General features: G+C 72.4%; 107 protein-coding genes, 1 tRNA gene and 1 pseudogene (2 of these 109 cut by a window edge). 63 read left to right on the forward strand and 46 right to left on the reverse strand.

Going from position 1 to position 114,434, the window contains the following annotated elements; all coding sequences use genetic code 11:
- From V1633_RS15440 to V1633_RS15450, 3 genes are all read left to right on the forward strand, one after another.
- Positions 1–785: the 3' portion of a LacI family DNA-binding transcriptional regulator gene (locus V1633_RS15440; protein WP_331214998.1), read on the forward strand. Its footprint begins 238 nt before the window's first position; the window shows 785 of its 1,023 coding nt (coding positions 239–1,023); its start codon lies off the left edge, out of view; the stop codon is at positions 783–785.
- Between the two features lie 440 nt (positions 786–1,225).
- Positions 1,226–1,531 carry a hypothetical protein gene (locus V1633_RS15445; protein WP_331214999.1) on the forward strand — a complete coding sequence of 102 codons (306 nt, stop codon included), beginning with the start codon at positions 1,226–1,228 and terminating at the stop codon, positions 1,529–1,531.
- 54 nt (positions 1,532–1,585) lie between these two features.
- Positions 1,586–2,896 (forward strand): cupin domain-containing protein, encoded by a 1,311-nt coding sequence (locus V1633_RS15450; RefSeq protein ID WP_407952028.1) that lies wholly within the window; start codon positions 1,586–1,588, stop codon positions 2,894–2,896.
- Between the two features lie 64 nt (positions 2,897–2,960).
- On the opposite strand, the gene V1633_RS15455 is transcribed toward V1633_RS15450, so the two are convergent.
- The 5 genes from V1633_RS15455 to V1633_RS15475 all read right to left on the reverse strand — a co-directional run bounded on the left by V1633_RS15455 (position 2,961) and on the right by V1633_RS15475 (position 8,079).
- The gene (locus tag V1633_RS15455) at positions 2,961–3,629 is read right to left on the reverse strand and encodes a hypothetical protein (protein WP_331215001.1); all 669 of its coding nucleotides are present in this window, start codon (positions 3,627–3,629) and stop codon (positions 2,961–2,963) included.
- Positions 3,626–6,370, reverse strand: coding sequence for an FtsK/SpoIIIE domain-containing protein (locus tag V1633_RS15460; protein WP_331215002.1), 2,745 nt, complete (start codon positions 6,368–6,370; stop codon positions 3,626–3,628). The genes V1633_RS15455 and V1633_RS15460 overlap by 4 nt, the downstream gene beginning before the upstream one ends.
- On the reverse strand, positions 6,363–7,229 hold the full coding sequence (locus V1633_RS15465) for a hypothetical protein (protein WP_331215003.1): 867 nt from the start codon (positions 7,227–7,229) through the stop codon (positions 6,363–6,365). The genes V1633_RS15460 and V1633_RS15465 overlap by 8 nt, the downstream gene beginning before the upstream one ends.
- A 5-nt stretch (positions 7,230–7,234) precedes the next feature.
- On the reverse strand, positions 7,235–7,495 hold the full coding sequence (locus V1633_RS15470) for a hypothetical protein (protein ID WP_331215004.1): 261 nt from the start codon (positions 7,493–7,495) through the stop codon (positions 7,235–7,237).
- A 197-nt stretch (positions 7,496–7,692) separates the two neighbouring features.
- Positions 7,693–8,079: a PIN domain-containing protein gene (locus tag V1633_RS15475; RefSeq protein WP_331215005.1), complete on the reverse strand. Its 387-nt coding sequence runs from the start codon at positions 8,077–8,079 to the stop codon at positions 7,693–7,695.
- 146 nt (positions 8,080–8,225) lie between these two features.
- Between V1633_RS15475 and V1633_RS15480 the strand changes: the two genes are divergently transcribed.
- The 3 genes from V1633_RS15480 (at position 8,226) to V1633_RS15490 (ending at position 11,438) form a co-directional block, all read left to right on the forward strand.
- Complete coding sequence (locus V1633_RS15480; protein WP_331215006.1) at positions 8,226–10,793, forward strand: ATP-dependent Clp protease ATP-binding subunit; 2,568 nt, start codon at positions 8,226–8,228, stop codon at positions 10,791–10,793.
- Positions 10,794–10,918: 125 nt separating this feature from the next.
- Entirely contained in the window at positions 10,919–11,086 is a 168-nt protein-coding gene (locus V1633_RS15485; protein WP_331215007.1) for a hypothetical protein, read from the forward strand.
- A 1-nt stretch (position 11,087) separates the two neighbouring features.
- Complete coding sequence (locus V1633_RS15490) at positions 11,088–11,438, forward strand: DUF3140 domain-containing protein (protein WP_331215008.1); 351 nt, start codon at positions 11,088–11,090, stop codon at positions 11,436–11,438.
- Positions 11,439–11,634: 196 nt separating this feature from the next.
- On the opposite strand, the gene V1633_RS15495 is transcribed toward V1633_RS15490, so the two are convergent.
- Positions 11,635–11,871, reverse strand: coding sequence for a hypothetical protein (locus tag V1633_RS15495; protein WP_331215009.1), 237 nt, complete (start codon positions 11,869–11,871; stop codon positions 11,635–11,637).
- A 472-nt stretch (positions 11,872–12,343) separates the two neighbouring features.
- Here V1633_RS15495 and V1633_RS15500 point away from each other — a divergent pair, with 472 nt between their 5' ends.
- Positions 12,344–13,558: an MFS transporter gene (locus V1633_RS15500; RefSeq protein ID WP_331215010.1), complete on the forward strand. Its 1,215-nt coding sequence runs from the start codon at positions 12,344–12,346 to the stop codon at positions 13,556–13,558.
- 68 nt (positions 13,559–13,626) lie between these two features.
- Here the strand turns inward: V1633_RS15500 and V1633_RS15505 are convergent, their stop codons facing one another.
- The 3 genes from V1633_RS15505 to V1633_RS15515 form a co-directional block, all read right to left on the reverse strand.
- Positions 13,627–14,598: a LysR family transcriptional regulator gene (locus tag V1633_RS15505; RefSeq protein ID WP_331215011.1), complete on the reverse strand. Its 972-nt coding sequence runs from the start codon at positions 14,596–14,598 to the stop codon at positions 13,627–13,629.
- Between the two features lie 94 nt (positions 14,599–14,692).
- Positions 14,693–15,388: a ThuA domain-containing protein gene (locus V1633_RS15510; protein WP_331215012.1), complete on the reverse strand. Its 696-nt coding sequence runs from the start codon at positions 15,386–15,388 to the stop codon at positions 14,693–14,695.
- 114 nt (positions 15,389–15,502) lie between these two features.
- The gene (locus V1633_RS15515) at positions 15,503–16,144 is read right to left on the reverse strand and encodes a hemerythrin domain-containing protein (protein WP_331215013.1); all 642 of its coding nucleotides are present in this window, start codon (positions 16,142–16,144) and stop codon (positions 15,503–15,505) included.
- Positions 16,145–16,302: 158 nt separating this feature from the next.
- Between V1633_RS15515 and V1633_RS15520 the strand changes: the two genes are divergently transcribed.
- Positions 16,303–17,631, forward strand: coding sequence for a M20/M25/M40 family metallo-hydrolase (locus tag V1633_RS15520; protein ID WP_331215014.1), 1,329 nt, complete (start codon positions 16,303–16,305; stop codon positions 17,629–17,631).
- A 175-nt stretch (positions 17,632–17,806) separates the two neighbouring features.
- A complete protein-coding gene (locus tag V1633_RS15525) occupies positions 17,807–18,475 on the forward strand; it encodes a hypothetical protein (protein ID WP_331215015.1) in 669 nt (222 codons plus the stop codon).
- Positions 18,476–18,643: 168 nt separating this feature from the next.
- Here the strand turns inward: V1633_RS15525 and V1633_RS15530 are convergent, their stop codons facing one another.
- Together V1633_RS15530 and V1633_RS15535 are read right to left on the reverse strand one after the other, a co-directional pair.
- Complete coding sequence (locus V1633_RS15530; protein ID WP_331215016.1) at positions 18,644–18,835, reverse strand: DUF5703 family protein; 192 nt, start codon at positions 18,833–18,835, stop codon at positions 18,644–18,646.
- Positions 18,836–18,947: 112 nt separating this feature from the next.
- Positions 18,948–19,919, reverse strand: a complete 972-nt coding sequence (locus tag V1633_RS15535; protein WP_331215017.1) for an aldo/keto reductase — start codon at positions 19,917–19,919, stop codon at positions 18,948–18,950.
- A gap of 214 nt (positions 19,920–20,133) precedes the next feature.
- Between V1633_RS15535 and V1633_RS15540 the strand changes: the two genes are divergently transcribed.
- From V1633_RS15540 to mshC, 6 genes and pseudogenes are all read left to right on the forward strand, one after another.
- Positions 20,134–21,186 (forward strand): LLM class F420-dependent oxidoreductase, encoded by a 1,053-nt coding sequence (locus tag V1633_RS15540; RefSeq protein WP_331215018.1) that lies wholly within the window; start codon positions 20,134–20,136, stop codon positions 21,184–21,186.
- Positions 21,187–21,337: 151 nt separating this feature from the next.
- Complete coding sequence (locus V1633_RS15545) at positions 21,338–22,171, forward strand: undecaprenyl-diphosphate phosphatase (RefSeq protein ID WP_331215019.1); 834 nt, start codon at positions 21,338–21,340, stop codon at positions 22,169–22,171.
- 126 nt (positions 22,172–22,297) lie between these two features.
- Positions 22,298–23,002 (forward strand): annotated as a pseudogene (locus V1633_RS15550) (histidine phosphatase family protein); the annotation flags it as partial.
- A gap of 235 nt (positions 23,003–23,237) precedes the next feature.
- Positions 23,238–23,816, forward strand: coding sequence for a DUF3090 domain-containing protein (locus tag V1633_RS15555; RefSeq protein ID WP_331215021.1), 579 nt, complete (start codon positions 23,238–23,240; stop codon positions 23,814–23,816).
- Between the two features lie 31 nt (positions 23,817–23,847).
- Positions 23,848–24,666, forward strand: a complete 819-nt coding sequence (locus tag V1633_RS15560) for an SCO1664 family protein (protein ID WP_331215022.1) — start codon at positions 23,848–23,850, stop codon at positions 24,664–24,666.
- Positions 24,667–24,943: 277 nt separating this feature from the next.
- Entirely contained in the window at positions 24,944–26,182 is a 1,239-nt protein-coding gene (mshC, locus tag V1633_RS15565; protein WP_331215023.1) for a cysteine--1-D-myo-inosityl 2-amino-2-deoxy-alpha-D-glucopyranoside ligase, read from the forward strand.
- Positions 26,183–26,349: 167 nt separating this feature from the next.
- On the opposite strand, the gene V1633_RS15570 is transcribed toward mshC, so the two are convergent.
- Entirely contained in the window at positions 26,350–27,141 is a 792-nt protein-coding gene (locus V1633_RS15570) for a GntR family transcriptional regulator (RefSeq protein ID WP_331215024.1), read from the reverse strand.
- A gap of 195 nt (positions 27,142–27,336) precedes the next feature.
- Positions 27,337–28,638, reverse strand: coding sequence for an MFS transporter (locus tag V1633_RS15575; RefSeq protein WP_331215025.1), 1,302 nt, complete (start codon positions 28,636–28,638; stop codon positions 27,337–27,339).
- A 58-nt stretch (positions 28,639–28,696) separates the two neighbouring features.
- Between V1633_RS15575 and V1633_RS15580 the strand changes: the two genes are divergently transcribed.
- Positions 28,697–29,656 carry an ArsR/SmtB family transcription factor gene (locus V1633_RS15580; RefSeq protein WP_331215026.1) on the forward strand — a complete coding sequence of 320 codons (960 nt, stop codon included), beginning with the start codon at positions 28,697–28,699 and terminating at the stop codon, positions 29,654–29,656.
- Positions 29,657–29,840: 184 nt separating this feature from the next.
- On the opposite strand, the gene V1633_RS15585 is transcribed toward V1633_RS15580, so the two are convergent.
- Positions 29,841–30,710, reverse strand: coding sequence for a PAC2 family protein (locus V1633_RS15585; RefSeq protein ID WP_331215027.1), 870 nt, complete (start codon positions 30,708–30,710; stop codon positions 29,841–29,843).
- Between the two features lie 306 nt (positions 30,711–31,016).
- Here V1633_RS15585 and metH point away from each other — a divergent pair, with 306 nt between their 5' ends.
- From metH to V1633_RS15600, 3 genes are all read left to right on the forward strand, one after another.
- On the forward strand, positions 31,017–34,529 hold the full coding sequence (gene metH / locus V1633_RS15590) for a methionine synthase (RefSeq protein WP_331215028.1): 3,513 nt from the start codon (positions 31,017–31,019) through the stop codon (positions 34,527–34,529).
- Positions 34,530–34,685: 156 nt separating this feature from the next.
- A complete protein-coding gene (locus V1633_RS15595; RefSeq protein ID WP_331215029.1) occupies positions 34,686–35,432 on the forward strand; it encodes a neutral zinc metallopeptidase in 747 nt (248 codons plus the stop codon).
- A gap of 146 nt (positions 35,433–35,578) precedes the next feature.
- Positions 35,579–36,232 carry an HAD family hydrolase gene (locus tag V1633_RS15600; RefSeq protein WP_331215030.1) on the forward strand — a complete coding sequence of 218 codons (654 nt, stop codon included), beginning with the start codon at positions 35,579–35,581 and terminating at the stop codon, positions 36,230–36,232.
- A 93-nt stretch (positions 36,233–36,325) separates the two neighbouring features.
- On the opposite strand, the gene V1633_RS15605 is transcribed toward V1633_RS15600, so the two are convergent.
- From V1633_RS15605 to V1633_RS15625, 5 genes are all read right to left on the reverse strand, one after another.
- Positions 36,326–38,878, reverse strand: a complete 2,553-nt coding sequence (locus tag V1633_RS15605; RefSeq protein WP_331215205.1) for an ABC transporter permease — start codon at positions 38,876–38,878, stop codon at positions 36,326–36,328.
- Positions 38,878–39,645 carry an ABC transporter ATP-binding protein gene (locus tag V1633_RS15610; RefSeq protein WP_331215031.1) on the reverse strand — a complete coding sequence of 256 codons (768 nt, stop codon included), beginning with the start codon at positions 39,643–39,645 and terminating at the stop codon, positions 38,878–38,880. Before V1633_RS15610 ends, V1633_RS15605 begins: the two co-directional genes overlap by 1 nt.
- Before the next feature lie 578 nt (positions 39,646–40,223).
- Positions 40,224–40,910, reverse strand: a complete 687-nt coding sequence (locus tag V1633_RS15615) for a response regulator transcription factor (RefSeq protein ID WP_331215032.1) — start codon at positions 40,908–40,910, stop codon at positions 40,224–40,226.
- Positions 40,911–40,916: 6 nt separating this feature from the next.
- Positions 40,917–42,215: a sensor histidine kinase gene (locus V1633_RS15620; protein WP_331215033.1), complete on the reverse strand. Its 1,299-nt coding sequence runs from the start codon at positions 42,213–42,215 to the stop codon at positions 40,917–40,919.
- Between the two features lie 65 nt (positions 42,216–42,280).
- Positions 42,281–43,288, reverse strand: coding sequence for a RecB family exonuclease (locus V1633_RS15625; RefSeq protein WP_331215034.1), 1,008 nt, complete (start codon positions 43,286–43,288; stop codon positions 42,281–42,283).
- Between the two features lie 216 nt (positions 43,289–43,504).
- Here V1633_RS15625 and V1633_RS15630 point away from each other — a divergent pair, with 216 nt between their 5' ends.
- The 10 genes from V1633_RS15630 (at position 43,505) to V1633_RS15675 (ending at position 53,335) form a co-directional block, all read left to right on the forward strand.
- Positions 43,505–44,614, forward strand: a complete 1,110-nt coding sequence (locus V1633_RS15630; RefSeq protein ID WP_407952029.1) for a site-2 protease family protein — start codon at positions 43,505–43,507, stop codon at positions 44,612–44,614.
- Positions 44,611–45,558, forward strand: a complete 948-nt coding sequence (locus V1633_RS15635) for a tRNA (adenine-N1)-methyltransferase (protein WP_331215035.1) — start codon at positions 44,611–44,613, stop codon at positions 45,556–45,558. Before V1633_RS15630 ends, V1633_RS15635 begins: the two co-directional genes overlap by 4 nt.
- A gap of 90 nt (positions 45,559–45,648) precedes the next feature.
- A complete protein-coding gene (locus V1633_RS15640) occupies positions 45,649–46,224 on the forward strand; it encodes a hypothetical protein (protein ID WP_331215036.1) in 576 nt (191 codons plus the stop codon).
- A gap of 430 nt (positions 46,225–46,654) precedes the next feature.
- Positions 46,655–48,436, forward strand: coding sequence for a proteasome ATPase (gene arc / locus V1633_RS15645; protein ID WP_331215037.1), 1,782 nt, complete (start codon positions 46,655–46,657; stop codon positions 48,434–48,436).
- A gap of 256 nt (positions 48,437–48,692) precedes the next feature.
- Positions 48,693–50,210 carry a depupylase/deamidase Dop gene (gene dop, locus V1633_RS15650; protein WP_407952020.1) on the forward strand — a complete coding sequence of 506 codons (1,518 nt, stop codon included), beginning with the start codon at positions 48,693–48,695 and terminating at the stop codon, positions 50,208–50,210.
- A gap of 116 nt (positions 50,211–50,326) precedes the next feature.
- Positions 50,327–50,542: a ubiquitin-like protein Pup gene (locus V1633_RS15655; protein ID WP_331215038.1), complete on the forward strand. Its 216-nt coding sequence runs from the start codon at positions 50,327–50,329 to the stop codon at positions 50,540–50,542.
- 363 nt (positions 50,543–50,905) lie between these two features.
- On the forward strand, positions 50,906–51,706 hold the full coding sequence (prcB, locus tag V1633_RS15660) for a proteasome subunit beta (RefSeq protein WP_331215208.1): 801 nt from the start codon (positions 50,906–50,908) through the stop codon (positions 51,704–51,706).
- Between the two features lie 58 nt (positions 51,707–51,764).
- Complete coding sequence (gene prcA, locus V1633_RS15665) at positions 51,765–52,598, forward strand: proteasome subunit alpha (protein ID WP_331215039.1); 834 nt, start codon at positions 51,765–51,767, stop codon at positions 52,596–52,598.
- 84 nt (positions 52,599–52,682) lie between these two features.
- Positions 52,683–52,946, forward strand: coding sequence for a hypothetical protein (locus V1633_RS15670; protein WP_331215040.1), 264 nt, complete (start codon positions 52,683–52,685; stop codon positions 52,944–52,946).
- Positions 52,943–53,335 (forward strand): hypothetical protein, encoded by a 393-nt coding sequence (locus tag V1633_RS15675; protein WP_331215041.1) that lies wholly within the window; start codon positions 52,943–52,945, stop codon positions 53,333–53,335. The genes V1633_RS15670 and V1633_RS15675 overlap by 4 nt, the downstream gene beginning before the upstream one ends.
- Before the next feature lie 68 nt (positions 53,336–53,403).
- On the opposite strand, the gene rfbD is transcribed toward V1633_RS15675, so the two are convergent.
- On the reverse strand, positions 53,404–54,360 hold the full coding sequence (gene rfbD, locus V1633_RS15680) for a dTDP-4-dehydrorhamnose reductase (protein WP_331215042.1): 957 nt from the start codon (positions 54,358–54,360) through the stop codon (positions 53,404–53,406).
- Positions 54,357–55,370, reverse strand: coding sequence for a dTDP-glucose 4,6-dehydratase (gene rfbB / locus V1633_RS15685; RefSeq protein ID WP_331215043.1), 1,014 nt, complete (start codon positions 55,368–55,370; stop codon positions 54,357–54,359). The genes rfbD and rfbB overlap by 4 nt, the downstream gene beginning before the upstream one ends.
- 117 nt (positions 55,371–55,487) lie before the next feature.
- On the opposite strand from rfbB, the gene rfbA reads away from it, so the two are divergent.
- The 3 genes from rfbA (at position 55,488) to V1633_RS15700 (ending at position 58,082) form a co-directional block, all read left to right on the forward strand.
- Positions 55,488–56,360: a glucose-1-phosphate thymidylyltransferase RfbA gene (rfbA, locus tag V1633_RS15690; RefSeq protein ID WP_331215045.1), complete on the forward strand. Its 873-nt coding sequence runs from the start codon at positions 55,488–55,490 to the stop codon at positions 56,358–56,360.
- A 77-nt stretch (positions 56,361–56,437) separates the two neighbouring features.
- Entirely contained in the window at positions 56,438–57,796 is a 1,359-nt protein-coding gene (gene pafA, locus V1633_RS15695; protein ID WP_331215046.1) for a Pup--protein ligase, read from the forward strand.
- Positions 57,797–57,878: 82 nt separating this feature from the next.
- Positions 57,879–58,082: a hypothetical protein gene (locus V1633_RS15700; RefSeq protein ID WP_331215047.1), complete on the forward strand. Its 204-nt coding sequence runs from the start codon at positions 57,879–57,881 to the stop codon at positions 58,080–58,082.
- Between the two features lie 34 nt (positions 58,083–58,116).
- Here V1633_RS15700 and V1633_RS15705 read toward each other — a convergent pair whose 3' ends face one another.
- Positions 58,117–59,232 (reverse strand): DUF3866 family protein, encoded by a 1,116-nt coding sequence (locus V1633_RS15705; protein WP_331215048.1) that lies wholly within the window; start codon positions 59,230–59,232, stop codon positions 58,117–58,119.
- Between the two features lie 35 nt (positions 59,233–59,267).
- On the reverse strand, positions 59,268–60,200 hold the full coding sequence (locus V1633_RS15710; protein WP_331215049.1) for a cation diffusion facilitator family transporter: 933 nt from the start codon (positions 60,198–60,200) through the stop codon (positions 59,268–59,270).
- Positions 60,201–60,305: 105 nt separating this feature from the next.
- Between V1633_RS15710 and V1633_RS15715 the strand changes: the two genes are divergently transcribed.
- The 6 genes from V1633_RS15715 to V1633_RS15740 all read left to right on the forward strand — a co-directional run bounded on the left by V1633_RS15715 (position 60,306) and on the right by V1633_RS15740 (position 65,097).
- Positions 60,306–61,307 carry a helix-turn-helix transcriptional regulator gene (locus tag V1633_RS15715; RefSeq protein ID WP_331215050.1) on the forward strand — a complete coding sequence of 334 codons (1,002 nt, stop codon included), beginning with the start codon at positions 60,306–60,308 and terminating at the stop codon, positions 61,305–61,307.
- 52 nt (positions 61,308–61,359) lie between these two features.
- Positions 61,360–62,376, forward strand: coding sequence for a helix-turn-helix transcriptional regulator (locus V1633_RS15720; protein WP_331215051.1), 1,017 nt, complete (start codon positions 61,360–61,362; stop codon positions 62,374–62,376).
- Positions 62,377–62,385: 9 nt separating this feature from the next.
- A complete protein-coding gene (locus V1633_RS15725; RefSeq protein WP_331215052.1) occupies positions 62,386–62,640 on the forward strand; it encodes a hypothetical protein in 255 nt (84 codons plus the stop codon).
- Between the two features lie 160 nt (positions 62,641–62,800).
- A complete protein-coding gene (gene tatA, locus V1633_RS15730) occupies positions 62,801–63,091 on the forward strand; it encodes a Sec-independent protein translocase subunit TatA (RefSeq protein WP_331215053.1) in 291 nt (96 codons plus the stop codon).
- A gap of 15 nt (positions 63,092–63,106) precedes the next feature.
- Complete coding sequence (gene tatC, locus V1633_RS15735) at positions 63,107–64,063, forward strand: twin-arginine translocase subunit TatC (protein ID WP_331215054.1); 957 nt, start codon at positions 63,107–63,109, stop codon at positions 64,061–64,063.
- Between the two features lie 89 nt (positions 64,064–64,152).
- Positions 64,153–65,097, forward strand: coding sequence for a diacylglycerol kinase family protein (locus V1633_RS15740; protein WP_331215055.1), 945 nt, complete (start codon positions 64,153–64,155; stop codon positions 65,095–65,097).
- A gap of 105 nt (positions 65,098–65,202) precedes the next feature.
- Here V1633_RS15740 and V1633_RS15745 read toward each other — a convergent pair whose 3' ends face one another.
- Positions 65,203–65,976, reverse strand: coding sequence for an HAD family hydrolase (locus tag V1633_RS15745; RefSeq protein ID WP_407952021.1), 774 nt, complete (start codon positions 65,974–65,976; stop codon positions 65,203–65,205).
- An 86-nt stretch (positions 65,977–66,062) separates the two neighbouring features.
- Between V1633_RS15745 and V1633_RS15750 the strand changes: the two genes are divergently transcribed.
- The gene (locus V1633_RS15750) at positions 66,063–68,966 is read left to right on the forward strand and encodes a DEAD/DEAH box helicase (protein WP_331215056.1); all 2,904 of its coding nucleotides are present in this window, start codon (positions 66,063–66,065) and stop codon (positions 68,964–68,966) included.
- Between the two features lie 72 nt (positions 68,967–69,038).
- On the opposite strand, the gene V1633_RS15755 is transcribed toward V1633_RS15750, so the two are convergent.
- Together V1633_RS15755 and V1633_RS15760 are read right to left on the reverse strand one after the other, a co-directional pair.
- Positions 69,039–69,983 carry an alpha/beta hydrolase gene (locus V1633_RS15755; RefSeq protein ID WP_331215057.1) on the reverse strand — a complete coding sequence of 315 codons (945 nt, stop codon included), beginning with the start codon at positions 69,981–69,983 and terminating at the stop codon, positions 69,039–69,041.
- A 114-nt stretch (positions 69,984–70,097) separates the two neighbouring features.
- Positions 70,098–71,018: a 5'-3' exonuclease gene (locus tag V1633_RS15760; RefSeq protein ID WP_331215058.1), complete on the reverse strand. Its 921-nt coding sequence runs from the start codon at positions 71,016–71,018 to the stop codon at positions 70,098–70,100.
- A 215-nt stretch (positions 71,019–71,233) separates the two neighbouring features.
- On the opposite strand from V1633_RS15760, the gene V1633_RS15765 reads away from it, so the two are divergent.
- The 3 genes from V1633_RS15765 (at position 71,234) to V1633_RS15775 (ending at position 74,157) form a co-directional block, all read left to right on the forward strand.
- Positions 71,234–72,346 carry a M24 family metallopeptidase gene (locus tag V1633_RS15765; RefSeq protein ID WP_331215059.1) on the forward strand — a complete coding sequence of 371 codons (1,113 nt, stop codon included), beginning with the start codon at positions 71,234–71,236 and terminating at the stop codon, positions 72,344–72,346.
- Positions 72,343–73,506: an acyl-CoA dehydrogenase family protein gene (locus V1633_RS15770; RefSeq protein ID WP_331215060.1), complete on the forward strand. Its 1,164-nt coding sequence runs from the start codon at positions 72,343–72,345 to the stop codon at positions 73,504–73,506. Before V1633_RS15765 ends, V1633_RS15770 begins: the two co-directional genes overlap by 4 nt.
- A 144-nt stretch (positions 73,507–73,650) precedes the next feature.
- Positions 73,651–74,157 (forward strand): Lrp/AsnC family transcriptional regulator, encoded by a 507-nt coding sequence (locus V1633_RS15775; RefSeq protein ID WP_331215061.1) that lies wholly within the window; start codon positions 73,651–73,653, stop codon positions 74,155–74,157.
- Here the strand turns inward: V1633_RS15775 and V1633_RS15780 are convergent.
- Positions 74,087–74,698 carry a histidine phosphatase family protein gene (locus V1633_RS15780; protein WP_331215062.1) on the reverse strand — a complete coding sequence of 204 codons (612 nt, stop codon included), beginning with the start codon at positions 74,696–74,698 and terminating at the stop codon, positions 74,087–74,089. The genes V1633_RS15775 and V1633_RS15780 overlap by 71 nt on opposite strands.
- Positions 74,699–74,998: 300 nt before the next feature.
- On the opposite strand from V1633_RS15780, the gene V1633_RS15785 reads away from it, so the two are divergent.
- On the forward strand, positions 74,999–75,193 hold the full coding sequence (locus V1633_RS15785; protein WP_331215063.1) for a CsbD family protein: 195 nt from the start codon (positions 74,999–75,001) through the stop codon (positions 75,191–75,193).
- 9 nt (positions 75,194–75,202) lie between these two features.
- Here the strand turns inward: V1633_RS15785 and V1633_RS15790 are convergent, their stop codons facing one another.
- On the reverse strand, positions 75,203–76,639 hold the full coding sequence (locus V1633_RS15790; protein WP_331215064.1) for a KamA family radical SAM protein: 1,437 nt from the start codon (positions 76,637–76,639) through the stop codon (positions 75,203–75,205).
- Positions 76,640–76,817: 178 nt separating this feature from the next.
- On the opposite strand from V1633_RS15790, the gene kdd reads away from it, so the two are divergent.
- The 9 genes from kdd (at position 76,818) to V1633_RS15835 (ending at position 87,442) form a co-directional block, all read left to right on the forward strand.
- A complete protein-coding gene (gene kdd, locus V1633_RS15795; protein ID WP_407952031.1) occupies positions 76,818–77,858 on the forward strand; it encodes an L-erythro-3,5-diaminohexanoate dehydrogenase in 1,041 nt (346 codons plus the stop codon).
- A gap of 43 nt (positions 77,859–77,901) precedes the next feature.
- Positions 77,902–79,503 carry an amidohydrolase gene (locus V1633_RS15800; RefSeq protein ID WP_407952032.1) on the forward strand — a complete coding sequence of 534 codons (1,602 nt, stop codon included), beginning with the start codon at positions 77,902–77,904 and terminating at the stop codon, positions 79,501–79,503.
- Between the two features lie 18 nt (positions 79,504–79,521).
- A complete protein-coding gene (gene kamD / locus V1633_RS15805; RefSeq protein WP_331215066.1) occupies positions 79,522–81,171 on the forward strand; it encodes a lysine 5,6-aminomutase subunit alpha in 1,650 nt (549 codons plus the stop codon).
- A complete protein-coding gene (kamE, locus tag V1633_RS15810) occupies positions 81,168–81,971 on the forward strand; it encodes a lysine 5,6-aminomutase subunit beta (RefSeq protein WP_331215067.1) in 804 nt (267 codons plus the stop codon). The genes kamD and kamE overlap by 4 nt, the downstream gene beginning before the upstream one ends.
- Entirely contained in the window at positions 81,968–82,441 is a 474-nt protein-coding gene (gene kal, locus V1633_RS15815; protein WP_331215068.1) for a 3-aminobutyryl-CoA ammonia lyase, read from the forward strand. Before kamE ends, kal begins: the two co-directional genes overlap by 4 nt.
- 14 nt (positions 82,442–82,455) lie before the next feature.
- Entirely contained in the window at positions 82,456–83,796 is a 1,341-nt protein-coding gene (locus V1633_RS15820) for a glutamate mutase L (RefSeq protein WP_331215069.1), read from the forward strand.
- A gap of 584 nt (positions 83,797–84,380) precedes the next feature.
- The gene (gene lnt / locus V1633_RS15825) at positions 84,381–86,063 is read left to right on the forward strand and encodes an apolipoprotein N-acyltransferase (RefSeq protein ID WP_407952033.1); all 1,683 of its coding nucleotides are present in this window, start codon (positions 84,381–84,383) and stop codon (positions 86,061–86,063) included.
- On the forward strand, positions 86,060–86,848 hold the full coding sequence (locus V1633_RS15830) for a polyprenol monophosphomannose synthase (RefSeq protein WP_331215070.1): 789 nt from the start codon (positions 86,060–86,062) through the stop codon (positions 86,846–86,848). Before lnt ends, V1633_RS15830 begins: the two co-directional genes overlap by 4 nt.
- A 63-nt stretch (positions 86,849–86,911) precedes the next feature.
- Positions 86,912–87,442, forward strand: a complete 531-nt coding sequence (locus V1633_RS15835) for an FxsA family protein (protein ID WP_331215071.1) — start codon at positions 86,912–86,914, stop codon at positions 87,440–87,442.
- 97 nt (positions 87,443–87,539) lie between these two features.
- Here V1633_RS15835 and V1633_RS15840 read toward each other — a convergent pair whose 3' ends face one another.
- From V1633_RS15840 to V1633_RS15850, 3 genes are all read right to left on the reverse strand, one after another.
- Positions 87,540–87,881, reverse strand: a complete 342-nt coding sequence (locus V1633_RS15840) for an RNA polymerase-binding protein RbpA (protein WP_331215072.1) — start codon at positions 87,879–87,881, stop codon at positions 87,540–87,542.
- Between the two features lie 212 nt (positions 87,882–88,093).
- Positions 88,094–89,248, reverse strand: coding sequence for a hypothetical protein (locus V1633_RS15845; protein WP_331215073.1), 1,155 nt, complete (start codon positions 89,246–89,248; stop codon positions 88,094–88,096).
- 92 nt (positions 89,249–89,340) lie between these two features.
- On the reverse strand, positions 89,341–90,195 hold the full coding sequence (locus tag V1633_RS15850; RefSeq protein WP_331215074.1) for a helix-turn-helix transcriptional regulator: 855 nt from the start codon (positions 90,193–90,195) through the stop codon (positions 89,341–89,343).
- A 95-nt stretch (positions 90,196–90,290) separates the two neighbouring features.
- Between V1633_RS15850 and V1633_RS15855 the strand changes: the two genes are divergently transcribed.
- Positions 90,291–91,148, forward strand: coding sequence for an SDR family oxidoreductase (locus tag V1633_RS15855; protein ID WP_331215075.1), 858 nt, complete (start codon positions 90,291–90,293; stop codon positions 91,146–91,148).
- Between the two features lie 147 nt (positions 91,149–91,295).
- Here the strand turns inward: V1633_RS15855 and V1633_RS15860 are convergent, their stop codons facing one another.
- The 3 genes from V1633_RS15860 to V1633_RS15870 form a co-directional block, all read right to left on the reverse strand.
- Positions 91,296–92,441 (reverse strand): RNA polymerase sigma factor, encoded by a 1,146-nt coding sequence (locus tag V1633_RS15860; protein ID WP_331215076.1) that lies wholly within the window; start codon positions 92,439–92,441, stop codon positions 91,296–91,298.
- The gene (locus V1633_RS15865) at positions 92,438–92,842 is read right to left on the reverse strand and encodes a YciI family protein (protein ID WP_331215077.1); all 405 of its coding nucleotides are present in this window, start codon (positions 92,840–92,842) and stop codon (positions 92,438–92,440) included. Before V1633_RS15865 ends, V1633_RS15860 begins: the two co-directional genes overlap by 4 nt.
- A 115-nt stretch (positions 92,843–92,957) precedes the next feature.
- On the reverse strand, positions 92,958–94,034 hold the full coding sequence (locus V1633_RS15870; RefSeq protein ID WP_331215078.1) for an amidohydrolase family protein: 1,077 nt from the start codon (positions 94,032–94,034) through the stop codon (positions 92,958–92,960).
- 81 nt (positions 94,035–94,115) lie between these two features.
- Between V1633_RS15870 and V1633_RS15875 the strand changes: the two genes are divergently transcribed.
- The gene (locus V1633_RS15875) at positions 94,116–94,844 is read left to right on the forward strand and encodes a TetR/AcrR family transcriptional regulator (RefSeq protein WP_331215079.1); all 729 of its coding nucleotides are present in this window, start codon (positions 94,116–94,118) and stop codon (positions 94,842–94,844) included.
- A 122-nt stretch (positions 94,845–94,966) separates the two neighbouring features.
- Here V1633_RS15875 and V1633_RS15880 read toward each other — a convergent pair whose 3' ends face one another.
- A complete protein-coding gene (locus tag V1633_RS15880; RefSeq protein ID WP_331215080.1) occupies positions 94,967–95,506 on the reverse strand; it encodes a DUF1062 domain-containing protein in 540 nt (179 codons plus the stop codon).
- A 758-nt stretch (positions 95,507–96,264) separates the two neighbouring features.
- Positions 96,265–96,912, reverse strand: a complete 648-nt coding sequence (locus tag V1633_RS15885; protein WP_331215081.1) for a TetR/AcrR family transcriptional regulator — start codon at positions 96,910–96,912, stop codon at positions 96,265–96,267.
- 373 nt (positions 96,913–97,285) lie between these two features.
- Between V1633_RS15885 and V1633_RS15890 the strand changes: the two genes are divergently transcribed.
- The 3 genes from V1633_RS15890 to V1633_RS15895 all read left to right on the forward strand — a co-directional run bounded on the left by V1633_RS15890 (position 97,286) and on the right by V1633_RS15895 (position 98,713).
- Positions 97,286–97,978 carry a CatB-related O-acetyltransferase gene (locus tag V1633_RS15890; protein WP_331215212.1) on the forward strand — a complete coding sequence of 231 codons (693 nt, stop codon included), beginning with the start codon at positions 97,286–97,288 and terminating at the stop codon, positions 97,976–97,978.
- A 148-nt stretch (positions 97,979–98,126) separates the two neighbouring features.
- Positions 98,127–98,414 (forward strand): ATP-binding protein, encoded by a 288-nt coding sequence (locus V1633_RS36980; RefSeq protein ID WP_407952034.1) that lies wholly within the window; start codon positions 98,127–98,129, stop codon positions 98,412–98,414.
- Positions 98,415–98,419: 5 nt separating this feature from the next.
- Positions 98,420–98,713: a hypothetical protein gene (locus V1633_RS15895; protein WP_331215082.1), complete on the forward strand. Its 294-nt coding sequence runs from the start codon at positions 98,420–98,422 to the stop codon at positions 98,711–98,713.
- Between the two features lie 344 nt (positions 98,714–99,057).
- Here V1633_RS15895 and V1633_RS15900 read toward each other — a convergent pair whose 3' ends face one another.
- Positions 99,058–100,170, reverse strand: coding sequence for a winged helix DNA-binding domain-containing protein (locus tag V1633_RS15900; protein WP_331215213.1), 1,113 nt, complete (start codon positions 100,168–100,170; stop codon positions 99,058–99,060).
- Positions 100,171–100,311: 141 nt separating this feature from the next.
- A complete protein-coding gene (locus V1633_RS15905; protein ID WP_331215083.1) occupies positions 100,312–101,091 on the reverse strand; it encodes a class I SAM-dependent methyltransferase in 780 nt (259 codons plus the stop codon).
- Positions 101,092–101,208: 117 nt separating this feature from the next.
- Here V1633_RS15905 and V1633_RS15910 point away from each other — a divergent pair, with 117 nt between their 5' ends.
- Together V1633_RS15910 and V1633_RS15915 are read left to right on the forward strand one after the other, a co-directional pair.
- Positions 101,209–101,868, forward strand: coding sequence for a GOLPH3/VPS74 family protein (locus V1633_RS15910; protein WP_331215084.1), 660 nt, complete (start codon positions 101,209–101,211; stop codon positions 101,866–101,868).
- A 96-nt stretch (positions 101,869–101,964) separates the two neighbouring features.
- A complete protein-coding gene (locus tag V1633_RS15915) occupies positions 101,965–102,843 on the forward strand; it encodes an SDR family oxidoreductase (RefSeq protein ID WP_331215085.1) in 879 nt (292 codons plus the stop codon).
- Between the two features lie 75 nt (positions 102,844–102,918).
- Here the strand turns inward: V1633_RS15915 and V1633_RS15920 are convergent, their stop codons facing one another.
- Positions 102,919–103,416: a MarR family winged helix-turn-helix transcriptional regulator gene (locus V1633_RS15920; protein ID WP_331215086.1), complete on the reverse strand. Its 498-nt coding sequence runs from the start codon at positions 103,414–103,416 to the stop codon at positions 102,919–102,921.
- Positions 103,417–103,485: 69 nt separating this feature from the next.
- Here V1633_RS15920 and V1633_RS15925 point away from each other — a divergent pair, with 69 nt between their 5' ends.
- Positions 103,486–104,724, forward strand: a complete 1,239-nt coding sequence (locus V1633_RS15925; protein ID WP_331215087.1) for an MFS transporter — start codon at positions 103,486–103,488, stop codon at positions 104,722–104,724.
- 32 nt (positions 104,725–104,756) lie between these two features.
- On the opposite strand, the gene V1633_RS15930 is transcribed toward V1633_RS15925, so the two are convergent.
- On the reverse strand, positions 104,757–105,842 hold the full coding sequence (locus tag V1633_RS15930; protein ID WP_331215088.1) for a helix-turn-helix transcriptional regulator: 1,086 nt from the start codon (positions 105,840–105,842) through the stop codon (positions 104,757–104,759).
- A gap of 107 nt (positions 105,843–105,949) precedes the next feature.
- On the opposite strand from V1633_RS15930, the gene V1633_RS15935 reads away from it, so the two are divergent.
- On the forward strand, positions 105,950–106,948 hold the full coding sequence (locus V1633_RS15935) for a tyrosine-type recombinase/integrase (RefSeq protein WP_407952022.1): 999 nt from the start codon (positions 105,950–105,952) through the stop codon (positions 106,946–106,948).
- A gap of 16 nt (positions 106,949–106,964) precedes the next feature.
- On the opposite strand, the gene V1633_RS15940 is transcribed toward V1633_RS15935, so the two are convergent.
- Positions 106,965–107,336 (reverse strand): VOC family protein, encoded by a 372-nt coding sequence (locus V1633_RS15940; RefSeq protein WP_331215089.1) that lies wholly within the window; start codon positions 107,334–107,336, stop codon positions 106,965–106,967.
- Between the two features lie 82 nt (positions 107,337–107,418).
- Positions 107,419–109,125, reverse strand: coding sequence for an acyl-CoA dehydrogenase family protein (locus V1633_RS15945; RefSeq protein WP_331215090.1), 1,707 nt, complete (start codon positions 109,123–109,125; stop codon positions 107,419–107,421).
- 211 nt (positions 109,126–109,336) lie between these two features.
- Here V1633_RS15945 and V1633_RS15950 point away from each other — a divergent pair, with 211 nt between their 5' ends.
- Positions 109,337–109,795, forward strand: a complete 459-nt coding sequence (locus V1633_RS15950) for an Rv0361 family membrane protein (RefSeq protein WP_331215091.1) — start codon at positions 109,337–109,339, stop codon at positions 109,793–109,795.
- 55 nt (positions 109,796–109,850) lie between these two features.
- The gene (locus V1633_RS15955) at positions 109,851–110,084 is read left to right on the forward strand and encodes a helix-turn-helix transcriptional regulator (RefSeq protein WP_331215215.1); all 234 of its coding nucleotides are present in this window, start codon (positions 109,851–109,853) and stop codon (positions 110,082–110,084) included.
- Positions 110,085–110,156: 72 nt separating this feature from the next.
- Here V1633_RS15955 and V1633_RS15960 read toward each other — a convergent pair whose 3' ends face one another.
- The 4 genes from V1633_RS15960 to V1633_RS15975 form a co-directional block, all read right to left on the reverse strand.
- A complete protein-coding gene (locus V1633_RS15960; protein WP_331215216.1) occupies positions 110,157–110,789 on the reverse strand; it encodes a thymidine kinase in 633 nt (210 codons plus the stop codon).
- Positions 110,790–110,931: 142 nt separating this feature from the next.
- On the reverse strand, positions 110,932–113,235 hold the full coding sequence (locus V1633_RS15965; protein ID WP_331215092.1) for a hypothetical protein: 2,304 nt from the start codon (positions 113,233–113,235) through the stop codon (positions 110,932–110,934).
- Between the two features lie 2 nt (positions 113,236–113,237).
- Positions 113,238–113,310: transfer RNA gene (locus tag V1633_RS15970), tRNA-Gly, on the reverse strand.
- Positions 113,311–113,423: 113 nt separating this feature from the next.
- A protein-coding gene (locus V1633_RS15975; protein WP_331215093.1) for an MFS transporter crosses the window boundary here: on the reverse strand, positions 113,424–114,434 show its 3' portion. The gene runs 366 nt beyond the window's last position; only the last 1,011 of its 1,377 coding nucleotides appear in the window; its start codon lies beyond the right edge, outside the window; the stop codon is at positions 113,424–113,426.

The raw sequence follows: 114,434 nt of genomic DNA on the forward strand, positions 1-114,434 counted from the left end.
AGATCATCCGTGGTGTGGAGGACGTGGCACACGCCTCGGGGGTCGGCACCGTCGTCTCGGCGATCCACCGGCGCTCCACCTCCACCCGGCAGTGGCTGCAGAACCTGCGTACCCGGGCGACCGACGGGGTGATCCTGGTGGCCAGCGACCTCGCCCCGCCGGTGCACGCCGAACTGCGTCGGCTGAACGTGCCGATGGTGCTGGTCGACCCGGCGGGGGTGCCGAGCCTCGACATCCCGACCATCGGTGCGACGAACTGGGCCGGCGGGCTGCGGGCCACCGAACACCTGCTGTCGCTCGGTCACCGGCGGATCGGGTTCATCGCCGGGCCGCCCCGGCTGCTCTGCAGCCGCGCCCGGCTCGACGGCTACCGCGCGGCGCTGGACGCCGCCGGCATCCCCCTGCGGGACGAGCTGATCCTGCCCGGCGACTTCTACCACGAGTCCGGCTTCTCCGGCGGCAGCGCGCTGCTGGACCTCGACGAACCGCCGACCGCGATCTTCGCCTCCAGCGACCAGATGGCGTTCGGGGCGTACGAGGCGGTCCGTCGCCGTGGCCTGCGCGTCCCGGACGACGTCAGTGTGGTCGGCTTCGACGACCTTCCGGAAGCGCGTTGGGCGTCGCCGCCACTCACCACAGTGCGCCAGCCCCTCGCCGAGATGGGCATCCTGGCCGCCCGGACGGTGCTCCGACTGGCCCAGGGGGAGCCGCTGGACACCCCGCGTGTCGAGCTCTCCACCGACCTGGTGGTCCGGGACAGCTCGGCACCCTACCCGCGTCGCTGACCCGCCCCCGCAGCGCTGCTCGCTCCGTACCCGCGGCGGATTACCGGGAGTCTTCCGGTAGACCGTCGGCCCGGGCGGGCACCCGCCCGGCACCGGCCGAACAGCCTCGGACCGGATGTCCGGCCTCCACGGCGGCCCCGCGACGAGGGCCGATCGTCGCCGCAGGCTCCCGGCAGAGCGGCGGCCTGCCACGCGGCACTGCGGTGGATCCCGGCAGAGCGGCGGCCTGCCACGCGGCACAGCGGTGGATCCCGGCAGAGGGGCGGCCTGCCACGCGGAACAGCGGTGTCGCACAGTCTCGGCGTTGCCTGCTGACTCGCCGCCGATCCGGCCCGATCGGTGGAGCGCACCGGTTTGCCGGGTTAGAGGTGATCGGGCACCGGGTACCCGGTAGCGACGCCCTGCCGCACGTCGGGGCGCTGGACGGCGAGGGAGCACCGATGAGACTCGACGATGACGACATCCGGAGCACCGGCGGTGGTGGCGGCGAGGGTCCCGCCGACGGTGGTGCCAACCCGTTGGGCCAGGACGGTGGCGCGGACGGCAGTGCCGAGGGGCCGGCCGACGCGGGTGCGACCGCGGGCCAGCACGACGGTGGCGCGGACGGCAGTGCCGAGGGGCCGGCTGACGGTGGTGCCACCCCCGGCCAGCACGACGGTGGCGCGGACGGCAGTGCCGAGGGGCCGGCCGACGCCGGTGCGACCCCGGGTCAGCAGGACGGCGGCGCCGACAGCGCCGCCCGCTAGGCCCCGGCCGGCACGATGGTCGACGACGGAACGGTGGGTGTGGCGGCCGACCAGGTGGACGCGCCGGATGCTCCGGGGCGCGCGTCAGGTGACGGTGGACACCCGGCGCGCGCCACCCCGTCCACCGCCCGGACGCCACCGGCGCTGAGCCGGTGCGTGGCGGTCGAACCGGCGAAGTTCGCCGCCGCCTACTGGGGGCGGGCGCCGTTGCTCTCCCGGGCCGCCGAACTGCCGAACCCGGTGGGCTTCACCGACCTGCTCAGCCCCGCCGACGCCGACGAACTGCTCAGCCGGCGCGGTCTGCGCGCGCCCTTCCTCCGGGTGGCCAGGAACGGCGAGGTGCTGCCGACCGGGCGGTACACCGGCGGCGGCGGGGCGGGAGCGGAGATCACCGACCAGGTACTCGACGAACGGGTCCTCGCCCTCTACGCCGACGGTGCCACCCTCGTGCTCCAGGGACTGCACCGTACGTGGCCGCCGCTGATCGACCTGACCCGGGAACTGAGCCTGACCCTGGGGCAGCCGCTGCAGGTCAACGCCTACCTCACCCCGCCCGACAACCAGGGGTTCGCCACCCACTACGACACCCACGACGTTTTTGTCCTGCAGGTCGACGGGCACAAACACTGGCGGATCCACGAGCCGGTGCTGCCCGACCCGCTGGAGCGCCAGCCGTGGGGCGGGCGGGCCGACGAGGTGTCCGCGATCGCCGACGGGCCGCCCGCGCTGGACGTGGTGCTGGGGCCCGGGGACGCGCTCTACCTGCCCCGGGGCTGGCTGCACAGCGCCCAGGCCCGCGACGAGGCGAGCCTGCACCTCACCGTCGGGGTCCGGGCGTTGACCCGGTACTCGGTCGTCGAGGCGCTGCTCGAGCTGGCCGCCGAGGACCGCCGGCTGCGGGCCGGGCTGCCCTTCGGAATGGACGTCGCCGATGTCGACCAGCTCGAACCGGAACTGACCGAGACCGTCGAGGCACTGCGGGACTGGCTGCTCCAGGCCGATCCGGCGGCCGTCGCCGACCGGTTGCGGAACCGGGTCTGGCCGGCGGCCCGGCCGGCGCCGATCCGACCGCTCGCCCAGGCCGCCACGATCGCCCGGCTCGACGTCGACACCCGGCTGGCCCCCCGGGCCGGACTCCGTTGGCAGCTGCGGCCCGAGCCCGCCACCGACGGCGCCCCGGCCCGGGTGAGCCTGCTCCTGTTCGACCGCACCCTCAGCTTCCCGGCGCAGTGCGCCCGCGCCGTCCGGGCGTTCCTCTCCGGCGGCGTGACCCGGGTCGGCGACCTGCCAGGACTGGACGACGACGCGGACCGGATCGTGCTGGCCCGGCGGCTGTTGCGCGAGGCGGTGGCCGTCGAGGTGTAAGGAAGGGCCCCCTGTTATCGCTTTTGGTTGTACAAGGGGCCCTTCCTAACACCTGGGGCCGGGGTCACCGGAGCAGTCCGAAGAGCGCGGCCGTGGTGACCAGCCCGGCGACCACCACCACCAGCCCGGCCCGGAGGTCGAGTCCGGCGTGCCGGCGCTCGGCGAGCACCTTGGCCGGCAGCAGCCCGACGACCGGGCCCAGCAGGGCGACCAGGAGCCCCAGGACCGGCATCGCGACCGCCAGGTCACCGCCGTACCGGATGCCGACGGCCCGGGCCGCCAGGCCGAGGGCGTACGCGGCGGCCGCGCCGAGGATCCCGAACAGGGCCAGCAGTGGCCGGGTCGTGCCCGGCAGCTCACCCGGCGTACGGGCCCGTTCCAGCAGCTCACGGGCGCCGTCGAGCAGTGCCTCGGTGTCACCGACCGCCCCGGCCCGGGGCAGTGGGGGCTCGCCGAGTCGCCGGTTCGCCGCGCCCAGGTGCCCGCGCAGCGTGGTCCAGAGGTGCAGCACCTCCGCCTCGGTGGCGTCGACCTCCTCCTGGGCCGCCGACACCTCCGCCTCGGCCTGCCGTACCGCCTGCTCCGCGTCCCGTACCGCGCGTTCGGCGGCGACGCACTGGCGGGCGTACCAGGCGTCCGCCTCGGCCCGTTCGGCGTCGGCCCGGCCGGTCACCTCGGCCAGCTGCCGGATCGCCCGGGCGTACGACTCGACGGGTTCCGGCTGGCCGCTCATCGGGACGGCCCGTAAGGAATGATCACCTGGCCGGTACGGTGCACCGCCCGGTCGAAGAACAGGCCACGCCAGGGTCGGGGGTACCAGTCGGGTCCGCTGCCCGCCGCCGGATACAGGGCGGTGGTGAGTTCCGCCCCCTGCACGTCCAGCGCGACCCAGGCACCGATCTGGTCGGTACGGGACGCCGGCCCGCCGAGGTCCGCCCGCAGCCGGGCCACCCCCCGCCACCAGGCGAGCGTGTGGGTACGCCGCTCCGGGCCGTTGTGCAGGATGTGCCGTAGGTGTTCCAGCCCGGTCCGCCCGCCGACGGTGACTCCCAGTTGTCCGGCCGCCGCGTCGACCGCGTAGAGGAGCAGGTAGTGCGGCTCGCCAGGGGCGCTGCCCCGGCCCAGCCCGTTCGCCGTCTCGGCCATCAGTTCCGCGATGTCCTCCTCGTCGTACCAGGCGGCGTCGTCGCCGAGGGCGTCGTAGAGCGACCGCGCCGCGGTGTCGGCGTCCGGGTCCAGGCAGGCGATCGAGAACCGGGCGGTGCCGGGCCGGTGCTGGCGGCGCAGCGACCGGGCGGCGGCCTCCAGGACCGCGCAGGCCTCGTCCACGCCGGTGCCGAGCACCGCCAGGTTCCGACCCGGTGCCCGGGGCAGCCGCATCCCGGCCGACCGCGCCTGTACGTCGATGATCTCGCCGAGCAGGGCGACCGGCCCCCGGGTACCGCCCGCGACCCGTTCGGCGCTCCCGTCGGTGGGCTGCTCCGGACCACCACCGGACCGCCCGGACGCTCCCGGCGGGCGTAACGCGACGAAGTCGGGTGCCTCGTCCAGCCGGGGGATCGCGTCGCCGTCGAAGAGCCGGGCCGGGGCGGCGTCCGGTGGCCGCATCCGCCACAACCGGTGCTGCAGGTCGCTCCAGGTACCCCAGTCGCTGGCGGCCGGAATCCGGGCCGTCTGGTTGCCCTCCGGCATGCCGGATTCGGCGTTGACCACGGCGTGGTGTCGAGGCAGGGTCTGTGCGGCGTCGTTGCGTTCGGCCAGGATCCGCAGCGCCTTGGGCAGCGCGATCCGGAGGGTGAACTGGGCGACCAGGGCCGGCCGGCCCCAGAGCGCCTCGATGCCCCGGACGTCCTGCGAGGCGAGCACCAGGTGGATGCCCTGGGACCGGCCGCGCCGGGCCAGGTCCTCCAGCAGGTCGGCGGCCTCCCGGGCGACCGCGTCCCGGCCGGCGAGCAGCATCTGGAACTCGTCGACCACGGCGACGATCCGGGGCCAGCGCCCCTGCGGGTCGACGGTCCGCAGTTCGGAGAGCTTGGTGACCTCGTGCCGTTTGGCGGCGTCGGCCCGGCGGCGCAGTTCCTCGGCGAGGAAGCGCAGCAGGGCGAGTCCGAACTCGCGGTCGGTGTTGACGTTGATGCCCACCAGCCGCATGTGTGGCAGCCAGCTCGGGTCCCGCCGGCCCTGTGCGAACCGGGCGAACGACACCCCCTCCTTGAAGTCGAGCAGATAGAACTCCAGCTCGGCGGGGGAGTAGCGGGCCGCGAGCGCGCCGATCCAGGCGAAGATCAGGTTGGTCTTGCCGGTTCCGGACGGGCCGCCGATCAGGGCGTGCGGTGGATAGTCCCCGAGGGTCAGCAGCACCGGTCGGCCCTGCGGGCCGTCACCGATCGGCGCGGTCAGCCCGTGCGCCGAGTCCTCCCGCCACATCTCGTCCACCGGCGGCAGCAGGTCGGTGAAGGGGGTCGGCGGGGGACCCGCGTTGACCCGGGTGGCGATCTCCCGGCTGGTCTCGGTGACCAGGGTGGCCGGCGGCGGCGGGTCGAGGCGTACCGACAGGTCGGGACAGGAGTCCAGCCGGGCCTCGGCACCGGTCACCACCACCCGGCAGACGGTGGGGTCGGGGGGCAGCTCGATGCCCCGCACCACCAGGTGCACGCCGCACGCCGCGCCGGTCCGGACCACCCGGTCCAGTTGTCCCCGTTCGTGCCGGGACAGTTCCTCGCCGCCGAGCAGCACCGCCACCCGCCACGGTTCGGGGCGCCGACCGGTCGCCGCGGCCAGCTCCCGCAGCGAGCGGTACTCGCCGGCCAGGACGGTCTCGTTGATCCGACGGATCTGGTCGACGAGGTCGTCGAGGAGCCGGGCCAGGCCACCGGGGCCGACGAAGGTCAGCAGGCCGGCGGTGGAGAGCGGGGCGAAGCCGGCGAGACCGCCACCCAGGTGTTCCGGGTCGTAGCCGATCAACCGGACCGCCCCCGGGTCGGCCCGGCCGAGGGAGCGCAGCAGCAGGGTGGCGACGACGTCGTCGCAGCCGGTCCGGTCCGCGCCGGACAGGTGTACGTGGCCGACGTCGAGCAGTGGCACCAGGGCCGGGACCGTCGGGCTGTCGGGCAGGCGTACCGTGCCGATCCGGAGTGGGCCGGGCGGCTCGCCACGGTTCACCGGGGTCGGTCGCCACCCGGGCCAGTCCGTGCCGGCGGCGCCCGGCGCCTCCCGGGCCGCTGCCGCGCTGGCCTGGCCCGCGAGGCGGTCGATCTGGGCGGCGTACCGGTCGGTGAGGTCGGCGATCCGGCGGTCCCGTTCCGCGCCGACCCGACCGGGCACCCTCGCCGCCGCCTCCCGGGTACGCCGTAGCCGCTGCGCGGCGGCGTCGAGTTCGGCGCGCGCCGTGCCGAGCCGGGTCCTGGACGAGCCCAGGGCGTGCGACAACATGGCGCGGACCCGGGTGACGAGCTGGGTCCGTAGGTCAGGCATGGGTGTCCCGGGGGGCGCGGGCGGTGACCGGGCGTTGGTCGACGCCGAGCCGCTGCATGAGCAGTCCGGTGACGATGCCGGCGGCGACCGCCGGATCGGCGGGATGCGGCTGCTCCACCGGAGTCTTCGGCGGCGGCATCCGGCAGATCCGGCTGAGCAGCGAGTCCAGTACCGCAGGGGGCAGGTTGGGCAGCAGGTCGGTCACCCGGCCGCCGACCTCCCGACGCAGCCGGGGCAGGTCGGCGGCCCGGGGCGGGTGACCGAGCAGCGTGGTGGCCAGGTCCCGGAGCACCGGCGGCGCGACCGAGGCGAGGCCGAGTCCGATGTTGGCCTCGACCGCCCGCAGCTCGGTCTGCAACCGGCCCCGGTCGCCGGAGCGGACGCCGGTGGTCACCCGGCGCAACAACTCCTCCGCGTCGGTGATCTCGCGGTCCGGTTCGACCGCCGGGGCGTCCCGGCCGTCGAAGAGTTCGGCGCCCCGGACCGCCCCCCCCGGCCGGGGGGGGCGGGGGGGGGGGGGGGGGGGCCCGCCCGCGGGCGGGGCGCCCCCCGGGCCGGGTCGCTGCCCGGCGGGACCCGGCGGCCGGGCGGCCGGGGTGCCGTCCCGGCCGAGGCCGATCGCCGCCAGGTAGGTGGCGAGTTGGTCCTGGGCCAGCCGGATGGCGTGGCCGGCCGTTTCGGCGTGCTCGGTGGCGGCGGCGAGTTCCGGTACGCCGAGCGGGTCGACGGACTCCTGCCGCACCCAGCGCAGCCGTTCGGAGGCGAGCTTGAGGCGGTCGAGCGCCTCCACCACCAGTCCGATCGGCAGGTCGTCGGAGGCGGCCCGGACCTGGGCGCCGAGTTCCTCGATGATGGACATCCGGATCAGAGCGTCGAGACGTAGAGCTGGGCCTGTTCCACCGCGGCGAGTGTCGCGGCGAGACATTCCTCCAGCTCCTGGGCGGCCTGGGAGAGCGACGCCTGGGCGGCGTCGACGGTGCTGTGTCCGCTGCCCTCCAGGGCGCCGGCCAGGGTCTGCTGCGCCTCGGCGAGTTTCTCGCTCGCGGCCTGGACCGCGGCCTGACCGTCGCCGATCTGTTGGAGCGCGGCATCGATGGCTGCCTTGAGCTCGGCGACGCTCGCCACGACGAAACCTCCTGGGGGCGGGGAGGGCTCTTATTAGAGCTTATCCCCAGGACCGGTTGGCGGCCGCATGGGCGTTTGCTGCCCGGCTGTCCGGTCCGGTGACGCAGGCCAAGATCAGACGCAGCTCAGGCTAGCTGCTACTTTCTGTGATCACATGACTACTTAGTCGGATCTCCGACAGTTCGCTGGTCGGAGTGTCAGGCCTCGGCCGGCGGCAACCACCGCGGCCCGCGTACGTCCACACCGAGTGCGGTCACCCGGGACCGCAGCTCCCGGTCCGCGGTGACCACCACACACCTGCGGCCGCCGGCCTCCGCGCCGACCAGGGTCACGATGGCGTCGTCACCGGACCCGTCGGCGGCGACCACCCGGACGTCGTCGCTGGCCGGCACCCGCCGGGCGACACCCTCCACCACCAGCACCACCTCCACCGGAGCGGCCAGTCCCGGCAGCCCCTTGCGGCGTACCGGAGCCAGCCGGTCACGCAGCCCGGCGGTCGCCGCGGCCCGGTCGCGCCACCAGCCGTCCGGAGTTGATCCCACGACGTTGGCAGCGTCCACGACCAGCAGCGACTCGGGTGTCATCGGCCCAGCCTGCCATCCGCCGACGGCACCGTACAGCGGCCCTACCGGCGCACGTCAGGCGACTGTTAGGTCGCGTTTGTCGGACCTCCCGCCGGGTAGGCCAGTGTCCGCGCCCGCGAGGGACGCGCCCGTGAGGGGGACGAGAGATGACTCAGGGACCCGGCGACTTCGGTGCCGACCCGTGGGACGAGTTCCTGGCCCGGTACTTCGGGCGGGGGGAGAACCGCCGACAGGGGCAGCGGGTGGACATCACCCGGCTGATGACCGCCGACGCCCGGGAGATGCTCGCCGACGCGGCCCGGCGGGCGGCACAGGCCGACAGCAGCGACCTGGACACCGACCACCTGCTCTGGGCGGCCCTGCAGCGGGAACCGCTGCGTGACCTGCTCAGTCGGGCCGGTGCGGACCCGGAGGCGCTGCTCGGTGCGCTGGGCGGCGAACAACGGGTGGAACGCCCGGCCCGGCACGGCCAGGTTCCCTCGAACATGTCGCTCACCCCCGCCGCGAAGCGGGCACTGCTCGACGCCCACCAGCTCTCCCGGGCGATGGGCGCCTCGTACATCGGGCCCGAACACATCCTGATGGCCCTGCCACTGAACCCGGAGTCCCCGGCCGGCCGGATGCTCGCCGCCGGCCGGATCCAGCCGCAGTCGCTGCAGGCGGCCAGCGCCAGCGGGGGCGGCAACGGCGGTACCCCGAACCGGGGCACCCCCACCCTCGACCAGTACGGCCAGGACCTCACCGACCTCGCCCGGGCGAACGAGGTCGACCCGGTGATCGGCCGGGCCGACGAGATCGAGCAGGCGGTGGAGATCCTGTCCCGTCGTACCAAGAACAACCCGGTCCTGATCGGCGAAGCCGGGGTGGGCAAGACCGCGATCGTCGAGGGCCTCGCCGAACGGATCGCCGACGGCGACGTGCCGCAGACACTGATCGGCAAGCGGGTGGTGCAGCTGGACCTCGCCGGGCTGGTCGCCGGCACCCGTTACCGTGGCGACTTCGAGGAACGGCTGAAGAAGGTCATCGACGAGATCCGGGCACACGGTGACGACCTGATCGTCTTCCTCGACGAGCTGCACACCCTGGTCGGCGCCGGCGGCTCCGGCGCCGAGGGCGGGATGGACGCCAGCAACATGCTCAAGCCGGCACTGGCCCGCGGCGACATGCGGGTGATCGGCGCGACCACCCTCAACGAGTACCGGCGCCACATCGAGAAGGACGCCGCGCTGGCCCGCCGGTTCCAGCCGGTGCTGGTACCGGAGCCCACCATCGACGACACCGTCGAGATCCTGCGCGGGCTGCGGGACCGCTACGAAGCCCACCACCAGGTCCGGTTCACCGACGAGGCACTCGTCGCGGCGGCCGAGCTCTCCGACCGGTACGTCACCGACCGGTTCCTGCCCGACAAGGCGATCGACCTGCTCGACCAGGCCGGTGCCCGGGTACGGCTGCGCACCCGCACCCCGGCCGGCGACGTACGGGAACTGGAGCGGGAACTGGAGGAGGTCAAGCGGGACAAGGACCAGGCCGTCGCCGACGAGCAGTACGAACGCGCCTCCGAGTTGCGTGACCGCTGCCAGGAGTTGAAGGAGCGGCTGGAGGCGGCCCGGGGCAACGGCGACCGGTCGAGCGTGCCCGAGGTGGGTCCGCAGGACATCGCCGAGGTGGTCTCCCGGGCGACCGGAATCCCGGTCAGCCAGCTCACCGAGGAGGAGCGGGACCGGCTGCTGCGTCTGGAGGGGCACCTGCACGAGCGGGTGGTGGGTCAGGACGACGCGGTGAGCGCGGTCGCCGAGGCGGTCCGCCGGTCCCGGACCGGACTGGCCGACCCGGACCGGCCGATGGGCAGCTTCCTGTTCCTCGGCCCGACCGGGGTCGGCAAGACCGAGCTGGCCCGGGCCCTGGCCGAGGCGCTCTTCGGCGAGCAGGACCGGATGATCCGGCTGGACATGAGCGAGTTCCAGGAACGGCACACGGTGAGCCGGCTGGTCGGCGCCCCGCCCGGCTACGTCGGGTACGAGGAGGCGGGTCAGTTGACCGAGGCGGTCCGCCGCCGGCCGTACGCGGTGGTGCTGCTCGACGAGATCGAGAAGGCCCACCCGGACGTCTTCAACATCCTGCTGCAGGTGCTCGACGACGGCCGGCTCACCGACAGCCAGGGCCGCACGGTGAACTTCCGCAACACCGTACTGATCATGACCAGCAACCTGGGCTCGGAGCTGATCACCGGTACCCAGCGCAGCGTCGGGTTCGGTGGCGGCGCCGGCGGCGGTGAGGACCAGGAGAACACCGAGCTGCGGGACCGGTTGATGCGCCGCCTCCAGGAGCAGTTCCGGCCGGAGTTCCTCAACCGGATCGACGAGGTGATCATTTTCCGACGGCTGGAGAGCGAGCAGCTGCGCCAGATCACCGAACTGCTGCTGGACGAGACCCGACGGCGACTGCATGCCCAGGACATCGTCGTCGACTTCACCACCGAGGGCGTGGACTGGATCGCGGAGCACGGCTACGAGCCCCAGTTCGGTGCCCGGCCACTGCGCCGGACTATCCAGCGGGAGGTCGACAACCGGCTCTCCCGGATGCTGCTCGACGGCACGCTCGTGCCCGGGCAGCGGATCACCGTCAGCGCCCGCGACGACCAGCTGACCTTCGAGGTGTCCGAGGGGCAGCGGTCCGGTGGGCGCAGCCCGGCGGCCCTCTCCAAGGGTCGTTGAGTCTCGGTGCGCCATCCCCGTGGGTACGTGGGTCGGGAGGCACCGGACGTGTCCTCCCGGTGACGTGGGTCCGGGGCACGGGGGCACCCCCGGCTGCCTGCCGAAGTCGAGTGGAGGAGATCAGCGTGAGCCAGCCCGAGGAGAACCGCGAGAAGAGCCCGAAGACCGACGCCGTGCTGCGACCGCCGAACCCCGGATCCGAGCGGCCTCGCCCGCAACCGCCCCGGGGGGCGCGGACCAGGACGGAGGAGGAACCGGTACCGCCGGCGGCCGAGGCGACGGAGGAGGCGTGAGATGGCGCGACAGCAGCGGGTGGAGCCGGAGGTGGAGCAGTTGTGGAGTGACTTCCACAGCTGCGTCAACGTCACCTCGGAGCAGTTGCGGAGCTGGCTGCTCACCCAGGGCTCCGGCGAGGAGGCGTTCACGGCCGACCCCGATCTCGGCCTGCCCGAACCGGGCCGGCACATCCTCGCCGTACTGCGCAAGCGCAAGGTCGACCTGACCGACGAGGACATCAAGACGATGCGGGAGACGGTGGCGGAGATCCGCGATCTGCTCGACACCCGACCCGCCGCCGGAGTCACCGACGAGGAGTGGCGCCGGGCGCTCCTGGACCTCGGTCACGACCCGCTGATCGAGCGGTAGGTCTGCCCCGGTTGAGCCATGGCTGGTCGGGCTGGTCGGACGTCCGGTGCCGTTCCCGGCCGGCCTCGGCTGTTCGCGCCCGGCGGTGGCGACACAGCTGACCGCCGTGGCCGTTCCCGCCCGGCCTCGGCTGTTCCTGGCCGGCCGCCGGTTGGTGCCGGCTGGCCCCGACGGGTGTCCGGCGGCCCCGCCCCAATCACTGCCCGCTGATGGTGGGGACGTTCAGGCCGGCGGCGTCGGCGGCGTCGGTCCGTTCGACCCGGATCGCCTCCTCCCGGGCCAGCAGCGCGGCGTACTCGGCGATGTCCTCGGGGCTGGGCAGCTCCGGGACCCGGCGCAGGAAGGCTTCCACGTCCCGCGAGGCGGCGGTGTGGGCGGCGGCGATCCGGCGGGCGGTCTCCCGGTCGTCCTCGGGCGGCAGTAGGTCGGTCATGTCGGTACCCGTACCCGCTGTCGGCCGGTTCGCACCGCTGACGGCCAGATCGTCGGTGGTGCCCACGGAGCCTCCCGCTCGACCCCGGCCGGCGGCGGCACCGGTCGCCGCCGGCCCGGCCGGCACATGAGCTCACCTGCGCGCACCGGTCGTGCCCGGTGGCACGGCAGCGGGCCGGTCCCGGTGCCCGTGTTCGTCCCTGTGCCCGTGCACCGCCCGGCCCGGAACCGGACGGTGCACGGTGGTCGATGCCCCGCCGACCGGGGGTCGGGCCCTGACCGGCGTGCCGAAGCCGCTACCGGCCTCGCGGACCCGGATCGGGCGGGGCATCGTCAAGGTAGCCGCCCGGGATCGAGCGGGGCAGATACCGACTGACTCATACCGTTCGCCCGGGAGTCCGGACTGGGGCTAGCATCCTGCGATCCGGCGCGTTCCCCCGCGCGTCGATCGAGATCCGCCGTAGGAGCCGTGCGTGCCCGTCCCTCGAACCGGTCACCGACCGGCGATTCTGCTCGCCTACGCCGCGTTCGTGTTCGTCGGCGTCAGCGCGGGGGTCGGCGGCGTCCTGCTGCCGGCCCAGATCCTCGACTACGGCGTGGACAAGGCGGCGATCGGGACCACCTTCTTCACCTTCTCCGCCGGGTTCCTGTTGGCGGGCGTCACCACCGGCAGGCTGATCCACCGTACCGGGTTCCGGGCGGCGCTCGTCGTCGGTGCGGGCGCCTTCGTCGTGGCCGGCCTCTACACGGCGGTACGACCGCCGTTCCTGGCGTTCGTGGCCGTTCAGGTACTGGCCGGGTACGGCATCGGCGTGCTGGAGTCGGTCCTCAACGCCTACCTCAGCGAGTTGCCGGGAGCGGCGACGCTGCTCAACCGCCTGCACGCGTTCTTCGGGGTGGGCGCGCTGGCCGGTCCGGTGCTGGCGGCGTGGATGCTGAGCACGCTGCCCTGGACGGCGGTCTGGTTGGTGCTCGCCCTGGTCTGCCTGCCGCTGGTCGCCGGGTTCCTGGCCGTCTACCCGGCCCGGTCGGCGTCGGCCGGGGCGGAGCCCGGGACCGGCGCGGCCATGGCCGACACCGCAACGGCCGGCGGGACCGGCGGCGGCCTGCTCGGCGCGGCCCTGCGGCAGCCGGCGGTGCTGTTCGGCGCGCTCTTCCTCACCGTCTACGTCGGCCTCGAGGTGAGCGTCGGCAACTGGGCCTTCAGCTTCCTGGTGGACGGGCACCAGCAGACGGCGGTGCTCGCCGGATACACGGTCAGCGGTTACTGGCTCGGGCTGACGGCGGGCCGGTTTGTCATCAGCCCGGTCGCCACCCGGCTCGGGCTGACCCCGGCCGGCACCGTACTCGGCTGCCTCGCCGGGGTCGCGGTGAGCGCTCTGCTGGTCTGGCTGGCGCCGACCGCCGCGCTGGCCAGCGTCGGGCTGGTCCTGCTGGGCTTTTTCCTCGGCCCGGCCTTCCCGACCGCGATGGCCCTGGTGCCGCGACTGACCTCGGCCCGACTGGTGCCCACGGCGATCGGGGTGATGAACGGCGTCTCGGTGATCGGCGGCGCGGCGCTGCCCTGGCTCGCCGGGGTGCTCGCCCAGCACGCCGGAGTATGGACACTCCTGCCGTTTGTGCTGGTCCTGGCACTGGTCCAGCTACTGATCTGGTGGCCACTGACCCGTCGGACCACCGCCGCCTGAGCGCCGTACCGTCGCCGGCTGACGATCCACGGCTTGGCTGACGATGCACGCCCGGACGGTGGGCCGGGTCAGGCGGCGGCCAGGTCCTGCGGGCCGAAGGTCGGGTTGCGCGCCAGCCAGGCGAGGTAGTTCGGGTTGCGGGACAACGAGTCGGTGTAGGCGGAGATGGCGTGCCCGAGCACCCGGTCGGCGACCGCGGCGGCCGGCGCGTCCGGGTGCCAGCCGAGCAGCAGCCGCCAGCGCAACGGGGTGTTGGCCAGTGGACGGGTCACCAGTCCGGAGACCGGTCGGAACGTCGCCTGGGCCAGTGCGACGGCCTCACCCGCCTCGACCAGGTCGATGCAGCTGCGGATGTCGGTCTCGTAGATCTTGCGCGGGGTGAATCCGGCCCGGGCGCAGGCCGCGACGAAACAGCTCTCGAAGCATCCGTCGCCGGGCGCCGCGGCCCAGCGTTGCTCGCTCAACGCGGCCAGGTGCACCTCGTCCTCGGCGGCCAGCGGATGCGCCTCGGGCAGCAGTACGAACACCGCGTCCATCGCCACCGCCCGCCAGGTCAGCCCGAACTCGGCGGACGGGGTCGCGTCGCCGCAGACCCCGGAGAGCACGTAGTCGAGCCGGCCACCGAGCACCATCTGGGCCAGCTCGTCGACCGACCAGGACGCGTGGGTGCTGATCTGCGCGTGCGGTTGGTCGGCGGCGAGCCGGTGCACCAGCCCACCGAGGATCGGGCTGTTCACCCCACCGAACCGGAACCGGGTCATCGTCGTACCGGTGCCGGCGAGCCGGGCGGCCTCGTCCTGCAACCCCTTCATCGCCGGTAGCAGCACCCGTGCCCGGGCCAGCACCAGCTCACCCAGCGCGGTGGGTCGGGCGCCCCGCCGGTCCCGCTCGAAGAGCGGGCCGCCGAGTGTGCGCTCGATGCGCTGGAGCTGTGCGGTGAGCGCGGGCTGCGCCAGTCCCAGGGTCGAGGCGGCCTTGGTCACGCTGCCCGTCTCCGCGATCGCGCAGACCACCTTGAGGTGCCGCAGCTCCAGGTTCATAGCGTGACGGTAGGACCAGGACGGGATTCTCGGGAAGACCTTTGGACAGTGAAAGATCCCCCAAAGGAAATGCAAACTACGCCCGAACGGACACCTAAATCTGACGAGCGGCCCAGAGCAGCCCTCGTTCGGTGATCATCCGGATCGGCGGAAGCGTCAGATCGTCGAGTTTGTGGCCGACGGTCGAGACGAAGACCCGCCCGGCGCCCCACTCCCGGGTCCAGACCGCGGGCAGCGTGACCGGTCGCCGCCACGGGGCGTCCGCACCGTCCGGCCCGGTCGCCGTACCCGGTTCCGGTCCCGGCTCGAACGTCACCGTGGCCAGTACGTCGTTGAGCGGGTCGGTGAGCACCCAGTACTTCTCGGTGTGCAGGGCGACCGTACCGACGCCCCGGACGACGGGATGGTCGGCCCGGGACGGCAGCACGGTCAGTTCGTGGTCGACGAACCCGGGCGGGTGGTGGACGAATACCCCGCCGGTGAGCTGCTGGTAGGCGTTGTGGTGGAAGGCGCCGACGATGCCGCCGTGCCAGCCGGCGAAGCCGGTCCCGGCGCGTACCGCCGCGATCAGCCCGGCCGCCTGTTCGTCGGTGACGGTCCCGATCGACCAGCACTGCACCACCAGGTCGGCGTCGGCCATCCGGTCGGAGTCGGTGTAGACCGCCAGGTCGTCGTGGACCTCGACGGCGAACCCCCGCTCGCGCAGGAACGGTATGAACAACTCCGTCGCCGCCACCGGTACGTGGCCGTCCCAGCCACCCCGCACCACCAACGCGTTGCGCACCGTCACCGTCCGTCCACTCTCGCTCCGGTCGCCGTCGGACCGCCGATCGCGATCGGCCCCGCCCGGTCTCCCGGGCGGGGCCTCCGAGGGATCATGACATCCCGAAACCGGCGGTACGGCTCAACCCCGGGCCGGCTCCTCGGGGAGGTCCTCGACGTACGTCGGGCGGCCGGACACCGCGTCCCGGACCTTGTCCACCACGCCGAGAGCCGGCTCGACGACCTTGTTCCACGGTGGCGTGGCGGGGGTGCCCGGGTGCGGGCGCGTGGGCGCGGCCTCCTCGGCGATCTCCACCCGGTTGCCCAACCGGATCAGGTCCGTCTCGCTGGCCGACGCCCGCAGGGCGGGGAAGATCGCGGTCCGCGCGGTCTCGGCGTGCCGGCGCAGTCCGTGTGCGAGCTCGTCGGCGAGCTCGTCGAACCGGGCGTCGGCCGGCGTGACGCCGGAGAGCTCCTGCAGCGTACGCAGCAGCGCGGTGTCCGCCTCGAGTTCCCGGTCGGCCACCGTGCCGCCGTCCGGCAGCACGCTGCGGACCGTGGGGTAGAGGTACTGCTCCTCACCGGAGAGGTGTCGGGCCACCGTCGCGGTCAGCACCTCGGCGACCTGGCTCCGCCGCTCGGTCGGGGTGTCGTCGGTGAGTTCGGCGCAGAGCGCCACGATCTGGTCGTGCTCCTGGGCGAGCAACTCGACCATGCTCTGTCCGCCGGGCCGGTAGTCCTCGTCCTCCACGGTGGGGGGCAGTGGGGGCAACGGCACGCTCACGGTTGGGCCTCCTCAAGGACTGGTCCAGGAACCGGTGCCACCGTATCGACCGGGGCTGTTGCCTGGACAGCGCGCAGGTACCCGCGCCCTTCGGCGGCGAAACCCGACGGCGGGTGGGGCCGGACGCTCCGACCGGGTGGGCTGGTATGAAGAAGCCCATGAGTAGCCACTCCGCGTCCGCCCAACCGAGCGCCGTCGACGAGGTCGTCGAGCTGTGCCGGGACCTGCTCCGGATCGACACCAGCAATACCGGCGACAACGCCACCACGGTCGGTGAGCGGGTGGCCGCGGAGTACGTCGCGGAGAAGCTCGCCGAGGTGGGCGTCGAGGCGCAGCTGCGGGAGTCGGCGCCGGGCCGGACCAGTCTGGTCGCCCGGATCCCCGGTACCGACCCGACCCGGGGCGCCCTGCTGGTGCACGGCCACCTGGACGTGGTGCCGGCGGACGCCGCCGAGTGGTCGGTGCACCCGTTCTCCGGGGAGGTCGCCGACGGTTACCTCTGGGGTCGGGGCGCCATCGACATGAAGGACTTCGACGCGATGGCGCTGGCGGTGGTCCGCGACTGGCAGCGCACAGGCGTACGCCCACCGCGTGACATCGTCCTCGCCTTCACCGCCGACGAGGAGGCGGGCGGGGAGTACGGCGCGCACTTCCTGGTCGACCGGCACCCCGAACTGCTGGAGGGCTGCACCGAGGCCATCGGCGAGGTCGGCGGGTTCTCCTACACCGTCAACGACGACCTGCGGCTCTACCTGATCGAGACGGCGGAGAAGGGGCTCGAGTGGCTGCGGCTGCACGCCCGCGGCCGCCCCGGCCACGGCTCGATGGTGCACGACGACAACGCCGTCACCGCGCTGGCCGAGGCGGTCGCCCGGGTCGGCCGGCACCGGTTCCCGGTGGTGGTCACCCCGACCGTGCGGGCCTTCCTGGAGCAGGTCTCGGAGGCGCTCGGCATCGAACTCGACCCGGAGGATCCGGAGCTGGCGATCGCCAAGCTCGGCCCGATCGCCAACCTGATCGGCGCGACCATCCGGAACACCGCGAACCCGACCCGGCTCGCCGCCGGCTACAAGGACAACGTGATTCCGGGCCGGGCCAGTGCCACCATCGACTGCCGCAGCCTGCCCGGCCAGTCCGACATCTTCCTCGAACAGCTCCGCGAGGTGGTCGGCCCGGACATCGAGATCGAGTACGTGCACCGCCAGCCGGCGGTCGAGACGAGTTTCGACGGGGACCTCGTCGACGCGATGGCGGCGGCGCTGCGGGCCGAGGATCCGGGTGCCCGGGCGGTACCGTACATGCTCTCCGGCGGCACCGACGCGAAGGCGTTCCAGAAGCTCGGCATCCGTTGTTTCGGCTTCGCGCCGCTGCGGCTGCCGGCCGACCTGAACTTTTCCGCGTTGTTCCACGGCATAGACGAGCGGGTGCCGGTCGAGGGGCTACAGTTCGGCGTGCGGGTGCTCGACAGGTTCCTGCGCCAGAGCTGAGCACGCCAGAGCCGATCCCGCCAGCGCCGGTCCGGCCGACTCGACTCGTCCGGTCCGCACCCGGTCCACCTAGTCTCCGTCTTCCATCCAGTTCCCGGCCCTGTCGGAGCGCCGCCTGTCCGGCGGACGTCCGGCGCCGCCGCTGACACACCGTATCGAAGGGACAGACCACAACATGACCGACCAGCACGCCGAGCTGGACGCCGCCCTGGAGCGGGTCGTCGAGACCGCCCGGGCGCACCTCGCCGCGGTCCGGGCCGCCGAGGGCCGGATCGACGACGACGCCGTCTGGCAGGCGTACGTCGAGCTCAACAACGCGTCGTACGAGTACGACGAGCTCCTGCTCGACGCCTTCGGCGAGGTGACGCCCTGGGACGTGGAGGCGATCGACCCGGACGAGGCGGACGAGCGTTTCGGGGTGGGCGCCGGCGGTGTCGACGGCACCGAGCCGAACGACCCGCACCCGTTGGTGCTCTCCGTGCGGCACCGCCGGGACTACCGGGTACCGAGCGTGGCGGCGCTGCTCCGGGTGGCCCAGGCGGCCCGCCGGGCCGGTACGCCGGAGGACGAGGAGTCCGCGCCGGTCGAGGGTGTCGGCGAGGCGGTGCTCGAGCTGTTGCAGACCGGCGACGGGTCGCTGGGCGCCCTGGACATTCCCGAGCTGGAGCCGCTGGACGGGGTGGTGATGGTCAGCGAGGTGGCCGTACCGCTCGACCTGGAGGCGTTCGACGACGAGGACAGCAGCGGACCGTTCGCACCCGGGCCGGACGACCGCCTGGTCGGTCGGCTGGACGAGCACCCGTTCCTGTCGGACGCCGACGAGGAGATCGAGTCGAGCCGCTAGCGCCGGTTCGGCCGCGCCCCGGGGGGGGGCCCCCGGGGGGGGCCGCGCACTAAGCAACGGCCGGGGGCGCCGGGTTTTACCCCCGCCGCCCCAAAGGCGGGTTGTTGGAGCGCCGCGGCCCGGGGGGGGGGGGGGCCCCGGGGGGGGCCCCCCGGGGCGGCGCCCGGCTCAGTACGACAGGCCCGGCTGCGACTGGTTGACCACCCGACGCCGCAACATCACCTGGCGGGTACCGTCGCGGTAGAGCCGGACCCGGGCCAGTTCCCAACCGGAGAATTCGGCCTGGATCGCCAGTTGCGCCATCGCGGTCACGCGGTCGACATTCGGCGGTAACCGCAACGGCGCGTACTCGTAGTCCATGGTCCCTATCCTGCCCACCCCGGTTGGACGGCACCAGTCCTTCGTCGGCGTGAGCTGGACCTCCCGGATCGGCTGGTCGGCGCGCTCGGGACCGTCGGTGGTCCGCGCCGGGTCAGCCGTCCCGTTCGGGGTAGCCGACCGGCACCGCCGAGACGTCGTCGAGAGCCCGGGCGATCTCGTCCGGCAGGGTCATCCGCTCGACCTGGAGGGCGCCGAGCAGCTGCCCGACCGTGCGGGCACCGAGGATCGGGGCGACCACCCCGGGACGGTCCCGGATCCAGGCGAGGGCGACCTCCAGCGGCGACACCCCCAGTCCGGACGCCGCGGTGGCCACCGCCTCCACGATGCTGGAGCAGCGAGGTTCCAGGTATCGGGCGACGAAACGGTCAAAATGCGCCGAGGCGGCCCGGGAGTCGGCCGGCCGGCCGTGCCGGTACTTCCCGGTCAGCACTCCGCGACCGAGCGGCGACCACGGCAGCACGCCGAGACCCAGGCTCTCGCAGGCGGGCAGCACCTCCCGCTCGACGCCGCGTTCGAGGAGCGAGTACTCGACCTGGACGGCGACCACCGGGGCCCGCCCGGGGAAGGCGGCCTGCCAGGTGGCGGCCTGCGCGGTCTGCCAGCCGGAGAAGTTCGAGACCCCGACGTACCGGACCCGGCCGCTGTTCACCGCGTGGTCCAGGGCCGACAGCGTCTCCTCCAGCGGCGTGGCGGGATCGTAGCCGTGCACCTGCCACAGGTCGACGTGGTCGGTGCCGAGCCGGCGCAGCGACGCGTCCAGGGTGCGCAGCAGATGACCCCGGGAACCGTCCCGTCGGCGGGCGGAGCCCGGGCGGAGCCCGGCCTTGGTGGCGATCAGTACGTCGTCGCGGGGGACCAGCGAACCCAGCAGGGAACCGATCACCGCCTCCGCGTCCCCGTCGCTGTAGACGTCGGCGGTGTCGACCAGATTGCCCCCGGCGTCGAGGTAGCTCTTCAGTTGTGCGGCAGCGTCATCAGAGTCGGTGTCCCGACCCCAGGTCATGGTGCCGAGCGCGAGCCGGGAAACCGCCAGCCCGCTTCGGCCGAGCGGTCGCTGCTGCATGGTTGAACTCTATTCAGAACATCGTCCCGCCGATATCCTCGCTCCCGCCATTACCACCGCGCGTTCCACCACAAAACCGACGTCCGGGCACTGTCGCGACATGTCCCACCGGGCGGCGTCGAACCCGTCGGCGGATTGGCCCCACCGGTCGTCGAGCGCCGCCACGCCATTGCGTACCCTGATGCGACTCGCGACGACAGGGGGAGACGGAGCAGTGCGACTCGGGCTCAGCCTCGGCTACCAGACGGCGTGGAGCACACCGGCGGACCACCTGGCCCTCGCGCGGGAGGCGGACCGTCTCGGCTACTCGGTGGTCTGGGCCGCCGAGGCGTACGGTTCGGACTCGCCCAGCATGCTGGCCTGGATGGCCGGCCAGACGGAGCGGATCGACCTCGGCGCCGGGGTGATGCAGATCCCGGCGCGCAGCCCGGCGGCGACCGCCATGACCGCGGCCACCCTCGACGCGGTCTCCGGCGGCCGGTTCCGACTCGGCCTCGGCGTCTCCGGGCCGCAGGTCTCCGAGGGCTGGCACGGGGTGCGCTTCGCCAAACCGCTCGCCCGGACCCGGGAGTACGTCGACATCGTCCGCCTCGCGCTGGCCCGCAAACCGGTCGAGTACGACGGCGCGCACTACCGGCTGCCGCTGCCGGACGGCCCGGGCAAGGCGCTGCGGCTCGGCTTCCACCCGCCCCGCGAGCACGTGCCGATCTACCTGGCCGCGGTCGGGCCGAAGAACCTGGAACTCGCCGGCGAGATCGCCGACGGCTGGCTGGCGGTCTTCTACGCGCCCGACTTCGCCGCCGAGCAGCTCGCTGCCGTCTCCGCCGGGCGGGCCCGGGCCGGCAGAGAACTCGCCGGTTTCGACGTGGTACCGACCGTGCCCGTGGTGCTCGGCGACGACGTCGCCGCCTGCGCCGAGCTGGTCCGCTGGTACGCGGCGCTCTACGTCGGTGGGATGGGCAGCCGGGAGCAGAACTTCTACAACCAGCTCGCCACCCGGATGGGCTACGGGGACGCGGCCCGCGAGGTGCAGGACCTCTACCTGGCGAAGCGGCAGCGGGACGCCGCGGCGGCGGTGCCGCTGGAGTTCATCGACCGGACGTCGCTGCTGGGCCCGGTCGAGCGGATCGCCGAGCGGATGCGGGAGTACGCGGCGGCCGGGGTGACCACCCTCTCGGTGAGCCTCTTCGTGGCGGACGTCGAGAGCGGCGTACGGACGCTGCGGGCCTGCGCGGAGGCGCTGGACCTCGCCGGGGTCGGCGAGTGACCGGACGTGACCGGCGGACCGGGCCGGCCGGTCCGGGGTCGCCTCGGCGACCCGTGGTGTGGGGAGACGGTGCGACCGGGCGGAACGTCCGGCCGGGCGGGCCGACGGGACATGACGAGGGGCGCACGGTGCTGCGGAGCGGGGTACGAGGGTGAGCTGGATCGAGGCAATCGTCCTGGGCATCGTCCAGGGGCTCACCGAGTTTCTTCCGGTGAGTTCGTCGGGGCACCTGCGGATCACCTCGGCGATCTTCTTCGACCAGGACGCCGGCGCGTCGTTCACCGCGGTCACCCAGCTCGGCACCGAGGCCGCCGTACTGCTCTACTTCGCCAAGGACATCTGGCGGATCACCCGGGTCTGGGTGGTCGGCATCTGGGACAGCTCGGTGCGTTCGAGCCTGGACTACCGGATGGGCTGGTACGTCATCATCGGCTCGATCCCGATCGGGTTGTTCGGGTTCCTGTTCAAGGACCAGATCCGGACGGCGGCCCGGAACCTCTGGCTGGTCGCCACCACCCTGATCGTTTTTGCCTTTGTGCTGGCCTTCGCCGAGTACTGGGGCCGGCAGACCCGGCGGATCGAGAACTTCACGCTGCGGGACGGCGTGGTCATGGGATTCGCCCAGGCGATGGCCCTGATTCCCGGGGTGTCCCGGTCCGGCGGCACGCTCACCGCGGGGCTCTTCCTCAACCTCACCCGGGAGGCGGCGGCCCGCTACTCGTTCCTGCTCGCCATTCCGGCAGTGGTGATGTCCGGCATCTTCAGCCTGCCGGACGTCTTCGACAGCAGCGGCGGCGGCTCGATCCCGACCCCGGCCCAGATGATCGTGGCCACGGTGATCGCCTTCGGTCTCGGCTACGCCTCGATCGCCTGGCTGTTGCGTTATGTCGCACATCACAGCCTGTACGTCTTCGTCCTCTACCGGGTCGCGCTCGGCAGCCTGGTCCTGGCGCTGCTCGGCACCGGGACGATCGCGGCGACCTGATCATCGGTCCGGTCCGGTCCGGCCCGGCGGTCGCGTCCGGCTGGCCAGCCGCTGGTCACCCCGGTTCCACCGGCCCGCCGGCGTCCCGGCCGGGCCGGCCCGTCCGCCGCTGCGGCGGGCCGTAGGGTGGGCTGCGTGGCAACCCTTCTGCTCCTCCGGCACGGCCGGACCACGGCGAACGCCGACGGCGGCCTGGCCGGACGCCAGCCGGTGGAACTCGATGACACCGGTCGGGCCCAGGCGGCGGCCGTCGGGGCGCGGCTGCGCGCGGTCCCGCTGGCGGCGGTGGTCACCAGCCCGCTGATCCGGTGCCGGCAGACCCTCGACCTGGCGCTCCCGGACGTCGCGCCGGTCGTCGAGGACGGGCTGGTCGAGTGCGACTACGGCGCCTGGCAGGGCCAGCCGCTGAAGAAGCTGGCCAAGGATCCACTGTGGCAGGTGGTGCAGCAGCACCCGAGCGCGGTGGTCTTCCCGGACGGCGAGTCGATGGCGGGCATGGCGACCCGTGCCGTCGAGGCGGTACGCCGCTGGGACGCCCGGATCACCGCCGAGCACGGGCCGGAGGCGGTCTGGCTGGCCTGCAGCCACGGTGATGTGATCAAGGCCATTGTCGCGGACGCGATGGGCGTGCACCTCGACCAGTTCCAGCGGATCGTGGTCGATCCCGGTTCGGTGACCGGGATCCGGTACACCCCGGTGCGGCCGTTCCTGCTCCGACTCAACGACACCGGCGGTGAGCTGGCCGGCCTGGTGCCGCCGAAGCGGTCCCGGCGGCGCCGGGCGGCCCGTACGGCGGACTCCGACGCCCCGGTCGGCGGTGGCGTCGGCGCGGTCGGCACCGGTACCGACGCCGACCGGGACGCGGACCTGCCCGCGCCGGTGGCGGGCGCGGGCGGTGGCCGGTGAACCTCCGTGGCGGAGCCCTTCGGACCGGGCGCCCGTCGGGGTCCGGCCACCCGCCGGCCGGGGAGCCACGGACCGCCCCGGTACGCCGGCACCGGGACCGGATGGTGATTCGCGTCGGTGGGCTGCGCGGCGTGGTACCGGGCCGGATAGGGTCGTGGGTATGACCCACCAGGTGCACGCATTCGAGCCGCCGGAGCGGTTCGTCGCCGGGACCGTGGGGCCGCCGGGCGACCGGACGTTTTTCCTGCAGGCGCGGGGTGGCGGGCGCCTGGTCAGTGTCGCTCTGGAGAAGGTCCAGGTGTCGCTGCTGGCCGAGAAGCTCGAGGAGCTGCTCACCGAGGCACACCGGCGGTTCGGGGTCGAGTTGCCCGAGCCGCCCAAGGTCACCTCGGACAACGAGCCGCTGGAGACGCCGGTGGACGAGGAGTTCCGGGTCGGCACCCTGGGGCTGGCCTTCGACGTCGACACCGCCACGGTGGTGATCGAGGCGATCGCCGCGGGCGAGGCCGAGGCGGAGATCGAACTCGGCGACACCGAGGGCGAGGTCGACGAGGATGACGAGGAGCCGGCCGACGACCTGGACCGGTTGCGGGTGCGGCTGACCCCGCAGGCGACCCGGGAGTTCATCGACCGGGCCCGCCGGGTGGTGGCCGCCGGTCGTCCGCCGTGCCCGCTCTGCGGTCAGCCGCTCGACCCCGCCGGGCACCTCTGCCCGCGTCACAACGGCTACCACCGGTGACCGGTCCTGTCGGCGTACCGGGATCGTCCCGGTGACCTCGTCCGACCTGCGACCCGTGCTGGACGAGAGTGACGCGCTGCGACTCCTGCTCGGTGGCGAGTTGGAGTTGGAGGGGCGGCTGGTCGACGCCTCGAACACGACGTTGCGGGCGTTCCTGACCCTGGACGGGGTCACCGTCCGCTGCGTCTACAAGCCGATCCACGGGGAGCGACCGCTCTGGGACTTCCCGGACGGCACCCTGGCCGGCCGGGAGGTCGCCGCCTACCTGGTGTCACGGGCCAGCGGGTGGGACCTCGTCCCGCCGACGGTGCTCCGGGACGGCCCGTTGGGTCCCGGAGCCTGCCAGCTCTGGATCGACGAGCCGGAGCAGGCCGACCCGCTGGTCGGGTTCGTCCCGGCGGGCAGTCTTCCGCCCCGCTGGTTCCGGGTCGCGGCCGCCCAGGACGACGACGGTACGCCGTACGCGCTGGCGCACGCCGACGATCCGCGACTGGCCCGGCTCGCGGTGCTCGACGCGGTGCTGAACAACGCGGACCGCAAGGGCGGCCACGTGCTGTACGGGCCGGACGACCGGATCTACGGCGTCGATCACGGGGTCTGCTTCCACGTGGAGGACAAGCTCCGGACGGTGCTCTGGGGGTGGGCGCGCCGATCCCTGCCGCCGGATGTCCGGGAGATGCTCGACGGGCTGGCCGGGGCGCTCGCCGGTCCGCTGGGGGAGAGTCTCGCGGAGCACCTGACCATCGGGGAGGTCGCCGCCACCGCCCGGCGCGTCGACCGGCTCCGTGACGGCGGTCGGTTCCCGGTCCCCTCCGACGAGTGGCCGGCGATCCCGTGGCCGCCGATCTGACCCGCCCGCGACCCGTCCGGCCACCCGGTCGCCGCCTGGCTGCGCCGGTCTGACGTCTCCCGCCCGGCGACTCGTCCGGCCACCCGGTTGTTGCCCGGCTGGGCCGGTCTGACCCGCCCGCGACCGTCCGTCCCCGGCTGCGTCGGCCTGACCCGCCCGCGACCAGTGGCGACCCGGTCCCGGGCCCGGTTCCTGGGCCGCTGGGTGCCCTGTCGGTCTGATCACCTTCGTGACCGGGCGGGCGGAGCCGCCGTCGTCGGCTGGCTAGGGTGTGACCATGGAATCCTGGGTGGGGCACGACATCCCTCGGCTGCCGGGTAGGGGCCAGCCGCTCGCCTTGTTCGACTCCGCGCGCCAGGCGGTGCATCCGACCCGCCCCTCCGGCCCGGCGACGATGTACGTCTGCGGCATCACCCCGTACGACGCCACCCACCTGGGACACGCGGCGACCATGATCACGTTTGATCTCGCCCAGCGGGTCTGGCGGGACGCCGGCCATCCGGTCAGCTATGTGCAGAACGTCACGGACATCGACGATCCGCTGCTGGAGCGGGCGGAACGGGACGGCGAGGACTGGAAGGTGCTCGCCATGCGGGAGACGGCGCTGTTCCGGGAGGACATGGAGGCGCTGCGGATGATCCCGCCGGCGCACTACGTCGGCGCCGTCGAGTCGATTCCGGCCATCGCCGAGAAGGTCCGGTCGCTGCTGGACGAGGGGGCGGCGTACCGGCTCGACGACGGCACCGGGGACGTCTACTTCGACATCGCCGCCGCGCCCCGGTTCGGCTACGAGTCCAACCTCTCCCGGGACGAGATGCTGCCGCTCTTCGCCGAGCGGGGCGGGGACCCGCAACGGGCCGGCAAGCGCGACCCGTTGGACCCGCTGCTCTGGCGCGGTGCCCGGGACGGCGAGCCGGCCTGGCCCGGTGGGGCGCTGGGGCCGGGGCGGCCGGGCTGGCACATCGAGTGCGCGGTGATCGCGCTGGGCCTGCTCGGTGACCGGATCGACGTGCAGGGCGGCGGCAACGACCTGCTCTTCCCGCACCACGAATGCTCCGCCGCCCATGCCGAGCGACTGACCGGGCAGGCGCCGTTCGCCAGCCACTACGTGCACGCCGGCATGATCGGCCTGGACGGGGAGAAGATGTCGAAGTCCAAGGGCAACCTGGTCTTCGTCTCCCGGCTGCGGGCCGACGGGGTGGACCCGATGGCGGTGCGGCTTGGCCTGCTCGCCGGCCACTACCGGTCCGACCGGGAGTGGACCGACGACGTGCTCAAGGTCGGCACCCAGCGGCTGGCCCGGTGGCGGGAGGCTGCCGCCGCACCGGTCGGCGCCTCCGGAGCCGACCTGCTGGCCGGGGTGCGCGAGCGGCTCGCCGACGACCTGGACACCCCGGGCGCGCTGGCCCGGGTGGACCAGTGGGCGGACGACACGCTCGCTGGTACCGGGACCGATCCGGAGGGACCGGGACTGGCGGCCGCGACCGTCGACGCCCTGCTCGGCGTACGGCTCTAGGGTCGGGCCGGCCGCGTTCCGTCGTTTCCGGTGTCGCCGAGGAGAAGCCCCGCTGCGCGCAGCTGAGCCGGTCAACCGCCCGGCTGGCGCCTCCCGTGGTCGACGACCGGTGGTCGCGGTCGCGGGGCGGGACCCTGCCGGGCGCCCGGACCTCGCCGTGCTCAGCGTCAGCCGAGCACCAGCCCGGGGTCCGGTTCGGGGTCCGCGACCGGCCCCGGGATCTGGTACTGCTCGGTCAGTGTGGTCATCGGGCCGGGCCAGGTGGCCTGGGCGACCTCGATCGGCCGGTGCTGGGTGTCGTAGGCGACGTGCAGCAGGTGCAGCACCGGGGTGTCGGGACGGATCTGCAGTGTCTCCGCCTCCTCCCGACTGGGTTGCCGGGCACTGATCTGGTCGGTGGCTGACACGTAGCGTCGGCCGATCGCCTCCTCCGCCTCCTGGTACAGCGGTCGGCCGTAGGCCTCCATCCGTTCGAGGCTGGTGCCGGCGGCGTCGGCCACCCGGAACCAGGAGGCACCCACCTCGACCGGAACGTCCTCGGTGCGTACCAGATGCCGCCGGACGATCAGTTCGGTCCCGTCGGCGACCCCGAACGCGTCGGCGACCTCCGGCGGCGCCGGGGCCCGGCCGACCTGGATCAGCTGTTGCCGGTACCGGGCGGCGAGGTCGGCGTGGTAGCCGCGGTGACCGCCGTAGCGGCCCCGGGACAGTCGGTTCAGGCGGCGTCGGGTGCCCCGGACGTACGTGCCGGAGCCCGGCTTGGTGATCAGCACCCCCTCGACCCGGAGCTGGTCGATCGCGCGTTGCACGGTCTGCTTGGCCACCCCGAACATCTCGGCGATGGCCGGGATGGACGGCAGTCGGTCGCCGGCGGCCCAGTCCCCGGCCCGGATCTTGGCGCGGAGCTGGGCCGCGATCTGCCGGTGCGGAAACTCGGCGGCCCCGGGGTTGATCTGCATGACGCACTCCCGTCAGCAATAGCACTAGGTTCCTAGGATGCCGTACGGGAGGTGATCCCGGCAACCCCGACACACCGGCGTACCGGAGCGGATTTCGGAATCATGCGGCGCCACCGGATGCCTCACCGGACGGAGGGGCCGGCCGTGGGCCCCACGACGAGGCGTCCCGTCGGCCGAGGCCGGGGCCGGGGCGGTTCAGGACCGGGATGGCCGGGCCGGTTCAGCTTCGTGACGGCCGGTCGCCCGGGCCTCCAGTCGCCGGAACTCGGGCGACCTGACCGTCCGTACCGTCGCGGCGAGCACGAGGAGACAGAGCGCCGCCCCAGCCCAGAAGACCGCCCGCACGCTGACCAGTTCGGCGGTGAAGCCGGCGACCAGGGCACCCAGCGGCATCGAGCCCCAACTGGTCAGCCGGCTGACCCCGCTGTAGCGCCCCATCATCTCGTCGGGTACGACAAGCGCGCGCAGCGAACTGTAGGCGACGTTCCAGGCGCCGGCGCCCGCCCCGCCCAGGAACGTCGTCACCGCGATCAGCCACGGGGACGAGGAGATCGCCGGCGCGGCCAGCAGCACGGCGAAACAAGCCATCGACGTGCCGAGGACGACCTGCCGTCCCAGCCGGCGGGTGACCGCAGGTGCGACGGAGGCACCCATGACACCGCCCACGCCCAGCGCGCCGATCAGCAGTCCGTACTCCGAACGGCTCAGATCCATCGGTCCGGGGGTGACCGCGTGGACGACGATGACCGCCATCCACGCCGCCCAGCAGCCGCTCGCCACGCCGGCCACCAACAGCAGGGTCCGCAGGATCCTCTCCCGCCACACGTACCGGACGCCCTCCCGGATGTCGGCGCGGAGACCGGTCGCCCTCGTCGCCGATCCGGGGTGGCGGTCGCTGCGGTAACGGCCGGTCATGATCGCCAAGGCGAACAGGGCGCCCGCGTAGCCCACGCCGCCGAAGCCGAGCGCGACGGCCAGTCCGGCGGCGGCGAGCAGACCTCCCAGGGACGGCCCGACGAACTCGTTGGCGGCGGTCTCGGTGGCGGTCAACTTCGCGAACGCGGATTCCATCCGACCGCGGGACACGACCATCGGCACGACCGCCATCCGGGCGGTGTCGGCGAACACCTCGGCGGTGCCGAGGAGCAGTGCCGCCGCGTACAGGCCGGACAGCGGCAGCAGGTCCGCGAGGATGCCGCCCACGAGCACCGCGAGGGCCAGGGTGCGCGCGGCGGCCATGGTCATGATCAGGCGGCGGCGGTCGACCCGGTCGACGAGTACCCCGGCGGGCAGTGAGAACAGCAGCCAGGGCAGGGTGTTGGCCAGGGTGACACCGGCGACCAGCGCGGGGGAGTCCGTCATCGAGACGGCCACCAGGGGCAGCGTCAGCTTGACGACGCCGTCGGCCAGGTTGGTGACCGCGGCATCGGCCCACAGCGCGATGAAGTTCCGCGTGCCCACGGTCGGTCGGTCACTCGGCGGAGGGTCGCTTGGCATGGCGAGGATCTTGCGGTGTCTTCCGGCGCCGCCCTAGAGTTTCGACCGGAGGCGAAACGTGGCGGTGTTCCTGGTCGACGCCGAAGTCATGGCGCAGGCGCGGTTCGGCACCTCACAGCTGACCGAGACGGTGGGGGCGCTCAACATCCTGCGTCGGGACCAACCGCTTCCGTGGCACCGGGGCTGGCGGGACCGGCATGTCGGTGCCTTCCGCGACTACCTCGACGGCGACCCGACGGCCTCGGCAATCGTGGCGCACGCGATCTCGTCCTCCTGGATGGCGGACTTCCTGACCGTGCCGCCGGCCCGTCCGAACATGACACTGGACGACGAGCTCCTGGTGCTGGAGTCACTGCCGGACGAGCGGATCCGTGACGATCTGGCCCGCGTACGTGCCCCGTTGGCCCCGGAACTGCGTCGTGCGGGGTTGGCGAGCCGGACGGCCGCCCTGCTGCGCTGGGTCTGGCAGCACACGATCGAGCCGGACTGGCCGCGCCGACAGTCGGTGCTGCGGGCCGACGTGGTTTCCCGGATCTCCCGCCTGGGCCGGGACGGCTGGTCCGGCGTCATCAACGACATGCGGCCGGGCATGCGCTGGCTCGGCAACGGCCGGCTCCAGGTCCAGGAGCGGCCCTACCCGCCGTGCGACGTGCGGGGCGGGGACCTGACGTTCTTCGCGGCCCACTGCCGGGGAGGCTGGGTCTCCTGGCGGCTGCCCGACCGCTTCGGGATCGTCTACCCGGTGACGGGGATCTTCGCCGAGGCCGCGCTCAGCACGCCGGATCCGCTGCGCCGGCTGCTCGGGAACGCGCGGAGCAGGATTCTGGTACGGGCGGCTGAGCCGGTCAGCACCACGGCGGTGGTCGCCGCGACCGGACTGCCGCTCGGCACGGTCGGTGGTCACCTGCGGGTGCTGACCGAGGCCGGTCTGCTCCAGAAGCGCCGGTCGGGCCGGGAGGTTCTCTACTGGTGGACGGATACCGCCCGGGCGCTCGTCGCCGGTCCCTCGTCGTTCTGACCGGCCGCCACGGATCTGCGGGACCGGCGCCGGGGCGACGTTGCTCGGGGCGGGGATCCGGCCCCGGTGCGCGGACTCCGGTCGCCCGGACACGCCGCCGGGCCCGGCGCCGACGAGGATCGGCTCCGGGGCCCGGATCAGCGGCGGACGGCGCCGGGCCTGGCGAAGCCGGGGCCCGTGCGGGTCACCAGGAGCCGGCGGTGGGGCCGGCCGAGCCGCCCCGACGGCGCAGGTACTTCTCGAACTCCTGGGCGATCTCGTCTCCGGTCAGCGGCTGGATGCCGGCGTCGCCGACCCGCTCCTCCAGCTCGCGGACGTACTCGCCGAGTTCGGCGTCCTGCTCGGCGGCGGTACGCACCCGCTGTTCCCACTCGGCGGCCTCCTCGGCCAGGTCCGACATCGGGACCGGCAGGTCGAGCACCTCCTCGACCCGGTGCAGCAGGGCGAGGGTCGCCTTGGGGCAGGGAGGGTTGTTCGCGTAGTGCGGTACGTGCACCCAGAACGAGACGGCGTCGACCTCGGCCCGGGTCGCCGCGTCGTGCAGGACGCCGACGATGCCGGTCGGGCCGTCGTACCGGGTCGGGGTCAGCTGGTAGCGCTCGGCGGCGTCGGGGTCGGAGGCGCTGCCGCTGATCGGCAGTGGCCGGGTGTACGGCACGTCGGCCAGCAGCGCGCCGAGCAGCACGACCCGGTTGACCTCCAGGCTGTGGCAGAGCTCCAGCACCTGCTCGCAGAAGGTGCGCCAACGCATGCTCGGCTCGATGCCCCGGATCAGCACCACGTCCCGGTCGGTGCCGTCCGGACTCGCCACCATGAACCGGGTGGTCGGCCACTCGACCCGTCGGGTCTCGCCGTCGGCCATCGTGATCGTCGGCCGGCTCACCTGGAAGTCGTAGAAGTCCTCGGGGTCCAGTTCGGCGATCTGACGGGCCTGCCACACCTGTTCGAGGTGTTCCACCGCCGCCGTCGAGGCGTCCGCCGCGTCGTTCCAGCCCTCGAAGGCCGCGATCGCGACCGGCGAGCGCAGCACAGGCAACCCGTCGAACTCGGTCACGCGGTACCCCCAGCGTGCGTACCGGCGCCGAGTCGCCGGGGGTGACCCCGCCGCGCGGCGGTCCCCGCGCCGAACCTGGTACTGCCGTCCCTGTTGTCCCTCACGTCCGTCAGCCTACGTCTCGGACTCGGACACGGCCCGCCGGCCGCGCCGGCTGTCGACCCGTCCGGGGTGGTACGGGTGGGATGACGGCTGGCAGGACCACCAATTTCCTGGACATAACCGACGATAGCGCTACACCGGGGAGCTTGTGGAACGGTGTGCCTACTCCCAGTGACAGGAGCTGGTCCGCACTAGCCTGGAAGGGTGCCGATTCCGTTACTCGAGGCGCTCGCGCAGCGGGTTCTGGTCGCCGACGGGGCGATGGGCACGATGTTGCAGGCCGCCGACCTCACCCTGGACGACTTCGAGGGCCACGAGGGCTGCAACGAGATCCTCAACGTCACCCGCCCCGACGTGGTCCGCGCGGTGCACGACGACTACCTGGCCGCCGGTGCCGACTGTGTGGAGAGCAACACCTTCGGCACCAACCTCTCCGCCCTGCGCGAGTACGGCCTGGAGCACCGCATCGCCGAGCTGGCCGAGGCCGGGGCGCGGCTGGCCCGGCAGGCCGCCGACGCGGCGGGTACCCCGGAACGGCCGAGGTACGTGCTCGGCGCGATCGGGCCGGGCACCAAACTGCCGACGCTGGGCCACGTGACGTACCGGGAACTGCGCGACGCGTACCAGCGCAACGTCGCCGGCCTGCTCGCCGGCGGTGTCGACGGACTGGTCGTCGAGACCTGCCAGGACCTGCTCCAGGTCCGGGCCGCGGTGGTAGGCGCCCGGCGCGCGGCGGCCGACGCCGGTCGGACGGTGCCGCTGATCTGCCAGGTGACCGTCGAGACGACCGGCACCATGCTGCTCGGCAGTGAGATCGGCGCCGCGTTGACCGCGTTGGAGCCGCTCGGCATCGACCTGATCGGGCTGAACTGCGCGATCGGGCCGGCGGAGATGACCGAACACCTGCGGTACCTGTCCCGGCACGCCCGGGTGCCGCTGTCGGTGATGCCGAACGCCGGACTGCCGGAACTGACCGCCGACGGGGCCCGCTACCCGCTGACCCCGGACGAGCTGGCGGACGCGTTGCGGCGGTTCGTCGTCGACTACGGTGTCGCGCTGGTCGGCGGATGCTGCGGTACGACACCGGAGCACATCCGGACGGTGGTGCGGCGGTTGCGGGACGTCGCGCCGCCGACCCGGTCACCGGCGCCGGAACCCGGCGCGTCCAGCCTCTACCACCCGGTCCCGTTCGCCCAGGACGGCACCGTCCTGCTGGTGGGGGAGCGGACCAACGCCAACGGCTCCCGGGTGTTCCGGGAGGCGATGCTGGCCGGGGACTGGCAGACCTGCGTCGAACTGGCCCGTGAGCAGGCCCGGGACGGCTCACACCTGCTCGACCTCTGCGTCGACTACGTCGGGCGGGACGGCGTACGGGACATGCGGGAGGTCGCTGGCCGGTTCGCCACCGCCTCCACCCTGCCGGTCGTGCTGGACTCGACCGAGCCGGCGGTACTCGAGGCGGGGCTGCAGCTGCTCGGCGGGCGCTGTGTGGTCAACTCGGTCAACTTCGAGGACGGCGACGGCCCCGGGTCCCGGTACGCCCGGGTGATGCCGCTGGTCGCCGAGCACGGCGCCGCGGTGGTGGCGCTGACCATCGACGAGGAGGGCCAGGCCCGGACGGCCGAGTGGAAGGTACGGGTCGCCGCCCGACTCATCGACGACCTGACCGGCCGGTGGGGGCTGGACCGGGCGGACATCCTGGTGGACTGCCTGACGTTTCCGATCGCCACCGGCCAGGACGAGACCCGGCGGGACGGAATCGAGACGATCGAGGCGATCCGGGAGATCAACCGGCGCTATCCCGGGGTCAACTCCATCCTGGGCGTCTCCAACGTCTCGTTCGGTCTGAACCCGGCCGCCCGGCAGGTGCTCAACTCGGTCTTCCTGCACGAGTGTGTCGAGGCCGGGCTGACCGGCGCGATCGTGCACGCGAGCAGGATCCTGCCGAACTCCCGGATCCCGGACGAGCAGCGGGAGGCCGCGCTCGACGTGGTCCACGACCGGCGCCGGGACGGCCACGACCCGGTACGGCGGTTCATCGAACTGTTCGAGGGTGTCGACGCCGCCGCGTCCCGGGCCGGCCGGGCGGAGGAACTGGCCGCGCTGCCGCTGGACGAGCGGCTGAAGCGCCGGATCGTCGACGGCGAGGCGGGTGGCCTGGAGGCCGACCTGGACGCCGCGCTGACCACCCGGTCCGCCCTGTCGATCATCAACGAGTTGCTGCTGGACGGGATGCGGGTGGTCGGTGAACTCTTCGGCGCCGGCCGGATGCAGTTGCCGTTCGTGCTGCAGTCGGCGGAGGTGATGAAGGCCGCGGTGGCCCGGCTCGAACCGCACATCGAGAAGGCCTCCGACGGCGGCAAGGGGCGGATCGTGCTCGCCACGGTCCGGGGCGACGTGCACGACATCGGCAAGAACCTGGTCGACATCATCCTCTCCAACAACGGCTACGAGGTCGTCAACATCGGCATCAAGCAGCCGATCGGCGCCATCCTGGCGGCGGCGGAGGAACACGACGCGGACGCGATCGGGATGTCCGGTCTGTTGGTGAAGAGCACTGTGGTGATGAAGGAGAACCTCGCCGAGATGGCGGCCCGCGGGGTTGCCGACCGGTGGCCGGTGCTGCTCGGCGGTGCGGCGTTGACCAGGGGGTACGTCGAGGACGACCTGCGTGCCGGGTACGCCGGAGAGGTGCACTACGCGCGGGACGCGTTCGAGGGGCTGGCCCTGATGGACCGGCTGATGGCGGCGCGGCGGGGCGGTACCCCGGTGGTGGACGCCGAGCGGGAGTCGGCGTTGGCGGCCCGGCGGGCGCGCCGGGAACGTCGCCGCGCCGCCGTCGCCGAGGAGTTGCCCGACCTCACCGACGCGTCGGTCCGCTCGGACGTGGCGGTGGACGTGGCCGTGCCGACGCCGCCGTTCTTCGGCACCCGGGTGGTCCGGGGCATCCCGTTGGCCGAGTACGCGGCGCTGCTCGACGAGCGGGCCACGTTCCTGGGCCAGTGGGGGCTGCGCGGGTCGCGGGGCGGTTCGGGGCCGACGTACGAGGAACTGGTGGAGACCGAGGGCCGGCCCCGGCTGCGGTACTGGCTGGACCGGCTCGCCGCCGACCGGGTGCTGGAGGCGGCGGTGGTCTACGGTTACTTCCCGGCCTGCTCCGAGGGCAACGACCTGGTGGTGCTGGATCCCGACGGCGCCACCGAGCTGGCCCGGTTCGGTTTTCCCCGACAGCGTCAGGGACGTCGACTCTGCCTGGCCGACTTCTTCCGGCCCCGGGGCGGGCCGCCGGACGTGGTCGCGCTGCAACTGGTCACCGTCGGGCAACCGGTCAGCGACTACACGGCGGCGTTGTTCGCCGGCGACTCCTACCGCGACTACCTGGAGGTGCACGGCCTGTCGGTGCAGCTGACCGAGGCGCTCGCCGAGTACTGGCACCGGCGGATCCGGTCCGAGCTGGTGCTGCCCGGCGGCGGTACGGTCGGCGACGGGGATCCGCCGGACCTGGCCGGCCTGCTCCGTACCGACTACCGGGGCTGCCGGTACGCGTTCGGTTATCCGGCCTGCCCGGACCTGGCGGACCGGGCCAGGTTGGTGGCGCTGCTGGACGCGGAGCGGATCGGGGTGCGGCTCTCCGAGGAGTTCCAGCTGACGCCGGAGCAGGCCACCGACGCGATCGTGGTACACCATCCGGAGGCGGGCTACTTCAACGCCCGGTAGCCGTCCGGCCCACCGCGCGCCCGGGCGGCCCCGGTGGCCCCGGACCGTCCGGAGAGGACGGTCGCCCGGTCCGGCACCGGGCGGTCGGCCCGGTGTTTTGACGGGCTCGGCACCATGGGACGGTGTGCTGGTTGCTCGATCCCGTGGGAGGCCGTGATGCGTCCGTTTCGTCGTACCGACCGGTTCTGGCGGCTGCTGGCTCTGACCGTCACGGCGGTGGTCGCGGGTGCCTGTTTTGTCGGACCACGTGACGGGCAGGAGCCGTCGCCACCGGACGGCCCGGCGACCCCGACGCCGACCAGCGGCTCCGAGCAGGCCGGGGCGGACCGACCGATGAACGTCGACGACTTCGAGCAGGACATGAAGACCGCGGTCCGGGTCGCCGAACTGTACTGGGCCGGGGAGTTCCGCGAGGCGGGGGAGCGGTTCCAGCGGGTCAGTCAGATCAGCGCGTACCGGCGGGCGGGTGAGATCGAGTGCGGGGGCCAGGCCCTGCCGACGAACAACGCGGTCTACTGCTCGGTCGGCGACTTCATCGCGTACGACATCAACTGGGCGGTGGTGGCGTTCCAGCAGATCGGTGACGCGTTCCTGTACTACCTGCTCGGTCACGAGTACGCGCACGCCATCCAGGCCCGTCTCGGGGTCCGGCACGAGTACACCATCCAACACGAGTTGCAGGCCGACTGCATGGCCGGCGCGTACATCGGTGACTCGGAACGCGGCCAGGTGCTCGCCGTGGAGGAGGGCGACATCGACGAACTGCTGGCCGGGCTGCGGGCGGTCGCCGACGACCCGAACCAGCCCTGGTTCGCCGAGGACGCGCACGGCACCGTGGAGCAGCGCACCAGCGCCTTCTTCGGCGGCTACCAGAGCGGGCTGGGCGCCTGCGACCTCGGCTGACGTGCCGATCCCGGCCGGGGACCGACTGAGGCGTCCGCCACAGTTCGACGTCGCCGCAGGCCGTGCGTCCGGCGAGGTTGGCAGGATCGGGACGTGACCCGTACCCGCGCCCGGGAGGCATCCTGAACGGCCAGCACCCCGCCGCCGTGCTCTTCGACATGGACGGCACCCTGGTGGACAGCGAGCGGCTCTGGGACACCGGGCTGCAGGAACTCGCCGCGCACTACGGGGGGACCCTCTCGGAGCCCGCCCGGCTCGCCATGGTCGGGACCAGCATGGCGGTGTCGATGGAGATCCTGCACACCGACCTGGCACAGCCGTGGCGGGACCCGGCGGACAGTACCGCCTGGCTGGAGCGCCGGGTGGCGGAGCTGTTCCTCACCGAACTGCGGTGGCGTCCCGGCGCGTTGGCCCTGGTGCAGGCGGTACGTGCGGTGCCGATCCCGACCGCGCTGGTCACCTCGACCGCCCGCAGCCTGGTCGAGGTGGCGTTGAACACCCTGGGTCGGGACACCTTCGACGTGATCGTCTGCGGCGACGAGGTGACGGCGACCAAGCCGGACCCGGTCCCGTACCTGACCGCGGCACGGCTGCTGGACGTGCCGATCAACCGATGTGTGGCGATCGAGGACTCACCGACCGGGGTGGCCAGTGCACTTGCCGCGGGGGCCAGCGTGCTGGCGGTGCCGAGTGTGGTGCCGATCGACCCGGTCGACGGCGTACACCTGCTGGAGACGCTGACCGGGGTGGACCTGGAGCTGCTCGGCGGACTGCTCGCCCCGCTCGACCTGCCCCGCTGAGCTGAGCCCGGTCCGGCCCGTCCGGCAGCGGGGCGGTGTCCGTCCGGACACCGCCCCGCACCAACCCGTGGCTACCCCCAAGCCACGGGCGGGCTATTCGTGCGCGATGGCACCGAGCACGTTCAGTCGCGCGGCGCGGATCGCCGGCAGGACCGCCGCGACCACCCCGACCACGGCCGCCAGGCCGAGCAGGACAGCCATCCGCGACCACGGCAGCACCAGGTCGGTGATGCCGTCCTCACGCAGGGCCCGGACCACCGCCGCGCCGAGGCTGGTGCCGACGGCCAGGCCGAGCAGGGCGCCGAAGACCGAGATCACCACCGCCTCCACGATGATCATCCGCATGGTCTGCGCCCGGCGCAGCCCGATGGCCCGCAGCAGCCCCAGCTCGCGGGTCCGCTCCAGCACCGACAGCGCCAGCGTGTTCACGATCCCGAGGACGGCGATCAGGATCGCCAACGCGAGCAGGATCTGGATCATCGTGAGCACCTGGTCGAGCTGGCCGGCCTGCTGCTCGATGAAATCGGCCCGGTCGGCGACCGACACCGTGGGACTGTCCGCGAGCAGGGTCTCGACCTGCGGCATCACCTGGTCGACCGAGGCACCCGGATCGAGCTTCAGGTACGCCTGCGTCGGCTTCGGCGACCCGAAGTCGACCGCGGCCGAGGCCGGCAGCAGGAACCCGTTCAACAGCTGGGACTCGGCGTAGATACCGGTCACCGTGTACGTCCGCGCCTCGCCGCGGGACAGCTGTACCGGCACCGTGGCACCCACCGACAACCCCTGCTCCTTGGCCGTACCCGAGTCGACCAACAGCTGCTGCGGACCGAGCGAGTCGATGCTGCCGGCGGTCGGGGTGGCCCGGAAGATCTCCCGCAGCGCGGCGACGTCGTTGGTCGCCGTGATCCAACTGCGCTCCTGACCGACCTGTGCCTGGTCGACGTACATTCCGGCGACCATCGCCACGCCGGGTACGTCGGCGGCCCGGTCGAGCACCGCCGCGTCGAAGCTCGGCAGCCGGGCACCGCTCGGGGTCCCGGAGATCACCAGCTCGGCCTGGATGGTGTCCTCGGCCAGGGCGGTGATGCTGCTCTTCGCCGAGTCCAGGACCACGGTCACGCCGGTGACCAGGGCGATGCCGACCATCAGGGCCGCAGCGGTGATCGCGGTGCGGCGCGGGTTGCGACCCGAGTTCAGCCGGCCGAGCTTGCCCGGCACCGACCAGGCGAACAGCCGACCGAGGGCGGAGACCACCGGGCGGCTGATCAGCGGGGTCAGCAGCGCTATCCCGATGAACGACAGCAGCACCCCGCCGAGCACCGTCCACAGCGTTCCGCCGCCGGTGCTGCCGGTCAGCCCGAGCAGCAGCAGGGCGCCGCCGAGCGCGGACACCACCGCGCCGGTGACGGTGATCCTGGTCAACGGCCGGTCCGGTGTCGCCACGTCCTGCATCGCTGCCACCGGGGGAATCCGGGCGGCCCGCAACGCCGGCAGCACCGCCGCGACGAGGGTGACCACAAGACCGACGACGAAGGAGCTGATCACGGCGCTGGGCGGTACGCCGATCCCGGCCAGTTCGAGGCCGCCGGCGACCTGTCCGAAGACGTACGCCAGCAGGGCGCCCACGCCGATGCCGGCGAGCAGGCCGAGGGCCGAGGCGAGCAGGCCGATGACGGTGGCCTCGGTCAGCACCGAACTGATCACCTGGCGGCGGCTGGCGCCGATGGCGCGCAGCAGCGCCAGCTCCCGGGTGCGCTGGGCGACGATGATCGAGAAGGTGTTCAGGATCAGGAAGACGCCGACGAAGAGCGCCACGCCCGCGAATCCCAGCAGGATGTTGTTGAAGAAGCCGAGTGCCGCGTCGAAGCCGGCCGCCGCGTCGGCGGAGAGCTGTTCACCGGTCTTCACCACGTAGCCGTCGCCGAGGGCCGCCGACACCCGGTCCCGCAGCGCCGCCGGGTCGACCCCGTCGGCGGCCGTGACGGTGAGCTCCGTGTAGACCCCGGTCTGCCCGAGCATCGCCTCCTGCGCCGCCCGCTCGGTGAAGGCCACCTCCTGGACACCGCCGAGGCTGTCCCGGTCCCCGCTGTAGCCGAAGATGCCGGCGACGGTGAACTCCTGCCTGTCCTTGTGCGGGGTCAGCACGGCGACCCGGTCACCGACGGACAGCTTCGCCGCGGTGGCCACGGTCTGGTTGACCGCCACCTCGGTGTCCGCGGTCGGGCCACGACCGGCCCGGAGCTGGACCAGTTCGTTCTCCCCGTTCCAGTTGGATCCGATCTGCGGCGGCCCGAAGGAGGTCAGGGCCTTGCCGTTGCTGCCGATCACCTGGGCGCCGTCGGCGCCGGCGCTGCCGGTGGCCTGGGCCACCCCGGGCACCGCCCGGACCTGGTCCAGGACGGCGGCCGGGAACGGAGTCGCGACCTGCTCGCCCTCCATCTCGCTCATGTCGATCTTCGGCTTGGCGCTGACGCCGACGTCGGTCGCGGCGTACGCGTCGCTGAACAGGCCGTCGAAGGACCGGCTCAGCGTGTCGGTGAGGACGAACGCACCGGAGACGAACATGACACCGAGTACGACGGCGAGCCCGGAGAGAACCAGCCGGAGCTTACGGGCGAGCAGGCTCTTCAGGGTGGCGCGCAGCATCACTGACCCGCCTCGGTGAGCCCGTCCAACTTCTTCATGGTGTCCAGCACCGTGTCCGGGGTCGGCTCGACCAGTTCGGAGACGATCTGGCCGTCGGCGAGGAAGACGACCCGGTCGGCGTACGAGGCGGCGACCGGGTCGTGGGTCACCATCACGATGGTCTGCTGGTGTTCGGCGACCGAGCGGCGGAGGAAGTTGAGCACCTCGGCGCCGGACCGGGAGTCGAGGTTGCCGGTCGGCTCGTCGGCGAAGATCACCTCAGGTCGGGAGGCGAGCGCCCGGGCACAGGCGACCCGCTGCTGCTGACCGCCGGAGAGCTGCGCCGGCCGGTGGTTCAGCCGGTCGCGGAGACCGACCGTGTCCACGACGGTGGCCAGCCAGTCGGGATCGGGTTTGCGACCGGCGATGGAAAGGGGCAGCAGAATGTTCTCCTGCGCGGTCAGCGTCGGGAGAAGGTTGAACTGCTGGAATATGAAACCGACCTTGTCGCGACGGAGTTTGGTGAGACCCGCGTCACCGAGCCCGGTCACCGTCATGTCGCCGATGTGGATGGTACCCCGGGTGACGGAGTCGAGTCCGGCGAGGCAGTGCATCAGCGTGGACTTGCCGGAACCGGACGGTCCCATGATGGCCGTGAACCGGGCCCGTTCGAATTCGACGCTCACTCCCCGCAGCGCGACAACCTGCGCCTCGCCGCTGCCGTACACCTTCCATACGTCGTCCGCTCTGGCCGCCATCGCGGCACCTCGGGCCACCGTCGCCGTCACGTCATCTCCCCCTGATCAATGATCTTGCTTGGTCGGGCCGTGGCGATCCGGCCGCGTCATCCATCGTCGGTGCCGAAGGTGGTCGCGGCGTCCACCCGAGGGCGGAGCCCGACGCGGATTTCCCGGTGCGGGTCGGCCCCGATGACAGATCAGGGTTGTCCCTGACTGATACCGTTCGGTCAACGGACCGTTTCCGCCCGATTATCCATTCTTCTTCGATTGTCCGCAGCCGCTTCGGCTTCGTCCGCCACGGTTTTCCTGCCGTTCCCGATTGCGTCGCCGCCACGTCGCAATTCCGGCTCGGCGGCACACCGTCGTTCTCTTCCCACGGTATGCGCCGTACCCCGGTACGCCGTCGTACGTCGGAACGGTCTTCGGATCCGACCCACGCCGACTCGCACTCCTCCACGGGGAGGAGAGATACCGGCCCGGGCGGACGTCCCCTCGTACTTCGGGCGTACGCGGGACGGCTCCCCGGAGGATGCCGACCGACCGGGCGGCGCCGGGCCGACGTACCGGCCGGCGGTCGGGGACTGTCCGGTGACCGACGGGGACCGGGCCCGCAACGGGAAGGGAGGTCACGCCCCCGGGCGGACCAGACCCGTCTCGTACGCCAGCACGACCGCCTGCACCCGGTCGCGGAGACCGAGTTTGGTGAGCACGTGACCGACGTGGGTCTTGATGGTCGTCTCGCTCACCGACAGGACCCGGGCGATCTCCGCGTTGGACAGGCCCCGCGCCACCTGGACCAGGACCTCCCGCTCCCGCTCGGTGAGCACACCGATTTCCTTGGGCGGGGCGGCGGCCGGATCGGGCAGTGTCTCGGCGAAGCGGTCCAGCAGCCGCTTGAGGATCCGTGGCGCGACCACGGCCTCACCGGCGGCGACCGTCCGGATGGCGGTGACCAGGTCCTCGGCCGGTACGTCCTTGGCGAGGAAACCACTCGCCCCGGCCCGCAACGCGCCCACGACGTACTCGTCGAGGTCGAACGTGGTCAGGATCAGCACCCGGACCGGCAGTCGGGCGTCGACGATCGCCCGGGTGGCCGCGACCCCGTCCATCCGGGGCATCCGGATGTCCATCAGGACCACGTCGGGCAGCAGCCGCCGGGACAGGTCGACGGCCTCGACCCCGTCGCCGGCCTCACCGACGATGTCCAGGTCCTCCTCCGCGCCGAGCACCATCCGGAACCCGGTCCGCAGCAGCGGCTGGTCGTCTGCGAGCAGGACCCGCACCGGTCGCTCCGGGGCCTGTCCGTCCGTCATGCCGCCCTACTTTCCGCTTCGTTCGCTGATCGGCGCACCCAGTTGTTCCATCGGCATCTTGGCGTACACCCGGTAGCCGCCGCCGGGGCGCGGCCCGGTACGCAGGGTCCCACCGTAGAGCGCCATCCGCTCCCGCATGCCGACCAGTCCGTGCCCGACCCGGCTGCTCTCCGGCGTCGGACCCCGGCCGGTGTCGGAGACCTCGACGATCAGCCAGTACACCCCGAAACTCAGCCGGACCTGGGCGGTGGCCGACCCGGCGTGCTTGAGGGCGTTGGTGAGCGCCTCCTGCACGATCCGGTAGATGGTCAACGCCACACCAGGGTCCAGCGGCCCCGGGACACCGTCCACCCGGAGCGTCACCGGCAGACCCGCCTCCCGGACCTGTTCGACCAGGGCCTCGATGCCCGCGAGCCCGGGCTGCGGGGCGAGTTCGGCGGCCGGTTCGGCGTCGGTGCGCAGCACGTCCAGCAACCGGCGCAGCTCCCGCAGCGTGGTCCGGCTGGTCTCCTCGATGGTGCCCAGCGCGCCGTCGGTGGCCGCCGGGTCCCGGGGCAGTACCCGGCGCGCGCCGGTGGCCAGCACACCCATCACGCTGACGTGGTGGGCCACCACGTCGTGCAGTTCCCGGGCGATCCGCCGCCGTTCGTCGCCGACCGCCTGGTCGGCGAGGGCGCGCTGGTTCTCCTCGGCGACCCGGGCCCGCTCCTCCAGGGCCCGGATGGAGGCCCTGCGGGCGTGCACCGTACGGCCGATGAAGAAGCAGACCAGCGCCAACAGGACCTGGACGAACAGCACGTAGCCACGGGTGAGGTATCCGCCGGGCGGGGCGGGCCCGAGCAGTGCGACGAACACGGCCGGCGCCCAGATCAACGTCACGGCCAGCGCCGCCTGCCGCAGCGGAAAGCGGGACGAGGTGGTGTAGCTCAGCGCGACGACCGCCACCGTGGCGGTCACCGACCGGACCTCGCCCAACTCGGCGGCGAGCAGGAGTGGTGACACCAACAGCACCGCCGCCCAGGGCGCGGACCGGCGCAGCAGCAGCGGGACCGCGCAGGCCACGCTCCAGAGGAGCGCGGTGCCCCGACCGGCCGGGGCCAGCTCCGGATAGCCGGCGATGGTCTGCGCGGGATCGACCACCACGACCACCGTCTCGACCGCGACCGCGACCAGCGCCAACAGGGCATCCTGGACCAGCACCCGGGTCCGCCCGACGGGCCGGAACCGGTCCGGGGCGAACCGGCGGCGCCAATCCGGTCCACGGCCGGGTGCGGCCGTGGCCTCCGGGGCGTCGCTGCGGGTCATGCTGGCGACGGTATCCGCTGTTTCGCCGGACAGGTCATCGGCGACGGCGAAGCTAACCTCCTCCTTCAGGAGGAGACGGTCTCCTCCGGCTCGTCCGACCCGCGCTGACCCGGTGCGGTCCCGACCGGCTGGGCCGGCACCGTACCGGAGGTCCCGTCGGCCGTCCGCCGGCTGACCCGGGCCGGCGGCGCGACGGTCAGCGGCGGGACATCGGTCGCCGGTTCCGGGAAGGGCGGGGGAGTGCCGCCGAACGCCGGACAGTGCGCCTGGTGGTTGCACCAGTCGCAGAGCCGGCTCGGTTTGGGGCGGAAGTCCCGGGCGGCCGTGGCCTGCTCGATCGCCCGCCACAGTGCCAGCACGGTCCGTTCGAACCGGACGAGTTCGTCGGCGTCGGGGCGGTAGTCACAGATCTCCGCGTCCCTGAGGTAGAGCAGCCGCAGCACCGTCGGCACCACCCCGCGGGTCCGCCAGAGCACCAGGGCGTAGAACTTGAGTTGGAACAACGCCCGGGCCTCGAAGGCCTCGCGGGGCGCGCCGCCGGTCTTGTAGTCGACCACCCGCAGCGCGCCGTCCGGCGCGACGTCCAGCCGGTCGATGTAGCCGCGGATCAGCAACTGGTCGTCGACCACCGCCGAGACCAGGCTCTCCCGCTCTGCCGGCTCCAGCCGACGCGGGTCCTCCACGCTGAAGTAGCCGTTCAGCAGCTCGCGGGCGGACGCGAGGAACTCGGTCGGACCGGCGAGGTCGCCGGTGGGAAACAACTCCGCCAGTTCCGCCTGCTCGGCCACCAGCCGGTCCCACTCCGGCGCCACCAGGTCGGCCGCGGCGGTCGGGGTGCGCCGGTCGGCGGGCAGGTCGAAGAGCCGTTCCAGGACCGCGTGCACGAGCGTGCCGCGAACCTGCTCGGCGCTGGGGCGCTCGGGCAGCCGGTCGATGCTGCGGAAGCGGTAGAGCAGCGGGCAGGTCTTGAAGTCGGCCGCCCGGGACGGGGAGAGCGAGGCGGTGACCGGCCGGGCCGCTCCCGGGGGTTCCGGGTTCGTCGCCGTCTGCGTTGTCACCGTCTCCGCCGTCATGTCCGGAAGGCTATGCCACGGGTACGACGTGATCCCGGCCCACCCACCGCCGGGATGCCGTCCGGTCCTGGGTAGCCACCCCGATCGGTCGCGTCGACCCGGGCCGAACCGACGGGTGGTCCGGTCGGGGAGTTCCGTAGCATCGAAGCGGTGGAGGAACCCTCGCGACCCCGACGTAGCGGCACGAACCGGCGGAACGTCCTCGTCGTCGGCCGGGTGTTCGGCGTCCCCGTCCAGGTCAACGCCTCCATGCTGCTGCTCGCCGCCCTGATCACCCTGCTGTACGGCGGCGTCGTCCGGCAGCAGCTCGCGCTGTCGCAACTCGCCGGCTACCTCGTCGGGTTCGGTTTTGTCGTCCTGCTGCTCGGCTCGGTGCTGCTGCACGAGCTGGGACACGCGCTGACCGCGCGCCGGTACGGGATCGGGGTCCGGGGCATCACCCTGGAACTGCTCGGCGGCTACACCGAGATGGACCGGGACGCCCCGAGTCCCCGGGTGGATCTGCTGGTCTCCCTCGCCGGGCCGGCCGTCTCCCTGGTCATCGGGCTGGCGGCGGTGGGCGCGACGCTGGCCCTGCCGGACGGGACCCTGGTCAACCAGTTCGCCTTCCAGTTGGCGGCGAGCAATCTGCTGGTGGCGCTCTTCAACATCCTGCCCGGGCTGCCGCTCGACGGTGGGCGGGCGTTGCGGGCCGGGGTCTGGGCCGTCACCCGGGACCAGCACCTGGCGACCGAGGTGGCCGGCTGGTCGGGGCGGCTCGTCGCGATCGGCACCGCCGGCCTGGTCCTCCTGCTGACCTGGGTGGGCCTGCTGCCGTCCCAGGGGTTCGGGCCGGTGTTGGGACTGGGGCTGGTCCTGCTGGTGGCGGTCACCCTCTGGCAGGGTGCCGGTCAGGCGATCCGGGCGGCCCGGATCAGCCGGCGCTTCCCGCTCATCGACCTGTCCCGGCTGGCCCGCCCGGTCTTCCGGGTGCCGACCGGCACCCCGCTGGCCGAGGCGCAGCGTCGGGGCGCCGACGCGGGGCAGCCGGACTCGACGCTCGGTGTCGCCGACTCGTCCGGCCGGCTGGTGGCGCTGGTGGACCGGACCGCCGCGGCCGCGGTACCGGTCGAGCGGCGCCCCTGGGTGGCCGTGGACACCGTGGCACACGGGCTGGACCGGGTGCCGAGTCTGCCCGTCGGGCTCGCCGGCGAGCAGGTGATCCACGCGGTGCAGACCCACCCGGGCGCGCAGTACCTCGTGACGTCAGGCGAAGATGTGGTCGGCGTACTGCACGTCGCCGACCTGGCGCAGCTCCTCGAGCCGAACCGAAAGATGACTCAGTGACCGCACAGCCCACCGCCGTTTCCGCTGCCCGGCCCACCCCGACGCCGGCCCGTCGTGGCCCGTTCCTGCCCGGGGACCGGGTGCAGCTCACCGATCCGAAGGGGCGGATGCACACCATCACGCTGGAACCCGGCCGGTCGTTCCACACCCACCGCGGGGCGTTGGAGCACGACGCGTTGATCGGGCTGCCGGACGGCAGCGTGGTCACCTCGACCGGGGGGACCGCGTACCTCGCGCTGCGGCCGCTGCTCGCCGACTACGTACTGTCGATGCCGCGTGGCGCCCAGGTGATCTATCCCAAGGACGCCGCCCAGATCGTCGCGATGGGGGACATCTTCCCCGGCGCCAAGGTGCTGGAGGCCGGTGTCGGGTCGGGCGCGCTGACCTGTTCGCTGCTCCGCGCGGTCGGCCCCGACGGAGAACTGCACTCGTACGAACTACGTGAGGATTTCGCCGAAATCGCGCGCCGGAATGTGGAATCATTTTTCGGTGGACCGCATCCGGCGTGGACCTTGCACGTGGGGGACGTGGCGGACTGCCAGGAGTCCGGTTTCGACCGAATCATCCTTGACCTGCTCACCCCGTGGGAGGCGCTCGACCTGGTCGAGCGGGCGTTGCTGCCCGGCGGCGTCTTCATCGGTTACGTCGCGACCACGCCTCAGCTCTCGGAGCTGGTCGAGGCGTTGCGCGAGCGGGGCGGGTTCACCGAGCCGCGGGCCTGGGAGTCGCTGGTGCGGGACTGGCACGCGGACGGGCTCGCCGTACGCCCGGACCACCGCATGATCGCGCACACCGCGTTCCTGGTCTCCAGCCGGCGCCTCGCGCCCGGCGTCACCGCTCCGCCCCGCCGGCGCAAGCCGAGCAAGGGTGCCGAGGCGTACGCGCTGCGCCGGCAGCAGGCGCGGCAGGCTGCCGAGACGGCGCCGGGCGGCGCTGCCGAATGAGCGAGGAGGTGGTATGAGCGAGCGTGGCGAGCGAATCGGCCGGCTCAGCGTGGTAGCTCATGACGCCGCCGAGCGCAGCGAGGAGGCGGCATGAGCCGACCGGCGTTCGGTGGTGGCGGGGAACTTCCCGCCGTCTTCCCGGACTGGTCGCCGTACCAGGACCTGGAGTCCGCCGCCCGGGCCTACCTGCGCGATCCGGACGTGGCGATGGAGGCGCTCAGCGGCGTGCTTCGGGGCGCCTCGGTGCTCGGGTTCACCCTGGAACGGTTCGTCAACGAGGTGAACGGGGTCTGGCAGGAGGTCGCGATCTGCGACGGCAGCCGGCTGATCCTGTGGCACGGCGAGGACGTGCCGCCGGACGACGGGCCCGCCGGTTCGATGACCTCTTCGCTGCGTGTGGTACCGGTGTCGACGGTGAGCGAGGTGGGTTGCCGGCGGCGGTTGAGTCGCAGTCCGAACGGCCAGATCCGGGTCGACAGCATCGACGTCTACCTGCTGCTCAGCTCGCTCGACGAAGGCGTACCCGGCGACGAGGCGCACGCGCCGCCCCGGCACGACGCCCTCCGGTTCGGCAAGACGCTCGACGACGGCGGGGCGGGACAGATCGCCCGGCTGGAGGAGTTCGCCCGCCTGGTCGCCTCGGTCGTCGGCCGGCCGATGCTCTGACCGGCCGCCGTGGCCGTCCCGGCTGGGACGTATCCGGCCCGCGTCCGGGGCCGACGCCCGGTCGCCGCTCCCCGTGGCCGACGCCGTCGGTGACCCGGCCTGGTCGGTCCGGTGGTGCCACTGTTGCCCGTCGGCCGGTCCGGTGGTGTTGCCGTTGCCCGTCGGCCGGCCACGTCGGTGTTCCGGGCGAAGGCGGCGGTGTTCTCGGGACGACCGGCTGCCGTCGTCAGCCGGGTGGTCCCGATGTCCGCCCCGTCCGGTGCGAGCTGCCCGAAACGGGCTCCGCGGAGCCGCCGGGAACGGTCATAATGATCATGTTCACCGTGATCGGGTGATCAAGGTTCGGCGACGAGGGTGTTGCGTGGAACCGAATCAGCGTCATAGCGGTTAGTGTTAGGTCAGAACGTTCAAGCCCCCGGGGAGGTGGGACGTGGCACGCAGCGACGACGCGGACTCGCGCGCCGCACGGTGGGAGAAGGAGGCCCACGATCTCTCCACCCAGGTCGCGTTTCTTCAAGAGGAACTCGCTCTGGTGCGGCGCAAGTTGACCGAAAGCCCTCGACACGTCCGGCAGCTTGAGGAACGGCTGTCGGCGACACAGGCCCAACTGGCTCGGCTCACCGAGAACAACGAGCGGCTCGTGAACACGCTCAAGGAGGCACGCGCCCAGATCGTCACGCTCAAGGAGGAGATTGACCGGCTGGCGCAGCCACCCAGCGGTTATGGTGTCTTCCTGGCCCGGCATGACGACGGGACGGTGGACGTCTTCACCGGTGGCCGCAAGCTACGGGTGGCCGTCTCGCCGTCGCTCGACGCGGCGGAACTCCAGCGTGGGCAGGAGGTCCTGCTCAACGACGCGCTGAACATCGTCGACGCGTTCGGCTTCGAGCGGGTCGGCGAGGTTGTCATGCTCAAGGAGGTGTTGGACAACCCCTCCGGCGGCGCGGGCGACCGGGCCCTGGTGATCTCGCACGCCGACGAGGAGCGGATCGTCCACCTCGCCGAGTCGCTGATCGGCTCGGCGTTGCGGGCCGGTGACTCGCTCATGATCGAACCTCGCTCGGCGTACGCGTACGAGCGGATTCCGAAGAGCGAGGTCGAGGAACTCGTCCTCGAGGAGGTACCGGACGTCGACTACGGCGACATCGGTGGCCTGCAGCCCCAGATCGAGCAGATCCGGGACGCCGTCGAGTTGCCGTTCCTGCACGCCGACCTGTTCCGTGAGCACCAACTCCGGCCGCCGAAGGGCATCCTGCTCTACGGTCCTCCGGGCTGCGGCAAGACGCTGATCGCCAAGGCGGTGGCGAACTCGCTGGCCAAGAAGATCGCGGAGCGGCGCGGCGAGGAGAAGCACACCAGCTTCTTCCTCAACATCAAGGGCCCTGAGCTGCTCAACAAGTACGTCGGCGAGACCGAGCGGCACATCCGGCTCATCTTCCAGCGGGCCCGGGAGAAGGCCGGCGAGGGCACTCCGGTCATCGTGTTCTTCGACGAGATGGACTCGGTCTTCCGTACCCGGGGTTCCGGGGTCTCCTCGGACGTGGAGAACACCATCGTTCCCCAGCTGCTCAGCGAGATCGACGGTGTGGAGGGCCTGGAGAACGTCATCGTGATCGGGGCGTCCAACCGGGAAGACATGATCGACCCGGCCATCCTGCGCCCCGGCCGACTCGACGTGAAGATCAAGATCGAGCGTCCGGACGCCGAGGCGGCCAAGGACATCTTCTCGAAGTACATCCTCACCGGTCTTCCGTTGCACCCCGACGACCTGGCCGAGCACGGCAACGACGCCTCGGCGACGGTGGCCGCGATGATCGAGGCCGTGGTGCTGCGGATGTACTCGGAGACCGAGGAGAACCGGTTCCTCGAGGTCACCTACGCCAACGGTGACAAGGAGGTCCTGTACTTCAAGGACTTCAACTCGGGGGCGATGATCCAGAACATCGTCGACCGGGGCAAGAAGATGGCGATCAAGGAGTTCCTCTCCTCCGGGCGCAAGGGGCTGCGGTTGCAGCACCTGCTCGACGCCTGCGTCGACGAGTTCCGGGAGAACGAGGACCTGCCGAACACCACCAACCCCGACGACTGGGCCCGGATCTCCGGCAAGAAGGGGGAGCGGATCGTCTACATCCGTACCCTCGTCTCCGGTGGCAAGGGCGCCGAGGCCGGACGCTCCATCGAGACGGCGAGCAACACCGGCCAGTACCTGTAGACCGGACCGGCATGGTGGGCGCCGCGAACGCGGCGCCCACCATGCTGTCCGGCGCTTTTTCTTCCAGAGGTGACCCGGGCGGGGCGTACCGTGGTCGTGTCGACACGCCGGGCGAAGATTCCGGCGGCGGGGCGGACTACGCTCGACGCCATGGGCGAGCGAAGCGAGGCGGCGGCATGAGCGAGCGTAGCGAGCGAATCGGTTGGCTCAGTGCGGTGGAGCCTCGTGGCGACGCGGGGCGGAGCGAGGTGCCGGCATGAGCGTACGGCGGATCATGGGCACCGAGGTCGAGTACGGCATCTCCGTGCCGGGTCAGGCCGGTGCCAACCCGATGGTCACCTCGTCGCAGGTGGTCAACGCCTACGGCGCCCGGCCCGAGTTGGCCCGGGGCGGCCGGGCGCGTTGGGACTACGAGGAGGAGTCCCCGCTGCGGGACGCCCGGGGGTTCACCTACTCCGGCGCCGCGTACGACCCGGCCGAGGCGCTGGCCGACGAGGACCTGGGGTTGGCCAACGTCATCCTCACCAACGGCGCGCGGCTCTACGTCGACCACGCCCACCCGGAGTACTCGACGCCCGAGGTGACCAACCCGCTCGACCTGGTCCGCTGGGACAAGGCGGGGGAGCGGGTGATGGCGGAGGCGTCCCGTCGGGCGGCCACCATCCCCGGTACCCACCCGATCCACCTCTACAAGAACAACACCGACAACAAGGGCGCCAGCTACGGCGCGCACGAGAACTACCTGATGCGCCGGCAGACCCCGTTCGCCGACATCGTGACCTACCTGACGCCGTTCTTCGTGACCCGGCAGATCGTCTGCGGCGCCGGCCGGGTCGGCATCGGTCAGGACGGCTCCCAGACCGGCTTCCAGATCTCCCAGCGAGCGGACTTCTTCGAGGTCGAGGTCGGCCTGGAGACGACGCTGAAGCGGCCGATCATCAACACCCGGGACGAGCCGCACGCCGACGCCGACAAGTACCGCCGGCTGCACGTGATCATCGGCGACGCCAACCTGTCGGAGATCTCCACCTACCTCAAGGTCGGTACGACCGCACTGGTCCTGACCATGATCGAGGAGAAGGCCCTCAGCCCGGACCTGTCCATCGCGGACCCGGTGGGCGAGTTGAAGGCGGTCAGTCACGACCCGTCGCTGACCCACCGGATCCGACTGCGTGACGGCCGCCGGCTGACCGCACTGGACCTGCAGTGGGCCTACCTGGAACGGGCCCGTTCCTTTGTGGAGCAGCGGTACGGCGACGACGTCGACCCGGACACCACGGACGTGCTCGACCGCTGGGAGAGCGTGCTGGACCGGCTGGGCCGCGACGTGATGCTCTGCGCCGGTGAGCTCGACTGGGTCGCCAAGCTGCGGCTGCTGGAGGGCTACCGGGAGCGGGAGAAACTCGGCTGGGCGTCGCACAAACTGCAGCTCGTCGACCTGCAGTACTCCGACGTACGGCCGGAGAAGGGGCTCTACCACCGGCTGGTCAGCCGGGGCTCGATGGCGACCCTGCTGCCCGAGGAGGTGACCCGCTCGGCGATGACGGAGCCGCCGGAGGACACCCGCGCCTACTTCCGGGGCCGGTGCCTCGCCCAGTACGCCTCCGAGGTGGTGGCGGCGAGCTGGGACTCGGTCATCTTCGACGTCGGCCGGGAGTCGCTGGTCCGGGTGCCGATGATGGAGCCCGAGCGGGGCACCCGCAAGCACGTGGGTGCGCTGTTCGACCGGTGCGCGAGCGCGAAGGACCTGCTGGAGACCATCACCGGCGGCTGACCGCCACCGGCTCGGGACGGAAGATCGAATCCGGGCCGGACGGTGGGCCCTGACGGCCGGGTTTCGTCGTCCATCCGAGGTAAGTTTCTCGCAGGCGATCGTGGAGGAGGCACCAGATGGCTACCCGTGACACCGGCGGTCAGTCGCAGTCCGGCAAGTCCCGCCGGGACGAGGAGGTCGACGAGGTTTCGGCCGAGGCGAATCCGGAGGTCGCCGAGCGGCACGCCGAGATCACCGAGGATGTCGACGACCTGCTCGACGAGATCGACTCGGTACTGGAGGAGAACGCGGAGGAGTTCGTCCGGGGCTACGTCCAGAAGGGTGGACAATAGGCGTAGCGCGGCACCGGCCCGGGCGTGGTGTGCCCCGTCCGGTCGGGTGTGACGCCGTCAGTGTGCCCGCCGCGGGTCCGGTGCGGTCCGACGCCGCGCCGGGCACCACGCCGGACCTGGGGTGTTCCGTCCGGCCTCGGACACGCTCGACCGCCCGCGGCGCCGGCCACCCGGAGCGGTCCGTGGCCCCGCAACACGGGGACCGAGATCATCGCACCGGATCGGTCCGGACGATACTCTGCTTCAACCGCAACGCCTCGCCTCGGCCGGCTCCGCGTTCGACGTGGCGGCGCCGGGCGACGCGATGACATACCTGAGAGGAAGCACGTGGCGGCTTTTGATCCCACCGGGCGTCTACCAGACGTGTTCCTCAACGTGGGCACGTCCTCGTTCACCCAGTTCCTCGGCATGGCGGCGCCCGACCTGCTGCCCGGTCGCAGGCCGCTGCCACCCGGGTCGGCCGCCGACATGGTTCCGCACGCCACCACCATCGTCGCGCTGACCACCGCCGAGGGCGTGGTGATGGCGGGCGACCGGCGGGGCACGATGGGCAACCTGATCTCCAGCCGGGACATCCGCAAGGTGCACCCGGCCGACGCGTACTCGCTGATCGGCTTCGCCGGCACCGCCGGCATCGCCCTGGAGATGGTGCGGCTCTTCCAGGTGGAGCTGGAGCACTACGAGAAGATCGAGGGGGCGATGCTCTCCCTCGACGGTAAGGCGAACCGACTCGCCGCGATGATCCGGGGCAACCTCGGCGCGGCGATGCAGGGACTCGCGGTGATCCCGCTCTTCGCCGGATACGACCTCGCCAGCACCGATCCGGCGAAGGCGGGACGGATCTTCAGCTTCGACGTCGCCGGCGGACCGTACGAGGAGACCGGCTACGACGGGATCGGTTCCGGTTCGCTCTTCGCGAAGGCGGCGCTGAAGAAGCGCTACCGGCCGGGGCTGAGCACCGAGGAGGCGATCCGGTTGGCCGTCGAGTCCCTCTACGACGCCGCCGACGACGACAGCGCCACCGGCGGCCCCGACGTCACCCGCCGGATCTACCCGGTGGTCATGACGGTCACCGCGGAGGGCACCAACCGGCTCTCCGACGCCGAGGCGGCATCGGTCGCCGAAGCGGTGGTCGCCGCCCGGATGGAGAACCCGGGCGGCTGACGCCGCCGTTGTTGCCCGCAGCCCGCCGTCAGCGTTAACGGTAAGGAGAACCGCCGCCGTGGCCATGCAGTTCTACGCGTCCCCCGAGCAGATCATGCGCGATCGCTCCGAGCTGGCCCGCAAGGGCATTGCCCGGGGCCGGAGCGCCGTGACGCTCAGCTACGAGGGCGGGGTGCTCTTCGTGGCGGAGAACATCTCCACCGCCCTGCACAAGGTCAGTGAGATCTACGACCGGATCGCCTTCGCGGCGGTCGGCCGGTACAACGAGTTCGAGAACCTGCGTCGGGCGGGAGTGCGGATGGCCGACGCCACCGGGCTCAGCTTCGACCGGCGGGACGTGACCGGCCGGGCGCTGGCGAACGCGTACGCCCAGACGCTGGGGGCGATCTTCACCGAGCAGTCGAAGCCGTTCGAGGTGGAGATCTGCGTCGCCGAGGTCGGCGCCACGCCGGACGACGACGAGCTGTACCGGATCACCTACGACGGCTCGGTGAACGACGAACCCGGCCGGATGGCGATGGGCGGACAGGCGGAGGCGGTCACCGGCGCACTGCGCGAGGACCACCGGCCCGAGATGTCGCTCGACGACGCGGTCCGGCTCGCCGTCCGGGCACTGGGCAGCGTCGGCGGCGAGGGCGGCGCGCCCCGCACCATCGCCGCGAGCCAGCTCGAGGTGGCGATCCTGGACCGGCGCCGGGTGGGCCGGACCTTCCGCCGGATCACCGGGGCGCCGCTGGTGGCCCTGCTCAACGGGACGTCCGCCAAGGCCGACGGCGGTGAGTCGGCGTCGGAACCGAAGGCACCGGCCCCGGGTCCGGACAAGCCGACCGAGTCCGCGGCCTCCGCCGACCTGGAGAACAAGGGCGGGGCGTCCGCCGGCACCGACGAGTGACAGACCACGGGCACGGCGTCCGGGCTCCGCGCCGGGCGCCGTGCCCGTGTCCGGGCCCGGGTGTGATCCGGTAGCCTCACGAGTATGACTCGGCGTGTGACGGTCAGCCTCCCCGACGACGTGGCCTCCCGACTCGAGGCGGAACCCAACGCGTCCGCCTACGTCACCCAGGCCGTCCGGGACCGGATGGCCCGGGAACGGACCGCCCAGCTCCTCGCCCAGCACGGGTTCCCGATCACCGACGAGGGTCGGGAGCGGGCCCGGCAGCGTCTCACCGACGCCCGGGAACGGATGACACACGCCCGCTGGGACCAGCTTCGTGAGGTCGGCCGGAAGCCGGCCGCGTGACGGGCGGAGTCGAGGGGATCCGGCTGGTCCTGGACACCTCCGCGATCATCGCCTACGCGAACACCTCGATCGCGGTCGGGGAGACGATCGCCGAGGTGGTGGACGAGGGCGGCCGGTTCGCCGTCCCGGTCGCCTGCCTGGCCGAGGCGTCCCGACTCGTACCGGAGGACCGTGCGGCGGGTGTGCTGCTGCTGGTCGAGCATCCGTGCGCGTACGTCACCCCGATCGGGGCCACGGACTGGCAGGTACTGGCCGAGTGGACCCGGATCCTGGGCCGGCTGGACGCCGCCTCGGCGCTGATCGAGGCGATCGACTGGACGGCGTACGTGTTGACCGGGGAACCGAAGGTGTACGGCAGCCCGGACGAGATGCCGATCATCCCGATCTGACGCCGGGTTCGTCGGGTGACGGCCGTGCACCGCGTCGACGGCTGTCCGCAGCGGTGCGGGTGCACCCGCTAGCCGGCGACCAGCGGCGGTACGCCGGACGAAGGGTCCACGGCGGCGCCGGGTGGCGGTACCCGCGGCGAGGCGGCGCCGAGCAGCGGGCCGCCCGGCCGCAGCGCCTCGGCCAGCTGCGCCCGCCAGTCCGGCAGCGGGGGCAGCCCCGCCCGGGCCCAGCCGTCGTGCCCCAGCACGCTGTACCCGGGACGGCGGGCCGGTCGGGGGAACCGGTCACTGCTGGTGGGCCGGATCCGGTCCGGGTCCAGACCGCTGCGCCGGAACACCTCGCGGGCCAGGCCGTACCAGGTGGTCCGGCCGGCGGCGGTGCCGTGGTACGCGCCCGGCGGAGCGACGCCCCGACCGGCCGCCTCGGCCAACTCGACCAGCCGCCCGGCGAGCGCGTACGACCAGGTGGGCTGGCCGTGCTGGTCGTCGACCACGTCGAGGTGCGGACGCTCGGCGGCCAGCCGGAGCATCGTGCGGACGAAGTTCGGGCCGTGCGCGCCGTACAGCCAGGCGGTGCGGACGACGTAACCGGTGTGGGGCAGCAGTCGGAACACCGCTTGTTCACCGGCGAGCTTGCTGCGGCCGTACGCGTTGACGGGTGCGGTCGGCGCGTCCTCCGGGTAGGGCTGCGTGGCGTCGCCGGCGAAGACGTAGTCGGTCGAGACGTGCAGCAGCCGGGCACCGGTTTCGGCGCAGGCCCGGGCCAGGTGCGCCACGCCGTCCCCGTTCACCTCGGTGGCGTCGGCCTCCCGGCTCTCCGCCCCGTCCACGTCGGTCCAGGCGGCCGTGTTCAGTACGACGTCGTGTCCGCGCACCGCGACCCGGACCGCCGCCGGGTCGGTGACATCCAACTCGGCCCGGGTGGCGGCGGTGACCTCCGCGTCGGCCCGGCCGGCGAGCACCGTCACCAGATCCCGGCCGAGCAGACCGCCGGCGCCGGTCACCAGCCAACGGGCTCCGGTCATGTAGCGGCCGGCCCGGGGTGCGTCACCGCCGGGTCGAGGCGCTCCTTCAGCGGTTCCCACCAGGCACGGTTCTCCCGGTACCAGGCGACCGTCTCGGCCAGCCCGCGGTCGAGGTCGATCTGCGGGACGTACCCGAGCTCTTCGGTGATCTTGGTGATGTCGAGCGAGTAGCGGCGGTCGTGTCCCTTGCGGTCGGCGACCGGGGTGACCCGGTCCCAGTCCGCGCCGCAGGCGGCGAGCAGCCGGGCGGTCAGCTCGCGGTTGGTGAGTTCGGTGCCGCCGCCGATGTGGTAGACCTCGCCCGGCCGGCCCTTGTCCTGGACCAGCGCGATGCCGACGCAGTGGTCGTGGACGTGCAGCCAGTCCCGGACGTTGCCGCCGTCGCCGTAGAGCGGCACGGTGCCGCCGTCGAGCAGGTTGGTGACGAAGAGCGGAACGACCTTCTCCGGGAACTGGTACGGCCCGTAGTTGTTGGCGCAGCGGGTCAGCACCACGTCCATGCCGTACGTCCGGTGGTAGGCGAGCGCGAGCAGGTCGGAACCGGCCTTGGTGGCCGCGTACGGGGAGTTCGGCGCCAGCGGCTGGTGCTCGGTCCAGGATCCGGAGTCGATCGAGCCGTAGACCTCGTCGGTGGAGATGTGCACGAAGCGCCCGGTGCCGTGCCGGAGCGCGGCGTCCAGCATGATCTGGGTGCCGAGCACGTTGGTGGAGACGAACGGCGCCGCGCTGGCGATCGACCGGTCGACGTGGGACTCGGCGGCGAAGTGCACGATCACGTCGTGCCCGGCGACCACCTCGTCGACCAGCGCCGGGTCGCAGATGTCGCCGACGACCACGGTCAGCCGCGGATCGTTGCGTACCGGGTCGAGGTTCGCCAGGTTGCCGGAATAGGTGAGCTTGTCCAGCACGGTGACCGCGCCGGGGTCGAGCCGCGGACCGGTGCCGGTCAGCAGCATGCGTACATATTCAGACCCGATGAATCCGGCTCCACCGGTTACGAGGATCCTCATGAGTCGGGAAGTCTACGCGGCGCGGGTAAATCCTGGCCGCATTTCGTCGGCGAGCCGGGGAGTCGGCGATCCGACGGAAAAGCCGCCGGATCGTCGACAAGTCGGTAGCCTGCGCCAATGCGCGGAATCCTGTTGGCCGGCGGCACCGGCTCGCGGCTCTGGCCAATCACGCAGGCCGTTTCGAAGCAGCTCATGCCGGTGTTCGACAAACCAATGATCTATTACCCGTTGTCCACGTTGGTAATGGCCGGAATACGGGAAATCCTCATCATCACCACCCGGGACGACCAGGCGCAGTTCCGGCGGCTGCTCGGCGACGGCGCGCAGTGGGGCCTGCGCCTGGAGTACGTCGTGCAGCCGACTCCGGACGGCATCGCCCAGGCGTTCCTGCTCGGCGAGGAATTCCTGGCCGGCGACTCGGTGGCCCTGATCCTCGGCGACAACATCTTCTACGGCGGCGGACTGGGCCGCAGTCTGGCGCTGCGCGAACCGCCGGACGGGGGCCGGATCTTCGCCTATCCGGTCGCCAACTGCGAGGGTTACGGGATCGTCGAGTTCGACACCGACGGAACGGCGTTGTCGATCGAGGAGAAGCCGGAGAAGCCGAAGTCGCGATACGCCGTACCGGGCCTGTACTTCTACGCCGGTGACGTGGTGGAGATCGCCAGGGGACTGACCCCGAGTGAACGGGGCGAACTGGAGATCACCGCGGTGAACCAGACATATCTGCGCCAGGGACGTCTCCAGGTCACCGCCCTGGACCGGGGTACGGCGTGGCTGGACACCGGAACCTTCACCTCGCTGATGCAGGCCGGCGAGTTCGTTCGGGTGATCGAGGAACGGCAGGGACTGAAGGTCGGCTGCATCGAGGAGGTGGCCTGGCGCAGCGGGCTGATCAGCGACGACCAGCTCCGGGACCTGGCCCAACCGTTGACCAGGAGCGGGTACGGCGAGTACCTCTTCGGCATCCTGGATGACCCCGGCCGGTGACCGGTTTCCCGCGGACCCGGACAACGCCCACCGTCCGACAGTGACCAATCGGCCCCTCGGGCGACTAATCTCCAACCATGGAACGGCGAATCTTCGGTCTCGAAACCGAGTACGGCGTCACCTGCACCTATCGCGGCCAGCGCCGCCTGTCTCCGGACGAGGTCGCACGGTACCTCTTCCGCCGGGTGGTGTCCTGGGGGCGGTCGAGCAACGTCTTCCTGCGCAACGGAGCCCGGCTCTATCTCGACGTCGGGTCCCACCCCGAGTACGCCACGCCCGAGTGTGACTCGGTCGCCGACCTGGTCGCCCACGACCGGGCCGGCGAACGGATCCTGGAGGGCCTGCTCGTCGACGCGGAGAAGCGCCTGCACGACGAGGGGATCGCGGGCGAGATCTACCTGTTCAAGAACAACACCGACTCCGCCGGCAACTCGTACGGTTGCCACGAGAACTACCTGGTTTCCCGACACGGCGAGTTCGGCCGGCTCGCCGACGTACTGATCCCGTTCCTGGTGACCCGCCAGCTGATCTGCGGTGCCGGCAAGGTCCTGCAGACCCCACGGGGCGCCGTCTACTGCCTGTCCCAGCGTGCCGAGCACATCTGGGAGGGGGTCTCCTCGGCGACCACCCGCAGCCGGCCGATCATCAACACCCGGGACGAGCCGCACGCCGACGCCGAGCGCTACCGACGGCTGCACGTCATCGTCGGCGACTCGAACATGAACGAGGTGACCACCCTGCTGAAGGTCGGCAGCGCCGACATCGTGCTGCGGATGATCGAGGCCGGGGTGGTGATGCGGGACCTCTCGCTGGAGAACCCGATCCGGGCGATCCGGGAGGTCTCGCACGACGTCACCGGACGCCGCAAGGTCCGGCTGGCCTCCAACAAGGAGATCAGCGCGCTGGAGATCCAGCAGGAGTACCTGGCCAAGGCGACCGAGTTCGTCGAGCGGCGCGGCGGCGACCAGACCGCGAAGCGGGTGGTCGAGCTCTGGGGCCGGGTGCTGCGGGCGGTGGAGACCGGCAACCTCGACCCGGTGTCCCGGGAGATCGACTGGGTGACGAAGCTCCAGCTCATCGAGCGTTACCAGCGCAAGAACGACCTGCCGCTGTCGCATCCGCGGATCGCCCAGATGGATCTGGCGTACCACGACCTGCGCCGCGGCCGGGGCCTCTACGGGCTGCTGGAGCGCCGTAAGCAGGTGGACCGGATCGCCACCGACCCGGAGATCTTCGAGGCGAAGGAGACGCCGCCGCAGACCACCCGGGCCCGGCTGCGCGGGGAGTTCATCCGGCACGCCCAGGAGAAGCGCCGGGACTTCACCGTCGACTGGGTCCATCTCAAGCTCAATGACCAGGCGCAGCGCACGGTGCTCTGCAAGGACCCGTTCCGGGCGTACGACGAGCGGGTCGAGCGGCTGATCGCGAGCATGTGACGCACGGACCCGCCGGCCGGTGGCACCCTCGATCCGAGGTGGTCCCACGGCCGGCGGGTCCGTTCGTTAGGCTGAGCCCGCTATGACAGATCCACAGCGCGGTCACGAGGGCGAAGAACGCCGCCCCGAGCAGGTGCACCTCAACCGCATCGAGCGCCGCCGCGCGAAGATCCGCGAGGAGATCGAGCGGAACCGGCGCGGCGAGTACCGGGTACCGACCTGGGTGCTGACGGTGGTGCTCGTCGTGGTGGTCGCCGGTTGGCTCGCGCTGGTCTTCCTCAGCTGATCCCGTCCGGTCACCCGCCGCCCGTCCTCCGGGCTCAGCCGGTCCGGACCCGGTCCGACCGAGGCTCCCGGAGCAGCGCGGCGGCGTGCCGGCCGGCGGCGGCCGCGGCGAGAAAGTAGGCGTGGTCGGCGTCGAGTCCGCGTCCCATCGTGGAGAGCGGCACCGGCGTCGCCCGGAGGGCGGCGTCGAGCCCGGCCACGTCCACCCGGACCAGGCGGTGCCGCCCGGCGAGCGGGGCGAGGGCCCGGTCCACCTCGTCGGCCAGCTCCGGGGCCAGCCCGGTGGGCACCACCAGGTCGGCGGCGGCCAGCGCCACCCGGCCGTACGCGGTCAGGCTGTGGTGGGACACACCCCGGTGCCGGTCCCGGGGATCGGCGTCGGAGATCCGCAGCGATCCGACCGGCAGGCCGCCCAACGCGGCGACCGCGTTGACCGCCTCACCGACGGCCGCCCCGGAGTACCCCCAGCGGGTGCCGGTCCCCAGGTTGCCCGGTCCCTGGGCCACGATCACCAGGTCCGCCCCCAGCGCGTGCCGGGCGGCGAGCAACCCGCTGTGCACGTTGGTGGCCTCCAGGTCGCCGCCGAACGCCTGCCCGACGGTCACCGTGCCGGCGAGTTGCCCGCGTAACCCGTCCAGCGTCCGGGAGAACCAGGCCGGTAGGGCGCCACCGTCGGTCATCACGTAACCGATCCGGGTGTCCGGCGCGTCGGCCCGGATCCCGGCCACGATCGCCGGCAGCGCGGAGTGCAGGTCGGCGGTGACCACCGGCAGCCCGGCCAGGTCGTCGGCGTCGGCGAGCACCTCCCGGTACGGTGACGCCTCCTCGTCCGCGCCGAGCACGATCGGCTGCAGCGGGGTGTAGCGGGCCTTGACGAGGTGGCCGTCGTCGCGGTTCCGGCCCGACGCCGGCGGATCGGGCGGCAGCCGGTCGGGCAGCGCGACGACCAGCGCGTAGCCGCCGGTGCCGAGGCCCATCACCAGGGCGTTCACGTTGAGCAGCACCCGGTCGCCGGGCTGGGGGGTGCCGACCAGCGCCGGGTAGGCGAGCGCCCGGACCTCGACCCCGTCGCTCTGCCGGACCTCGAGCTCCACCGCGCCGTGCCAGTGCCGCCGGAGCGCCGTGACCGTGCCGGACCGCCATCGCACCATGGCCGGCAGGGTAACCGGGCCGGGCGGGCGGTCGACTACCGGGACCGGCCGTGGGTCGGGTCGAGGAAGACGTACCGGATGGCGGGGAAGCGCGCCACGAGCCGCTGCTCGGCCCGGTCCGCCTCGGCCTCGATCTCCGCCCCGGTCGCCTCGTCCCGGAAGTCGACCTTGGCCGCGACCAGGATCTCGTCCGGCCCGAGGTGCATGGTGAGCAGCGTGTGCACCCGTTCGACCGTCGGCAGCGCGGAGAGCTGCCGGTGGATCTCCTGGTACATCCGGGGCGGCACCGCCCGGCCGACCAGCAGTGAGATGTTGCTCCGGGCCAGCGTCGCGGCCACCACGAGCAGCAGCAGGCCGATCACGATCGAGGCCAGGCCGTCCCAGAGCTCGTCGCCGGTCCACTCGGACAGCGCGACGCCGCCGGCGGCGACGGAGATGCCGATCAACGCCGCGCTGTCCTCGAGGAACACCGCCTTCACGGTGGTGTCCGCGGTACCCCGCAGGTACGTGGCGGCGCTGATCCGCCGCTCCCGGGCCCGCCGCAGCACCTGTCGCACGGCCCGGGCCAGGGAGACCGACTCGATGACGAACGAGATCGCCAGTACGACGTACGAGACCAGGTACTCGCCGCTGTGCTCGCCGCCACGTACCGTGTTGACCCCGTGGGTGATCGAGAACCCGGCGCCGACCACGAACGTGAAGATCGCGGCGATGAACGCCCAGACGTAACTCTCCTTGCCGTACCCGAACGGGTGCTGCACGTCGGCGGGGCGGGCGCCACGGCGCAGCGCGGTGAAGAGCAGCACCTCGGTGGCGGTGTCGGCGATCGAGTGGGCGCCCTCGGACAGCATCGCCGCCGAGCCGGAGATGAGCCCCGCCACCACCTTGGCCGCGGCGATCGCGAGGTTGGCCACCCCGGCCACGACCACCGTGACCACACTCTCCGCGCTCGACTGCCGTTCGGCCATGACGTCAGCCTAGGAGCCGGCCGGGATCCCGACAGCCGGAGCCCGCTGCCGGTACGCCCCGTGTGGGTACCCGCGGGGTGAGCCGACACTGCTAGCGTCTGTAGCGTGTCGCGGACCCGTACCGAGCGCCTGGTCAACCTGGTGATCTGCCTGCTGTCCACGCGGCGGTTCCTGACCGCCGCGCAGATCGCCGCGACCGTACCCGGATATGAGCACGACCCCGACGACCCGCGCGACCACGAGGCCTTCCAGCGCAAGTTCGAGCGGGACAAGGCCGAACTGCGTGAGCTGGGCGTCCCCCTGGAGACCGGTACCGCCAGCGCGTTCGACACCGAGCCGGGCTACCGGATCGCCCACCGGGAGTACGCGCTGCCGGAGATCCCGCTGGAGCCCGACGAGGCGGCCGCGGTGGGGATCGCCGCCCGGCTCTGGCGGCACGCCGGGCTGGCCGCCGCGGCGTCCTCCGGTCTGGCCAAGCTGCGCGCCGGCGGCATCGACGTCGACCCGCAGGCCACCCTCGACATGGAGCCGGTGGTCACCGTCGACCCGGCGTTCGCCCCGCTCACCTCGGCGGCCCGGGAGCGGCGGACGGTCACCTTCGACTACCGGGTGCCGGAGGGCGACGGGCCGACGAGTCGGCGACTGCAGCCGTGGGGGGTGGTCTGCTGGCGTGGCCGGTGGTACGTGGTCGGCCACGACCTGGACCGGCAGGCGGCCCGGTGCTTCCGGTTGTCCCGCATCGTCGGCGGCGCGGTCCGGCGGGTGGGCGGGCCGGACGCCTTCACCCCGCCGGTCGACGTCGACCTGATCAGCTACGTGGCCCGCTGGTCCGGGCCGGTCGAACGGCCCGGCCGGGCCACCGTGCTGGTCCGCCCGGGGCGGGCGGCCGGGTTGCGCCGGTGGGCCCGGGAGGCGACCAGCGGTCCCGACGGCGACCGGCTGGTCCTGGCGTACGCCGACGCCGAGTCGCTCGCCGGCAGGCTCGTCGGCTACGGTCCCGATGTCCGGGTGCTCGACCCGCCGGAGGTCCGGGAGGCCGTCATCCAGCGGCTGAAGGAGATCGCCACCCGGCACGACGAGGTGGTCGTCGCCCGTACCCCGGCGTGACGCCGGCGGTGCGGGTGACGTGCCCGGCCGACTGACCGAAGGAGGTGCCGCCGTGACCCGTCCGGCGCAACGGTCCGGTGGATCCCGGGCCTCGGCGGACCGGCTGGCCCGGCTGCTCAACCTGGTTCCGTACCTGCTGGCCCGGCCCGGCATCGCGGTGGCCGAGGCGGCGGCCGACCTCGGGGTGACCGAGCGGCAGCTGCGGGAGGACCTGGAACTGCTCTGGGTCTGCGGGCTGCCCGGCTACGGCCCGGGCGACCTGATCGACATGGCCTTCGACGGTGACCGGGTCACCATCACCTACGACGCCGGCATCGACCGCCCGCTGCGGCTCACCCCCGACGAGGCGCTCGCCCTGGTGGTCGCGTTGCGGATGCTCGTCGAGACGCCCGGCATCGCCAACCGGGACGCGGTCGAGCGGGCCCTGGCCAAGATCGAAAGCGCGGCCGGCGAACACGCCGGCGCACCGGTTGCGGTCCGACTGCCCGGTGACGGTGACCGGGTGGAGGCGTTGCGCGGCGCGGTGGGCCGGCGGCGGGCGCTGCGGATCACCTACTACACGGCGGCCCGGGACGAGACCACCGAGCGGACCGTGGACCCGATCCGGGTGTCGATGGTCAGCGGCCACGCCTACCTCGAGGCGTGGTGCCGCCGGGCGGAGTCGGTCCGGATGTTCCGCGCCGACCGGATCGACGACCTCGTCGAACTGGACGAGCCGGCAGCGCCGCCGCCGCAGGCCCAACTGCACGACCTGAGCGCCGGGATCTTCAGTCCCTCGGCGGACCTGCCGTTGGTGACCCTGCGGGTCGGCCGCTCCGCGCGGTGGATCACCGAGTACTACCCGTGCGAGCGGGTCGAGCCGGATCCCGGCGCGGGTGCCGGCTCGGGCCGGGAGTGGCTGGTCTCGCTCCGGGTGACCGACCTGGACTGGGCGCGACGCTTCGTACTCGGCCTCGGACCGGAGGTCACCGTGGTCTCCCCGCCCGAACTCGCCGAGGAGGTACGCGACCAGGCGGCGGCCGCGTTGGACGCCTACGCCGAACCGGCAGGCGGTACGACGAGCCGCTAGGCTGACCGCGTGGTGAAGTGGATCGTGCTGGCAGCGGTGCTGCTCGGCCTGTTCGTGCTGGCGCTGGCCGCCCGGCGGGTACTGACCCGGCTGCCCCGGCTGCGCCGTGCCGCGCTGGCCCTGCAGGGCAGGCAGGAGCAGGCCGAGAACCTGCAGCGGGTCGCGACGACCCTGCAACAGCGGGCGGAGGAACTGCAGCAGCAGATCGAGACGGTGCAGCGGCGGGTGGAAGTGATCCAGTCCCGGCGCGGCAAGCGGGCCTGAGCACCGCGATCGACCAGTTGACGGACGGCTGCCGTTGGTCAAGACTTCACCATTCTGGCCGGAAACATGTCAACCTGGCGGGTGGCGGTGGCCTTCGGCACACGTACGATGGGCCAGGACACCACCCCTCTGCTGGACAAGAAATTGAACTGGAGTCTCCATGAGCGCCCTGAAGCCGTGGCACATCTTCGTACTCGTGGCGGTGCTCGTCCTGCTGTTCGGCGCGAAGCGGCTCCCTGACGCGGCCCGCTCGCTCGGCCGTTCGCTGCGCATCATCAAGGCGGAGACCAAGAGCCTCGCCGACGACGACAAGGACCTGGCGGAGAAGGCGGACGCGCAGGCCGCTCGGCAGCCGCTCCCGGGGGACTCGACGGTACACCCGACCAGCGTCCACCCGCCCGCGGCGCCGGCGCCGGCACCGAACCCGGTGCAGCACGTCCGCGACAACTGACCGGGGTTTCTCGCCGTGCGCATCGCACTGCGCCGACGCGGTCCGAACAAGTTCGAGCGGGCCGCCGACGGCTCGATGACGTTGGTCGAGCATCTCCGGGAGCTCCGTAACCGACTGTTCTGGGCCTCGCTCGGCCTGCTCGCCGGCCTGATCGTCGGGTGGTTCCTCGCCGAGCCGGTCTACAACATCCTCCGGCAGCCGTACTGCCGGTTGGACGGCTCCGTCGACGCGACGACCGGAGCCTGCAAGCAGCTGCTGATGCTGGGGCCCACCGACGGTCTGGTCCTCAAGCTGAAGCTGGCGCTCTGGGTCGGCATCGTGGTCGGCGCCCCGGTCTGGCTCTACCAGCTCTGGGCGTTCGTCGCGCCGGGCCTGCACCGGCACGAGCGCAAGTGGGCGTACGTCTTCGTCGCGATCTCGGTGCCGCTCTTCGCGGCCGGGGCGACGCTGGCGTACATCGTGGTCGACCGGGGCCTGGCGTTCCTGATCGAGGCCGGCGTGGGCGACCTCTCCTCCGGGCTCGAGATGGGCCGGTACATCGCCTTCGTCACGAACATGATCCTGCTGTTCGGCCTGGGATTCGAGTTTCCGCTGCTGCTGCTGATGCTCAACTTCACCGGTGTGGTCACCGCCCGCCGGCTGCTGAGCTGGTGGCGGGTGATCGTCTTCCTGAGCTTCGCCTTCGCGGCGATCGCCACCCCGGACCCGGGTCCGTTCGGCATGACCCTGCTCGCCCTCTCGCTGTCGCTGCTGTACTTCGTCGCCGTCGGCGTCGCGTTCATCAACGACCGGCGCAAGGGCCGGGGCAAGGAGATCTACGCCGGAATCGACGACGACGAGATCTCCCCGCTGGACCTCGCGCCGGAGCCGGTCACCGCCGGCGAGCGGATCGAGACCGTCGCGCCGATCGCCGCTCCGGAACCCGTCGCCAGGCCGAAGCCGATCGACCGGGGCTACGACGACGTGACCTGACCGGTCTCCGTACACCCGACAGAGCCGACCCGGGCAGCTGCCCAGGTCGGCTCTGTCGGTTCCGCCCCGCTGGCGGTACGGTGCTCGCCGTGACCGCGAATGATCGGCTCTCCGGGTCCGCTCCGGGTACCGGGCTGTCCGACGGGCACCTGGCGGTGCTGGCCAACCCCACCGCCGGCCGGGGACGGCACCGGGGCCTGCTGCCGATCGTGCTCGACCGGCTCGGCGCGGCGGGCCGACCGGTCGAACTGCTCCCGGCCGCCACCGCCGAACAGGCCCGGGCGGCGTGTCTGAGCGCCGTCGCCGAGGGCGCCGCCGCGCTGGTGACGGTCGGCGGTGACGGCACGGTCACCCTGGGGCTCCAGGCGGTCGCCGACACCGCCGTCGCCTTCGGCCCGGTACCCGCCGGAACCGGCAACGACTTCGCGGTCAGCACCGGTTTTCCCGCCGATCCGACCGCCGCCGTCGACGTGATCGCCGCCGCGGTCGCCGCCGGCCGGACCCGCCCGGCGGACCTGGCCCGGATGACCGCCGCCGACGGCACCGTCCGGTGGTTCGGCGCGGTGCTCGCCGCCGGGTTCGACGCGCTCGTCAACGAGCGGGCGAACCGGATGTCGTGGCCGCGCGGCCGGGGCCGCTACGACCTGGCGATCCTGGTCGAACTGGCCCGGCTCCGGCCCCGGCACTACACGCTGCGGCTGGACGGGGTGACCCAGGAGTTCGACGGCGTGCTGGTCGCGGTCGGCAACTGTCCGAGCTACGGCGGCGGGATGCGGATCTGCCCGGCCGCCGACCCGACCGACGGGCTGCTCGACGTGGTGTACGCCGGGGCGGTCGGCCGGGCCACCCTGGCCCGGATCAAGCCCCGGGTCCACCGGGGCACCCACGTCACGCACCCGATGGTGCACAGTCACCGGGCTCGGACGGTGGAGATCTCCGCCGAGGGGATCGTCGGCTACGCCGACGGCGAGCGGGCCCTGCCACTGCCGGTGACGGTGACCGCGGTGCCCGGCGCGGTACGTCTGCTCCGCTGAGCCGACCACTGTCCGGCCGGTCGGCGGCGTTCCGTCTGCGGTGTGCGCGGGCCGCCCGACCGAGCCGCTGGCCCCCGTCCGACCGGTCCGGGAGCGACGGCGTGGTCAGTCGCCGGTGACGGCCAGGTCGAGTACGGCGGCGAGGCCGTTGGGCTGTCCCGCCTCGGCCGCCGGCAGCACCAGCGCGGCGCACCCGGCCCGTACCGCCCCGGCGTCGGCCGGGGTGTCGCCGACCATCAGGGCCCGTTCCGGATCGACGCCGAGCATGCCGCAGGCGCGGTAGAAGATCGCCGGGTCGGGTTTGCAGCGGCCCACCTCGTAGGAGAGGACCACCGCGTCGATCAGGTCGGTGAGTTCCCAGGCCGCGAGGTGGGGCCGGGGGTCGAAGCCGATGTTGCTGACCACCGCGACCGGGATCCGGGCGGTCCGGAGAGCACGCAGGGTCGCCACGGTGTCCGGGTACGGCAGCCAGCCGTCCGGGCTGAGCAGGCGCTCGTAGAGGGCCTCGGGGAGCCCGTCCACGCCGGTGTCGACGGTGGCGGCGAGCCCGACGTACGCGGCCCGGTGGGCGGGCGGGTAGAGGTCCCGTTCCGCCCACACCTCGGCCAGGTGCGGCGGTACCCGGGCCGGCAACGGACCGCCCGGTCGACCGGCGGCGACGAGCCGGTCGGCCAACCCGGTGGCGCGGGCGCGGTCCAGCGTCGCCCCGCACTCCGCCGCGGCGGCCTGGACCCACCCGACCGGGTCCTCCACCTGGGCGAGAGTGCCATGGAAGTCGAAGAGCACCGCGTCGACCGGCCGCCGGAACGGCTTCCGGGCAGCGGAACCGGAGGTTCCGCTCGACGTACGTGGCTTGGGCGGTTCGGCATGATCCGGCACGTGGTGCACCCTACCGACCTGCTCCGGACAGCCCGCTCTACGGCCTGCCGGGGTACGGCCACGCGGTACGCATTAATCTTGGCGGTATGTCGAGCCCCGCCGAGCGGTACGCCGCGGCGCGCCGCCGGGCCGCGCAGGCCAACATGTTTCCCGCGCTTGACGAGTTCGCCCAGCAACTGGGGTTTGATCTCGACGACTTCCAGCGTGCGGCGTGCCAGGCGCTGGAACGGGGCAGTGGTGTCCTGGTCTGTGCCCCGACCGGCGCCGGTAAGACCGTCGTCGGCGAGTTCGCCGTACACCTGGCGTTGCGGGGCGGTCCGGGAGCCGCCCCGGGCCGGCCGGCGGCGGGAACGGCCGGTGCGACGGCGCCGGACGGCGGTGCGACGGAGCCGGCCGCGTCCGCCTCGGCCGGGGTCGCCGTCGCGGGCGCGACCGAACGGGACCCTGGTGGCCTGGTCCGCAAGTGCTTCTACACCACGCCGATCAAGGCGCTGTCCAACCAGAAGTACCACGACCTGGTGGACCGGTACGGCTCGGACATGGTCGGCCTGCTGACCGGGGACAACGCGATCAACGGCGACGCGCCGGTGGTGGTGATGACCACCGAGGTGCTGCGGAACATGCTCTACGCCGGCTCGTCGAGCCTGGACGGCCTCGCCTACGTGGTGATGGACGAGGTGCACTACCTGGCCGACCGGTTCCGCGGCGGGGTGTGGGAAGAGGTGATCATCCACCTGCCCGAGTCGGTGACCCTGGTGTCGCTGTCGGCGACCGTCTCCAACGCCGAGGAGTTCGCCGACTGGCTGGTCACCGTACGCGGCGAGACCGAGGTGGTGGTCAGCGAGCACCGGCCGGTGCCGCTCTGGCAGCACATGCTGGTCAACCGACGGATGTTCGACCTGTTCCACGACGCGGACGCGGCCCGTAAACACGACGTGCACCCGGAGCTGCTGCGCTACACCCGCGAGTTGCTGCGCCGGCTGGAGCTCGGGGACCGGGCCTCCGGCGGCCCGGGCTGGGGCAGCCGGGGCGGTCGGGGACCACGGTGGCGGGGGCCGCTGCGGGCCGACATCGTCGAGCGCCTCGACCGGGAGGGCCTGCTGCCGGCGATCCTGTTCATCTTCAGTCGCGCCGGCTGCGACACCGCCGTCCAGCAGTGCCTCGCCGCCGGTCTGCGGCTGACCAGCCCGGAGGAGCGGGCCGAGATCCGCCGGGTGGTGGAGAGCCGGATCACCAGCGTGCCGGGCGAGGACCTGGCGGTGCTCGGCTACTGGGAGTGGCTCGACGGCCTGGAGCGGGGCCTCGCCGCCCACCACGCGGGCATGCTGCCGGCGTTCAAGGAGGTCGTCGAGGAACTTTTCGTCCGGGGCCTGGTGAAGGCGGTCTTCGCCACCGAGACACTGGCGCTCGGCATCAACATGCCGGCCCGGTGCGTGGTGCTGGAACGGCTGGTGAAGTTCAACGGCGAGGCGCACGTCGACCTGACGCCGGGGGAGTACACCCAGTTGACCGGTCGGGCCGGTCGGCGGGGCATCGACGTCGAGGGACACGCGGTGGTCGTCTGGTCGCCGGAGGTCGATCCCCGGCACGTGGCCGGGCTCGCGTCGACGCGTACCTATCCGCTGCGGTCCAGCTTCCGGCCGTCGTACAACATGGCGGTCAACCTGGTCGGTTCGGTCGGCGCCGCGCCGGCGCGGGAGTTGCTGGAGTCGTCGTTCGCGCAGTTCCAGGCGGACCGGTCGGTGGTCGGCCTGGCCCGGCAGGTGCAGCGCAACGTCGAGACCATCGAGGCGTACGGGGCCGAGGTCCGCTGTCACCACGGCGACTTCGACGAGTACTTCGGGCTGCGGCTGGCGATCGCCGACCGGGAGCGGACCCTGGCCCGGCAGGGGCAGAACCAGCGGCGGGCGGCGGCGGTGGAGTCGCTGGAACGGCTCCGGGTCGGTGACGTGATCCGGGTGCCGTCGGGCCGCCGGGCCGGTCTGGCGGTGGTGCTCGACCCGGGTGTCGGTGGTTTCGGCGAGCCCCGTCCGCTGGTGCTCACCCAGGACCGGTGGGCGGGGCGGGTCACCTCCGGTGACTTCACCACGCCCGCCGAGGTACTGGCCCGGATCCGCGTCCCGAAGCACTTCAACCACCGGTCACCGGCGGCCCGGCGGGACCTGGCGGCGGCGGTGAGCGGCACCGGGTTGGACCGGCACGCGGGCCGGCGCGGCGGCCGCTCCCGGGGCGGCGGCGGTGACGACGACCGGCTCACCCAGCTCCGTGCCGAGCTGCGCCGGCATCCCTGCCACGCCTGCCCGGACCGGGAGGAGCACGCCCGCTGGGCGGAGCGGCGGCGTCGCCTGGAGCAGGACACCACCGAGCTGCGGCAGAAGGTGGCCGGCCGGACCGGTTCGCTGACCCGTACCTTCGACCGGGTCTGCGGCATCCTCACCGCCCGGGGCTACCTGTCCGAGGACGGTGAGGTGACCGAGGCGGGGCGGATGCTGGGCCGGATCTGGACCGAGGCCGACCTGCTGGTCGCGGAGTGTCTGCGGCGTGGCGTCTGGGCCGGGCTCTCCCCGGCCGAGCTGGCCGCCGCGGTCTCGGTCGTGGTGTACGAGGCCCGCCGGGACAGCGACGAGCGGGCCTCGGTGCCCCGGGGGGCGGTCCAGTCGGCGGTGGACGCGACGCTGGCGCTCTGGGCCGAGTTGGAGGCCGACGAGGCGGCGCGGGGCCTGGAGGCGACCCGCGAACCGGATCTCGGTTTCGCCTGGCCGGTCTACCGCTGGGCCCGGGGGGAGGTGCTGGCCAAGGTGCTGGCCAGCGGGCACAACCTGGACGGCGACATGCCGGCCGGCGACTTCGTCCGGTGGGCCCGCCAGGTGGTGGACCTGCTCGGGCAGGTGGCCGATTCGGCAGGTGCCTCCGTCGAGCTGCGCGGCACCGCGCGCCAGGCGATGGCGGCGATCAACCGGGGCGTACTGGCCTACCACGGCGCCCTCTGAACGGTGGGGCGGAAGCCCCTCCGGTCGGTTCGGACGGGCCAGGCCGGCCTGACGGGCTGGCGCGCGGGCGGCCTAACGGGGCGCGTCGAGCAGTTCGGCGATGTCGGCGAAGACGCGTTGCCCGGCGCGGGCGGCGGCCGGCGAGACGGCGTCGAGGGTGAGGAAGCCGTGCACCATGCCCGGCTCGCGGCGGTGTCGGACCGGTACCCCGGCGGCGGCCAGCCGTGCGGCGTACGCCTCGCCCTCGTCCCGGAGCGGGTCGTGTTCGGCGGTGACCACCAGGGCCGCTGGCAGGCCGCCAAGTTCCGGGGCGTGCAACGGGCTGACCGCCGGGTCGGCGCGCCGGCCTGGTTCGGGTACCCACAGCTCGGCACCCCAGGCGATGTCGTCCGTGGAGATGCCCCAGCCGGTGGCCTTCTCCGTGACACTCGGCAGGCTGAGCGTCAGGTCGGTGTTGGGGTAGACCAGGACCTGGGCGGTCGGCTGCGGGCCGCCCTCGGCGTGCAGCCGCAGGCAGGCGAGCGCCGCCAGGTTGCCACCGGAGCTGTCGCCCGCGACGGCGATCCGGTCGTCCGCCACCGCGAGTTCCTCCGCGTGTGCGAAGGCCCAGCGGAGCACGCCCACCACGTCCTCGACGGCGGCCGGCCACGGATGCTCGGGTGCCCGCCGGAAGTCGACGGCCAGCACGGCGATGTCCGCCTCGAGGCAGAGCCGGCGGCAGACGCGGTCGTGCGAATCCAGGTCACCGATCGTCCACATGCCGCCGTGCGCGTACACCACGAGTGGGCGGGGCCGGCGCGCCGGGCGGTAGAGGCGTACCGGGACGCCGACGGGCGTGTCGAACTGTTCGACCACGGCGGGTTCGGGTCCGGTCGGGCCGGCCAGGACCCGCCGTCGCTGGGCCTGCCGTACCGCGGCGGGCCCCAGCTCCCGGGTGGTCGGGCCGGTCACGGCCCGGCTGGCCGCGACGAGGGCGGCCAGTTCGGCGTCGGCGAGCTGGTCTGCGAGGTCTGCCACCGCGACAGCATGCCAGCGCGGTGACCAGTCCCGACGGGCGGGCGCGTGAGGTGGTTCGGCAGCCGGCGCCGGCCGTCCGGTCGGGAACTGTCCGCGGTCAGCGGACGTCGTGGCTCAGCCGGCGTTCTCCGCCAGGGCGTCGACCAGGCGCCGGCACGGGCCGGCCAGGTTCCACTTCTCGGCGAGCGCGAGCACCTGGTCGGCGTCGACCGGTGCGGCGGGCAGGGCGGTGTCCAGCGGGCGCAGCGGCACGTCCAGCGCCACCCGGACCACGGTCGGTGCCACCGCCAGGTAGTCGCGGGCGGCGGAGAGCTTGGTCCGCAGTCCCGGGGCGAACCCGGACGTGGGATCGTCCAGCGCGGCGAGGATGCCGTCCAGGCTGCCGTACCGGTCGACCAGCCGGGCGGCGGTCTTCTCCCCGACTCCGGGCACACCGGGCAGGCCGTCGCTGGGGTCGCCGCGCAGCGCCGCGAAGTCGGCGTAGCCGGCGGCCGGTACGCCGTACCGGGTCCGCACCGCCGCGTCGTCGCAGTCCTCCAGTTTCGCCACGCCCTTGCCGCAGTAGAGCAGCCGGACCGGCCGGTCGTCGTCGATGAGCTGGAACAGGTCGCGGTCTCCGGAGGCGACCTCGACCGGTGCCGGTTCGCGGGCGGCGAGGGTGCCGAGTACGTCGTCGGCCTCGTAGCCGTCGGCGCCGATCGCCGGTATGCCGAACGCCGCGAGCAGGTCCAGCAGGAGCGGCACCTGGGGGGAGAGGGTGTCCGGGACGACCTCGCCGCCGTCGGGGGCCAGCCGGTGCGCCTTGTACGAGGGCAGCAGCGCCACCCGCCAGGCGGGTCGCCAGTCGTAGTCCAGGGCGCACACCAGCCGGTCCGGCCGGCGGGTGCGGATCAGCGTGGTGACCATGTCCAGGAAGCCGCGTACCGCGTTGACCGGCGTGCCGTCGGGTGCCCTGGCGGCGGACTCCGGGATGCCGAAGTACGCCCGGAAGTAGAGGCTGGGTGCGTCGATGAGGAGCAGCGGGCGGTGGCTCACCCGGACAGCCTGGCACAGCGCGACCCGGGATGGCGATCCCGGTGGCGGCGCGGCGGACCCGCCGGTTCGGCGGCGTGCCGTGGCGGCGTTGTCCAACCCGCCACGACCCACCGGCGGGCGGGCGCCTCCGTCGATGGCCCACCGGACCGTGCCTCGGTGATCCATTCGTCCGGACCGACGGTGTACCGGCCTTGAACGACCGTTAAGCTAGTGACGTGGGTTACGACGACCTCTATCCGCCGCAGCGGCTGGCCGCCGCGCAGCGCGCCGCCGCCGAGGCTGGCCTGGACGCCCTGCTCATCTCGCCCGGCTCCGATCTGCGTTACCTGACCGGCTACCACGCCCACGCGCAGGAACGGCTCACCCTGCTGGTCCTGCCCGCGTACGGCGAGCCCACCCTCGTCGTGCCGGCCCTGGAACGGCCGGCCGCCGAGGCCTCCCCGGCGCCCCGTACCGGCGTACGGATCGTCGACCATCCGGACGGCGGCGACCCGTACCCGCTGGTGGTGCGGGCGCTCGACGGGCCGGTGCGGACGGTCGGCCTGGGCAACCGGATGTGGGCCGAGCAGGCCCTCGCACTGCGCGCCGCCCTGCCCGACACCACCCAGCGGCTGGCCGGCGACGTGCTCCGGTCACTGCGGCTGCGCAAGTCACCGGCCGAACTGGACGCGCTGCGCGAGGCGGGCGCCGCGATCGACGCGGTGCACGCCCGGATGGCGCGCTGGCTGCGTCCCGGCCGCACCGAGAACCAGGTCGCGGCGGACATCGCGGCGGCGATCCGGGAGGCCGGGCACGCCACCGCCGACTTCACCATCGTGGCCGCCGGTCCGAACGGGGCCAGCCCGCACCACGGCAGCTCCGACCGGCCGATCGGGGTCGGCGAGCCGGTGGTGGTCGACATCGGCGGGACGATGCCCTCCGGCTACCGCTCGGACGCCACCCGGTGCTACGTGATCGGCCCGCCACCGCCGGACTTCGCCGAGTACTACCAGGTGCTGCACGCCGCGCAGCGGGCCGCCGTCGGGGCGGTACGCCCCGGCGTCACCGCCGAGGCGGTGGACTCGGTCGCCCGGGAGGTGATCGCCGACGCCGGATACGGTGCCGCGTTCCTGCACCGGACCGGGCACGGCATCGGTCTGGACGGCCACGAGGACCCGTACCTGGTCGCCGGCAACAACCTGCCGCTGGAGGCGGGGATGGCGTTCTCCATCGAGCCGGGCATCTATCTCGGCGGCCGGCACGGTGCCCGGATCGAGGACATCGTGGCCTGTACCCCGGACGGGGCGCAGCGGTTCAACACCGTCTCCAGAGAGCTGGTCCAGCTGTGAACGCGAGTTACCGGGGTGGCCCGACCGTCGAGCGGATCCTGCCCAACGAGGAGGCGCACGAACTGCTCGGCCTCGTCACCGAGATCGCCGACGGGGAACTCGCGCCGAGGGTCGCCGACTTCGAGACCCGGGGCGTCTTTCCCCGGGACCTGGTCCGTACCCTCGGCCGGGCCGGACTGCTCGGCCTGCCGTACCCGGAGGAGTACGGCGGCGCGGCCCAGCCGTACGAGGTCTACCTGCAGGTGCTGGAGATCCTCGCGAGCCGCTGGCTGGCCGTCGCCGAGGCGGTCAGCGTGCACACCCTCTCCTGCTACCCGGTGGCCGCCCACGGCGGTGACCAGGTCCGCAAGCTGCTGCCGGACATGATCGGTGGTGAACTGCTCGGCGCGTACTGCCTCTCCGAGCCGCAGGGCGGTTCGGACGCGGCGGCGTTGACCACCCGGGCGACCCGGGACGGCGAGGAGTACGTCGTCTCGGGCACGAAGGCCTGGATCACCCACGCCGGCGTCGCCGACTTCTACAACATCTTCTGCCGCACCGGTGAGCCCGGTCCCCGGGGCATCTCCTGCCTGCTCGCCGATGCCGGCACGCCCGGGATCGTGCCGCAGCAGCCGGAGCGCACCATGGGACTGCGCTCCTCGCCGATCGCGCAGATCGCCTTCGACGACGCCCGGGTGCCGGTCGACCGCCTGGTGGGTGCGGAGGGATTCGGTTTCCGGATCGCCATGTCCGCGTTGGACAGTGGGCGACTCGGCATCGCCGCCTGTGCGGTCGGGCTGGCCCAGGCGGCACTCGACTACGCCGTCGACTACGCCCGGCAACGGGAGCAGTTCGGGCGCCCGGTCATCGAGTTCCAGGGCATCGGATTTCTCCTCGCCGACCTGGCCACCCAGGTCGCGGCGGCCCGGGCGCTGATGCTGGCGGCGGCCCGGCTGCGGGACGCCGGGCGGCCGTACTCGACGGAGGCGGCGAAGGCGAAGCTCTTCGCCACCGACACCGCGATGCGGGTGGCCACCGAGGCGGTGCAGGTGCTCGGCGGCGCCGGTTACGTGGCGGACCACCCGGTGGAGCGGTACTTCCGGGAGGCGAAGGTGCTGCAGATCGTCGAGGGGACCAACCAGATTCAGCGGCTGGTCATCGCCCGCTCCCTGACCCGCTGACCGGCCTGCCGCCGCCGACGGTCACGCCGCCGTCGGCGGCCCGTGGAGGCGTCGGCCGGCGGGCCCGGTCGTCGGTCGGGGCCACACCGGTCCCGCCGGTCCGCCCCGCTCGCGGTACGGCCCGCTTCCGGTAGGTTGCACGTCGTGGAGGAGATCGATCGGGCCATCGTCGCGGCGTTGACCGCCGACGGGCGGCTGTCGTACACCGATCTTGCGGAACGGGTGGGGCTGTCGGTCTCCGCGGTGCACCAGCGGGTCCGCCGGCTGGAGCAGCGTGGGGTGATCAGGGGGTACGCCGCCAGGGTCTCCTACGAGGCGCTCGACCTGCCACTGAGCGCGTTCGTCGCGATCCGGCCGTTCGACCCCTCACAGCCGGACGACGCGCCGGAGCGGTTGGCGCACCTGCCCGAGATCGACTCGTGCTACTCGGTGGCGGGGGAGGACTTCTACCTGCTGCTGGTGCGGGTGGCGAGTCCGGTGGACCTGGAGCGGTTGCTGCAGGAGATTCGTACCGCGGCCAACGTCACCACCCGGACCACGGTGGTGCTCTCCACGCCGTACGAGAGTCGGCCTCCGAAGATCAGCGCGACGCGGGAGGCGTCCCGGCCCCGCCCGCTGACGAGTGAGCCGCCGAGTTCCAGCGCAGGATGACCGGTCGGCCGTGCTCGTAGCCGAGCGCGGAGACGGTGGCGGTGTCCAGCCGCAGTCGACCACCGCCGCTGGCCGGCAACCCGATCCACCGGGCCCCCGCCACCCGCAGACTGTGCCCGTGGCCGACCAGGGCGACGTCGCCGGTCTCCAGCAGCGTGGTGGCGCGGGCCAGGACCCGGTCGAGCCGTTCGGCGACCTGATCCGGTGACTCGCCGTCCGGACAGCCGTCGGTCCAGAGCACCCAGTCGGGCCGCTCCTGCCGGATCTGGTCGGTGGTCCGTCCCTCGTAACCGCCGTAGTTCCACTCCGCGAGGTCGTCGAGGATCTCCGTCACGGTGAGGCCGGCCAGCTCGGCGGTGCGCAGGGCCCGTCGCCGAGGGCTGGCGAGCACGGCGGCGAACCGTCGGCCGCCGACCGCGCCGGCCACCTCCCGGGCCTGTCGCTCGCCGTCCGGGGTCAGCTCCAGATCCGTGTACGACGTGTGCCGGTGACTGGCGCTCCAGGTGGTCTCCCCGTGCCGGATGAGGACGATCTCTGCCATCTCCCCAGTCAACCACTCGACCCCCGGTCCCGCCGTGCTGAGGAATCTCGGGCGCCTGCCGTTCCGGGGCCGCGACCCAGCCTGAACTAGCATCCTAGGATGCCGTACCGGAAGTGGCTCACACCACCCGAACAGCAGGTGGCCACGAAAGGTGGGGCCCACCCAACGGCCCGGCAGAATGCGGCGAATAGGGCGGATGACGGTATTAGCCGGGTTTCAGGCGTTCGTTGGAGGGCAACCTACTGACGGATCAGCTGGCCCCGCAGGGGGCCGCGCGCCGAGGTGAGGAGTGGATGCGCCATGAGTGCCATGGACAAGATGAAGAACAAGGCCGAGCAGTTGAAGGGCGCCGCCAAGGAGCGGATGGGCGACCGCTCGGACAACGAGCAGATGCGCTCCGAGGGAGCCTCGGAGCAGTCGCACGCCAAGGCGAAGCAGGCCGGGCAGCACGTGAAGGAAGCCGGACGCAACGCCAAGGAGACGTTCGACCGGTAACCGACGTCCCTAGTGGACGGACTGAGCGCCGTGCCGGGCCCACCAGGCCCGGCCGGCCTCGGGCAGGGTGTCGATCGGGTCGTAGTACGCGTAGCGCCGCGCCAACGCGGTCTCGTCTCCGGACTCGATCGACGTGCGGTAGTTCTTCGTCCAGTACGAGATGCCGCGTTCCCGGTCGTACTCGGTGAGCATGTGGACCCAGCGTTTGCCGACGAACGGCACGTCGCAGACGATCCGCGGGGTCGCGTAACCCGGCAGGTAGCCCATCATGTCGTGCTGGAGCCGCTGGGCGTGCCAGACCGGGACCCGCCAGTGTTCGGCGTTCGGGATCATGTCGCACATGTAGAAGTAGTAGGGCAGGATTCCCGCCTCGCCCTGCAGCGCGAAGCAGAGGTCGAGCAGGTCGGGAGCGGTGGCGTTCACTCCCCGCAGCAGCACCCCCTGGTTGCGTACGTCGCGGACGCCGACCTCGAGCGCGGTCTGTGCGGCCCTGGCGACCAGCGGGGTCAGCGACTGGACGTGGTTGACGTGGGTGTGGATGGCGAGGTTGACGCCACGGCGGGCGGCGGTCCGGGCGACCCGCTCCAGTCCCTCCACCACCTCGGCCTGGAGCCAGTGCTGTGGAAGGCCGGCCAGCGCCTTGGTGGCGAGCCGGATGTCGCGGACGGTCTCGGTGCCGAGTAGCCGCATCAGGTACGACTCCAGGTGCCGCCAGGGCACGTTGGCGACGTCTCCGCCGGAGACGACGACGTCGCGTACCTCGGGGTGGGTGCGGAGGTAGTCGATGTGGGCGTCGTACCGGTCGAGGGGCTTGAGGCTGAGCTTGAGTTTGTCGACGGTCGGGGTGGAGTTGCCGACGAGGTCCATCCGGGTGCAGTGGCCGCAGTACTGCGGGCAGGTGGCGAGCAGTTCGGCGAGGACCTTGGTGGGGTAGCGGTGGGTGAGTCCCTCGGCGACCCACATGTCGTGTTCGTGCAGTGAGTCGCGGGTGGCGTACGGGTGGGAGGGCCAGTCGGCGCGCCGGTCGGTGGCGAGCGGGAGCATGTAGCGCCGGATCGGGTCGGCGCGGAAGGTGTCGCCGGTGACCGGTCCGTCGGGCACCATCGTGTTGATCATCTGGGGTGGGACCAGCATGGACATGGTGGCGTGTCCGGTCTGGTCGGCGGTGAGGTCGGCGTAGCAGTCCTCGTCGATGGTGTCGCCGAGCACGGCGTGCAGTTGGCGGACGTTCTTGACGCAGTTGGCGCGTTGCCACTGGGCGGATTCCCACTGGTCGCGGGTGACCTGTCGCCAGCCCGGGAAGCGGGTCCAGTCGGGTTCGACGAGTGGGCGGCGGCGGTATTCGTACGGCTGGCCTGGGGCGCCGGCGGTGGTCGGCGGGGTGGTTGTGGGGCGGGCCGTGTCGTCAGGTGTGAGGAGTGTGGTGGCGGGTTCGGCCTGGGTCACGGTGGCCTCCTCAACTGTCGTGCCGCGGGTACCGTGCTGCGAACGCTACTGGAAAATTTCCCGTGGAGAAAATATTCTGCCGTAAGTTTTTCGTCAGTATGGGCCGATGGCTGGCGGAGTGCCGGCTGATCACGAGTGCGGGTCGTGTGCGGTGAGGGGAGGTGGTGCGGCCGTGGGCGTGGAGTCGTTCTCCTCTCCGGTCGGGTTGCACCGGGTGGTCGAGCCGGCCGGGGTGCTGCCGCAGGCGGCGTACCGGTTGGATCCGTCTCCGGTGATCCGGTCCGACGAGGTGCGGGTCGCGGTCGAGTGGCTGAACCTGGACGCGGCGAGCTTCCGGCAGTTGTCGGAGAAGCACGCGGGGGATGGGGCGGCGGTCCGGGCGGAGGTTCTCGGCATCATCGGCGACCGGGGCAAGATGCACAATCCGGTCACCGGGTCGGGGGGCATGCTGGTCGGCGTCGTGGCCGAGGTGGGGCCGGACTCGCCGTTGCCGGTGAAGCCCGGGGACCGGGTGGCGACGCTGGTGTCGCTGACCCTGACGCCGCTGGTCGTCACCGACGGCCTGGCCGGCTGGGACGGGCGTGGCGAGCAGGTGCCGTGTGCCGGGCACGCGATCCTGTTCGCCCGGTCCATCGTGGCGGTGCTGCCCGACGATCTCGACCCCCGGCTCAGTCTGGCGGTGCTGGACGTCTGTGGCGCGCCGGCGTTGACCGCCCGCACGGTGCGCCGGTACGACGCGCCGACGGTGGCGGTGCTCGGCGGGGGTGGCAAGAGCGGGTCGTTGTCGCTGGTGGCGGCGGCGCGCTCGGGTGCCCGTCGAACGGTCGGGGTGGTGCCGGTGGCGGCGGAGCGGGACCGGCTGCTGGCCGCCGGGGTGGCGTCGGACGTGGTGTTGGCCGACGCGCGGGATCCGGTGGGGTTGGCGGCGGCGGTGACCGGGGTGCTGGGCGGACCGGCGGACGTCACGGTGGTCTGTGTCGACGTGCCGGGGTGCGAGCACGGGGCGGTGTTGGCGACCGCGTCCGGCGGGACGGTGGTGTTCTTCTCGATGGCGACGAGTTTCGCCGCGGCGGCGTTGGGGGCGGAGGGTCTGGCGGCCGACGTGACGATGCTGATCGGCAACGGGTACGTGCCCGGGCACGCGGAGTACGCGTTGGGGTTGGTGCGGCAGGTCCCGGGAGTGCGTGGGTTGTTCGAGGACCGGCTGGCGGCAGACTGAGACCATGACGAACCCCTCGACGACGATCGGCTCCTCGGCGACCGTGCCGGCTTCTTCGACCCTGTACCGGGGTGGGCGGTTGTACTGTCCCGCCGACCCTCGGGCGACGGCGTTGCTGGTCCGGGACGGGCGGATCGCCTGGCTCGGTGCCGACGACGACGCGCCCGGGGCGGACCGGGTGGTGGAGTTGGACGGTGCGCTGGTCACGCCAGCGTTCGTGGACGCCCATGTGCATGCCACCGACACCGGGTTGGCGTTGTCGGGGCTGGATCTGTCCGCGACGGGTTCGGCGCGGGAGGTGCTGGACGCGGTGGCCGGGTTCGCGGCGGGGCTGCCGGTGGACGCGGTGGTGTTGGGGCACGGCTGGGACGAGTCGGGTTGGTCGGACCGGCGGGTGCCGGATGCGGCGGAGCTGGATCGGGCGGCCGGGGGTCGGCGGGTGTACCTGTCGCAGGCGTCGCTGCATTCGGCGTTGTGTTCGTCGGCGTTGCTGGCGGCGGTGCCGGAGGTGGTGCGGATGCCGGGCTACGACGTGTCGGGGTGGTTGCGGCGGGACGCCCACCATGTGGTGCGGGAGGTGGCGCTCGGTTCGGTGACGTCGGTGCAGCGGCGGGCGGCGCAGGGGGTGGCGTTGCGGCGGGCGGCGTCGTTGGGGATCGCGGCGGTGCACGAGTGTGGCGGGCCGGAGATCTCCAGTGAGGAGGACTTCACGGCGGTGCTGTCCCGGTCGGGTGACGGCGGTCCGGAGGTGTACGGCTACTGGGGCGAGTTGCTGGGGGCGGCGCGGGCCAGGGAGTTGGGTGCCGTCGGCGCTGGTGGTGATCTGTTCGCGGACGGGGCGTTGGGTGCGCGTACGGCGCATGTGTCGGTGCCGTACGCCGACGGGGAGCCGGGTGCGTGTGGGCACGGCTATCTGTCGGCGGAGCAGGTGCGGGACCACCTGGTCGACTGTGCGGCGCACGGGCTGCAGGGCGGGTTCCACGCGATCGGGGACGTGGCGATCGGGACGGTGCTGGCCGGGTTCGGGTTGGCGGCGGAGCGGCTCGGGGTGGAGCGGTTGCGGGCGGCCCGGCACCGGGTGGAGCACGCGGAGATCATGAACAAGCGGTTGATCGCCGGGTTTGTCGAGTTCGGGATCGTGGCGAGCATGCAGCCGGCATTCGACCGCCTGTGGGGTGGTGAGCGGCGGATGTACGCGTCGCGGTTGGGGGTGGAGCGGGCGTTGGCGTCGAATCCGATGGGGGCGATGCACGCGACGGGGGTGACGTTGGCCTTCGGGTCGGATTCGCCGGTGACGCCGTTGGATCCGTGGGGGTCGGTGCGGGCGGCGGTGGCGCATTTCAGTCCGGTGCAGCGGTTGAGTGTGCGGGCGGCGTTCGCGGCGCACACCCGGGGTGGTTGGCGGGCGTTGCCGACCGGGTTCGAGGGTGGTGCGGCGGGTCGGGGGCCGGCGGAGGGGGTGTTGGCGCCGGGGGCGGCGGCGACGTTCGCGGTGTGGTCGACGCCGGCCGGGGTGGACGGTGGTCTGCCGGTGTTGGTGGCGGCGGATCCGGAGGTGCGGGGGCCGGATGATCCGACGCCGTTGCCGGTGTGTCGGCGGACGGTGCTGCGCGGTTCGGTGATCTTCGAGGACGGTGTCGGATGAGTCTGGGGGTGGTCGTCGGTGTCGGGGGTTGACGGGCCGCGGGTCGGCGGGAAGTTGGGCCTGGATCCGGTGTTGGTGCGGCGGGTCCGGGAGTTGGCGCGGCGGGCCGGTGCGCCGGTGGTGGAGTTGGCGCGTGGGCATACGACGGTGTCGGTGGAGCGGGCGGTGTTGCGGCTGGCCGGGGTGGTCGGGGCGGATCCGGACGGTATTCCGTGGGTGAACCGGCTGGTGGACGCGGTGGTTGCCGAGGTGGGGTTGGCGCACGGGGTGGCGTTGCCGGTCTTCGACGCGTTGGCGCGGGAGTTCGGTGCGCCGGCGGCGGGTCAGGATGTCGGTGCGGCGTTGACGTTGTTGGCGCAGAAGGCGGCGGCGGGGTCGGTGCGGTTCGGGCTGCCGTCGGGTCGGGTGCGGCGGTCGGCGGCGGTGGCGGCGCGGCGGTCGGTCGGGGTGGGGTTGCGGCGGGTCGACCGGCGGCGTGCGGAGCGGGAGCGGTTGGTGCGCCGGTTCGGGGGGCCGCCGTCGACGGGTGGGGGTCGTCGGCCGTGGATCTATCTGATCGTGGCGACCGGGGACATCTACGAGGACATTCCGCAGGCGCAGGCGGCGGCGCGGGCGGGTGCGGACGTGATCGCGGTGATCCGGTCGACGGGTCAGTCGTTGTTGGACTACGTGCCGGAGGGGGCGACCCGGGAGGGGTACGCGGGGACGTACGCGACGCAGGAGAACTTCCGGTTGATGCGGGCGGCGTTGGATTCGTCGTCGCGGGAGTTGGGCCGGTACGTGCGGTTGACGAACTACGCGTCGGGGTTGTGCATGCCGGAGATGGCGGTGCTGGCCGGGCTGGAGCGGCTGGACATGATGTTGAACGATTCGATGTACGGGATTCTGTTCCGGGACATCAATCCGGTGCGGACCTTTGTGGACCAGCGGTTTTCCCGGCAGGTGCACGCCCGGGCGGGGATCATCATCAACACGGGTGAGGACAACTATCTGACGACGGCGGACGCGGTCGCGGACGCGCACACGGTGACGGTGTCGCAGTTGTTGAACGAGTATTTCGCGCACGAGGCGGGGTTGGCGGACTGGCAGTTGGGGCTGGGGCACGCGTTCGAGATCGATCCGGATGTGCCGGAGTCGTTCCGGTTGGAGTTGGCGCATGCCCTGTTGGCGCGGGAGTTGTTTCCGGACGCGCCGTTGAAGTGGATGCCGCCGACCCGGCACATGACCGGTGACGTGTTCCGGGGGAATCTGCTGGACGGGTTCTTCAATCTGGCGGGGACGTTGACCGGGCAGGGGATTCTGCTGGTGGGGATGATGACCGAGGCGGTGGTGACGCCGTGGTTGTCGGACCGGGACATCGCTCTGCAGAACGTGCGGTACGTGCTCGGGGCGGCGGGTGGGCTGCACGAGGATTTTGTGCCGGTGCCGGGTGGGTTCATCCAGCGGCGGGCGCATCAGGTGTTGGGTGAGGCGGAGGGGTTGTTGGCGCGGATCGTCGACGAGGGGTTGTTGGCGGCGATCGGGGACGGCACGTTCGGGATCACGAAGCGGCCGGCGGATCGGGGTCGGGGTCTGGACGGGGTGGTGGCGCACGCCGACGGCTACTACAACCCGGCGACGGAGTTGTTGGAGGCGGGTCTGTCGGCTGCGGGGGGTGGGGTGTCGTGACGGGCGGGGCGGTGGTGCGGCCGTACGGGGACAGCACCGGGGACGGGATGGTGCAGGTGTCGTTCACCCTGCCGGTACCGCACGACAAGCGGGCGGAGGGTGCGGCGCTGCAGTTGGCGGCGAAGATGGGGCTGGAGCCGGCGTTGTTGGTGCATGCCCGGCAGATGGGTGACGGGTTCACGTTCTTCGTCGTGTACGGGCGGGTGAACCATCTGGTGGACCTGTCGGCGGTGCGGGTGGTGGAGCGGGACTTTCCGTTGTTGTCGGCGAAGGACGTCAACGCGGTGGTTCGACGGCGGCTGCGGCGGAAGTTGTCGGTGGTGGGGGCGTGTATCGGCACGGACGCGCACACGGTGGGCATCGACGCGATCCTGAACGTGAAGGGGGTCGCCGGGGAGAAGGGCCTGGAGTACTACCGGGAGTTGGCGGTGACGAACCTGGGGGCGCAGGTGAGTGTGCCGGATCTGGTGGCGTCGGCGCGGGCGGCGCGGGCGGACGCGGTGCTGGTGTCGCAGGTGGTGACGCAGCGGGACGCGCATCTGCAGAACGTGCGGGAGATGTCGGCGGCGTTCCGGGAGGCGTTGCCGGCGGGGCGGCGGCCGTTGCTGGTGGTGGGTGGTCCGCGGTTCGACGAGTCGATGGCGGCCGAGCTCGGGGTGGATCGGATCTTCGGTCGGGGTACGACGCCGCGTGAGGTGGCGAGTTATCTGGTGCATCGGTTGGTGCCGGCCGCGTCGGCGGCTCGGGCGGGGCGGGTCGGGTCGACCCGTCCGGCGGCGGGGACGGGAGTGGCGGGATGACGGGTCAGGTTTCCGGTGGCGGGTCGGTCGACGATCCGCGTCTCGGGTTGTCGGTGACGCATCGGCGGTATGTGCCGTACGGGCATGCGCACTACGCGGGGAGCCTGGTCGACGGGGCGTACGCGTTGGGGTTGTTCGGGGATGCGGCGACCGAGGTGTGTATCCGGGCGGATGGCGACGAGGGGTTGTTCGCCGGCTATTCGGATGTGCGGTTTTTGGCGCCGGTACGGGCCGGGGACGTGGTCGAGGTGGTGGCGACGGTGACCCGGGTCGGTACCCGGAGCCGGACGGTGGACTTCGTCTGCCGGGTGGTGTGTCGGGGCCGGCCGGACCGGGGGCCGTCGGCGGCGGAGGTGGTGGATCCGCCGTTGGTGGCGGTGACCGCGGTCGGCACGGTGGTGGTGCCGGTCGGTGCCGGGTCGGGTGCTGACGTGTCCGGCGGGTCGGGGCCGGCCACCGAACCGCGGTAGTGGTGGCGGTGCCGATGTCGTATGTGATCTGCGCCGATGTCGGCTCCACCTGGACGAAGGTGGCGGTGGTCGATCTTGCCGGCGGTGGGCTGCTGGGTGCGGCGGCGCGGCCGACGACGGTCGGCACCGATGTGCTGCACGGCTTGGACGCGGCGGTCGGTGACGCCACCGCCGGCCTGTCGGGCGTCTCGTCGGCGCCGTGGTACGTCTGTTCGTCGGCTGGCGGTGGGTTGCGGCTCGCGGTGCTCGGCTACGAGCGGCTGATCACGGCGCGGGCCGGTCACCAGGTCGGGTTGTCGGCCGGGGCCCGGGTGGTGCACGTGGCGGCGGGACGGCTGGACCAGGCGGGGTTGGTGGCGTTGCGGGCGGCCCGGCCGGACGTGGTGCTGCTGGTCGGCGGGACCGACGGCGGGGACGCGGAGGTGCTGCTGCACAACGCCGGCCGGTTGGCCGGGGCGCGGTGGCGTACGCCGGTGGTGGTCGCCGGGAACGTGGAGGCGGCGCCTCGGGTGCGGGAGTCGCTGGCCGGTCGGGGGGTGCCGGTGACGGTGACCGAGAACGTGTTGCCGGCGATCGGGGTCCTGGTCGCGGGTCCGGCCCGGGCGGCGATCCGGGAGGTGTTCCTGCGGCATGTGATCGGTGGCAAGCGGTTGTCCCGGGGGGCCCGGTTCGCCCGGCTGGTGCGGGCGGCGACCCCGGACGCGGTGTTGACCGGGGTCGCCGCCCTCGCCGACCTGGTTGGTGGGGATCTGGCGGTGGTGGATGTGGGCGGGGCGACCACGGACGTGTATTCGGTGCTGGTGCCGGACGAGCGGGCCGGTGGGCCGGGGGCGGCGGCGGCCGGCACGTTGTGGCGGGCCCGGACCGTCGAGGGTGATCTGGGGATGCGGTGGAGCGCGCCGGGGGTGGTCGCGGCCGCCGCGGCGGAGCGGCTGCTGGGTCCGGGTGAGGACGGGCCGCTGGCGCAGGCGGCGGAGGTGTTGGCGGCGGATCCGGGTCGGTTGGTCGAGGATCCGGCGGGGCGGGCGGTGGAGCGGCGGATCGCCACGTTGGCGGCGGTGGTGGCGGTACGTCGACACGCGCGCGGTGGTGGTTCGGCGGGTGTGCCGGCCCGGGATCTGCGGGATGTGCGGCTGCTGGTCGGCTCCGGTGGGGTGCTGCGCCATGCCGGGCCGGCGGTCGCCGGTGGGGTGCTGGACGCGGTGTTGACCGACCACGGTGGTGGTTGGCCGGTGCCTCGGGAGGCGTGTCCGGTCCTGGACGTGGACTACGTGTTGGCGGCGGCCGGGCTGTTGGCGGGGCGGTATCCGGAGGCGGTGGCGGGGTTGCTGCGCCGGCATCTGGAGCGGCGGTGACGGTCGGCCGTGGCGCGGGGATTTCTGGTCGCGGAACGTGAGGTCATGCCGGGCTTCGGGTGACGGTGGTCGTCGCGCGGTGTGATGTTCGCCGCGCTCGACGACCCGCCGGACGCGACACGCCGGACCGAATCGGACGACTGGCCCGGGGGCAGTTGACAGCGCCCGGGGGTGACCACGTACCGTCTTTGAGTCCTACAACGGGAAGCGGCTGCTGTTCGCTTCGTCCCTTCGTCCGCTGGCCGAGTGACATGTGTATCGATGTGTCGCGACGGCCAGGTCCAGCGGGCGGGGGTCGGCGGGGCGGCGCGAACCGGCCGCGGTTACCGGTGCATGGGCAGGGTGGTGCGGACGGCCAGTAGACAACGGCCTGACGGGAACAGCCAGTTCGCGTCCGGTCGGTCCGAAGGTCGTGGTGCGGCTCCCTGACCACACCGGCCGGGAAGGGCCTGGGAGCATCGGGGCGCGGCTGTCGGCCGCGCCCCGATTTTCGTCTCCGGGCCGGTAGCCTTCCGCGGGTGGATCCCCACCCGCCGCCGGTCGTCGGTGGCGACCGACATGACGGTGAGGCACGCGTGACTGTGGTGGACACGGCCGGGACGACGGTTGCGGGCGGCGGCGACGGGCCGCCGCCGAGAGGGCCGGTCGGTTCGGGTGGGCATGGTCGACCGGATCGGGCCGGGCGGCCGCTGCCGCTGCTGGTGGGGTTGGCCGCCGCGGCACTGGCCGGGCTGGCGCTGCTGTCGGCGTTTCCGCCGTTCGGGTTCTGGTGGTTGGCGCCGGTCGGTGTGGCGCTGCTCACCGCGGCCGTGCACCGTCGTCGGATCCGGGCCGGGTTCGGGTTGGGGGCGGTCGCCGGGCTGGTCCTGTTCGTGCCGATGCTGAGCTGGACGAACCTTTACACCGGCAATCTGCCGTGGCTGCTGTTGTCCGGGTTGCAGGCGTGCTACCTGGGGCTGCTCGGGGCCGGGATCGCGGCGACGAGTGTGTTGACCGACCGGGTCCGGTGGGTGTGGCCGGTGGTCACCGGTGTGTTGTGGGTGGCTCAGGAGGCGTTGCGGGACCGGACCCCGTTCGGTGGGTTCCCGTGGGGGCGGCTCGCGTTCAGTCAGGGGGATTCGCCGCTGCTGCGGCTGGCCGCGCTGGGCGGGGCACCGCTGGTCACCTTCGGCGTCGCCGTGGCTGGTGGGCTGTTGGTCGCGGCGCTGTGGCGGCCGTGGCGGGGGCTGGGTGTCGCCGGCCGGGTGCGGGCCGTCGGTCTGGTCGCCGGGGCGCTGGTGGTCGCCGTGGCTGGTCTGCTGCTGCCGGTGGGTGTCGGGTCCGGGGCGGATACCGCGACGGTCGCGATCATCCAGGGCAACGTGCCGCGGATGGGGTTGGACTTCAACGCGCAGCGGCGGGCGGTGTTGGACAACCACGTCAACGCGACCATCGCGCTGGCCGGTCGGGTGGCGGCCGGCGAGGAGCGGCGGCCGGACCTGGTGGTCTGGCCGGAGAACTCCAGCGACATCGACCCGACCCGTAACCCGGACGCGGCGGCCCGGATCTCGGCGGCCGCCGACGCGGTCGCGGCGCCGATCCTGGTCGGCGCGGTGCTGCTCGGTCCGGGCGAGGGGCAGGTGCGTAACGCGGGGCTGGTGTGGTTGCCGGGTACCGGCCTGGACCCGTCCCAGATGTACGTCAAGCGGCATCCGGTGCCGTTCGCCGAGTACATCCCGTTGCGGTCGATCGCCCGGATGGTCAGCAAGGAGGTCGACCGGGTCCGTAACGACTTCGTGGCCGGTGAGCGGCCGGGGGTGCTGCGGGTCGGCGGGGTGCCGTTGGGGGACGTGATCTGTTTCGAGGTCGCCTACGACGGGCTGGTCCGGGACACCGTGACCGGTGGGGCGCGGGTGCTGGTGGTGCAGACGAACAACGCGACGTTCAACGCGGCCGAGGCGGAGCAGCAGCTGGCGATGGTACGGCTGCGGGCGGTGGAGCACGGCCGGGAGGCGTTGATGGCCTCCACGGTCGGTGTTTCGGGGTTCGTCGGGGCCGACGGGCGGGTAACCGGCGCGACCGGGTTCAACACGAGTGCGGTGGTGACCCGGCAGATGCGCCTCGGGGATGCCCGTACGGTCGCGACCCGGGTCGGTGTCTGGCCCGAGTTGGCGCTGTTGGCGGTGGCGGTGGCGGCCCTGGCCGCGGCGGTGGTGGTCCGTCGTCGTCCGGTTCCCGTGGCGGGTACGGCGACGGCCGGCGACCCGGCGGATGCGGAGGAGCGGTGAATGAGGCGGACGGGGCGGGTGTTGCGGGGGTGGGTCGGGTCCTGGTGGTGGTTCCGACCTACAACGAGGCCGACAACGTCACGGTGATCGTCGACCGGATCCGGCGGTCGGTGCCGGCGGTCGAGGTCCTGGTCGTCGACGACGACAGCCCGGACGGCACCGGTGCGCTCGCGGACCGGATGGCGCGGGCGGACGGCCGGGTCCACGTCCTGCACCGGGCCGGTAAGCAGGGTCTCGGGGCGGCGTACGTGGCCGGGTTCGGATGGGCCGCGGACCGCGGCTACGACGCGGTCGTCGAGATGGACGCGGACGGTTCGCACGCCCCGGAGGAGCTGCCCCGGCTGCTGGAGGCGGCCCGGGACGCCGATGTGGTGATCGGTTCGCGGTGGACGGCTGGTGGGCGGGTGGTGAACTGGCCGCGTCGTCGGCAGTTGCTGTCCCGGGGCGGGAACCTCTACACCCGGGTCGCGTTGGGGATGCCGTTGTCGGACGCGACGGGCGGGTTCCGGGTGTACCGGGTGCCGGCGTTGCGTCGGCTCGACCTGGAGTCGGTCGCCTCGCAGGGCTACTCGTTCCAGGTGGAGCTCTCCTGGCGGGCGCACCGGGCGGGGCTGCGTACGGTCGAGGTGCCGATCACGTTCGCCGAGCGGGAGCGGGGGGCGAGCAAGATGAGCCCGGTGATCATCGGTGAGGCGTTGTGGCGGGTGACGCTCTGGTCGGTGTTCGACCGGCGGCCGGCGTCGGGTCGGGGCGGCGGACGCGACCAGCGGTCACGGTGGCCGTGACGGGCTGGCGTGTCATGCTGGATGGACGGGACACTTGTGGTTCCGACATCCGGATGGGGTGACATGCGCCGAGGGCTCAGGTTCGTGCCGCTGGCACTGCTGCTGACCGTGGTCGTGGAGATCACGGTGTTCGTGCTGGTCGGTCATGGGATCGGTTTCGGCTGGGCGATTCTGCTGCTGCTGGCCGTGTCGGCGGCGGGGCTGGTGCTGCTGCGCCGTGAGGGGATGCGGGCCTGGCGGGGTTTCCGGGCCGCGGCGCAGGGCGGTCAGCCGCCGGGGGAGCAGGTCACGAACGGTCTGGTCGGCCTGCTGGCCGGGATCCTGCTCGCTGTGCCGGGTCTGGTGACGGGCGCCGCGGGGCTGCTTCTGGTGCTTCCGCCGGTACGGCGGCTGGCTCGTCGGGGGGTGCAGCGGGCGGCGGAGCGTCGGGTGTCCGCGGCGGTCGCCGGGGACCTGTTCGGGCCGCGGCGGGTGCGGGTACGGCGGGCCGGGACCCGTACGGAGCACACCGAGCCGCCGGTCCCCCCGCCGCCGTCGTCGGTCGGCCGGGGGCCGGCAATCGAGGGTGAGATCGTGGAGCCGCGCGGGCACTGAACGGTGTCGGTTCCGGCTGTCCGGACGCCGTCGACAAAGAACACCGCCCCCACGGCGGCTGCCGGTGGGGGCGGTGCGGGATGCGGCGTGTCGCTGGTCAGGCCCGGCCGCGCCGGGTACGGACCTCTTCGAGCCGTTCGGCGAGAATGTTCTCCAGTTCGGCGATCGACCGGCGCTCGAGCAGCATGTCCCAGTGGGTGCGTGGCGGCTTGGCCTTCTTCTGCTCGGGCTCGCTGCCGTCGACGAGCCGGGCGACGCTGCCGTCGAACTTGCATTCCCAGGTCATCGGGACCTCGGCGTCGACGGCGAACGGCACCTCGAACTGGTGGCCCTTGGCGCAGAGGTACTCTCGGGTCTGTCGCGGGGCAAGCTCGGTGTTGCGGTCGGACTCGTAGCTCACTGCTCCCAGACGGCTCCCGCGCAGCATGCGCTCGCCCATGATCGGCTTTCCCCTCGGTCGTGATGCTGGTTCTTATCGTTGTAACGACATGTGCCGGGTGGGCGATTCCCGCCCGGTGTCAGAAACCTACGTGTCGTCGAACGTTCGAAGCGTAGCCGGATCAACGGCTGAGTGACCGGGGTCACCCTGGCTGGGGGCGAATTGTGCCTGTCCCGGCCGGTTCGTGGCTTGCCGGCGCACCGGGCCGTGGGTCAGCCGGTCGGGGCGGGTCCCGGAGCCGCCGGCTGGGCACCGGCGGCGGCCCGGGCGCTGAGGCTGGCCAGCGCCGCCGCCAGGTCGCTGACCTGGGTGGTGAGCTGCGCGGCGCTGCCGCGGGCCGCGTCCCGTTCGGCTTCGGCGGCGGCGAGGCGCACCGTCAGGTCCGCCAGCCGGGCCTCGGCGGCGGCCGCGGCGTCCCGGGCGTCGCGTAGGTCGGCGACGACCCGGTCCCGGTCCGTCTGGGCGGCCCGGGCGTCCGCGCGGGCCTGGGTGGCCGCGGTCTCCGCCTGCCGCGCCTCGGCGCGGGCCCGGTCGGCGTCCCGGGTGGCGGTCTCGGCGGCGGTACGGGCCTCGGCGGCCTCGGCCCGGTACCGGTCGGCGGCGGCGAGCGCGTCGGTGGCCGTGCCGCGGGCGGTGTCGGCGGCGGCGCGGGCCTCGGCGGCAGTCCGTTCGGCGTGCTCGGCGGCGGCCCGGTCGGTGTCCCGCTCCCGGGTCAGGTCGGCCAGCCGCCGCCGGTCGGCGTCGGCTTCGGCGCGCAGCGCCGCGACTTCCCGGCGGGCCGCGTCGCGGTCCCGCTCCGCCTGGGTACGCAGCGCGAGCGCCGCGCTCTCCGCCTGCGCGGCGGCGTCCCGGGCGGCGAACGCGGCGGCCGCCTCGGCACGGGCCCGGTCGGCGAGTTCGGCGGCCCGCTGCGACTCTTCCCGCGCGGCGGCCCGGTCGGCGGCCGCGGCGATCGCCGCCTGCTGGGCCTGGTGCAGGGTCTGCGCCGCGGTCTCGGCCTCGCGGCGCGCCTCGTCCCGTTCGGTGTGCGCGGCGGCGATCTGGGTGGCGGCCTCGGCCCGAACCTCGGCGAGTTGCCGTTCCACTCCGGCCGGGGACAGTTCGGCGTGTAGCGCCTCGCTGAGGGTTCCGGTCATCTGGTCGAGCCGGTCGACGAGTTCCCAGGCGCGGGCGACCTGGCCGGCGAGGCCGGGGGCGTCGCGTTGCCGCATCCGCTGGTTACGGGAGGCGCGCTGGCAGGCGCCGTCGTTGTCCCGGCAGTAGCGGAACGGTCGGCCGGCGGCGGCCCGCTGCGGCACCGGTCGTCCACAGTGGGCGCACGGTCGGGTCTCGACGGTCTGGTCCGGGGCGGGGGTCTGCGGGTCCATCGCCGGGGAAGTCTAGTGGCCGGCGCTTGGTCGACGGCCGGGACGCGGACCTGCGGCGCCGCCGGCCGGGACCGCGGTCGGCGGTGTCATGATCACTGCGGGCCGGGTCTGTCGTGCCCGGTGCCGGCGGGCTCGCTGTGGGAGAGCGCGGCGAGCAGCCGCAGTTTCTCGTCGCTGTCGCTGTCCCTGTCCGGGTAGTAGACGACGAGGATGACATCTTCGATGGGAAGTTTGTCCCGGTGGAGGCGTAGTTCACCGACGACGGGATGGTAGACGGTGGTTGTGCCTCCGCTGAGCGTGCGGACGTCGTGGCGGGCCCACAGGGCACGGAACCGCTGACTGGACAGTGCGAGTTCTCCGACGAGCTCGACGAACCGGGGGTTCTCGGTGTCGTCCCCGATGGTGGTGCGAAGGGTGGCGATGAAGTCGACGGCGGCTGTTGCCCAGTCCTGGTGAAAGGCCTGCTCCTCGGGATCGAGGAAGAGCGAACGGAGCCGGTTCTGGCCGGGGCGCAGGCGGGGGGACAACGCGACAGCCATGGGGTTGGCGGCCAGGACGTCAAACGCGCGCCCCTCGACGAAGGCGGGGATCTGAAGGTGGGCGAGCAACTCGTGCACTCGTGCCGGTACGTGCTCGGGCCGCGTGCGGCGCGGCGTCCTGGGGCGCGCCGCCACGAGGCTGAGCAGGTACGTCCGCTCGATGTCGTCGAGTTGCAGGACGCGCGCGAGTGCTTCGAGGACCTGCGGTGACGGGTTCTTGTCACGGCCCCGTTCCAGGCGCAGGTAGTAGTCGGGACTGATTCCCGCGAGGAGGGCGACTTCCTCACGGCGCAGGCCGGGCACCCGGCGGTTACCACCGGACGGGAGTCCGGCCTGCGCCGGCGAGACCAGCTCACGCCGGGCACGAAGGTAGCTGCCGAGCCGGTTGCCGGATTCCCCGTCCTTCATATCGACACCGTAGTACCGTGCGCCCGCGTCAGCGGGGGCCCTGGCAGGACCAGGGAAAACGGGGTCCTGCCACGTCCGGCGAAGACCGTCGAGACTTGGTCGCACCCCTCCTTCCGGGAAGGGACAGAAGGATCATCGTCTGCGTCGCGGATCTGAACGTCGTCGGCGCACTGGATCGAAGGGAAGATCTGGTGGATCTCTCCAACCGCACCGTTCTCATCGTCGGCGGGACCTCGGGTATCGGACGAGAGCTGGCCCGGCGGTTCGCCGTGGCGGGCAGCACCGTGGCCGTGGGCGGCCGCAGCCCGGAGGCACTCTCGGCACTCGCCGGGGAAGGATTCGGTACGTTCAGCATCGACGTCACCGACAGCGCCTCTGTCGCGTCTGGCCGTGACGCCGTGCTCGCCCGTTACCCCGGGCTCGACACGGTGGTGACCATGTCGGGCGTCATGCTCCTCGAGGACCTGCGTGACCCCGCGCACTTCGAGGCGGCAGCGAGGACGATCGACACCAACCTGGTCGGCACCATCCGCGTCATCGACGCCTTCACCCCGCACCTGGTTCGGCGCGGCGCCGGCACCTTCATCACCGTCACCTCCGGCATCGCCTTCCTGCCGTTTCCGCCCATGCCCAGCTACGCCGCCTCGAAGGCCGCGGTGCACGCCTACTCCGAGGCACTGCGCGCGCAGCTCGACGGTACCGGTGTCGATGTCGTCGAGCTCGTCCCCCCGGCCGTCGCCACGGCAGGCCAGGAGAGGGTGAACCCGCGCGCACTGCCGCTCGACGACTTCGCGACCGAGGCGATGCGACTACTCTCGGAAAATCCCACCCCACGCGAAATTCTCGTGAAGGGGGTCCGCACGCATCGCTGGGCCGAACGCGACGGCACCTACGCCGACCTTGTCGCGCAGCGCTCCCAGGCGTTGGCCATGCTTCCCGGCCGCAAGGACTGACACCTCTCTCCCCGTCTCCTCGGTGGGGTCGGCGATGGTGGCGGGGCGTTCTTCGGCAACGGCTGGCGTGTGCGGATCGGATCCGGCCGGGCTGTCCGGCTCACGCCAGCCGGCACGGTGAACCCGTCGGCGGGGCCGCCCCTGGACTCACGGCCGCAGCAGTTGCCGCACCCGAGCGGCCTCCCGGGTGAGGTGGTCGCGCTCCAGGACGCTGGTGGCGGCACGGGCGGCTTCGGCGTACCCCTCGGCGGCGCGTTCGAGGTCACCGGCGCGTTCCTGCAGGTACGCCGTCACCGCGGCGTACCGGGGCAGGTCGGGGCCCACGTCGGCCAACGCCGCCAGGCCGACCTGTGGTCCGTCTGCCTCGCCGACGGCCACCGCCCGGTTGAGCCGTACCACCGGGCTGTCGGTGAGGCGCAGCAGTTCGTCGTACCACTCCACGATCTGCACCCAGTCGGTTTCGGCGGCGTCGTGGGCGTCCGCGTGCAGGGCGGCGATCGCGGCCTGCGCCTGGTATTCGCCCAGTCGGTCGCGGGCCAGCGCGGCCTGCAGGACCTCGACACCCTCGGCGATCAGCCGGGTGTCCCACCGACCGCGGTCCTGGTCGGCCAGCGGCACCAGACGGCCGCCCGGGCCGATGCGGGACGCCCGCCGCGCATGGTGCAGCAGCATCAGCGCCAGCAGCCCCGCGACCTCGGGTTCGTCGGTCAGGGCGACGAGTTGGCGGGTCAGGCGGATCGCCTCGGCCGCCAGGTCGACATTCCCGCCGTACCCCTCGTTGAAGACGAGGTACAGCACGCGCAGCACCGTGCCGAGATCACCCGGCTGGTCGAGCGGCAGCCCCGTGATCCGCCGTTTGGCCCGGCTGATCCGCTGCGCCATCGTCGCCTCGGGCACCAGGTAGGCCTCGGCGATCTGGCGGGTGGTCAGCCCACCGACCGCACGCAGTGTCAACGCGACGGCTGCCGCCTGCGGCAACGTCGGGTGCGCGCACAGGAAGAACAGTCGCAGCGTGTCGTCCACCGCCGGCGCCGGACCGGCGGGCGGTTCGACCGCCACCGTGAGCTCCCGCCCGCGCCGCGACGCCTCGGCTCGGACGGCGTCGAGGAACTTCCGCCACGACACCGCGACCAGCCACGCCCTCGGGTCGCGCGGTGGATCGTCCCGCCAGGTCTCCAGCGCCCGGATCAGGGCTTCCTGTACGGCGTCCTCGGCCGACGCGAAGTCCGCTCCGCGCCGGCCGAGGATACCGATCACCGCGGGTACGAGCTCCCGCAGCAACTGCTCGTTCACTCGGTGATCGTGGCCGACTCGGTGAGGAACGGCCGCACCTCGAGCCACTCGTGGATCGGCTCGCCGCCCGCGCCGGGGGCGGCGGACAGCTCCCCGGCCAGCTCGACCGCGCGGTCCCAGGACTCCACGTCGATGATCATCCAACCGGCGATGAGGTCCTTGGTCTCGGCGAACGGGCCGTCGGTCACCGGCGGGCGCCCCTCGCCGTCGTACCGTACGAACGCGCCCTCGGGTGCCAGTGCCTGGCCGTCGACGTATTCGCCCGTCTCCTCCAGGCGGGCCGCGAAGTCGCGCATGTACTGCATGTGGGCGTCGACCTCCTCCGGCGTCCACCGGTCCATCGGCGTGTCGTTGACCGGTGCCGGCGCTCCGCGGTAGTGCTTCAGCAGCAGGTACTTCATGGTGTTTCTCCTTGGTTCGGTCCGTCCTGTGCCCCGGGGACGGAGCCGCGGCCACGTTCTCGACAGTCTCGCCTGTGACGGCCATCACATCATCGCGGATCCTGTAGGTGGCGTTTCAGGCCGTCGGGCGCTTGGCGCGGGCGGTGAGGCGTTCCCAGTTGCGGTGGCCGATGTCAGCCTTCTGTTCGTCGGTGAACGGTGAGTTCTCCAGGAAGGAGCGAGCTTCACCGTTGCTGGTGTCGACGTAGGGGAAGCCGCCGGGGCGGAAGCCGTAGGTGAAGGGGTAGTCGGTGGAGTACAGCATCCGGTCGGTGCCCATCACTTCGGCGGTCCAGCGCAGGTAGCGGGGGCTGTTGGTGCCGCTGCCGGCGACCCAGAAGTGGTTCTTGAAGTAGTCCGCCAGGGGCTGGCGCAGGCGACCCGCCTCGCCGAAGAAGCCGGTGTGGTCGAGGTAGAACATCACGACCTCGCCCCAGTGCCCGGCGATCACCTGCAGGTCGGGGAACCGGTCGAAGACCCCCGAGAAGATCATGCGCAGGTACTGGATGCCGAGGTCGTAGTACCAGCCGAGTCCGGCTCCGGCCAGTACGGGGCCCATGGGCTCGGGGAGGTCGGAGTAGTAGGCGTCGATGACGGGCTGAACCGGTGTCTGCGGGTGGAAGTGCAGCGGCACGGCCAACCGCTCGGCCATCGCGTACAGCTCGTCGTTGTCCGGGTGATCGGCCAGCTTGTCCCCGGTGCGGCCGTACAGCATGGCTCCGGGAAAGCCCAGCTCGCATACGGCGCGCTCCAGCTCGGCCGCGGCCGCCGCCGGCGACTGGGTGGGAATCGCGGCGAACGCCTGGAAGCGGTCGGGCCGGGAGGCGACGATCGCGGCAAGCTGGTCATTGGCCTCGCGCGCCACCGCCACGGCGTCGGTCTCCGGCAGGTCCTGCACGCCCGGAGACGACAGGGACAGCACGGCAACGTCGATTCCCTGATCGTCCATGTGCGCCAGCCGCTGCTCACCGACGTCGTGCAGGTTCTTCGCGATCGGGCTGTCCCCGAAGCCCCGCGAGAAAATCTGCGGCGATCCGGCCCGCTGGTACGCCTCGTAGACGGCGGGCACGACAACGGTCTCTTCCACCCCGATGATCCGCAAACGGTCGGACACGACAGTTCTCCTCGCTGTTTCCGTTGAAACCGTAGCCACGATACCGATGATAGCAGCGATGGAAACATGAAGCTGATAACAGTGATACCACCTCAGTTCCGAGGTCGTATCGTTGCTTCTATGGCTGTTGAACCGACCCGCACCCCACGCGCCGCGGAGCCCGGCGCCGCCGCGCGAGAGCAGACGCGCCGCCGGATCATCGACGCCGCGACGGGCCTGCTGGAGCGCGGGGGACGCGACGCGGTCACCACCCGGGCGGTCGCAGACGCCGCCGGACTGCAGCCGCCGGCCCTCTACCGGCTGTTCGGCGACAAGAAGGGGCTGCTGGACGCGGTGGCCGAGCACGGATTCACCCGGTTCCTGGCAGTCAAGCAGCAGATCGAGCCCACACCGCAGGACCCGGTCAAGGAACTGCGCGACGGCTGGGACACCGTCGTCGAGTTCGGACTGACCAACCCCGCGTTGTACGCACTGATGTACGGCGAACCCGCCCGGTCTACGACCGTGTTCCGGACCGGCCTCGAACTCCTCATGGACCGGATCCGTCGCATCGCCGGCGCGGGGCTCCTGCGCGTGGAAGAGGGACTCGCCGCCCAGATCGTCCACGCCACCGCCAGCGGCGCCGTCCTGACCTGGCAGTCCGTCCCCGAGCCCGAGCGAGACCCCGCGCTCCTTGTCGCCCTGCGCGAATCGATGATCACCACCATCACCACCCAGGAACCGGCGGTGGAGGAACCGGGGCCGCGCGGCGCTGCCCGTGCCCTGCGCGCGGCACTGTCCGGCCAGAAGGCCCTCAGTCAGGCCGAACAGCAACTTCTGACGGAATGGCTCCAGCGACTGTCCGCATAACCGCACCCCATGACCGACCTCAGGTCGAGGATCGTCGGCTTGGCGGCAACCGCTGTGCGCGTCCGGGGCACGCAGCGGGCGTAGGGCGGGTAGCCGGGCGGTCCGCCCGGCTACCCGCCCCGTCAGTCGCCGGCGAGCACGGTGAAGGTGAATCCGGTGCTCGTTCGACGATGCAGCGGAATGTCGCACTTGGTCCGGCGCAGTACCTCGCTGCGGCTGACGCCGAGCCCCTGTGCGATGAGCCGTTCCGGGCGCACCGGTACCGGATCCTCGAAGACCACCTGCACCTGGACCGGCCACGCCTGATCGGGCCACGCCGACGGGGTGTCCAGCCGCCAGGCCCCCGTCCAGTCCAGGGTGAAATGGTTGCGCCGGGCGAGCAGCGGATCCAACAGCCTGGCCGCCACCAGATCCGGATCGTTGACGCCGTAGCCGTGCAGCTCGGCCGGATCGAAGGATGTCACCGGCGTGCGCTCGTGCACGGTGAGCTTGCTCGTCCGGTCGCAGCTTACGCAGCGGACCAGCAGCCACACGTCCAGCAGTTTGCCGTTGGCGTTGACGCGGAACCTGCCCGCGCCGGTGGTCGCCGACTCGGACCGGCAGTCGACACACCGCATCGACAGCAGGGGCAGCCGGGTCCGACGAACGACCCAGGGCAGCACGATATGAGGTTGTGAAGACATGATTTCTTCGGACCTGATCTCTTGAGACCTGACACGAGGTCGATTGCGCGCGACCTCAAACGCGGTATGACCGGGCGCGTGAGGGCAGCCCGGCAGAACCGACGGGAGCGTCGGCTACCGGTGAGTGGCAGTCAGGTCTAGAGAGCGGGCGGGGTCACGCGGTTATGTCCTCTGTCCTCAGCGTGGTGGGCCGCAGGCAACCTACGGGAAGCCGGAGCGTTGGCTCAAACGGTTTCTGGTCGGAGCGTCGCCGGTGCCGGGCGCGGCCACGACCAGGGCGACGGCGTAGCGGAGGCCTCCGGAGGCACAGAACGACCCTGCCCGCGAGGGAGGCCGCGGCGGCACTGTCGTACAAGGCACGGCGACGCTCGTTCGGAAGCCGGTCCCAGGTGCCAGGACCAATTATCGGATTGTAAATACCGGTAATCCAATAATTAGCCCACATGCCCCTGGGCCACCGGAAACCGAGCCTCAGACCGGCTACACCATAATGACCATTATGGTGTAGCACCGACAGCAGACGTGACGCCGGAGCCTCGGTGCGGGCCTGTCCTGGCTCAGTGCATCTGGTGCGGCTCAGGGAAAGTCATGCCGGCGGTGTGCTGGCCGTCGCGGCGTGAGGCGCTGGGTCGACGATCAGGGGGCGAGACTGGCAGGGACGGAATTGGCGGTCAGGGGGAACACCGCCTATGAAACGCACGTGCGAGCCTTCGAAGGGCTGGGGAACCGGTCAAGCCTCAGGCGTCGCTCGTTGACGGGGCTTCGGTGAAGGCTCCGGCGGCTGCGGCGAGGGCGGCGGTTCTGGCCGCATGGTCGGGCAGGCCCGGGTCGGGTGGCATGCGGAGGAGCACGAGTTGGTGGTACAGCGGCGCGGTGGCGGCGATGAGCAGTCGCCGAGCGTCGGTGTACGGCGGGAGTTCGCCGCGCCGAACGGCCCGGCTGACGACGATCTCGCAGCGGGCGTACCGGTCCTCCCAGAGCCGTCGTTGGGCGTGGGCGGCTTTCTCGGAGCGGAACGAGGCGGCGATCAGGGCTGCCACGATCGGCGGTTGTGCGGTGAGGGCTGCCTGTATCTCTTGGTTCAGTGCTGCCAGGTCGCCTTCCAGCGAGCCGGTGTCCGGTGGCTGCCAGTCGTCGTCGCTCGCCGCGTCGAGAACGTCGGCGAGCAGGCCGCCGGTGTCCCCCCAGCGCCGGTACACCGTTGCGCGGTGCACGCCGGCGCGGGCTGCGACGGCGTCCATGGTGAGCCCGTCATAACCGTGCTCGCTGAACTCCGCGCGGACCGCGTCGAGTACCTGCGTACGAATGCGGGCGGTGCGGCCCCCGGGTCGGCGGCGGGTCGGCGGCGGCCGGATGCCTTCCGGTCCTGGGGCTGCGGGAGTCATCGCTGGTAGTCCGTTTGCTCGAGGGGACGGCGTTATGGGAGCATCTTAATGTAGCAGTTGTCGCACTAGTGGGGTGATCGATGCTCTTCCGAAGCGTTCGCCCGGCCACGCGGCCCTTGACGGCCGCCTCGTCCTCGAGTGCTTTGGGAGTCCCCGCATGCCTACACAGCTCACCGCCCTCGCCGTCATCAGGTCCTTCAACGGCAGGCTCGTCCTTGACTCGGTGGCCTGCCCGCTCGCTGCGGGCGAGCGCGCCGGGGACCATCGGTGAGAACGGATCCGGCGGGGCCACCTTGCTGCGCCTGACGGCCGGGCGTGGAGGGCCGGCCTGACGTCCCTCGGCGCCCAAAATGCAGAAAGGAAGCAACTGGTGATGCCGCCTGTTCCCGCCGACCCGACCGTGGTGCATCCGATGCCCGGGCAGCCTCGTGTGGTGCTGTTGAAGCCGCTGGTCACCTCCCCGCTGATCGAGGTCGGTGAGTTCTCCTACTACGACGATCCGGATGATCCGACCGCGTTCGAGACCCGCAACGTGCTGTATCACTACGGGCCGGAGAAGTTGGTCATCGGGAAGTTCTGCGCGCTCGGCGAGGGTGTGCGGTTCATCATGAACGGCGCCAACCACCGCATGGACGGTCCTTCAACTTTTCCCTTCCCGATCATGGGTGGTTCCTGGGCGGAGCACTTCGATCTCATCACCGGCCTGCCCGGACGGGGTGACACCGTGGTGGGCCACGACGTCTGGTTCGGCTACCGGGCCATGGTGATGCCCGGCGTCCGTATCGGCAACGGAGCGGCCATCGCTTCCGGTTCCGTCGTCGTTGACGATGTGCCCGACTACGGCATCGTCGGCGGCAACCCCGCCCGTCTCATCCGCCGCCGCTACAGCGATGCCGACATCAACCGCCTTCTCGCGCTGGCCTGGTGGGACTGGCCGCTCCAGCACATCACCGAACACATCCGCACGATCATGTCCGGCAGCATCGACGACCTGGAGAACGCGGCGGCCGGCCACCCGGTGGAGGCATGTCAAGACGCGGCGAAACGCAGAGCGACGGGCCGTTGAACGGTGCCGGCGCAGGACGACCGGATCTGCGGGAGCCGGCCTCCAACCGGTGAACACCTTCGCGTCCTGCCGACTTCCGTTCCAGTCACTCCGCGCCCCTCTTCGGAGACGCTACGCGCGGTGAGGCCCAGCGGCTTCACCGTTTCTGCTGGAACTGCTCCGCGTCGAGGTCGCAGATCGGGCGGAGCGGCGCAAGCTCCGGCTGGTACGCGACGCCGCGTTCTACCGACCAAAGCGGCTGGAGGACTTCGACTACGACAAGAACCTCCACGTCGACCCCGTCTACGTCAACAACCTCGCCAACCCCGCCTGGGTACGCGCCGGCGCGCCTTTGGTGCTGATCGGGAACTCCGGCACTGGCAAGTCCCACCTTCTGATCGGGATCGGCACCGACTCCTACCGGCTACCAGCCACCCTCGAACGCCGGCAGCACTGACCCTGTTGGCCGAGGTTCCACCGATCATTGCTGTGCCATTCGCCCAAGTAGTCGCTGAGTTCGGCGCCTACCTCGACCGCGAGAACGCCGACCCGGTAACGGACCTCGTCGGCTACCGACAACACGCCATTTGGCTCGACCCCAGCGAACTGGAAGAGATGATCGGCGAACTGCGTCGCGTGATCGCACCCCGGCTGACCCACCAGCCAACACCGGACCGCGCACAATACCTACTCAGCCCGATCTTCTTCCCGATCGAACAACCACCCGCCGACTCCTCCGAGGCCGAGCGATCGTGAGGCAGGAGCCGGGCTGGCGGGTCCCCCGACAGGCGTTGACAGATCGAACGACCAGCCGACTTCACGAGACACCGGGCCAGGGCCCGGTGGTGCCGGAAGAAGCTGACGCACGATATCCATCGATGCATCGAAACAACAGGTGGTGCCCGAACTTCTTGCCCGAGTGGTGCCCGATCAACGTGTCGGAACCAACATGTGAGATAGGCCAGTGACCAGGGCGGTCGGGCCGAGGAGTGCGCTTGACTCGACCTCGACGACATCGCCATTACCGCCCGCACCGGCGCCGTCCACCCGCACGGCTCGAACGCGGGCAGATCCGCCGGACCGCGGTCCCGGGGGTGTTCCTATTGGCTGAGCACCACTTCACGCGTGTCCGAGTCGGCGGCGGCGAAGGCCAGGAGACGGGCGCCTTCCTGGGTGAGGGCTTCGATGTCGGCCGTGGCGAGACGGCTGAACGGTTCGATCTCCAGCGTTGCGGAGGTCCGTTCGCGGGTGATCCGCCAGAGGCCGCGGACGAAGCCGTCGACCAGGATGGTCGATCTGATGATGCCGTTGTTGGTGAAGACCGCGGGCCGGTGGGCTTCGTCCATGATCCGCGTGCGGTCGGCGTGGGAGAGCAGGATGTTGTCGTACTCGGGGAGGAAGCGGACGGGGACTTCGGTGTCGGCGTCCGGCAGTGGAGCAGCGCCGACCAGGTCGAACAGTTCGGTGCCGGTCTGGTCCCGGTAGCGCCGAAGTTTCGGGTGAAGGCGTGTGACGACTTCTCCGAGTCTGGTCAGTCCCGACCATTTCTGCAGGTCCTTGACCGAGGCGGGACCGAAGGCGGCCAGGTAGCGCAGTACCGTGTCGTCGGGTTGCGGGACGTCCCGCAGGGGGCGGCCCAGCCAGGTCTGCGCGGTGGTGTGTGCGGCCTGGCCGCTGACACCCCACAGTCCGCGTGGTGGCACCTGGACCAGGGGTAGCAGGCAGCGCGCGGACTGGGCGAGGGCGGCCGGGTCGCGGTGCGGCCAGTGTTCGGACATCGCCTTGCCGAGTTCGGCAAAGGTCAGTGGACGTTCCTGGAGCAGTTGCCGGGCCACGTCGGCGATCTCGCCGGGATCGATGCCGCTTGTCTGGCGGCCGAACTGCCCGGCCATGGCGCGCTCGATCGCGGCTTGCAACAGGGGACGTAGCCGTAGGCAGTCGTCGGCTGAGACCAGGTGGATGGTGCACCGCATGAGCGCGATGCGTACCGCCCGGCGGTCGGTGATCAGCTGGGACAGGTCCTCGTGGCGAAAGTCGGCCAGCCTGGTCCACAGGCCGATGTAGGGCGGGTTGGGGGCTTGGGCCTGCAGCCCGACCAGGTGTTCGATGGCCGCCAGCGGCGACAGGTCGGACCGGCGGAGCAGCAGTTGACGGTCGAGCAGGGCCCGGTTGAGGGTACGGGTGTCCAACACCTGTGCTGCCCCGCCGTGCACGTGGGTCAAGGTTTCAGCCTCTTTCGGGCCTGGTCTGATCAGGCGGTCTCCGCGTCTCCACCGGCTCCTGCCGGGTGCACGGTCGTGACGGCCCCAAAACCGCCTGCGCCCGCCGGCCGAGCAATTCGCCGTGGATGCCTCTCACCGCCGCCGGACACGCAGCACGCAGGTCAGCATCGGGAGGGTGAACTCCCCGTCCGCGGTCTCCGGTCTGCCCGCGAGGAAGGCGCGGATCCGGTCGAGCGTGGCCTGCCGTTCCTGTTCCGGCATGACCAGCATTCCCGCCCGGGTGCCGAGTGTCGCCGCGAGGGATGCGGCGGTGCGACGCTGACCGTGCGGAAACTCGGCCTGCTCCGGCGAACCGAACCGCGCGGCCACGCCCGTCTTCGGAAGGTGCATGTCGGCCGTCTCGGCACGCCAGCTGGCGGGCGTGTCACGTGGGCCGATGGCCGCGCTCCCGCTGGCCCGGGCCAGTCCGGCGACCCAGTCGACCCGGTCGTCCACGACGTTCCACAGGCCGGCCAGGATGCCGCCGGGCACCAGGACCCTGGCGATCTCGGGTCCTGCGACGGCCATGTCGAACCAGTGCATGGCGTTGCCGGCCAGCACGGCGTCGACGGACGCGTCGGGCAGCGGTATCGCCTCGGCGCTACCCGACAGTGCGTGGACATCCGGGAGTGCGCGGCGCAGCTCGGTGAGCATCGCCGGGTCAGGCTCGACCGCGGTGACGTCGGCGCCCATCGCGACCAGAGTGGCGGTCAGCTTGCCGGTTCCGGCGCCGAGGTCGAGCACCCGCGAGCCGGGCGCGGGCTCCAGCGCCCACCGTGCCGCGGCCTGCGCATAGTCCGGGCGGTGCGCGGCGTACGCGGTGGCCGCCGCGCCGAACGACGAGGAGTGACGGAGCCGTTCGTCCTGTTCCACGTGACGACCCTACCGGTGCCGCGTGTCCCGGAGATGATCTCGTTTTCGGCGGTCCGGGTCGTGTGCCGCACCACCGATCGTCGCTGGTGCGTTGTGCCAGGTGGATACCGTTCAACCATGACGAACGTGTCGCTGGCCGAGGTGATCGCTCTGCTGGCCCATGACGTCGACGGCGTTGCCCGGGGCACCGGTACGCACCTCGACTACGGCCTGTCCGGCGCACAGCTCATGGACCTCGCCCTGGCCGGACGCATCGACGTCGTCGGCAACCGCGTAGCCGTGATCAACCCGGCGGCGACCGGTCACCCACTCACCGATGCCGCGCTTCGTCAGATCCGGCAGGACGGCAGAGCCCGTGAACCCAGAGACTGGGTCGTGCGCCTCACCAGGGGCGTACGAGCCATGGTCCTGGATCGACTCGTCGAGACAGGGATGCTCCGCCGCGACACCGACAGGTTGTTGAAGATTTTCCCCCGCACCCGCTACCCAGCACCAGGTGGGTTGGAATCACCGGTCGAGACGCAGGCGCGCCGACGGATGCGAGACGCCGTTACAGGATCAGAGCCCGTCGACCCGAGCACCGCGGTGCTCTGTGCTCTGGTCGGCGCCATGGGCTGGGCGTGGCGTGTGCTGCCTGATCTGCCGAGGCGTGAGGTCGACACCCGCTTCGACGAGATCCGGCGATCGGTATGGGCGGCGGACGCGGTGAGGATGGTCATCGATGATGCCAGGGCGGCCTCGACGGCGGGCACGGCCGCCGCTGCCGCCACGGCATGACTGCGCTTCACGATTGAGACCTGCGGGATCCGTTCTTCGGCGGGTGCGGGGACCGGGAGGCACCCCGAACGCGGGCAGGTCGCTACCCTCACCCGGGTGACGGGACGAATTCTGCTGACCGGGGCGACCGGCTCGCTGGGCCGTCGGGTGTACGAGCGCGCGGCGTCGGCCGGCTGGCTGGTGGTCGGCACGTACTTCGCCCAGCGGGCGGAGACCGGCGACGAGCAGTTGGACGTCCGCGATCCGGCCGCGGTACGGCGGATCATCGAACGGGTCCGCCCCGACGTGCTGATCCACGCCGCGTCGGGTCGGGACCGCGACGACTGGCGCACGACGGCCGACGGGGCGGCGTACGTGGCGGTGGCCGCGACGGCGGCGGGGGTACGACTGGTACACGTCTCCAGCGACGCGGTGTTCTCCGGGCGGGACGTGTACTACGACGAGGACGCGTTGCCGGATCCGGTCAACCGGTACGGGGCGGCGAAGGCGGCGGCCGAGACGGCGGTACGGGCGGTGGCGCCGGACGCGGCCGTGGTCCGTACCTCGCTCATCCTCGGTGACGGGCGGGGCGGGCACGAGCTGCTGACCCACGGTCTCGTCTCCGGACGGCTGCGTGGTGCGCTGTTCACCGACGAGATCCGTACCCCGGTGCACGTGGACGATCTCGCCGACGCCCTGCTGGAGCTGGCCGGGAACGGCTACCGGGGGGTGTTGAACGTGGCGGGCGCGGACGCGGTCAGCCGGTACGACCTCGGGGTGCTGGTGGCGTTGCGGGACGGTCTGGATCCGGCGGCCGTCCCGGCGGCCCGGCTCGCCGATTTCGGTGTCGCTCGTCCCGGCGACGTCCGGTTGCGGCTGGACCGGGCCGTGTCGCTGCTGCGTACCCGGCTGCGGGGGGCGCGTGAGTTCCTGGCGGCCGGTCCCGGACCCGACGCCGCACGGGCGTCGGCCAACCGTGGTGGCGACGGGTCGTAGCGACAGTTCCCGTTCCCGGCCGGGCATGGCGGAAAGCGACCTACGGGACGACGGTCACCCCGCCATTCCCGCCGGTCAGCTGGACGGATGCTCGGCGGCGAGCATGACCCGGCGCAGCAGGTCGGCCAGGGTCCGCCGTTCCGCGACGGTCAGTACGCCCAGCAGCCGCTCCTCCTCGTGCCCGATGAGTCCCATCGCGTCGAGCCAGGCGGTGCGGCCCTCCTCGGTGAGTGCGATGTCGACCCGCCGCCGGTCGGTGTCGGAGGGGGTACGTCGGACGTAGCCCCGGGTGACGAGGGCGTCGACCCGGGCGGTCACCGACGGCGGTGCGATGTTGAGGTCGTCGGCGAGTTGGGACGGTACCGCCCGGCCGTGTCGGCCGGCCAGGGCGTGCAGTGTCTCGAACTCGTGTCGCTGCAGGTCGAAGTCGGCCAGCGCCTTCTCCTTGACCCGGCGCAGGTGGCTGGTGAGCAGCGACGCCCGGGTGACCGCGCCCTCGACGTCCGGGTCGAGGTCGGGCAGTACGGGGAGCCAGCGGGCGACGTGGGCGTCGGTCGAGTCGTGGTCTGCCACGCCACGATCCTACGTTGACGCAGAATTATTCGTTGACGAAAGATTCGATGTCGAATTACTTTGGGCGTCGTGACCTCACGCCTCCGGCCACGGGCCTTCCACCTGCTCTTTCTCGGGCGCACCCTCTCCGCGCTCGGTGACGCGGTCGTGCCGGCCGCCCTCGCCCTCGCCGTACTGCGGGCCACCGGGTCCAGTTCCGCGCTCGCCCTCGTACTCGGCTGCGCCATGGTGCCGAAACTGCTGCTCCTGCCACTCGGCGGGGTACTCGCCGACCGGTTCGACGCCCGGATCGTCGCCCTCGCCACCGACCTGGTCAGATGCCTGACCCAGGTCGCCGTCGGGGTGGAACTGCTCGGCGACGAACCGGCGATCGCCACCATCGCCGTCGCCTCGGCGGTCGGCGGAATCGCCTCGGCGTTCGCCATGCCGACCGCCGCCCCGCTGGTCACCGGGACCGTCGAGGGCCCGCGGCGACAGCGGGCCAACGCCGCGCTCGGCGCCGCCACCAGCGCCGTCCGGCTGGTCGGCCCGGCACTGGCCGGGCTGCTGATCTGGGCTGCCGGCCCGGGCTGGGCGTTTGTCCTCGACGGGGCGACCTTCGCCGCCAGCGCCGCGCTGCTGACGATGATCCGGGTACGCCGCACCCCGATCCCTCGCCGCCCGCTCCTGGCCGACCTGCGGGAGGGCTGGACCGAGGTACGCTCCCGCGACTGGTACTGGACCAGCCTCATCGCGCACGGGATCTGGAACGGGGCGGCGGCCGTCCTGATCACCCTCGGGCCGGCGGTCGCCGTCGACCGGCTGGGCGGCGAGACGGTCTGGGTGCTGGTCCTGCAGGCGGGCGCGGTCGGGCTGCTCGGCGGTTCGCTGCTGGCCGCCCGGGCCAGACCGAAACGGCCGGTGCTGGTGGCGAACCTGGGCCTGGCCACCTACGGGCTTCCGTTGGCCCTGCTCGCCGTCGCCGCGCCCGGCTGGACCGTCGTGCTCGCCTACGGTTTCGCCCTGGCCGCGCTCGGTTTCCTGAACCCGGTGTGGGAGACCGTGGTCCAGACCGAGATCCCACCGCACGTGCTGGCCCGGGTCAGCTCGTACGACTGGCTCTGCTCGCTGGCCGCGGTGCCGCTGGGCTACGCGCTCGCCCCGCTCGCCGCCGACGCCTGGTCCACGGCGGCGCCGCTCGCCGTGGCGGCCGTGGTGGTGGCGGTGGCCTGCGTCGCCACGGCGGCGGTTCCGGGCGTCCGCCGGCTCGGCCGGCCCGCCCCGCGACGCGAGCAGGTCGGTGCCGCGCCGGTCGCCGTCGGCCGGTGAACGGCGCGAGCGGGTCCCGGGCGACAGCACGGTCAGCCGACGGGACGGTCCGGGTGGTAGTGGTGGTGCAGGGCCCGCGCGGTCTCCGCGAACGCGGCCCGCAGCTCCGGTGGGGCCAGCACCTCCACGTCGGCGCCGAGTTTGAGCAGCTCGACGTGCCCGTGTCTGATCGACTCGATCGGCACCACGGTACGCAGCCAGCCGGTGTCGTCGACCGGACCGGCCGCCTGGCGGGCCCGCCGGGACATCTCCGGCGGAAAGATGAACGCCATCCGCTCCAGCGCCTCCGCCCTGATCCGGACCTCCGCCTCCGCCTGGTACACGCTCTCCTCGTATCGGCGACTCCACTCCGCCCAGAAGGCGGCGAGATCGAAGTCGACCGGCCGGGCGAACGGCTCGTCGAGTACCTCCAGGTCCAGCACGCTGCCGACCCGGTACGCCCGGAGCGGGTCGGCCGACCCCGGGTCCGGCGCCACCCTCGACCCGCTGGTGCCGGCCGTCGGCTCGGGTACGGCCTGCCCTCCCGGTGCGGCTGGCGGCACCGGCCCGAGATGTCGGGCGACCAGATACCAACGGCCGGCCTTGAGCACCAGGCCGAGCGGGCCGAGTCGACGGGTGACGTCGCGGGGCGCCTTCCACCGGCGGTACCGGATCTCGATCACCCGTTCGGCCCAGACCGCCGTGGCGAGCGCGGCCAGGTGTGGCACCGGCTCGGTCCTGCGGAACCAGCCCGGGGCGTCCAGGTGGAACCGGTCGCGGATCCGGCCGGCCCGGTCACCGAGTTCGTCGGGCAGCGCGGCGCGGAGTTTGAGTTCGGCGGCGGTGACCACCCCGCCGAGCCCGAGTTCGGCGGCCGGTCCCGGCATTCCGGCCAGGAACAGGGTTTCGGCCTCGTCCGGGGTCAGCCCGGTCAACCGGGTGCGGTAGCCGCCGAGCAACTGGTAGCCGCCGGCCGGCCCTCGGTCGGCGTACACCGGGACACCGGCCGCGCTGAGTGACTCCACGTCGCGGTAGATCGTCCGTACCGACACCTCGAGCACGCGGGAGAGGTCCTGGGCGGTCATCCGCCCCCGGGTCTGCAGGAGCAGCAGCAGGGAGACCAGCCGACTGGCGCGCACCCGGCCAGGCTAACCGGGACACCTGACAGATCCCGTCAGCCATTGCCGCCCGATTGGCCGGGCGCGCCTGCGACACCGGGGACGTATCGGCTGAGAACCTTTCTCACGTGCCACGATCCGTCCCCGTTCCCACCCGCCGGTCCGCCGCCCTGCCGTCCCGCGCGCACACCGCGACCGACTTCACCGAGGCGTGGCTGCGTAACCGTCGGCTCTCCGAACACACCCGGGCGGCGTACCGGCGGGACATCGCCGGGTGGCTCTCCTGGTGCACCGATCAGGAGCTGGAGCCGTTGGCCGCGGGCTTCCTGCACGTGAACGCGTACGCCCGCGACCTGGAGTCCAGCGTCGACCCGCGTACCGGGCGGCCGTTGACCCCGGCCACCGTCGCCCGCAAGCTCTCCTCGTTGTCGAGCTGGTACACGTTCCTCGGCCGGCTCGGCGCGGTGGACACGAACCCGGTCTCCGGGGCGGACCGGCCACGGGTCAGTCGGGACCACTCGGCCACCGTCGGGTTGACCTCCGAGGAGGTCGACGCCCTGCTCGCCGCCGCCGAGGCCGACACCGGCCCGAACGCGCCACGCAACCGCGCGGTGCTGGCCCTGCTGGCCGACCTCGGACTGCGGGTCGGCGAACTCGTCTCGCTGGACCTGGCCGACCTCGGCCACGAGCGGGGCCACCGCAGCGTGCGGTTCGTCGGCAAGGGCGGGCGACCACGCCGGCGGGCCCTGACCCCCGGATCGGCGTACGCGGTCGACGCGTACCTGGCCGCCCGGGCGGCGGCGGCACGACGGCCGGTGGAGCAGCTCGACGGGCCACTGCTGGTCACCGCGAGCGGCAACCGGCTGGACCGGCACGCGGTGTTCCGGCTGGTCCGGCGGTTGGCCCGGACGGCCGGCATCCCGGCCTGGGAACGGCTCTCCCCGCACTCACTGCGGCACGCCTTCGCCACCACCGCCCGGGCCGAGGGCGTACCGCTGGAGGACGTGCAGGACGCGATGGGGCACGCCGACCCCCGGACCACCCGCCGCTACGACCGGGACCGGCACAACCTGGACCGGGATCCGGCGTACGCGATCTGGGCGGCCCGCGCCCGGCGCCGAGGCTGACCGGGCGCGGGAACGTTCACTCCCGGGGCCGAAGGCAGATGCAGAACGGGTGGCCGGCCGGGTCGGTCAGCACCCGCCACCGCTCGCCGCCCGGTTGGAACTCGGGCCGGGCCGCGCCCGCCTCAAGACACGCCGCCTCGGCCTTGTCCAGGTCGTCGACGTACAGGTCGAGGTGGTAGCGCTTGCCGGCCGAGGTGTCCGGCCAGGCCGGCGGCTGGTAGCCCTCGACCAGGCCGAAGCCGAGCGAGGAGTGCCCGTCAGTGACCATGGCGTACTCGTCCGCGCTGGCGGTGATCTCCCAGCCGAGCAGTCGGTGGTAGAACTCGGCGTGGGCGCGGGGGTCGGGACTGTCGAGGTTGACCATGATGAGGTCGCCGATGCTGTTCATGCCGGTCAGCCTGCCCGCTGTACCTGACATCTCCTGTCAGGTACACGGGTGTGGTCCGGATTACCCGGCCGACCCGCGCCGGTCAGCAGAGCAGGTCGAGTTCGTGGTGCGCGTCCGCGGCGATGTCGCCACCCCGCAGCCGTCGACGCGCCCAGAGCCGGGCGGCCACCTCCGCCGCCTCGTCACCCCAGCCGGCCTGCTCCACCAGCAGTGCGGTGGTCAGCAGGTACGCCATCCGCAGGGCGAGTCCGCGCGCCCCGGCGACCGCGCCGACCGCCTCCGGCTCGGCGGTGACCTCGGCGAGCGTGGCCCGCAGTTCGGCCGTACCGGTGGCGAGCGCGTCGGCCAGCGCCGGGTGCAGCCGGCGGGCGGCGTCGGTCGCCGCGTCGAGGCGGCCCAGCAGCGGCACCGCGCCGTCGTCGCGGACCACGGCCCGCAGGACGTCCAGGGCGAGCACGTTGGTGGTGCCCTCCCAGATCGGCAGGACCTGGGCGTCCCGCAGCAGCCGGGGGATCCCGGTGTCCTCGACGTATCCGGCACCGCCGAAGCACTCGACGTATTCGCTCGCGGCGGCGACCGCCAGCCGTGCGGTGGCGAGCTTGGCCAGCGGTGCCACGATCCGCAGTTCGACCGCGGCCGCCGGGTCGGCACCGACCTCCACCTGGCCGAGCAGCCCGAACGCGTGCCCGGCCAGGACAAACGCGCCGGCGGTGTCGACCGCGAGCGCACCGAGGGTGGCCCGGTGCAGGGGCGAGGTGCCGAGCCGACCACCGGCGACCTGGCGGGCGTCGGCGTACGCCCGGGCGTACGCCAGACCCCGGCGCATCCCGGCCGCGGCCGCCGCCGCGTTGTGCAGCCGGGTCACCACGACCAGGGTCATCGCCCGGGCCAGACCCGGCAGGCCGGGGTCACCCAGCGGCCAGGCGTACGCGTCCCGCAACCCGATCTCCGCCGTCGGCAGCGCCCGCGTGCCGAGTTTGTCCTTGAGCCGGTGCAGGGTGACTCCGGGGGCCGGCCCGTCCGGGTCCGCACCCGGACCGGCGAGCGGTGAGTCGGCGGCGTAGCGCGGCACCAGGAACGGCGCGAGAACCCGGCTGCCGGCTCCGGCGCCCTCCGGTCGGGCCAGCGCCACCGCCAGGGCCGAGTCGGCCGCCGAGCAGAACCACTTCTCGCCGGTCAGCCGCCACGAGCCGTCGTCGGCCGCCCGCCCGGTGGTGCTGGAGCGGGCCAGGTCCGAGCCGCCCTGCGCCTCGGTCATCCACTGTCCGCTGAACACCACCCGTGCCGGGTCGGTGCTGGTCAGCCGGGGCAGCCAGGCGTCCCGCACCGCCGGATCCACCTCGGGGCGGGCCAGCAGCGCGGCGGCGCCGTCGCTCATTGCCACCGGGCAGGAGAAGGTCGCCGACTCCGGCCCGTACAGGTGCAGCAGCGCGTGCTGGACCACCCGGGCCGCCGCACCCCAACTGGCCCGGGCCTGCGGCTGGTAGGGCAGGGCGACCACGGCGTGCCGGGCCGCCGCGTCACGCTGCGCCCGCCAACCGGCCGAGGTCTCGACCCGGTCGACCCGGGCTCCCCAGCCGTCGTAGCGGACCAGGGTCGGCGGGTGCGTCTCGGCATCGAGGTGCGCGGCCCGCAACGGTCCGGTCACGTCGGTGGCGAGGGCGGCCAGCCGGGACGCGGCGGCGGCGTGTCCGTCGACGCCGAGCCGCCGGTCGAGCCAGGAACGCAGGAGCCGGTCACCGAAGTACGGGTCGGGTGGAGCCGGCACCGTCTGGACGTAACGCGCCATCGCTGGCTCCTCGGGATCTAGCGGGTCGGGGTGCCGGGGCCCGGGGTGGGGAACGGGGGTGGTCCCGACGGTAGACCACCCGGCGGTCGCTGACAGCACCTCGTTGATCACCGATCGGACAACCCTCGCCCGGCCGACGGTTCCGGCCGGTTCGAATCGGACAACCGGATGGACCTGCGCCGGACCGGGTGCCGTATCTACCGTCGGTGCCATGGGGAACGAGCCGCTGTGGCGTCGCCCGGGCCGGCGGCCGAGTCGGACCCGGGGAATGTTGTCGCTGGTCGCCGCCGGTCTCTTCCTCTGCTGTGTGGGCGCCGCCGGGCTGGGCGCCTGGAACTACCAGCACGTACGGGAGTCCTCGTCGGCGGCCCAGCGGGAGGCGGAGGCGTTCCTGGGTGAGGTGGTCGGCGGCGATCCGGACGGTGCGTACGACCGGCTGTGCGGGGACACCCGGGAGCGGTGGAGCCGGGCGGAGTTCGTCCGACGGCTCTCGGTACCTCCGACGATCAGCCGCTACGACATCGACGACGTGTCGGTCGCGAGTGACCAGGGACAGTTGCGGGCCACCGTGGTGGCGAAACTGACCCGTCGTTCCGGCGCGGTGGACCAGCGGGAGATGCCGATGGTCCGCGACGGCGACCGGTGGCGGGTCTGCGGCGACCCCTTCTGAATCAGGGTGCCGGTGCTCGTCGCTGGCGGCGCGAGGCCGACAGCGGGAACCTCGACTGAAGACGCGGACCGGCGGACCGGTACGCGGGCAGGACAACGGCACGGCCGGCGCCCAGGTACGGGCCCGACGCCGGACGGTGGGGCTGACCCAGCAGCAGCTCGCCGACGCGGTCGGGGTGAGTCGGCGCACCATCATCGCGATGGAGACCGGCGACTACGCGTCCTCGGTCTACCTGGCGGTCAAGGTTGCCCGCACCCTGGAGACCTCGGTGGAGATCCTCTGGGGCTGAGCCCGGGCACCTCAGGACGAACAACCACCGGCACGGACGAACGTACGGCATCCACCGAACGCGCCGGTGCGTTCAACGAACCCGGACGCCCAGGTCGCCGCTGCGGTAGTGCTGCCGACAGAGCACCTGGTAACGCACCTCGGCCTCGTCGACGGTGTCCCCGATGACCACCTGCTCGCCCTCCCGAACCACCGCGCCGTCGACGACCCGGGCGTTGAGCAGCCCCTGCCGGCCGCACCAGCAGAGCACCTCCACCTGGATCCGGGTCACCTCGTCGGCCAGCTCCAACAGCCGCTGCGCGGCCGGGAAGAGACAGGAGCGGAAGTCGGTGGCCAGGCCGAACGCGAACACGTCGATGTCGTAGCAGTCGACCAGCTCGGCCATCTGCTCGACGTGCCGCACCGTGTAGAAGCACGCCTCGTCGCAGATCAGGTAGTCGATCCGGAGCCCGTCGGCCAGCCGGGACCGGACGAGTTCGCACAGGTCCAGGTCGTCGGTGACCTCGATCGCCTCGTGGGCCAGACCGATCCGGGTGGTGATCTGCGGACCGAGCGAACGGTCGATGCGGGTCAGCACCAGCCCCCGTCGGCCCTGCCGGGCGTGGTTGTAGTTCATCTGCAGCGCCATCGTCGACTTGCCGCAGTCCATCGGACCCCAGAAGAACTTCAGCGCGGCACCGTGCCGGAGCCGACCGTCGCCGGCCACGGCGCAGACGGAGGAGAGTGTGGACCCGCCTGCGGGCTCGGGGTGGCGGGCACGGCTGTCGTCGGTCACGGTCCGGGAGCCTAGGGCAACCCGTGGTTTCCGTTCGAACCGCCGTGCGGATGATCACGCTCGGCCGGGTCGGTCACCGCCGGTTGTCGAGCCAGTGCCGTCCGACGGTCCAGCCCAGCAGCCGCCGACCGGCGCCGCCGGTGCCGTCCGGGGCGAACTCACCACCGGCGGCGACGTAACCCAGCCCGGCCAGCACCGGGGTCAGCCGATCCCGCACCTGCTCCGGCGCCGCCCGCAGGTCCTCCCACAACTCGTCGACCACCGCCCGTGGGTCGTCCCCGCCGGGCAGGGAGAGGTAGCAGACCAGCTGGCGCCACGCGTACCCGATGTCCTTGATGGCGGGCAGCGGGCGAGGGTTGCCGGCCAGTCGGGCGGCCAGCACGAGCACCCGGGCGAACGTACGGCGGGCCAGCGTCGACCAGCCGTCGACTGGGCGTACCCCGACCGGGTACGCCAGCGTGGCGAGGTTCTGCGTGGTCAGGATCTGCGCCTGCTCGATCACCGTCCCGTTCGCCGCCACCGACCCGCGGCGGTGCCCGGCGGCGGCCCGCTCGTGACAGAGGGCGTCGAACGCGGCCGAGGTCGCGGTTCCGCGTCCGGCCCGGACGGGCGGCGGGTCCGGGATCCGCAGCACGGCCGCGTAGTCGATGTCGTAGTAGCGCGCGTAGAGGCTGCCGTCGAGCTGCTCGGCGGCGATCTTCGCGGCGCGGAGGAACTTGGTCGAGAACCGGCCCTCGAAGATGTCGGCGGCCAGCTCCTCGACCCAGGGCAGCTCGACCCCGGCCTCCCGTCCGAGCGCGGCCAGCTCCCGGACCAGCGGATTCGGCAGGCTGGTGGCGGGGAAGCCGGTCAGCGCCAGTTCGCCGAGCAGGCGCAGGGTCGCCCAGGCGTCGGAGCGGGTCTCGTCGCTCGCGTCGCGGTGCCCGGCGACCGCCTGGACCCACGGCAGTTCGTCGAGCCGTACCTGGTGTTCGAGGTTGAGCAGCAGCAGCGAGCGGCGGGCCCGGAACGCCTGGTAGTTCGCCGCCATCAGCGCCCGCAGCGCCGGGTCGGGGTAGGCCCGTGCGGTGGCCGCCGCGGCGATCCGGGGAATCAGACCGGCCAGCACCTCGGCCGAGGGCACGACGCCGGCCGCGACCAGCTCCGGTACCGTCGCGGCGAGGGCACGCCGGACGAGCCGACGCACCGGTTCCGGCACCGGGGTTCCGGCGGGAATCTTCGCCGTCGCCGCCTCGTCGGTGTCGACCGGACGCAGCACCGGTTCGAGGGCGCGGATCCCGGCCCGCTGCGGCAGGTCGGCGAGTCGGTCGGCGACCACCCGGGCCACCGTGTGGTGCCCCGGGACGGCGGCCTGCCCGGCCTGCCGGTCGCGTAGCCGGGTGTGCGATGCCGAGCCCGGCTCGCCGCGCTTGCCCAGCATCGAGTCGACGGCGTGCTGCAGCAGCCCCCGGCCGCGCGGGGTGAGGCGCCGCCCGGCGGTCACCTCGGCGAGCGCGAGGCGGAGGATGCCGAGGTTCTCCTTCGGGCGGCGGTGCTTGCCGCAGTGCCGGTGGGTGGCGGCGAGGACACGGTAGCGGTCGAGCAGGGCGCGGGCCCGGGCCAGCCAGTCGGTGCCGAACTCGGCGCCGACCCGACCGTCGCGGCGGGTCTCCAGCCACAGTGCCAGCAACTCGTCGGCGAACGGGTTCCAGACCGTGAGCGCCTCCCGCATCGCCTCGACCCGGGCGTTCGGCTCGCGCCGGGCGAGCGCGGAGCGCACCTCGCCGGCGGTGGCCCGCCAGACGATCTCGGGGTCGGGCGCCGGGGTGTCGTCCGGGGCGGGGGCGAACCGGAGCCGGTGGGCGTACGGGCCGATCTCCTTGAGCAGGGTCAGCGCGGCGTCCTGGTCACCGGCGCGGAGCAGCCACACCAGCACCGGCAGGGCCGCCTCCTCCGGCACCTCCACCCGGTACCGGCCGGAGTCCAGCAGCGCGTCGAGTTCGGCGAGTCCCGCCTCGCCGAGGTGGTGGGCGAAGATCGTCGCCCGTCGGGCGTGCAGGTTGAACCGCTCTGCGAGGGCGAGCTCGTCCGGGCGCAGCGGGCCGCCGGCCATGGCCCGGCCGGTGGCGAACCCGCCGTGCACCACCTGCGGGGTCACCCAGGCGGGCAGCCCGGCGACCGGGGTACGGGAGCCGATCCGCAGCCGACCGGTGCTCACCCCGGCCAGCACCCGCACCCAGTCCCGTACCCGCTGCCCGGCGCGCTCCCGGGTGTCCGGGTCCGGGTGCTCGGCGGCGGTGACGAGGGCGCGGCCGAGTTCGCCGAGCGGGTAGCCGGTACCGACCATCGTGGGTTCCTTCCGCTCCGCCCCGGGTCCCTGCTGCTGGTTCTTCTTCATCGCCAGCGTGGCGGGCTCCGCCCCCGCGCCCTCCGGGATGGAAGCCCGGTGCTCTGCTGCCTGAGCTACACGCTGTCCCGACCGGCCGCCGGTGGTCCCTTCCGGACCGTCGGGCGGGTCGTGGTGGCGCCGACGGTACCGCGCGGGGCGGCGTCGACGGCAGCGGTTTTCGCCGCCGTCGACGCCGGCTACAGCCGTTCCGGCGGTACGTTGCCGGCGGCCACGATCGCCCGACGGATCGGCACCATCAGGAGCAGTACGAAACCGATGACGAAGAACGCGAGCAGCGAGATGATCGCCACCCGGTAGCTCTCGGTCATCCCGTAGGCGAGGCCGAACAGCAGCGGCCCGAGCCAACTGGTGCCCTTGTCGGAGATCTCGTAGAGACCGAAGTACTCGGCCTCCTTGCCCTTCGGGATCAGTTGGCTGAACAGCGACCGGCTCAGCGCCTGGCTGCCGCCGAGCACGATGCCGATCCCGCCGCCGAGCAGGACGAACGGGATCTCCTCGTTGGCCGGCAGCCGGAACGCGATCGCCAGCACCACGGTCCAGAGCACCAGGCTGACCAGGATCGTCTTCCAGGCGCCGATCCGCTTCGCCAGCGCGCCCATCCCGAGCGCCCCGGCGAAGGCGAGGAACTGCACCATCAGGATGGTCGGCACCAGCACGTCGTCGGAGAGTTTCAGCTCCTCGGTGCCGTACACGGCGGAGAGCGAGATGACCGTCTGGATGCCGTCGTTGTAGACCAGGTAGGCGATCAGGAAGAACAACGTCAACGGGTACGCCTTCAGGCTGCGCAGCGTGTGCCAGAGCTGACGGAATCCGTCGAGCAGCACCGGTCCCTGGGCGGGTCCGGCGACAGGCGGCCGGTTGCGGAGCCGGATCAGCGGGATCGTGGTGAACGCGGCCCACCAGATGCCCGCCGACACCATGCTGTACCGGGCGACCTCACCGGTGTCCAGGCCGAGCGAGTCCTTGAACAGCACCGCCGCCACGTTGATCGCGAGCAGCAGCCCACCGCCGATGTAGCCGATCGCCCAGCCGATGCTGGAGACGCTGTCCCGTTCCTCCGGCCCGGCTATCTGCGGCAGGAAGGAGTAGTAGACGACGATGCTCGCCCCGTAGGTGATGTTCGCGACGACCAGCAGCGCGGCGCCGAGCAGGTAGCGGTCGCCGGTGAGGAACAGCAGCCCGATGGT

The organism is Plantactinospora sonchi (assembly GCF_036422035.1).
Lineage (GTDB): Bacteria > Actinomycetota > Actinomycetes > Mycobacteriales > Micromonosporaceae > Plantactinospora > Plantactinospora sonchi.

What these genes read in the sequence shown, in the direction of transcription:
- V1633_RS15445 (WP_331214999.1), top strand. Translation starts at nt 1,226, where the DNA reads ATGAGACTCGACGATGACGACATCCGGAGCACCGGCGGTGGTGGCGGC.
- V1633_RS15455 (WP_331215001.1), bottom strand. Translation starts at nt 3,629, where the DNA reads ATGAGCGGCCAGCCGGAACCCGTCGAGTCGTACGCCCGGGCGATCCGG.
- V1633_RS15460 (WP_331215002.1), bottom strand. Translation starts at nt 6,370, where the DNA reads ATGCCTGACCTACGGACCCAGCTCGTCACCCGGGTCCGCGCCATGTTG.
- V1633_RS15465 (WP_331215003.1), bottom strand. Translation starts at nt 7,229, where the DNA reads ATGTCCATCATCGAGGAACTCGGCGCCCAGGTCCGGGCCGCCTCCGAC.
- V1633_RS15475 (WP_331215005.1), bottom strand. Translation starts at nt 8,079, where the DNA reads ATGACACCCGAGTCGCTGCTGGTCGTGGACGCTGCCAACGTCGTGGGA.
- V1633_RS15480 (WP_331215006.1), top strand. Translation starts at nt 8,226, where the DNA reads ATGACTCAGGGACCCGGCGACTTCGGTGCCGACCCGTGGGACGAGTTC.
- V1633_RS15490 (WP_331215008.1), top strand. Translation starts at nt 11,088, where the DNA reads ATGGCGCGACAGCAGCGGGTGGAGCCGGAGGTGGAGCAGTTGTGGAGT.
- V1633_RS15495 (WP_331215009.1), bottom strand. Translation starts at nt 11,871, where the DNA reads ATGACCGACCTACTGCCGCCCGAGGACGACCGGGAGACCGCCCGCCGG.
- V1633_RS15505 (WP_331215011.1), bottom strand. Translation starts at nt 14,598, where the DNA reads ATGAACCTGGAGCTGCGGCACCTCAAGGTGGTCTGCGCGATCGCGGAG.
- V1633_RS15520 (WP_331215014.1), top strand. Translation starts at nt 16,303, where the DNA reads ATGAGTAGCCACTCCGCGTCCGCCCAACCGAGCGCCGTCGACGAGGTC.
- V1633_RS15525 (WP_331215015.1), top strand. Translation starts at nt 17,807, where the DNA reads ATGACCGACCAGCACGCCGAGCTGGACGCCGCCCTGGAGCGGGTCGTC.
- V1633_RS15530 (WP_331215016.1), bottom strand. Translation starts at nt 18,835, where the DNA reads ATGGACTACGAGTACGCGCCGTTGCGGTTACCGCCGAATGTCGACCGC.
- V1633_RS15535 (WP_331215017.1), bottom strand. Translation starts at nt 19,919, where the DNA reads ATGCAGCAGCGACCGCTCGGCCGAAGCGGGCTGGCGGTTTCCCGGCTC.
- V1633_RS15555 (WP_331215021.1), top strand. Translation starts at nt 23,238, where the DNA reads ATGACCCACCAGGTGCACGCATTCGAGCCGCCGGAGCGGTTCGTCGCC.
- mshC (WP_331215023.1), top strand. Translation starts at nt 24,944, where the DNA reads ATGGAATCCTGGGTGGGGCACGACATCCCTCGGCTGCCGGGTAGGGGC.
- V1633_RS15570 (WP_331215024.1), bottom strand. Translation starts at nt 27,141, where the DNA reads ATGCAGATCAACCCCGGGGCCGCCGAGTTTCCGCACCGGCAGATCGCG.
- V1633_RS15575 (WP_331215025.1), bottom strand. Translation starts at nt 28,638, where the DNA reads ATGCCAAGCGACCCTCCGCCGAGTGACCGACCGACCGTGGGCACGCGG.
- V1633_RS15595 (WP_331215029.1), top strand. Translation starts at nt 34,686, where the DNA reads ATGCGTCCGTTTCGTCGTACCGACCGGTTCTGGCGGCTGCTGGCTCTG.
- V1633_RS15605 (WP_331215205.1), bottom strand. Translation starts at nt 38,878, where the DNA reads ATGCTGCGCGCCACCCTGAAGAGCCTGCTCGCCCGTAAGCTCCGGCTG.
- V1633_RS15615 (WP_331215032.1), bottom strand. Translation starts at nt 40,910, where the DNA reads ATGACGGACGGACAGGCCCCGGAGCGACCGGTGCGGGTCCTGCTCGCA.
- V1633_RS15620 (WP_331215033.1), bottom strand. Translation starts at nt 42,215, where the DNA reads ATGACCCGCAGCGACGCCCCGGAGGCCACGGCCGCACCCGGCCGTGGA.
- V1633_RS15625 (WP_331215034.1), bottom strand. Translation starts at nt 43,288, where the DNA reads ATGACGGCGGAGACGGTGACAACGCAGACGGCGACGAACCCGGAACCC.
- V1633_RS15640 (WP_331215036.1), top strand. Translation starts at nt 45,649, where the DNA reads ATGAGCCGACCGGCGTTCGGTGGTGGCGGGGAACTTCCCGCCGTCTTC.
- dop (WP_407952020.1), top strand. Translation starts at nt 48,693, where the DNA reads ATGAGCGTACGGCGGATCATGGGCACCGAGGTCGAGTACGGCATCTCC.
- V1633_RS15655 (WP_331215038.1), top strand. Translation starts at nt 50,327, where the DNA reads ATGGCTACCCGTGACACCGGCGGTCAGTCGCAGTCCGGCAAGTCCCGC.
- V1633_RS15670 (WP_331215040.1), top strand. Translation starts at nt 52,683, where the DNA reads ATGACTCGGCGTGTGACGGTCAGCCTCCCCGACGACGTGGCCTCCCGA.
- rfbD (WP_331215042.1), bottom strand. Translation starts at nt 54,360, where the DNA reads ATGACCGGAGCCCGTTGGCTGGTGACCGGCGCCGGCGGTCTGCTCGGC.
- rfbB (WP_331215043.1), bottom strand. Translation starts at nt 55,370, where the DNA reads ATGAGGATCCTCGTAACCGGTGGAGCCGGATTCATCGGGTCTGAATAT.
- rfbA (WP_331215045.1), top strand. Translation starts at nt 55,488, where the DNA reads ATGCGCGGAATCCTGTTGGCCGGCGGCACCGGCTCGCGGCTCTGGCCA.
- pafA (WP_331215046.1), top strand. Translation starts at nt 56,438, where the DNA reads ATGGAACGGCGAATCTTCGGTCTCGAAACCGAGTACGGCGTCACCTGC.
- V1633_RS15700 (WP_331215047.1), top strand. Translation starts at nt 57,879, where the DNA reads ATGACAGATCCACAGCGCGGTCACGAGGGCGAAGAACGCCGCCCCGAG.
- V1633_RS15705 (WP_331215048.1), bottom strand. Translation starts at nt 59,232, where the DNA reads ATGGTGCGATGGCGGTCCGGCACGGTCACGGCGCTCCGGCGGCACTGG.
- V1633_RS15710 (WP_331215049.1), bottom strand. Translation starts at nt 60,200, where the DNA reads ATGGCCGAACGGCAGTCGAGCGCGGAGAGTGTGGTCACGGTGGTCGTG.
- tatA (WP_331215053.1), top strand. Translation starts at nt 62,801, where the DNA reads ATGAGCGCCCTGAAGCCGTGGCACATCTTCGTACTCGTGGCGGTGCTC.
- V1633_RS15750 (WP_331215056.1), top strand. Translation starts at nt 66,063, where the DNA reads ATGTCGAGCCCCGCCGAGCGGTACGCCGCGGCGCGCCGCCGGGCCGCG.
- V1633_RS15780 (WP_331215062.1), bottom strand. Translation starts at nt 74,698, where the DNA reads ATGGCAGAGATCGTCCTCATCCGGCACGGGGAGACCACCTGGAGCGCC.
- V1633_RS15785 (WP_331215063.1), top strand. Translation starts at nt 74,999, where the DNA reads ATGAGTGCCATGGACAAGATGAAGAACAAGGCCGAGCAGTTGAAGGGC.
- kal (WP_331215068.1), top strand. Translation starts at nt 81,968, where the DNA reads ATGACGGGTCAGGTTTCCGGTGGCGGGTCGGTCGACGATCCGCGTCTC.
- V1633_RS15820 (WP_331215069.1), top strand. Translation starts at nt 82,456, where the DNA reads ATGTCGTATGTGATCTGCGCCGATGTCGGCTCCACCTGGACGAAGGTG.
- V1633_RS15835 (WP_331215071.1), top strand. Translation starts at nt 86,912, where the DNA reads ATGCGCCGAGGGCTCAGGTTCGTGCCGCTGGCACTGCTGCTGACCGTG.
- V1633_RS15840 (WP_331215072.1), bottom strand. Translation starts at nt 87,881, where the DNA reads ATGGGCGAGCGCATGCTGCGCGGGAGCCGTCTGGGAGCAGTGAGCTAC.
- V1633_RS15845 (WP_331215073.1), bottom strand. Translation starts at nt 89,248, where the DNA reads ATGGACCCGCAGACCCCCGCCCCGGACCAGACCGTCGAGACCCGACCG.
- V1633_RS15850 (WP_331215074.1), bottom strand. Translation starts at nt 90,195, where the DNA reads ATGAAGGACGGGGAATCCGGCAACCGGCTCGGCAGCTACCTTCGTGCC.
- V1633_RS15865 (WP_331215077.1), bottom strand. Translation starts at nt 92,842, where the DNA reads ATGAAGTACCTGCTGCTGAAGCACTACCGCGGAGCGCCGGCACCGGTC.
- V1633_RS15875 (WP_331215079.1), top strand. Translation starts at nt 94,116, where the DNA reads ATGGCTGTTGAACCGACCCGCACCCCACGCGCCGCGGAGCCCGGCGCC.
- V1633_RS15885 (WP_331215081.1), bottom strand. Translation starts at nt 96,912, where the DNA reads ATGACTCCCGCAGCCCCAGGACCGGAAGGCATCCGGCCGCCGCCGACC.
- V1633_RS15890 (WP_331215212.1), top strand. Translation starts at nt 97,286, where the DNA reads ATGCCGCCTGTTCCCGCCGACCCGACCGTGGTGCATCCGATGCCCGGG.
- V1633_RS15910 (WP_331215084.1), top strand. Translation starts at nt 101,209, where the DNA reads ATGACGAACGTGTCGCTGGCCGAGGTGATCGCTCTGCTGGCCCATGAC.
- V1633_RS15940 (WP_331215089.1), bottom strand. Translation starts at nt 107,336, where the DNA reads ATGAACAGCATCGGCGACCTCATCATGGTCAACCTCGACAGTCCCGAC.
- V1633_RS15945 (WP_331215090.1), bottom strand. Translation starts at nt 109,125, where the DNA reads ATGGCGCGTTACGTCCAGACGGTGCCGGCTCCACCCGACCCGTACTTC.
- V1633_RS15950 (WP_331215091.1), top strand. Translation starts at nt 109,337, where the DNA reads ATGGGGAACGAGCCGCTGTGGCGTCGCCCGGGCCGGCGGCCGAGTCGG.
- V1633_RS15965 (WP_331215092.1), bottom strand. Translation starts at nt 113,235, where the DNA reads ATGAAGAAGAACCAGCAGCAGGGACCCGGGGCGGAGCGGAAGGAACCC.